The organism is Stenotrophomonas sp. TWI1151, assembly GCF_039673135.1.
In the GTDB taxonomy this organism is placed as follows: Bacteria; Pseudomonadota; Gammaproteobacteria; order Xanthomonadales; family Xanthomonadaceae; genus Stenotrophomonas.
The window spans coordinates 1-115,343 of sequence record NZ_JBDJLA010000005.1; the positions used below are offsets into that span (position 1 = coordinate 1).

The window sequence follows — 115,343 nt, forward strand, 5'->3', positions numbered from 1 at the left end:
TTGTTGGTTGTGTTGTGTTTGCTCGTCCGCGTCCTCACCGGCGCCTGCCCCCCCCACGCCGGCCCGGCTCTACCGGATCCAGGCGTCTACCGCCGCCACATCGAACGGCCAGTCCAGCTCGCGGCCCCGCGCATCGCGCAACACCGGCACCCTCAGCCCGTAGCGGGCCTCCAGCGCGGGGGCGTCATCGATGAACACACTGTCCAGATCGGCCACCCGGGCCTGCGCCAGCACCGCCAGGGCCTGGTCGCACAAATGGCAGTCATCACGCTGGAACAAGGTAAACACCGGGCCACCCACCTTGGGAAATGTTGCGCCGCACTCAAGGCTGGCGCCTGCGACAGCATAGAATAGCGCTCCATCCGATACCCGCAGTTTGGCAATCATGGCTGTCAGCACGTTCGACGTTTTCAAGATCGGCATTGGCCCGAGTTCTTCGCACACCGTAGGACCGATGAAGGCTGCCGAACGTTTCGTGCACCGCTGGCTGCTCGATCCGGGCCATCTGCAGGACGTGGTGCGCATCCGCGCCGACGTCTATGGCTCGCTGGCCCTGACCGGCCGTGGCCATGGCACCGACAAGGCCGTGCTGCTCGGGCTGGAAGGCCAGCGCCCGAACCTGATCGATCCGGACATCATCCCCGAAACGCTGGAGCGGATCCGCAGCAGCAAGCGCATCCGCCTGATGGGCCAGCACGAGATCGCCTTCGACGAGAAGCGCGACCTGGGCCTGAACAAGCGCCAGAAGCTGCCGTACCACACCAACGGCATGCGCTTCACGGCTTACGGTGCGGACGAGCAGGTGATCGCCACGCGCGATTACTACTCCGTCGGCGGCGGTTTCGTGGTCAACCAAGATGACGCGGCCGATGACCGCATCGTGCCCGATGAAACCCCGCTGCCCTACCCGTTCAAGAGCGGCGATGAGCTGCTCGCGCAGACCGCCCGCAGTGGCCTGAGCATCGCCCAGATGATGTTCGAGAACGAAAAGTGCTGGCGTACCGAGGACGAGATCCGCGACAGCCTGCGCGAGATCTGGAGCGCCATGCAGGCCTGCGTGGAGCGCGGCATCCGTCAGGAAGGTACCCTGCCCGGCGGCCTGCATGTATCACGCCGCGCCCCGGCGCTGTACCGCGAACTGTCCTCCAAGCCGGAAGCGGCGATGCGCGACCCGCTGACCACGCTGGACTGGGTCAACCTGTACGCGCTGGCCGTGAACGAAGAAAACGCCGCCGGTGGCCGCGTGGTGACCGCACCGACCAACGGCGCAGCCGGCGTACTGCCAGCGGTGCTGCACTATTTCGACCGCTTCTGCCCCGGTGCCAACGAACAGCGTGTGTTCGATTTCCTGCTGACCTCGGCGGCGATCGGCATCCTGTACAAGGAAAACGCCTCGATCTCCGGTGCCGAAGTGGGCTGCCAGGGTGAAGTGGGCGTGGCCTGCTCGATGGCCGCCGGCGGCCTGGTCGCCGCGCTCGGCGGCAACCCGAGCCAGATCGAGAATGCCGCCGAGATCGGCATGGAACACAACCTCGGCCTGACCTGCGACCCGATCGGCGGGCTGGTGCAGATTCCCTGCATCGAGCGCAATGCGATGGGCGCGGTCAAGGCGATCAATGCCTCACGCATGGCCATGCGCGGCGACGGCAAGCACAAGGTCTCGCTGGACAAGGTCATCAAGACCATGCGCGACACCGGCCGCGACATGCAGGACAAGTACAAGGAAACCAGCCGCGGCGGGCTGGCGGTCAACGTCATCGAGTGCTGATCCACCGCCCCCGGCGGTAGAGCCGACCGTTGGTCGGCTGCTCCCGTTCGCATCATCGGCACGCCTGCACATCCGCTCGGATGTAGAGCCGACCGTTGGTCGGCTGCTCCCGGTGGCATCGTCGGTACGCCTGCACGGCCGCTCCGGTACAGTCAGGACTTCCCCCCATGGAGACTGCCATGCGCATCCTGGCCGCCGCCCTGCTTGCCTGCCTGCCGCTGACCACCCTCGCCGCTGAGACTTACGGCCCGCGGCTGGAAGGCTTCGACTATCCGTACCCCGTGAAGATCTTCCGGTTCGAGTCCCAGCGCCAGCCGCTGGAGATGGCCTACATCGACGTGGCCGCCGGTGGCAAAGGCTTCGCCGGGACGGTCGTGCTGCTGCACGGCAAGAATTTCTGCGCGGCCACCTGGAAGGACACCATCGCGGCCCTGAGCGCGGCCAGCTACCGGGTGATCGCGCCAGATCAGATCGGCTTCTGCAAATCGAGCAAGCCCGAGCGCTATCAATACTCGTTCGGCCAGCTGGCTGCCAATACCGAAGCGCTGCTGGAGCATCTGGGCTATGGCGAGGGCAAGCTGCACATCGTCGGCCATTCAATGGGGGGCATGCTCGCCGCGCGCTTCGCGCTGATGTACCCGCAGCGCACCCTCAGTCTCTCGCTGGTCAACCCGATCGGACTGGAAGACTGGAAGGCCAAGGGCGTGCCATGGCGCAGCATCGACGCCTGGTATGCGGGCGAGCTGAAGACCAGCTTCGACAGCATCAAGAAGTACCAGCTCGACGTCTATTACAACGGCCAGTGGAAGCCCGAGTACGAGCAATGGGTGCGCATGCAGTCACGCATGTACGACGGCCCCGGCAAACAGGCGGTGGCATGGAGCCAGGCGCTGACCTCGGACATGGTGTTCAACCAGCCGGTGGTTCATGAGCTGCCCAGGCTGACCGTGCCAACCACGCTGTTCATCGGCCAGACCGACCGTACTGCAATCGGCCGCGATCTGGCACCGCCCGCCCTGAAAGCGACGCTCGGCAACTACCCTGCGCTGGGCAAAGCGGCGGCGGCAGCGATCCCAGGCGCCACCCTGGTGAGCTTCGAAGACCTCGGCCACTCGCCACAGGTGCAGGACCCGGACCGGTTCAATGCGGCACTGCTGAAGGCAATCTCACAACACGACTGACCTGCCCACCACCCCGGTAGTGCCACGCCATGCGTGGCAGCCGCCGTCCTCACCATTATCCGCCGACGCAGCAAGCCCACCCCTGGCGCTACCGTGTGCCTTGCTGGGATCGCGCGGCAATCAGCGCCGCACGATCGCCAGCACGTCGTCCAGCAAGGCGGCGGCGGTAACCTCCGCCCCGGCGCCCGGCCCCTGGATCAACAGCGGCTGGGCGTGATACCGGTCGCTATGAATCGCCACCCGGTTGTCGGTCTGCGCGCCGCCGGCCAGCGGATGGTCGCGCGGGAGCACACGCAGCCCCACCGAGGCACCGTCGTGATCGAAGCCACCGACGAAGCGCAGGCACCCACCTTGGTCGTTGGCCTGCTGCCAATACTGCTGCAGCGGTGCATCCAGCAGCGTCAGCTGCGCCAACGCATCCGCAGGGGACAGCCCAGCAAGTGCATCCGGCACCAGTGAGGCAACCTTCACCTGCTCGGCACGCAACGCGATACCGCTGGCCCGCGCCAGGATCAGCAGTTTGCGCCGGACATCTTCGCCGGACAGATCCACCCGCGGGTCCGGCTCGGTGTAGCCGGCCTCGGCCGCCTCCCGCACCCACGCAGAGAACGGACGCTGGCCATCGTAGTGATGGAACAACCACGCCAGCGAACCGGACAGCACGCCCTCCACGCGATGGATGCGGTCGCCGCCGGCGACCAGCGCGCGCAGGCTGCTCAGCAGCGGCAGGCCTGCGCCCACGGTGGCACTGTCGCCATAGCGCGCGTCACCCTGCTGGCCGCTGTCGGCGATGGCCTGCGCACGGGCCAACTGTGCGCCTTGGCCGAGCTTGTTGGCAGTCACCACGTGCACGCCCCGCGCCAGCCACTGTTCGTGCCAATTGGCTACGTCGTCACTGGCGGTCGCATCGACCACCACATCGCCGCGCTGCAGGCCCTCGGCTTCCGCCCACGGCTGCAATGCGACCGCACCGCGCGCGGCCAGGTTGGCCTGTGCAAGCTCATCCGCGGGGGTCTGTTCGCAGGCGCGCGCCGTGCGTGAGTTGGCCAGCCATGAGAACGAGGGCAGCGTGACACCGCGATCCTGCAGCGCGGCGTACCGCTGCACGAACGCGGTGCCGACCGTGCCGGTACCGAGCAGGGCCAGCCTGCGATGGGCCGCCAGCGGCAGGTTCAGCACCGCGCTCATGCATCCACCTGTTTACGGCGCTGCACATCGCGGTGCTGATCGATCACAACCTGGGCGCGTTCCAGCCCAGCCTGCAGATCGGCCACCAGGTCTTCCGGTGACTCGATACCGACCGACAGGCGCAGCAGCCCTTCGCTGATCCCGGCGTGCGCACGCGCTTCCGGGGTCATCGCCGCGTGGGTCATGGTCGCCGGATGCGCGACCAGGCTTTCCACGCCGCCCAGCGATTCGGCCAGGGTGAAGCAGCGCAGGCCATCCACGAAGGCGCGCACCGCCGCATGCGGATCCTCGCCCGGGCACGAGGCCAGTTCGAAGGACAGCATCGCGCCAAAGCCGCTCTGCTGACGGGCTGCGATGGCGTGGCCGGGGTGATCGGCTAGGCCCGGGTAGTACACGCTGGCGACTGCATCGCTGGCGGCCAGCAGCTCGACCACGGCCGACGTGTTTTCCTGGTGTGCGCGCAGGCGTGCACCCAGCGTACGCAGGCCACGCAGGGTCAGGAAGGCATCGAACGGCGAACCGGTCAGGCCCAGCGCGTTGGCCCACCACACCAGCTGCTCGTGCACCGCCGGATCACGCGCGATCACCGCCCCGCCGACCACATCGCTGTGACCGTTGATGTACTTGGTGGTGGAGTGCAGCACCAGATCGGCACCGAAGCTGATCGGCTGCTGCAGCGCCGGGGACAGGAAGGTGTTGTCGACGACTACCTTGGCACCGGCCTTGTGCGCGGCATCGATCACGAAGCGCAGGTCGGTGATGCGCAGCAGCGGGTTGGACGGGGTTTCGATCAGCACCAGCGTCGGCGACTGTGCCAGCGCGTCGGCCAACGAGCGCGGGTCGGTCAGGTCGGCGGTGATCAGGCCGAAGTGGCCCTTCTTCGCCAATGCGTTGAACAGGCGCCAGCTGCCGCCGTACGCATCGTGCGGCACCACCAGCGTATCGCCGGGCTGCAGCAGCGCATTGAGCACCAGATTGATCGCGCCCATGCCGGTGGAGGTGATCACCCCGCCCGCGCCGCCTTCCAGTTCGGCCAGCGCTTCACCGAGCAGATCGCGGGTCGGGTTGCCGCTGCGCGTGTAGTCGTACTGGCGCTTGTTGCCGAAGCCATCGAAGCTGAAGTTCGAGGACAGCACGATCGGCGGGGTCACCGCGCCGTGGGCGGTGTCACGGTCGATGCCGGCACGCACGGCGGCGGTGACGCGGCTACAGGACGGCTCGGTACCAGCGGAACGGCTCATGCGGTTTCTCCGGGGGATCGAAAAGCGGTGGCGAGGATCGCGTCGATGCGATCGGTTTCTTTCAGGAAGGCGTCGTGGCCATACGCCGAGCGCAGCACGCGCAGGCTGCCGCGCGGGCCCAGCCCCTCGACCAGGCCGACGCAGTCGGCCAGCGGGACCAGGCGATCGCCTTCCACAGCGACCACGACGGTCGGCACCTGGATGGCGGCCGGGTCGATGCGGTGCAGGTCGATGGATTCGGACAGGCGCAGGTAAGCATCGACCGGGGTGCGGGCGACGTACTGCGCACCGGCGGCATCCAGATAGTCTTCGGCGGCAACGCGCACGCGGCCGTTGACCACTTCCGGCGCGGCATCGAAGCGTTCGCCGAATTCTTCCGGCGTGCGGTAGCTGAGCATGGCGAACTGGCGCGCCAGCGACAGCCCGTGGCTCTCGGCGCACTGAAGCTGGCCCAGCGCAACCGCACGGCGCTGCAGCGCACGCCAGGCCGCGGCATACGGATGCGGGCGATGCGCACCGCTCACCGCGATCAACTTCTGTACGCGCTGGCGGTGACGGATCGCGAACTGCTGGCCGACCAGCGCGCCGTAGGAGTAGCCCACGAAGCACTGCAGGCGGGCGATGCCAAGATGGTCGAGCAGCAAGGCCAGCGCATCGGCCTGGTCGGCGGTATCGATCGGCAGGTCGAGCGCGCCGTCGGCGCCGATGAAATCGAACGCCAGGATGCGCAGCGAGGCCGGATCCAGCGCGCGACCTGCGGCCACCAGGCCCTCGGCCCAGCCCTTTTCGGGGAATTCGGCATTGGCCGCCACATGGCGGTGCGCGGAGATGCCGCCGGCCAGCACCACCACCGGCGCATCGGCACGGCCGACGCATTCGTAGCGCAGGCGTACCGGCCGCGGTCCGCCGTGACGCATCGACAGTACCGCCGCGATATCGCCGCGCACGGCGTTCAGCCCGGCGTCGACGGGGACGCTGAGCGGGGCGAAGGAGTCGGTGGCGACAGGGGCGGCGGTGGCGAAGCGCATGGCGGTATCCAAAGTAGGAGTCGGCCATCGAGCTTTCGCGGAGCTCGCGTTCGAAGCGCACGCACGGTGCACGGTTCGAACCATCTTTCGGAAGACACCAACGGTCTCCGCAGGATTTGGCACCTACGCAGGTCGCTTTCGCGTCTGCGGGCTGCCCCGGCTTCAAAGGGCCTGTCCCTCTGCCGGTCTCGATGGTGGAGCCACGATGCCAGCGCTTCCGGCCCATGTCAATCCCTTCATCGGCATGAAGCGATATATATTCCAGATGATCATCAGTCGCGCATACTCCGGGATCCTCCCTGACCGGCCGACGCCTTGCGCTGCTTACGTTTCACCGCGGTGATTCTGATGATGATGCCGGTGCTGAACGCCTGGGCCGGCCCGGGGGCGAACTGGCGGAACGGCTGGCGGGTCGACCGGCCTGCAACCGCTGCCCCGGCGCAGCGCACCGCTGGCGCGCCGGTGCCGGCCCTGGCCCTACTGACCCTGGAAGGGGCTGGAGACCGCTGGCAGGCCCGGGTCGACAACCGCGTGGCCGGGCCGGTCCAGGTCGAACTGCGCGCCGCCGCCGGGGCCCCCGCGCTGCCGGGGCTACCCGTTCAGACGGTAGTGGCCGCCGGCGCCAGCGTCGTGGTGACCCGCCTGCAGCCGCCGGCCGGTAGTACCACGATCCGCCTGGATCTGACGGCCGTTCCGGGCGACCCCGGTGCGCGCCCGCAGAATGTGACCTACCTCCTGCCGTTCGATGCCGCGCGCATCCAGGTCAGCCAGGCACCGCAGGGGCAGTTCAGCCACAACGATGCAGAGAACCGCGAGGCCATCGACTTCGCCCTGCCCGAGGGCACGCCCGTGCTCGCGGCGCGGGCAGGAACCGTCATGCAGGTCCAGGCCGGGTATCAGGGCAATGGGCAGGACCGGGACCACGATCTGGGCCGGGCCAACCTGGTGCGGGTGCTGCATGAGGACGGCAGCATGGCGGTGTATGCCCACCTGCAGCACCACGGCGTGCTGGTCCGCCCCGGCGAGCAGGTCCAGGCAGGGCAGCGCATCGGCCTATCGGGCAACACCGGCTACAGCGCCGCGCCGCACCTGCACTTCGCGGTCCAGGTCAATGCCGGGATGCGGCTTCGCTCGATCCCGGCACGGATCGTCAGCCCACACGGCGAGCTGCACTTCGCCCGGACAACGGACGAGGCCGGCGCATCCGCCCTGCCCTGACCCCGGCTACGCCCGCCCCCGTTATACTGGGCGGCTCATCTCCATGAAAAGCGCCCCGGGCGGGCGCGTCACGCCATGTCCGAAGTCGCTACCGAAGCTGCGCGCCGCCGCACCTTCGCCATCATTTCCCATCCTGACGCCGGCAAGACCACGCTGACCGAAAAGCTGCTGCTGTTCGGCGGTGCGATCCAGATGGCCGGTTCGGTCAAGGGCCGCAAGGCCGCGCGCCATGCGACCTCCGACTGGATGGCGCTGGAAAAGGAGCGCGGGATCTCGGTCACCTCCTCGGTGATGCAGTTCCCGTACGAAGGCAAGATCGTCAACCTGCTCGACACCCCCGGCCACGCCGACTTCGGCGAGGACACCTACCGCGTGCTCACCGCGGTGGACTCGGCACTGATGGTGATCGACGTGGCCAAGGGCGTGGAAGAGCGCACCATCAAGCTGATGGAAGTCTGCCGCCTGCGCGACACGCCGATCATGACCTTCATCAACAAGCTCGATCGCGAGGGCAAGGAGCCCATCGATCTGCTGGATGAAGTGGAAAGCGTGCTCGGCATCCAGTGCGCGCCGGTCACCTGGCCGATCGGCATGGGCCAGCGCCTGAAGGGCGTGGTGCATCTGATCAGCGGTGAGGTGCACCTGTACGAGCAGGGCCGCAACTTCACCCGCCAGGATTCGACCATCTTCCCCTCGATCGACTCGCCCGGACTGGCCGAGAAGATCGGTGAGCGCATGCTGGCCGACCTGCGTGACGAGCTGGAGCTGGTGCAGGGCGCCAGCCATCCGTTCGACGTGGAGGCCTACCTGGCCGGCAAGCAGACGCCGGTGTTCTTCGGCTCGGGTGTGAACAACTTCGGCGTGCAGCCGCTGCTGGATTTCTTCGTCGAGCATGCACCGTCACCGCAGCCGCGCGCGACCACTGGCCGCATCATCGCGCCGCAGGAAAACAAGCTGACCGGCTTCGTGTTCAAGATCCAGGCCAACATGGACCCGCAGCACCGCGACCGCGTGGCCTTCATGCGGGTGTGCTCGGGCCGTTTCGTGGCCGGCATGAAGACCTTCCATGTGCGCACCGGCAAGGAAATGAAGCTGGCCAATGCGCTGACCTTCATGGCCAGCGACCGCGAGATCGCCGCCGAGGCATGGCCGGGCGATGTGATCGGCATCCACAACCACGGCACGATCTCCATCGGTGACACCTTCACCGAGGGCGAAGCGGTCAGCTTCACCGGCATCCCGAACTTCGCGCCGGAACTGTTCCGCCGCGCACGCCTGCGCGATCCGCTCAAGCTCAAGCAGTTGCAGAAGGGATTGGCGCAGCTCTCCGAAGAGGGCGCGACGCAGTTCTTCCGCCCGCTGATGAGCAACGACCTGATCCTGGGCGCGGTGGGTGTGCTGCAGTTCGATGTGGCGGCGTATCGCCTGAAGGACGAGTACGGCGTGGAAGCCACCTTCGAGCCGGTCAGCGTGACCACGGCGCGCTGGGTCACCTGCAGCAACGAGAAGAAGCTGGAGGAGTTCCGCGAGAAGAACGCCGGCAACCTGAGCATCGATGCCGCCGGCCAGCTGGTCTATCTGGCACCGACGCGGGTCAACCTGCAGCTGGCGCAGGAGCGCGCACCGGATGTTCGCTTCGCGGCCACCCGCGAAGCAGCGCACAGCATCTCGGTCAGCTGATCGCTCCACCGGTCTACCGGCTGAACAGGCGCGCGTGCATGCGCGCGCCATCGCGGCGATGATAGGGGGGAGCGGGCTCCCCCTCCCCGCACTCCGATCATCGCCATGACCTCTGTCGTTTCCGTTCGAGAAGAAATCGCCAGCGCCCTGACCCACGGGCTTGGCGCCGTCGCTGCACTGGCCGGCAGTGCGGTACTGATCACCCTGGCCGCCATCTATGGCGACGGCTGGCAGCTGGCCAGTGCGATCGTCTTCGGGGTGGCGCTGTTGCTGTTGTATACGGCGTCCACGCTCTATCACGCGATCCAGCATCCGGTCGCCAAGGGCCGGCTGAAGGTGTTCGATCACTGTGCGATCTACCTGTTGATCGCCGGTACGTACACGCCGTTCACGCTGATCGGTCTGCGCGGGGGTCCGTGGGGCTGGGGGATGTTCACGGCAATCTGGGCGCTGGCGCTGTTCGGGGTGGTGTTCAAGTTGTTCTACACGGGCCGGTTCAAGCTGCTGTCGACGATCATCTATATCGCGATGGGCTGGATGGTGATGGTGGCGATCAAGCCGATGTGGCATTCGCTGGATGCGTGGACGCTGGGGTGGCTGTTGGCCGGCGGGGTGTTCTATACGTTGGGGACGGTGTTCTATCACCGGGAGTCGGTGCCGTATTCGCATGCGATCTGGCATCTGTTCGTGATCGGTGGGAGTGTGTGCCACTTCGTTGCGGTGACGGCGCAGATTCTCTGAGTGCTGTTTTCTGCCAGGCAAGTGCGACGGCACCCGGACCAGCGAGAGCACTAGCACTAGCACTAGGACTAGCACTAGCACTAGCACTAGCACTAGGACTAGCACTAGCACTAGCACTAGGACTAGCACTAGCACTAGCACCAGGACTAGCAACAGCAACGGCAACGGCAACGGCAAGAGCAAGACCAAGAGCGACTCGGGCGTCAGGAATGCGCCAGGCGGGGTCGGCACGGGTGGGTCGGCGGGACACGCCGTGAATCCGTCCCTGGAGGCTCATGTCGCGCCATCCATGGCGCTCATGGTCCCGCCAACCCACCCGCACCGCCCCGCTCACCCTTGGCCGGTGGCCTGAGAAGGTCAGAATCCTGGTTGGACCGGATGCCAAGCATGGCCGACGCACCGCGCCTGGAGCAGTCATCGACAACGGCGGCGCCGACGGTCGACACGCCTCACCCTGACAGTACCCTTACCAATGCTTCGCGCTGCCTGCACGATGCAAGGGCAACCATGGGGATGTGAATACTGTGCCCTCCCCTGTTCCGTCCGATGCCCCTTCCCGTTCCCGCTGGCGCTGGCGTCGTCCTGGCAAGCGGGGGCAGCGGTGGTTGGCGATCCTGGTGTTTCTGTTCGCTGCGCTGTTGATCCTGATCGCATTGTGGGATTGGAACTGGTTCAAGGGACCGGTGGAGCGGGCGGTGCAGGCCAAGACCGCGCGTGAGTTCCATATCACGGGCGATCTGGATGTCGATCTGGGTCGGGTGACGACGGTGCGCGGTGATGGGCTGACCTTTGCCAATGCGACGTGGGCCAAGCAGCCGCAGATGGCGACGGCGGATCGGGTGGAGATCGATCTGCGGGTGTGGCCGCTGCTGCGTGGGCAGGTGCGGATTCCGGAGATCCGCTTGACGCGGCCGGATCTGTTGCTGGAAACCGCGCCGGAGAAGAATCAGCCGGGCAATTGGGATTTCCTGGGGCCGAGCGACGGTGATCCGCCGGTGCTGCAGCGGTTGTTGGTCGATGATGGGCGGCTGCAGTTCCGGGATGCGGCGGGCCGGACCGATGTGCTGGTGTCGCTCGACAGTGGCAAGCCACGCGACAAGGACAGTGGTCCGCCGCTGCTGGTGAAGGGCAAAGGGCGCTGGCAGGGCAATCCGTTCTCGCTGGAGGGCAATACCGAGTCGCCGCTCGAGCTGACCAATACCGGCCATCCGTTCCGCATCCATCTGGATGGGCGCGCCGGGGATACGCATGCGATCGCCAGTGGGACGTTGACCAATCCTTTCCAGTTGCGGGTGTTCAATCTGGAGTTGATGCTGAGTGGCCAGGATATGGAGGATCTGTACCCGCTGATCGGGGTCGCCATGCCCTCCACGCCGCCGTACAAGCTCAAGGGACAGCTCAAGCGCGACAACGCGATCTGGCGCTATGAGAATTTCACGGGCACGGCCGGTGACAGCGATCTGGGCGGGACCGCGCAGATCGATGTGAGCGGTGACCGGCCATTCCTGAAGGCGGATCTGGTGTCCAAGCGATTGGACTTCGACGACCTGGCCGGCTTCATCGGGGCGCCGCCGAAGACCGGCGCGGGGGAATCGGCCAATGCCGAGCAGAAGGCGAAGGCCGCCGCGCTGGCGGCCCGTGCCAAGGTACTGCCGGATACACCCTACAACCTGTCCAAGCTGCGCGCGATGGATGCCGATGTGCGCTGGAAAGCGCAACGGATCAACTCGCCGGCCCTGCCGCTGGATGACATGGATGCGCACCTCAAGCTCAACGACGGGCTGCTGCGCCTGGAACCGCTCAACTTTGGTGTGGCCGGCGGCGATATCCGCAGCACGATCCGGATGGATGCCCGCAAGCAGGCCATTTCCACGCAGTTGCAGGCCACCATCCGCAAGGTGCAGCTGGGCAAGCTGTTCCCCGATGCGAAGCTGGCCGAGCAGGCCTCCGGCGGTATCAGTGGCGACGTCAACCTGACCGGCCAGGGCAACTCCGTCGCGGCCATGCTTGGCAGTTCCGATGGCACCGTGGCGGTCGGCATCGGCCGCGGCCATGTCGGCAATCTGATCATGGAACTGGCCGGGCTGGATGTCGCCGAATCGGTGAAGTTCCTGTTCACCGGTGACAAGCAGATTCCACTGCGTTGCGCGTGGGGCGACTTCGGGGTGACCAACGGCGTGATGCAGTCGCGTTCGCTCGCCTTCGATACCACTGACACCCTGATCCTTGGCGAGGGCAAGGTGGATCTGAAACAGGAACAGCTGGATCTGCTGCTGCGACCGCGCCCGAAGGACATGAGCATCCTGGCGCTGCGCTCGCCGCTGCGCATCGGCGGAACCTTCAAGGATCCCTCGTTCCGGCCGGACTTCAAGGCGCTGGGCATCCGCGGGGCGATCGCCCTGGCGCTGGGCAGCATTGCCCCGCCCGCCGCGCTGCTGGCGACGATCGAAACCGGGCCGGGCGAGGACAGCAACTGCGGTGGCCGCTACGCCAAGTGATTCCGGCCCATTCTGGCCGGATGCCGACTCATGGCCGGCATGCCGGCCAGCAAGGATCCACGCTCAACCGGCGACGATGTACTGTTGGAGCTGATCGAGTTTCTGTGCTTGTTCGTCGATCACCGACTTGACCAGGTCGCCGATCGAGATCACGCCGAGGACCCCGTTGCCATCGACCACCGGAAGGTGGCGGATGCGGTAATCGGTCACCAGTTGCAGGCAGTGCTCGACCTGCTCGCCTGGCGCGACGGTCACCACCTTGGGGGTCATGATCTCGCGGACTTCGGTTGTGCGTGAGGAGCGTTCGTGCAGCACGATCTTCCGCGCGTAATCGCGCTCGGACAGAATGCCGACCAGGTGCCGGCCTTCCATCACCAGAACCGCGCCGATGCCCTTTTCAGCCATCAACCGGATGGCGTCGATCACCGCCGACGTCGGGGCGACTGCGAATACCTCAGGGGACTTGCCTTCCAACAGCTGTCGTACCGTGGTCATCTCGCTGCTCTCCACCGATGGGATGCAGGGCCGAGTCTGCCACGAACGGGGCCTGCCAGGTGTCAATCAGGTACAGCGGGCGCTGTTTGGATTCTTCGTACAGCCGGCCCAGGTATTCACCGATCAGGCCCAGCGCGATCAGCTGTATCCCGCCAAGGAACAGGATCACCGCCATCATCGTTGGCCACCCAGCGACACGGTCGCCGTACAGCGCGGCCTTCAGCACCACGACCAGCGCAAACAGGAACGCGAAACTCGCCGCTGCCAGGCCCAGATAGGTGGTCACCCGCAGCGGCGCGGTCGAAAAGCCGGTGATCCCTTCCAACGCGAAGTTCCACAGCCGCCAGAACCCGAACTTGCTCTCCCCGACCAGCCGCGCATGGCGGTGGTAAGGCAGGGCCTTGCGCCGGAAGCCCACCCAGCCGAACAGCCCCTTCATGAAGCGGTGGCGCTCACGCAGCTGACCCAGCGCCTGCAGCGCGCGCGGCGACAACAGGCGGAAGTCGCCGGTATCGGCCGGAATCGGTGTCTTGGACAGCCGCCCGATCACCCGGTAGAACGCCTTGGCTGTAGACCGTTTGAGCCAGCTTTCGCCATCGCGCACCAGGCGCGTGCCGTACACGTTGTCATAGCCCTGTTGCCACAGCGCGACGAACTCGGGAATCAGTTCCGGCGGATCCTGGCCATCGGCATCGAGGATCATCACCGCACCGTCGTCGACGAAATCCAGCCCGGCGGTGAGCGCCGCTTCCTTGCCGAAATTCCGCGAGAGCCGCAGCACGCCGACGCAGCCGTCGGCAGCGGCCAATCCCTGCATGACGTCCCATGTCGTATCGGTACTGCCGTCGTCCACATACAGCACGCGGCCGTCGATACCTTCCAGTCCATCGAGCACCGCACGCAGCCGTGGGTGCAGCATCGGCAAGGCAAGCGCTTCATTGTGGGCGGCGACGACGACGGTCAGGCGTGGGCTGTTCATGCGGCGATTGTAGCGTCAGCCAATCACGTTCATGAACGCTCAATCCTCGCTGAGGTAACCACTCCCGCCCAACTGCCGCGCCTGCCGCTGGATCCATGTCGCGCGGCGCTGGACGTAGGGTCCGGGCTGGGCCGCGTTGTAACGTCGCGGTGATGGCAGCACCGCTGCCAGCCGCGCGCTTTCGGCCGGGCTCAGCCGCGACGCGTCCTTGTTCCAGTACTGCCGGGACGCGGCCTGCGCGCCATAGATGCCGTCGCCGAACTCGGCGATGTTGGCGTACATCTCCAGGATCCGCGACTTCGGCCACAGCGCTTCGATCAACACGGTGTACCAGACCTCCAGGCCCTTGCGGATCCAGCTGCGGCCCTGCCACAGGAACAGGTTCTTGGCGACCTGCTGGCTGATCGTGCTGGCCCCGCGCAGGCGGCCGCCGCGTGCGTTGTGGTCGCGCGCCTTCTCGATGGCCTGCAGGTCGAAGCCGTTGTGCTCCGGGAAGCGCTGGTCCTCGGCGGCCACCAGCGAAATCGGCAGGCTCGGCGCCATCTGGTCCAGGTCGCGCCACTGGTAGTGCAGCCGGTAGCTCCAGTCGCCCTCCCCCAACGCTTCGCCGTAGCGCCACAGCATCACGCTGGACACCGGCGGGTCGATGAAACGCAGGGCCAGCACCTGCAGCACACTGAAGCCGACAAACAGTACCGGCAGCCACAGCAGGCGCTTCCAGTGCCAGCGGCGCGGACGTGACGGTTCCAGGTCCGGCTCGACCTTGAGGTTGCTGCGCTCTGCCCCCATTACTGGTGCATCCTTTACTTGCACGGTTGTCGGCGCATTATCCGGCAACCGGCACTCCTTTCGCGCAGCCACCGAACCGATGACCGCCCAATCCGACTCCCTTGTCCGTTTCCTGCTCCCCGATGCCGGCGTCCGCGGCGTGCACGTGCACCTCGATGACACCTGGCGGGAGATCCTGTCCCACGCGGTCTATCCGCCGGGCGCCGCTGAACTGCTCGGCGAGGCCAGCGTGGCCTCGGCGCTGTTCACCGGCCACACCAAGGTCGATGGCCGGCTGTCGATCCAGCTGCGCAGCAACACCGCGATGCGTACCCTGTTCGCCGAGTGCACCGCGGTCGGCACGCTGCGCGGCATCGTCCAGCTGGCCGACGGCGGCGGCGACGCCCCGCGGGACCTGACCGCGCTGGGCGAGGACGCGCTGCTGGCGATCACCATCGAAAACCCCGGCCTGGACCCGCGCGAACCGCAGCGCTACCAGAGCCTGGTCGGCCTGACCGCAGCCGGTCTGGACGAAGCCTTCGAGGATTATTTCCGCCAGTCCGAACAGCTGCCCACCCGGCTGCTGCTGGCCGCCGACGGCACCCGCGCCGCAGGCCTGCTGCTGCAGAAGCTGCCGGGCGATGAAGGCGACCAGGACGGCTGGTCGCGTGCCAGCGCGCTGTTCGAGACCCTGGGCAAGCAGGAACTGCTGGAGGTACCGGGCCACGATCTGCTGCACCGTCTGTTCCATGAAGAGACGCCGGAACTGCTCGGCGACAAGGCCCTGCGCTTCGCCTGTTCGTGCTCGCGCGAGCGGGTGGCAGGCATGTTGCAGTCGATTGGCGAGGAAGAGGCCCGGGCTGCCGCCGAGCCAACCGGCGCGGTGGAAGTGCGGTGCGAATTCTGCGGGCAGGAGTATCACTTTCCGTTGACGGAATTCGACATACTGTTCCGCGAGATGGATGTATCCTCGCCGGCACCTGAACGGCTTCAGTAAACTTGGCAAGCGTTTTGTTCTGGGGAGAACCAAGACTTGTTAAGAAATCATAAACGCCCTAGGATCAATGTCCCGCTTCGGCGGGAACTTGTGTTCACCGCGCTTGTCTGAGAGTTCCCATGCATTCCCTTCTGCGTCTACCGCTGGCCCTGATGATCGCCCTAGGCGCGATCTCGGGCGCGCATGCGCAGGCCAAGGGCAAGCAGGACGGCACCGTGTTGCCGGTCTGGAACAAGGGCAGCGGCAAGGTGGAGGCGTTGCTGTATCTGGAACCCACCGGCGAGCAGGCGGTCGGTGCGCGCTGGCATTTCGGCCGCAGCTCCCTGGACGCGGCCTTCGGCCTGTCCTCGGGTGACTCGCTGGGTCTGCTGTGCAACAGCAGTCGCGGGACGAGCATCAGCGGATTGGCCAGCCATTGCATGCTGGCGACACTGGGCGATGAGGAAGACAACACGCTCAGCCGCCGCGTCAGTGGCACCGCCGCGTTCAACCGGCCTGGCGGCCGCGTGGGCATCACCGCCGGCAGCGGCCGCGACACCCTGCCCGCGTGGCTGGCTGGCCCGAACAAATCGCCTTCGCTGCGCGCCGAACAGAACGACCTGACCGTCTTCGGGCAGAAGAACATCGGCCGCGAGGGCTTCGTCTCGATCGGCGGCACCTATGCCAAGGCGCGTCTGGTCCCCATCGCGGACGCCTCGCCGGCGATCGTGGACCGCTGGGACAGCAAGAGCCTCACCATCGGTGCCGGCTATGGCAACTTCAGCGGCAACATCATCGGCCGCGTGGTCGATGTTCCGGGCCAGCCCGGCAAGTGGGAAGGCCTGGGGGTCGGCCTGACCTGGCGCACGCCGTGGAGCGGGCAGCTCACCGTGGGCGCCGAGAACGTGGTCACCCGCGGCAAGAACCCGTTCGCCCCCCGCAACGAGAGCACGGACGAGGGCACCGTCCCCTACGTGCGGTACGAGCAAGATCTCTGACCTGTCTTTGCGACGACCCGTCAATACACGTCATCCAAAGGGCGCCTCCACGAGGCGCCCTTTTTCGTTTGGGCTGCCTGTCAAGGGCGCACACGGCCCATTCAGGGTGAAATTTTTTTAACAAAAATCTTAACAAATGAGACGTTTTGGGCGGCAGATATCGCTTAGAGCCTTATGCTGCAAAGGCTTTGCCGAATTTCACCTAAATCACATGGAACATTAACGGCTCTTTAATTTTTAGTTGCACGTGGTTACTATCGAGTCAGCTTCACGGATTGGGAACGCCTTTCGTCCCCGCGCTGAAGCCCATCCCAACACGTTGCACCCAAGTCAACTTGGAGAGAGAGCCCAATGAATCGCAACAGCAACAAACTGCGTGACGCCGTCGTCCTCGCGCTGATCGCCAGCGCTGCCGGCACCGGCAGCGCCGTCGCCCAGGAAGCCACTGGCACCACCAATCTGGACCGCATCTCGGTCACCGGTTCGCGCATCCGCCAGGTTGACGTCGAGACCGCGCAGCCGGTGCTGACCATCTCGCGTGCAGATATCCAGAACCAGGGCTTCAGCTCGGTCGGCGACATCCTGCAGAACATTTCGGCCGCCGGTAGCCCGAACTTCAGCCGCGCCTCGCCGCTGACCTCCAACCAGGAAGCCGGTGGTCAGTACATCGACCTGCGCAACCTGGGCGCACAGCGCACGCTGGTGCTGGTCAATGGCAAGCGCTTGGGCATCAGCCCGGACGGCTACCAGGACATCTCCATCATCCCGACCTCGATGGTCGAGCGCATCGACGTGCTGAAGGACGGCGCCTCGTCGATCTACGGTTCGGACGCGATGGCCGGTGTGATCAACATCATCACCCGCAAGAACTTCGACGGCCTGGAAGCGAACGTCTACAAGGGCCAGTACAGCCAGGGCGATGGCGAAAAGGAAACCTACGACTTCGTCATGGGCTTCTCCGGTGACCGAGGCTCGCTGACCGTCGGCGCCGAGTACCACAAGGAAGAAGGCGTGTGGGCCAAGGATCGTCCGTTCACGGCCGACACCTACCCGGAATGGGATCCGGCCTCCTCGCTGACCCCGGTCGGCCAGTACGGTAACTACAACCGCTTTGCCAACCAGTTCAACCGCAATGCTGCGGGCGCGCTGGTGCTCAACGCCCAGGGCAACCCGGTCCGCCGCAGCGCCGGCTGGTCGGTCGCCAATCAGGGCAGCGATGCCATCGGTGCCAACGACTTCCACCCGCAGACCGCTGCGGATCAGAGCCGTTCGTCCGATCAGATGCACCTGCTGACCCCGCTGGAGCGTCGTTCGCTGTTCGTCAGCGGCAACTACGACATCACCGACAACGTCCGCTTCACCACGGACCTGTCCTACACCAAGCGCCAGTCGCAGCGTCAGATCGCCGGTTACCCGCTGCAGTCGTCCGCCTTCGGCGTGCCGATGGCCGGCGCGGTCTATCAGACCAATCCGGATGGCAGCCGCACCCTGGTCAGCAATGGCAGCTACTTCAACCCGAACGGCAATCGTGACCTGTACCAGGCCGACGTCGCCAGCTTCGTCGATGCTGATGGCAACCCGCTGTACTCGCAGACCAACGACGTCGACTTCCGTCGCCGTGGCTGGGAAGTCCCGCGTACCACCGATTCGACCCTGACCACCTGGCGTTTCGCCGCGGCACTGGAAGGTTCGTTCGAAATCGGTGACCGCTTCTTCAACTGGGATGTCGGCGCGCTGTACAACGAAAACGACAGCCTGCTGATCAACAACGGCAACTTCTACATCCCGGCCGTCGCCGCGGCTGTGGGTCCGTCGTTCCTCAACTCCTCCGGCCAGGTCGTCTGCGGCACCCCGGGCAACGAGATCGCCGGCTGCGTGCCGTGGAACCCGTATGCCGGCTACGGCGCAGGCAGCGACCAGTACTCGCTGGGCGATCCGAACGTGCAGAACTACCTGTTCCGCGAAGAACACGCCACCGGCAAGACCACCACCCACAACTACTTCGCCAACCTGTCCGGCACCATCGTGCCGCTGCCGGCGGGCGACCTGGGCTTCGCGGTCGGCTATGAATACCGCAAGGAAAGCGGTGCGTTCAACCCGGATGCGATCGCCCAGTCGGGTGACTCGACCAACCTGGCGTCCGGTCCGACCAAGGGTTCCTACGCCCTGGATGAGTTCTACCTGGAATTGAACATCCCGATCCTGGCGGATCTGGCGTTCGCCAAGGAACTGACCCTGGACGTGGCCACCCGTTACTCGGATTTCACCAGCTTCGGTGACACCACCAACAACAAGTTCGGCCTGAAGTGGCGTCCGATCGACGACCTGCTGGTCCGTGCCACCTATGCCGAGGGCTTCCGCGCCCCGACCATCGGTGATCTGTACGGCGGCACCTCGCAGACCTTCCCGACCAACTTCGTCGATCCGTGCGACAGCGTCTACGGCGACGTCCGCGGCAGCGCGCGCTGCGTCCAGGATGTGGGCCAGGGCTACCGCCAGCTGTCGCAGGGCTTCGTCCCGACGACCGGCCGTGCCGCACAGAGCCCGGTGCCGTTCAACTCCGGCTCGAACCCGAACCTGACCCCGGAAACCTCCGAGTCCAAGACGGTCGGCTTCGTGTACAGCCCGAGCTATGTCACCGGCCTGAGCGTGGGTGTGGATTGGTGGAGCATCCGCATCGACAACACGATCGTCAGCGACAGCCCGAACCTGATCATGGAAGACTGCTATGTCCGCCTGATCGAATCGCGCTGCTCGATGTTCAGCCGTGACCCGAACAACGGCAACATCGTGGGCACCCTGAACTACGGCAACCGCAACGCCGGTTACACCGAAACCGAAGGCTTCGACTTCGACATCAGCTACAGCCGTGACACCGATTTCGGCCGCTTCTCGGCCAAGTCGTCGACCACGTACGTGGGCAAGTACGAAGAGAAGTCCACGGACGATGTGGACGCCGTGCCGTCGCAGAACAATGGCTTCGGTGCATTCTTCCGCGTGCGCTCGAACCTGGGCCTGGGCTGGAGCATGAACGACCTGTCGGTCAACTGGAACGTGCGTTACTTCTCCGGCACCAAGGAAAGCTGCCGCTTCGCCACGCGTTGCACCCTGCCCACCTACAGCGCACCGGACACCCTGGGCGTGATCTCGCCGCAGACCGAGCTGGGCGCAGTGACCTTCCACGACGTGCAGGTGTCCTATGCCACCCCGTGGAATGCCACCGTCGCCGTGGGCGCCAACAACGTGTTCAACAAGGTCGGCCCGATGATGACCTCGCAGCCGAGCTCGAACTTCTCGTACTACGGCGGCTACGACATCGGTCGCTTCCTGTACATGAAGTACTCGCAGAAGTTCTGATCGATCCACTGATCAACAACGTCTGATGCAACGGCCCCGAAAGGGGCCGTTGTTTTTTGTGGCGACACGCGGCCCCGTCCAACGGCCGCATACAAAAAAGGCCGCGTTTCCGCGGCCTTCTGCTTGCCTGCAGCGATCAGATCACCCCAGCGGGATCAGCGTCTCGATCACGTGCTCCACATAGGCCTCGAAATCTTCGCGGGCCTGCTTGGGCTGCTGCAGCTGCAGCGACAGCTGCAGGAAGCCGACATAGGCCGCATAGGCCAGTCGCGCGCGGTGTTGCGCATCCGTCCGGCTCAGCCCCGCCTGGCGGAACGAGGCGACCAGGTACTCCAGGCGGCGATGCGAGACACGGTCGATGACCGGGCGCACCATCGGGTGATCCAGCGCCTTGAGCAGTTCGCTGTAGATGATGTGCGGCTGCACTTCATGCGCCACCACCTGGAACAGCTGGCGCAGGCGTACGCGCGGGTCGGTCACATCGGCCAGGCTGCCGAACACCTGCTCCTGCTCGAACAGCTCCCAGCGCTCCAACGCGGCCTGCAGCAACGCATCGCGCGAGGGGAAGTGCCAATAGAAGCTGCCTTTGGTGACACCCAGGCGCCGCGCCAGCGGTTCGACCGCAACCGCGCCCACGCCTTGTTCGGCAATCAGATCCAGTGCGGCCTGGGCCCAGTCTTCGGCACTGAGGCGGCTGTTGCGGCCGGCACGTGGCTCGCCGGCGGAAGCTTCGGGTTCATTCATAGGTGGATTTAACCATACGCCGGGGTTGGTTGCAGTACGTGAATGCACACAGGGGCGCCTGGAGCCTCGCCGCACAAGGGATGTCCCCACCATACTCCCAAGTATTGACATCGCACAGGGCAGGTCCATACTAGCGAGTATGGTCACTCCTTCTTCTACTCTGCCCCGTTTTGACGATGAGCGACTGACCGGCGCGCACGACGCCGTGCTGGCCGCCACCCGGTCGGGCCCGGGGCGTCGCGGCACCGTGCTGTTCGCCCACGGCTTCGGCCAGACCCGGCATGCCTGGAATGCCACCGCGGCCGCGCTGGTCGACGCCGGTTACCAGACCCTGTCCTACGACGCACGCGGCCATGGCGATTCAGACTGGAATCCGGCCGAACGCCCTTACCACGGCGAACAGTTCGCCGATGATCTGATCGTGCTGGCCGGCGAGCAGGCGCAGCCGCCGATCCTGATCGCCGCCTCGATGGGCGGCCTGTTCGGTTTGCTGGCCGAGTCGCGCTGGCCGGGCCTGTTCTCGGCGATGGTGCTGGTGGACATCACCCCGCGCTGGGACACCGCCGGGGTCGAAAAGATCCTGATGTTCATGACCGCACACCCCGACGGCTTTGCCTCGCTGGCGCAGGCGGCCGATGTGATCTCCGCCTACCTGCCGCACCGCCCGCGCAAGTCGGACGATTCCCTGCGCGCGTTGCTGCGCGAGGACGGTCACGGCCGCTGGCGCTGGCATTGGGACCCGCGCCTGGTCGCCGAACTGGCGCGTGACAGTGAACACCACCAAGACGCGCTCGCCGACGCAGCGCGCCAGGTGAAATGCCCATTGCTGCTGGTCAGCGGTGGCCGCAGCACCCTGGTCACCCCGCAGACGGTGGCCGAGTTCCTCGCGTTGGTGCCACATGCACGCCACGTGCAGCTGCCGGAGGCCACGCATATGGTCGCCGGTGATGACAACAACGCCTTTACCGCTACTGTGTTGGACTATCTGGACGTGTTGCCCTCGGCCTCCGCCGTCGCATCGTCCGCCATTACCGAGCACGTCACCGGAGCACGCTCATGAGCATTGTCGTTCCCTTCCTCGTCGTCCTGTTGGCAGGTGCGTTCGTCGCCTACCACCGGATGCGCCTGATCACCTGGACGATCATCAGCCTGGTGCTGCTGGCCGCCTGCTGGTTCATCCCGTACGTCAACCAGACCGCCACGATCGTGGCCGCGGCCATCGTCGCCGTGATCGCCGTGCCGCTGCTGCTGCCCTTCATCCGCAAGCCGCTGCTGACCGCGCCGATGATGAAGGTGTTCCGCAAGGTGCTGCCGCCGCTGTCGCAGACCGAGCGCATCGCGCTGGAAACCGGCTCGGTCGGTTTCGAAGGCGAGCTGTTCACCGGTGACCCGGACTGGAACATCCTGCTCAACTACCCCAAGCCGCAGCTCACCGCTGAGGAACAGGCGTTCCTGGACGGCCCGGTCGAAGAGCTGTGCAAGATGGTCAACGACTGGGAAATCACCCACGTCTACGCCGACCTGCCGCCGGAGCTGTGGAGCTTCATCAAGAAGAACAAGTTCTTCGGCATGATCATTCCGAAGGAATACGGCGGCCTGGGCTTCAGCGCGCTGGCCCACCACAAGGTGATCCAGAAGCTGGCCTCGGTGTCGAGCGTGGTCAGCTCCACCGTCGGCGTGCCCAACTCGCTGGGCCCGGGTGAACTGCTCAACCATTACGGCACCCAGGAACAGAAGGACCAGTACCTGCCGCGCCTGGCCGATGGCCGTGAAGTGCCCTGCTTCGGCCTGACCGGTCCGTTCGCCGGCTCGGACGCCACCTCGATTCCCGATTACGGCATCGTCTGCAAGGGCGAGTGGAACGGCGAGCAGGTGCTCGGCGTCAAGCTCACCTTCGACAAGCGCTACATCACCCTGGCCCCGGTGGCCACGCTGATCGGCCTGGCCTTCCGCATGTACGACCCGGATGGCCTGATCGGCAGCACCCGCGACATCGGCATCACCCTGGCGCTGCTGCCGCGTGATACCGCCGGCGTGGAAATCGGCCGTCGCCACTTCCCGCTCAACTCGACCTTCCAGAACGGCCCGATCCGCGGCAAGGATGTCTTCATCCCGCTGACCCAGCTGATCGGCGGCGCCGAGAAGGCCGGCAAGGGCTGGAACATGCTCAACGAGTGCCTGGCCGTCGGCCGCTCCATCACCCTGCCCTCCACCGCCAGTGGCGGTGCCAAGGCCGGTGCGGTGGTGACCGGTGCCTATGCCCGCATCCGCAAGCAGTTCGGCCTGTCGGTCGGCCGCTTCGAGGGCGTGGAAGAAGCGCTCGCCCGCATCGGTGGCAAGGCTTACGCGATCAGCGCGCTGTGCCAGGCCACGGCGGCGGCGGTGGACCGCGGCGACGTGCCGTCGGTGCCGTCGGCCATCGCCAAGTACCACTGCACCACCATGAGCCGTGAAGTGATCTCGGACGTGATGGATGTGATCGGCGGCAAGGGCATCATCCTGGGGCCGCGCAACTTCGCCGGCCGCAGCTGGCAGGCCGCGCCGATCGCGATCACGGTGGAAGGCGCCAACATCATGACCCGCAGCCTGCTGATCTTCGGCCAGGGTGCGATCCTGTGCCACCCGTGGGTGCTCAAGGAAATGAAGGCCGCGCAGGATCCGGACACCCGCGCCGGCCTGCAGGAATTCGATCGCAGCCTGTTCGGCCACATCCGCTACGGCATCTCCAACGCCGTGCGTTCGTTCTGGTTCGGCCTGACCGGTGCCCGTTTCGGTGCCGCCCCGGGCGATGCCTACACCCGCCGCTACTTCCGCAAGCTGGACCGTTACTCGGCCAACCTGGCGCTGATGGCCGACATCTCGATGATGACGCTGGGCGGCAAGCTGAAGTTCAAGGAATCGCTGTCCGGCCGCCTGGGCGATGTGCTGAGCCACATCTACATGACCAGCGCCATGCTCAAGCGTTACCACGACGAAGGCGCCCCGGCCGCCGACCAGCCGCTGCTGGCCTGGGCCTTCCATGACAGCGTGCACAAGATCGAAGAATCGCTGTCGGCCGCCCTGCGCAACTTCCCGGTGCGCCCGATCGGCTGGCTGATGTGGGCGCTGATCTTCCCGTTCGGCCGCCGTGCCGAAGCCCCGGGCGACCGCCTCGGCCACCGCGTGGCCGCGCTGCTGATGGCGCCCAACGAGGCCCGCGACCGTCTGGCCAGTGGCGTGTTCCTGACCCCGTGCGAGAACAACCCGGGTGGCCGCATCAACAGCTACCTGTCCAAGGCGATCATGGCCGAGCCGGTGGAGCGCAAGTTCATCAAGGCGCTCAAAACCAAGGGCATCGAGGCGCTGGACTTCGTTACCCAGCTGGACGAAGCCGTGGCCGAAGGTGTGATCACCCAGGACGAACGCACCCTGCTCGAAGAGCTGCGCACGCTCACCCTGGAAACGATCACCGTGGACGACTTCGATCCGGAAGAACTGCGCTCGGCGGGCTACTACAAGCGCCAGCAGAAGGACGCGCAGTCGCAGGCCGCGTGATCCCGGCCACCAGGTAAACCACAACGGCGGACTTCGGTCCGCCGTTTCTTTAGGGAGACCCCCGATGTCCGCTCCACTGCTCACGCTTTACCGCCGCATGCAGCGTTGGCCTGCCGGCAACTGGCTGTTCTCGCGCGCGGTGTGCGTCAAGGCGCCCTACTTCGCCAGCATCGCCCCGCGCATCACGCTGCTCGAACCGGGCCGCTGCGAAGGCCGCATCGCGCACCGGCGCAAGGTCACCAACCACATCGGCACGGTGCACGCGATCGCGCTGTGCAACCTGGCTGAGCTCACCGCCGGGCTGATGGTGGATGCCTCGCTGCCCAAGGGCATGCGCTGGATCCCGAAGGGCATGGAGGTGCAGTACCTGGCCAAGGCAACGGGCACCCAGTATGCCGTGGCCACGCCGGAGCAGCCGATCGTGGCGGCCGAGGCGGGTTACGCGCTGCCGGTGAAGGTGCAGGTGCGCGATGACGCCGGCACGGCCGTGTTCGAGGCACGGATCGCCATGTGGGTGTCGCCGGTCAAGCGTTGATCGGTGCCGCGCAGCCACCCATGGGGTGGCTCTACCCCCCGGTCAGGCCGGCACCATCCACCATGCCGCTACGGCCAGGATCGCCGGCACCGCCTGGATGAAGAAGATCCGCTTGTTGACGCTGTACGCGCCATAGCAGCCGGCCACGATCACGCAGCCCAGCATGAAGTTCACCAGCATCGGCAGGTGATCGAACAGGCCCCACAACAGGCCCGCGGCAAGGAAGCCGTTGTACAGCCCTTGATTGGCCGCCAGCACCCGCGTGGCCTGCGCCTTTTCCGGCGTATTGCGGAAGGTCTTCAATCCCAGCGGCTTGGTCCACAGGAACATTTCCAGGACCAGGAAATACACGTGCAGCAGGGCGACCAACAGGGTCAACGACAGCGCGATCCAATACATGGGCTCAGGTTCCTGGAAGACTGCAGAGAGCTTACTCCGGACGCTCGCCCGGCAGCTTCTTTTCCTCGCGCAGTAGGCCCAATGCTGCGACGGTCATCGCCCCGGCCACGACCAGCCCACCGACGAACACAATGTGCGAACCGAACAGGGACAGTCCCTTGTGCACCCAGGCGAAGGTCAGATCGCCACCGCGGTAGACCACGGTGTCGATCGCCGCGCCGGCCTTGTAGCGCCACTGGCGGTCCACACGGGTGTAGATCGTCTCGCGCGCCGGTTTGGCCAGCGAGAATTCGCTGGCGCGGGTCATGACCTGCACCATCGCCACCATCAAGGGCAACGGGGAGGCCGCCAGGATCGAGAACCCGATGATGATCGCCACGCCGGGAATCAACAGCGCCGGGGCGATCCCATACCGCGACAGCAACCAGCGCGTGAAGCCAAGCTGGATGATCAGGGTCAGCGTGTTCACCGCCAGGTCCACGCGTGAAAAGAACGCCGTGCTTGCCGCTGCATCTGGGTACAGGCGGCGCACGATCGAGGCCTGCTCGTTGTAGAGCATCGTGCCTACGCCCACGCCGAACAGCACCATCAGCGCCAGCCAGCGCAGCATCGGCTCACGCACGATCAGCTTCAGGCCATCGAACACGCTGCCGCCCATCGGCGTCTCACCGGAAACCAGCTGCCGCTCCTGTTCGCGTGCCACCGCCCACAGCCGCAGCCGCCAGATGCAGCCCAGGCAGATCAACAGGAAGCCGGCCGAGACCAGCATCAGATTGGCGATGCCGACCCGCTGCACCAGCGCCGAGGTGATGATCGGCCCAAGGAATGCGCCGATCGTCCCGGCCGCGCCGAGATAGCCGTAATACGCGCGCGCCTCCACGTTGGAGAACACGTCGGCCATGAAGCTCCAGAACACGGCCACCGCAAACAGGTTGAAGACGGTGATCCAGAAAAAGAACGCCATCCCCCGCCCGGGCACGCCGGTCTCGAACATCACGTAGAAGCCGAGCAGGGTGACAATGAAGAACCCATACACCGCCGGCAGGAACACCCGGCGCGGATAGCGGCTCACCAGCGCGCCGTACAGCGGCTGCAGCACCAGCATGATGAAGAACACGCAGGTGAACAGGAACTGCAGCACGAAGTCCTGCAGGGCGATCCCGTGCCCGGCGAACCACTGGATCAGCGGCAGCGGAAACACGGTCTGCAGATCCGACGAGGCCGCCATCGCTTCGCGCACCGGGCGCAGGACGTAGTAGCCGCTGAGCAGGCAGAAGAAGTACAGCGAAGCCCAGATCAGCGGCGGCGAACGCCGCCACGCACTCAGCATCCCACCGGCTGCCGTGCCGGTCCCGGTCGCCGCGGTCATTGCCCGCTCTGCGCGGACAAGGGGCGTTGCAACGGCAGCATGTGGGGAACTCCGGGCGTCGAAGCGCGCAAGGTAAACGATGCACCGCAACATCGCCAGCCTCCGGCACGCCCATCGGCGCAACGCTGCGTGGCGCACCCCGCAGCCCCTGCCTGCCCCAACCTGTCTTATGCTCGGTGCGCACCCCGGCAAGGAGCGGCATGTACGACTACATCGTGATTGGAGCCGGTTCTGCCGGCTGCGTGCTGGCCCACCGGCTCAGCGAAGACCCGGCCTGCCGGGTACTGCTGCTGGAAGCGGGCCCGCGCGATACCAACCCCTTCATCCATATGCCGGCCGGGTTGGCGCGGCTGGTCAACAACCGCCGCATCAACTGGAACCTGGAGACCGAGCCGGAGCCTGCACTGGAGGGCCGTCGCCTGTGGTGGCCGCGCGGCAAGGTGCTGGGGGGCTCGAGTTCGATCAATGCGATGTGCTACGTGCGCGGCGTACCGGCCGACTACGACGGCTGGGAAGCGGGTGGCGCCATCGGCTGGGGCTGGGACCAGGTGCTGCCCTGGTTCCTGCACAGCGAGCGCAACAGCCGCGGTGCCAGCGCGCTGCACGGCGCCGCAGGACCGCTGTCGGTGTCCGACCTGCGCCACCACAATCCCCTGTCGGCCGCTTTCATCGCCGCCGCACAGCAGGCCGGCCATCCCCACAATGCGGACTTCAACGGTGACCAGCAGCTCGGCGTCGGGCTGTACCAGGTCACCCAGCGCGACGGTGCACGGTGTTCGAGCGCGGACGCCTATCTGCGCCCGGCACGCCACCGGCGCAACCTGACGGTGCTCACCGGGGCGCAGGCGACCGCGCTGAGTTTCCAGGGCACGACGGCGACCGGCGCGCACTATCGGCGTGGCGCGCACCACCTCCACGCACGCGCGGGCGCGGAGGTGATCCTCAGCGCCGGCGCCATCCACTCCCCGCACCTGCTGATGCTCTCCGGCATCGGCGAGGCGGACACGCTGCGCTGCCACGGCATCACCCCGCGCGTGGATCTGCCCGGTGTCGGCCGCAACCTGCAGGACCACCTGGACATCTGCACCGTCGTGCACACCGGCCCGGGTGTCAGCTACGACCGCAGCAGCGAACTGCGCATCGCCGTGGACTACTTCCTGCGCGGCCACCGCGGCGCCGGCACCAGCAACCTGGCCGAGGCCGGCGGCTTCGCCCGCTCGTCGCTGGCTACGGAGGCCCGCGCCGACATCCAGTTCCATTTCGTCCCGGCGATGCTGGACAACCACGGCCGCCACCGGTTGCCGGGCGATGGCTATACGCTGCATGCCTGCCCGCTGCACCCGCACAGCCGCGGGCAGCTGCGCCTGCGTGATGCCGATGCGCGCTCACCGCCGCGCATCCACGCCAACTACCTGGGTGACGCCGCCGGCCACGATCTGAAGATGATGCTTGAATGCGCCCGGCTGTCGCGCAGGATCCTGCAGCAGCCTGCGTTTGACCGCTGGCGCGGCGCGCCGGTGTTCCCCGCGCACAACGCGCTGGACGACGCAGCATTGGAAGCCTTCATCCGGGCCAAGGCCGAGACCATCTACCACCCGGTCGGGACCTGCGCGATGGGGCAGCATGCCGAGGCGGTGGTCGATCCGGGCACCCTGCGCGTGCACGGCACCGAACGGCTGCGGGTGGTGGACGCCTCGGTGATGCCGCGCCTGATCAGCGGCAATACCAATGCACCGACCATGATGATCGCCGAGCGGGCCGCACACTGGATCCGGACCGCCGCCACTGCCTGAACAGGGGTGCGCTGGACCGCCCTCCCCCCGGCGCGCCGGATCCGCTCGGGATTGGCAAAACCCACGCGTTTTCAACGCGATACGCATTCATCTTCGATTCGTTTGTGCAATCACGAAAAGCGGCGCTAGAATCGGTCACAGCAGTCGCGCACGGGCACCCATACGATGAACCAGAACAACAGGCGCCGACCGATCCGTTCGGCGGCAACCGGGTTGTTGGGCATGTTGATGCCCATCGCCATGTCTTCCACTGCACAGACACCCGCCGCTGCGCCCGCCGGGTTCCCGGTCAACATCGAGGAATCGGCGCCGACCGCCGCCCCGCATACCCAGCCTGCCGCGTATCGCACCACGCCGGCCGGCCTGAAAGTGCAGCCGCCCGCGCAGGGTTTCAACGTGGCCTCGATCGAATCGATGGCGCAGCAGCTCACCTACGGCGAGCGCGTGCCGGGCATGGCGGTTGCCATCGTGCAGGGCGGCCGCGTGCTCAGCGCGCGCGGCTACGGTGTCACCGACGTCAACAATCCGCAGCAGGTCGATGCCCACACCGTGTTCCGCCTGGCCTCGTTGTCCAAGGCTTTCGCCGGCACCATGGCCGGCCTGCTGGTCAACGATGGCACCCTGCGCTGGGACAGCAAGGTCACCGACTACGTGCCCGGCTTCCAGTTGAGCACGCCCGAAGCAACCGAGCGCCTGACCGTGGCCGATCTGCTCAGCCACCGCGTCGGCCTGCCCTACAACGCCTATGACCGCGACGTCGAAGCCAACGCCGAGTACTACACACTCACCCACAAGCTGGCGGCCACCTCGCTCAAGTGCCTGCCCGGCGATTGCTACGCCTACCAGAACGTGGCCTTCAGCCTGATCGGTGATGTGGTCTACGCCGCCTCCGGCAGCTTCTACGAACAGTCCGTCGAGCGTCGCCTGTTCAAGCCGCTGGGCATGGACGATGCCAGCCTTGGCCTGGCCGGCATCCAGGCCAGCTCGCGCTGGGCACGCCCGCATGTGCGCAGCCGCAATGGCTGGGTCGCGCTCACGCCCAAGCCGACCTACTACCGCCTCGCCCCGGCCGCCGGCGTCAACGCCAGTGCCAGCGACATGGCGCAGTGGCTGCTGGCACACACCGGCCATCGCCCCGACGTACTGCCCGCTCCGTTGCTGGCCACGCTGCATGCCAGCCTGATCAGCACTCCCGGTGAGATGCGCTCGGGCTGGCGCCGCGAGCGCCTCAACTCGGCCGGCTACGCGCTTGGCTGGCGCACCTTCGATTACGCCGGCCATGAAGTGATCTTCCACGCCGGTGCCGTCCAGGGCTATCGCGGCCTGGTCGCCCTGGTGCCCGAGCGCGACCTCGGCATTGCCATCATGTGGAACGGCGAAAGCAGCCTGCCCAGCGGCCTGCTGCCCACCGTACTGGACCAGGCCATGGGCCTGCCGACCCAGCGCTGGCTGGACGTGGACACCGACTTCGGCAGCGACAACCTGATGGCCGAAGACGCCGCCCCGCAAGGCAAGCGCAAGGGTGTCTCGTCGAACCGCGCGGTCGCTTCACCGCGCTGATCCCGCCCGCAGGTGGCATCGAAAAAGGCGGCCGGATGGCCGCCTTTTTTTTGGTTTTTTGGTATCGCCCATAAAAAAACTCCTTCCCCGCTGGGCTGCCAGGGAAGGAGTCTCAGGTACGGCTATCGGGAAAAACTCAGATCAGCGGTGCCGGGGTTGCCGGCAGCGCGACCGGCGCGGCCTTCTTCTTGCGAACGGCCGGCTTGCGCTTTGCGACCTTCTTCACTGCCTTCTTCGCGGATGCCTTTTTGGCCGGAGCCTTGCGGGCAGTCGCCTTCTTGGCGGTGGCCTTCTTGGCTACCTTGCGGGTGGCCTTCTTGGCGGTCTTCTTGGCAGCCTTCTTCGGAGCGGCCTTCTTGGCTACCTTGCGGGTCGCCTTCTTGGCCGTCTTCTTTACCGCCTTTTTCGCGGTCTTCTTGGCAGCTGCCTTCTTTGCAGTCTTCTTGACGGCTTTCTTCGCCGTCTTCTTGACGGCCTTCTTCGCCGTCTTCTTCACTGCCTTCTTTGCGGTCTTCTTGGTCGCAGCCTTCTTTGCCGTCTTCTTCACGGCCTTCTTGGCCGTCTTCTTTACGGCTGCCTTGCGAGCGGTCGCCTTCTTGGCCGCCTTCTTCACCGTCTTCTTGGCAGCGGCTTTCTTGGCTACCTTCTTCACGGCCTTCTTGGCAGTCGCCTTTTTAGCGACCTTCTTGGCTGCCTTTTTGGCGGCCGGCTTTTTCTTCGCAGCTTTCTTGGTTGCCATGGGATGGCTCCTCGTCAGTGATCTATGGAGTGGAAACGCCCAGGTAAAGCAAACCCGCCGTTGCTGCGTCGCGGGGACCGCCGTCGCGTCATGCGCGTCGTGACGGATACGGAGACACCTGCCACATGCGGCCAGGCAGATATCGGATCAGGAAGGGTCTTGCGGTTCGCTGAAGGAAGCGAAGCCATCTCCACCGTCATCGGACGCGAGGTGGATGTCCAGGTTGTGCTTCGCGACTTGATGTCGATTCTGCTCACTCTGTTCGCAGGCAAGGTCTGCTGAGGCGAAACCTAATCACGCTTTTTTTCACTGTCAACAACCCCGGCGAAAAATTTTCACACCGGCACCCTGCCGCGGCCCCCTCTGCGTACCCGTCATCGAGCCGACGAGAGCGCCATGCCAACGCCACCGCGAACACCCCACGCAACCGAACACAGGCAACACAGAAAAGAAAAGCACTTAAAAGAAGCACTTTCGTGTAGCGACATCGCAACAACGCCGTGCGCCGTCCTGCAACGCCACGCGCGCATCGCATGCCACCACCCCTGCCACAGGACTCCCCGTGCGCACCTTAAACAGACCGCAAAACTTTTCACATCTGCCCGCGCTTTTTTCCACCCGATTTGCGTAACTGCGCAAACTTTTGACCGTTCGGGACCAACACGTTCGCGCCTGGCGTTCGCCGTTGAACATCGCCGCACGTCCGCCGGGATACCTGTTCGGCATGCCATTGGCGCGTCGGCGCAGACCAGATCGCCGGCGCGCATCGGCACCGAACCGATCGTCATGAGCCAGCCGTCGCGATCATCGCCCATCGCGCGCGCACTGCAATCCTCACGCACTACTAACGCGATCGGCGCGCGCCCGACGCGCGGGCAAAAAAAAACGGCCGCACCGGGCGGCCGTTCTTCAGCGGAAACGACGATCAGTGATCTTCGTTTTCCAGCAGCTCGGCGTAGTCGTCCGGACCCAGCAGGTCGTTGACTTCGTCCAGGCCGGCCACTTCGACGACATAGATCCAGCCGTCGCCGTAGGCGTCTTCGTTGATGGTTTCCGGCTTGTCGCTCAGGGCCGAATTGACCTCGACCACCGTGCCGGTGATCGGGCTGTACACGTCCGAAGCGGCCTTCACCGACTCGACCACAGCAGCCTGTTCGCCGGCCTTGACCTCCTGGCCAACCTCCGGCAGTTCAACATAGACCAGGTCGCCAAGCAGGCCCTGGGCGTGGTCGGAAATACCGACGGTGACGCGGCCGCTGCCTTCAACGCGTGCCCACTCGTGGGACTTGAGGAATTTGAGGTCGCCGGGGATCTCGCTCATGGGACTGCTCCGAGGAATATCAGGGGGGGTCAAGAAACGGGGGTAGTGTAACCAACCGGCGCGGACACGAACGCGTCCGCACCGGATACATCACGGCATCAGCCGTCGATCAACACGCCGGGCTGGGCCTGGCCTTCGCGCACGAACGGGAACTTCACCACGCGGACCGGAATCTGCTTGCCACGGATATCCACGCGGACCTCGCCCAGTTCGCCGCCCGGCACGCGGGCGAACGCGATGCCCTTGCCCAGGGTCGGCGAGAAGGTGCCCGACAGGATCTCGCCCTCACCGCTGGCGGTGAGCACCGCCTGGCCGTGACGCAGCACGCCCTTCTCATCCATGACCAGGCCGATCAGCTGGCGGGCGTTGCCCGCCGCCTTCTGCGCCTCGAGCACGTCGCGCCCGATGAAGTCGCGGCCTTCGTCCAGTGCCACGGTCCAGGCCAGGCCGGCCTCATAAGGTGTGATCTCCTCGTCCATGTCCTGGCCATAGAGATTCATGCCGGCTTCCAGGCGCAGCGTATCGCGCGCACCCAGGCCGGCCGGACGCACGCCGGCGGCGCTCAGCGCATTCCAGAAGGCGACCACGGCGGTCTGCGGCAGCAGGATCTCGAAACCGTCTTCACCGGTGTAGCCGGTACGCGCCACGAACAGCGCGGTGCCGTCGGCGGTGGCGGTCTCCAGGGCAGCGAAGCGGCCCAGCTTTTCCAGCGCGGCGCGGTCGCCCTCGCCCAGCAGGCCGATCACGCGCTCGCGTGCGGTCGGGCCCTGCACGGCGATGATGGCCAGCTCTTCGCGCTCGATGACCTCCACGTTGAAGGCTGCCGCCTGCTCGCGGATCCAGGCCAGGTCCTTTTCGCGGGTGGAGGCGTTGACCACCATGCGGAAGAAATCGTCAGCCATGTAATAGACGATCAGGTCGTCGATCACGCCGCCGCGGGCATTGAGCATGCACGAGTAGAGGGCCTTGCCGGTGGCCTTGAGCTTGTCCACCGAGTTGGCCAGCAGCGTGCGCAGGAACGGCTTGACCTGCTCACCGCGCAGATCCACCACGGTCATGTGGCTGACGTCGAACATGCCGGCATCGCTGCGCACCAGGTGGTGCTCGTCCAGCTGCGAACCGTAATGAATGGGCATGTCCCAGCCACCGAAGTCGACCATCTTGGCGCCGAGTGCGCGGTGGGTATCGTTGAGAAGCGTCTTCTGGGTCATGACCGGTTCCGGGGGAATGAAGGCAAGCCATCATTATCCCAGAACCGTCTTCACAACGCCTGCGGCGGTGCGGGAAAACCGAGGATCAGGCCTGCTGTACCTTCAGCGTCATCCCTTCCACCGCCACCACGCGCACCGGGCTGCCGGCCGGCAGATCCGGCCCGGCGACCACCCAGAATGCATCGTCGATCTTGGCCCGGCCCTTGCCGGCCACGATGCCTTGGTCGAGCACGACCACCCGCCCGATCAACTGCTCGGCGCGCCGGTTCAACAGCGGCTGGTCGCTCTGGCGATCGTGTGATCGCCCCCAGCGCCGGTAGCACTGGATCGAGACCACGCTGAGCACCACGAAGGCGACCACCTGCCACAGCAGCGGGATCTCGGCGAACACCGCGACCAGCACGAACACGGCCGCCGCACCGATCCCGATCCACAACATGAAGGCGCCGGGCGCGAGCGCCTCGGCGGCGAACAGCACCAGTGCCAGCGCGCCCCAGGCCACCACTTCCCAGCGCATGTCAGCCTCCGATCCGCGGCGGGACGCCGCGCGTGGCTTTCTTCTCTTCCTGCTTGGCGAACGCCTCGCGCGCCAGTTCGGCCACGCCGGCGATCGAGCCGATCACGCCGCTGGCCTCCATCGGCATCAGCACCAGCTTCTGGTTCGGCGAGGTCGCCAGTTCCTTGAATGCTTCCACATACTTCTGCGCGATGAAGTAGTTGATCGCCTGCACGTCTCCCTGGGCGATCGCCTCGGAGACCATCGTGGTCGCCTTGGCCTCCGCCTCGGCCAGGCGCTCGCGCGCTTCGGCATCGCGGAAGGCCGCCTCCTTGCGGCCCTCGGCCTCCAGCACGGTGGCCTGCTTCTCGCCTTCGGCGCGCAGGATCTCGGACTGACGCGAGCCTTCGGCTTCCAGGATCTGCGCGCGCTTTTCGCGCTCGGCTTTCATCTGCCGCGCCATCGCATCGAGCAGATCGCGCGGCGGCTGGATATCGCGGATCTCGATGCGGTTCACCTTCACGCCCCACGGGTTGGTGGCATGGTCGACCACGCTCAGCAGCTGGGCGTTGATCACCTCCCGCTGGCTGAGCGATTCATCCAGATCCATCGAGCCGATCACGGTGCGGATGTTGGTCTGCACCAGCGCGATCATCGCCACCTCCAGGTTGGCGACCTCGTAGGCCGCCTTGGCCGCATCGAGCACCTGGAAGAACACCACGCCATCCACGCGCACGGCGGCGTTGTCCTTGGTGATCACTTCCTGGCTCGGCACGTCCAGCACCTGCTCCATCATGTTCACCTTGCGGCCGACCCCGTAGACGATCGGGATCAGGAAGTGCAGGCCGGGCGACATGGTGTGGGTGTAACGGCCGAAGCGCTCCACGGTCCATTCGTAGCCCTGCGGCACCATCCGCACGGCCTTGAAGAGGATGACGACGGCCACGAAGGCCAGCACCAGCGAGAACAGCATGGTCGGAAACATCAGGTCACTCCCTTTCCCCGGATTCGTAACGCCGAGTATAGCCACGGCACCTTCACACCGGCATCGGGAAGTGCCCTGGCGGGCCGTCAACCAGGTTCAGGCGGTGCGCGGGGCGAACATGATGACCATCATGCCGGCCAGGCACAGGCCGACGCCGAGCAGGTCCCAGCGGCTGGGGCGGATGCCATCCACCAGCCACAGCCACATCAGCGCGGTGCCGATATAGACCCCGCCGTAGGCGGCGTAGACGCGCCCGCTGGCGGTCGGGTGCAGGGTCAGCAGCCAGGCGAACAGCGCCAGGCTGACGGCCGCCGGCAGCAGCAGCCACGCACTGCCGTCCTTGCGCAGCCACAGCCACGGCAGGTAACAGCCGACAATTTCGGCCACGGCGGTCAGCACGAACAGCAGCAGCGTCTTCACGCGGCGGGCTCGTCCGCCTTGGCCTGCTGCCAGAGCGCCTCCTGCGCCTCCAGATCCAGCGCGGCCATGGACTGCCCCGCTGCATCGGCCTGGGCCTCCATCGCGCGGAAGCGTCGTTCGAATTTGTGGTTGGCCAGACGCAGCGCAGCGCCCACATCGACCTTGGCGTGGCGGGCCAGGTTGGCGCAGACGAACAGCAGATCGCCCAGCTCCTCCTGCAGGCGCGCGTGATTTTCCTCGACCGGGCCACGCGCGAATTCCGCGGCGACTTCGTCCAGTTCTTCGCGCACCTTGTCCATCACCGGCGCCGGGCCCGGCCAGTCGAACCCGACCCGTGCCGCGCGTGCCTGCAGCTTCACCGCCCGCTGCCACTCCGGCAGGCCACGCGAGATGCCGGCCAGCGCCGAGGTATCGGTGTGGCCCTTGGCAACGCGCTCGGCGCGTTTGATCGCCTCCCAGTTGCTGTTGACGTCCTCGGCCCCGTCCACCTGGACCTGGGCGAACACGTGCGGATGGCGACGCTCCATCTTGTCGCTGATCGCGCGGGCGACGTCGGCAAACCCGAACGCCCCCTGCTCCTGCGCCATCTGCGCGTGGAAGACCACCTGCAGCAGCAGATCGCCGAGCTCATCCTTGAGGTCATCCAGATCGCCACGGTCGATCGCATCGGCGACCTCGTAGGCTTCTTCGATGGTGTACGGCGCGATGCTGGCGAAGTCCTGCTGCAGGTCCCAGGGGCAGCCCTGCAGCGGGTCGCGCAGGCGCGCCATGATGCCCAGCAGGCGGTCCAGTTCGGGGGTGGCAGGCATCGTTGCTCCAGTCAGGTCAGGCGGGCAGCCACGCGCGCCACGGCAGGCGGGTATCGCCCAGCGCGATGAAGTCGCCGTTCAAGAGGCTCTCGCGGCGGTTGTAGCGGAACGGCTTGCCGGTCTCGGCCGAGAGCACCGCGCCCCCGGCGGCGTGCAGCACGCACTGCCCGGCGGCGGTATCCCACTCGGAGGTCGGGCCCAGCCGCGGGTACACGTCCAGCGTGCCTTCGGCCAGGCGGCAGAACTTGAGCGAGGACCCCTGGGCGAGCACCTCGATATCGCCCATGCGATCCAGCAGCGCCTGCGTCTGCTCGCTGCGGTGCGAGCGGCTGGCGGCTACCCGCAGCGGGGCCGAAGCGGGCGTACGGGTGCGCAGCACCGAATCGCGCATGCCGTCGCGGCGGTAGGCGAGTTCGCCGCGCATCGCATGCCAGATCTGGCCGGTGGCCGGGGCGAGCACCACGCCGAACGCCGGCGCGCCCTGGTAGATCAGTGCGATGTTGACGCTGAACTCGTCGTTGCGTTTGACGAATTCGCGGGTGCCATCCAGCGGATCGACCAGCCAGTAGGCGCCCCAGTGCTGGCGGATCTCCCACGGCACCTGCGCCGATTCTTCGGAGAGGATCGGCAGCTCCGGGGTGAGCTGGGCCAGCCCACGCTCGATCACCTGGTTGGCGCCGAGATCGGCTGCCGTGACCGGGCTGTGGTCGGATTTGATTTCCACATCGAACGGCGTGGCATACACCGCCATGATCGCGGCGGCCGCGTCCTGGGCGATGGCGATGACGGTTTCGCGCAGATCCGTCGTGAGTTTGATCATTCCTTCCGCCCCAGCCACTCGCGTGCGATGAACAGCGCCGCCAGCGATCGGCCTTCGGAGAAATCCTCGCGCAGCATCAACTGGTCCAGATCGGCCAGCTTCCACGGCACGACCTCCAGCTCCTCCGGTTCATCACCGACCAGGCGCTCGGGGTACAGATCCCGCGCCACCACCAGCCAGGACTGGTGGCTCATATAGGTGGGGGCCAAAGTCATCGCGCGCAGCACGTCGACCCGGCGGGCGCCGTAACCGGCCTCTTCCTTCAACTCACGGTCGGCGGCCTGCTCGGGGGTTTCGCCGGCATCGATGCGGCCTTTCACCAGCCCCAGCTCATACCGGTGCATGCCGGCGGCGTATTCACGCACCAGCAGCACGGTCTCGTCATCGAGCATCGGCACCACCACCACCGCGCCGTGACCGCGGGTCACCAGCCGCTCGAAGCGGCGGCGTTCGCCATTGGAAAACTCCAGATCCAGATGCTGGCGCTGGAACGGCCCGCTTTCCTCGTCCGTGATCTGGTGGATGATGGGCAGGCGACGGCTCATGCGAGCATCTCTAGAATGGGTACTGGTGAAAACGTGTTCATGAGCCCGAAATGCTAGCAGACCCAGCCCCCCTCACGCTGGCCGATCAGTGGCGGCAACGCGATCTGGCCGTGCTGTGGCACCCGTGCACCCAGATGCGTGAGCATCCCGACACCCTGCCCCTGCTGCCGATCGCCCGCGGCGAAGGCCCGTGGCTGATCGACCATGACGGCCATCGCTATCTGGATGCGGTGAGCAGTTGGTGGACCAATCTGTTCGGCCATGCGCAACCGCGCATCGGTGCGGCCATTGCCCAGCAGGCCACCCAGCTGGAACAGGTGATGCTGGCCGGCTTCAGTCATGAGCCGGCGGTACGGCTGGCCGAGCGCCTGCTGGCGATCGCCCCCCGCCAGGCCGGGCGCGACCCGCTGGCCAAGGTGTTCTATGCCGACAACGGCTCGGCCGGGGTGGAAGTGGCGCTGAAGATGGCGTTCCACTATTTCCGCAACCGTGGCGAGAACCACCGCACCCGGTTCGTCGCGCTGGAGAACGGCTATCACGGCGAAACCCTGGGGGCGCTGTCCGTCGGCGATATCCCGCTGTATCGGCGCGTGTATGCGCCGCTGCTGACCGAGGCGCTGTTCGCCCCGTCGCCCGACGCCTACCTGGCCGAACCGGGCCAGAGTGCCGCCCAGCGCGCGCACCAGGCGGCCGATTCACTGGCCACGCTGTTCGACCAGCACCCGGGCGAAATCTGCGCGGTGATCCTGGAACCGCGCCTGCAGTGCGCCGGGGGCATGCGCATGTACGACCCGGTCTATCTGCAGCGTGCGCGCGCGCTGTGCGATGCCAATGGTGCCTTCCTGATCGCCGATGAGATCGCCACCGGCTTCGGCCGCACCGGCACGATGTTCGCCTGTGAGCAGGCCGGGGTGATGCCGGACCTGCTGTGCCTGTCCAAGGGCCTGACCGGCGGTTTCCTGCCGCTGTCGGCGGTGCTGGCGACCCAGGCGCTGTACGACGCCTTCCTGGATGATTCACGCGAGCGCGCCTTCCTGCATTCGCACAGCTACACCGGCAATCCGCTGGCCTGCGCCGCCGCGCTGGCGACCCTGGATATTTTCGCCGACGAAGACGTGATTGCACGCAACCGCAGCACTGCCGAGGTGATGCGCACCCTGGCCGCACCGTTCGCCGACCACGCGCATGTCGCCGATGTACGCCAGGCCGGGATGGTGGTGGCCTTCGAGCTGACCCGCAACGGCGACAAACGCACGCCATTCCCGGCCGAGGCCCGGATCGGGCTGCATGCTTATAAAGCGGCGCTCGAACGCGGCGTGGTGCTGCGCCCACTGGGCAATGTGCTGTATTGGATGCCGCCGTACTGCGTTGAGGATGAACACTTGGACCTGCTTGCCCTGACCACCCTCGCCGCCATCGACGAGGCCATCGCATGCGCGTGACCCGCAGCCATATCGACCATCCGCTGGCGGTCGGACAAACACTGGCACTGCCCGAAGACGCCGCCAACCATCTGGTGCGCGTGATGCGCCTGCGCGAAGGCGATGGCTGCGTGTTGTTCAACGGCGATGGCCAGGACTACAGCGCCACCCTGGTGACTGTCGGCAAGCGCGATGCGCAGGTACGGATCGAGGCGGCCACCGCGCTGGACAACGAATCGCCCTTGCACATCACCCTGCTGCAGGGCATTGCCCGCGGGGAAAAGATGGACCTGATCCTGCAGAAGGCGACCGAACTCGGGGTGCAGGCCTTCGTGCCGGTCAACGCCGAACGCACCGAAGTGAAGCTGGATGCAGCGCGTGCCGAGAAGCGACTGGCGCACTGGCGCAGTGTGGTGGTCTCGGCCTGTGGCCAATCCGGCCGCGCCCGCGTGCCGACCGTGGCCGCGCCGCGCTCGCTGCAGGACGCCGCCAACGCGGTCCCGGCCGAGGCATTGAAATTGACCCTGGATCCACAGGGCGAGCATCGCTTGTCGACGCTCTCGGCCGCACCGGGCGGGGTGGTGATCGCGATCGGCCCGGAAGGCGGCTGGTCGCCGCGCGACCGCCAGGCGCTGGCCGCGGCGGGCTTCCAGGGCTTGCAGCTGGGCCCGCGCGTGCTGCGCACCGAGACCGCAGGCTTGGCGGCGATCGCTGCCGTGCAGGCACGGTTGGGCGATCTGGGCTGAAAAACAACGTTGTTCCTTCTGCCCCCTTGATTCATCTGGAGCCATGGCCCCCTTGAGTCAAGGGGGCGCGCCGGCAGGCGCGTGGATCTGGGAGATTGTGACGCGGGGGGCCCGCGGTTTGCGAAGCAAATCGCGGGGAGGTTTCGCGAATGCGCAACCTCACCCCGCCACGGGGAAGGATTCGTCCAGCGCCGCTTCCAGCGCGTCCAGGTCCGGCAGCAGCGCGCTCTGTTCGCCCAGCAGCACGCGCATGTGCACGCCCTGCGGCAGGGTTTCCTCGGAGGCGTCGGCCAACAGCCCGTCGCGCGGCACTGCGATCAGCTGCGGGAAGGTCTGGGTCAGCAGCGCGAAGTAGGGCCGGCGCGGATTGCCGCCCAGCGCCTTGAGCACGACAACCTTGTTGTTGGCCACCACCGGCTCGTCACCCTGCCCGGACAACCGGGCGAAGGACAGCAACGGCACGTCCCAGCCGTGCCAGGCGATCTGTCCGACCAGCCAGGCCGGCGCATCGGGAACGGTTTCGACCGGCACCTTGGACATCATTTCGGCCACGGTGGCGTTGGGCAGCAGCACGCGTTCGTGCCCGGCCTGGATCAGGACACCGCGGATTTCGTCGTTGCTGGCGTAGCTCATGGGTCTTCCTTCAAAGGTGCGTCGGCGCCACTCAGGCGTCCACGCCCCAGCGTGCGGCGATGGTGGCGGCCAACTGCGGCGGTTCCCCGGCGTCCTGCCCGGCAGCAACCACCGCACTGGCCGCGGTCGGGTCATAGCAGCCTTCGCCGATCTGACCGGCCACCCAGGCACCGGCGGCGGCCAGAGCGAGCACGGCGTCCACCTGGGCGGCGTCCGCCCCGCTGAGCAGGACCACGCCGCTGTGCGCGGCCGGCAATGCCTCGATCTGGATGCCGGCGGTGTCGGCGATGAACTGCAGGCTGCCCTGCCGCAGGGCGATGCCGATGTCGTCGGGCAGGATGTAGGCCTGGCCGGCTTCAACGGGCTGGGCGTCCTCGGCCAGCAGCACCGGCAGTGCGGACACCCGTGCCATCTGCTTGACCAGATTGCCGTAGCGGCCGCCGTCCAGGCGCATATGTACCAGGACGGCAGTGTTCAGCGATTCGGGCAGCGCGGCCAGCAGGCGGCGCAGCGCATCCGGCCCGCCGATGCCGGCCAGGACCAGCACCGCGCCCGCGCAGCCACCGGCGGAACCGGCCTCGGGTTCGAGCTCGACCAGTGACAGACGTTCGATGTCGAAGCGCTCCGGTGCCGGCGCCGTGTCGCTGATCGACGGGGGCGCCGCGACAGCACCGTCATCGTCCACCAGCGACCACCGGCGGTGATCGCCGATCGATACGGCAGCGGCCGCGGCGGGTGGTGCCGAGGCCGGAATCGTTGGAATCGCTGGTGCGATCGGCTCGGGCGCCACCGGCTGCAGCGCCGCCAGCGCCTCTTCCAGCGACACCGGCTCGTGCAACTCCGCCGGCGCCTGGTACAGGCCATCGGCCGGCACCTCGGCGGCCGCATCCTCGGCTTCGCGCAGATGGAACGCCAGCGGTGCGTCGGCATGCAGCTGCGCCGGGGTGACCGGCAGACCCGGTTCGGGCTGCAGCTGCTGGTCCTGTTCCGAACCCGGCGGCAGCACGTCCTGATGGCCGTGCAGCTTGGCCACCAGATGCCGTGCCCAGCGCTGCGCTTCCCAGCCGTCGCGGCGTGCAGCCAGCTCGGCTTCGTCGAAGATCAGGGTCAATGACGGCGAACCCAGCACCGGATCCAACCGCTCCAGGGCGTCTTCGATTGCCGGTTCCAGCGCGATCAGGACCGCACCGGGATCGGCATCACGCAGGACCTGCAGGTCGAGCGTGTTGGGGTCGTCCTCCAGCACCACGCGGGCGCCGGCATGGTCGAGCGCTTCGCGCAGGCGGTCGCGTGCCGGGCCGGAACGGGCCAGCAGGGCCACCGTCAACAGGGGATGGGCATCACTCGCGTGCACGGGCGATCCCCAGCAGGTCATACACGTTGCGCATCAGATCCAGTTCCTGGTACGGCTTGCCCAGGTAGCGCTGGACACCGAGTTCAAAGGCGCGTTGACGGTGCTTGTCGCCGCTGCGCGAGGTGATCATCACGATCGGCACACCCTGGTAGCGCGGGTCGGCGCGCATGACGCTGGCCAGCTCGTAACCGTCCATGCGCGGCATTTCGATATCCAGCAGCATCAGGTCGGGCACGCGCTCATCCAGGCGCTCCAGAGCTTCGATACCGTCACGGGCGACCGTGACCTCGAAGTTGTGGCGCTCCAGGATGCGGCCGGTGACCTTGCGCATGGTCAGCGAATCGTCGACCACCATCACCAGGGGTACATCGCGATCACTGACCTTGGCTGCGGCGGTGATCGGCTTGTGCGGGTTGGCCAGGTAGCGGCGCACCAGCGGAGCCACGTCCAGGATCACCACCACGCGGCCATCGCCGGTGATCGTCGCACCGTAGATGCCCGGCACCGAAGCGATCTGCAGGCCGACCGGCTTGACCACGATTTCGCGGTTGCCCAGCACCTGGTCGATCGCCACGGCCACGCGCAGGTCGCCAGCGCGGACCAGCAGCAGCGGCACCTGGGCCTGGCCTTCGGCGCGGGCCTGGGCCTGGCCGATCAGCGTCCCCAGATCATGCAACGCGAATTCTTCGCCACCGTAGTGGTAGCCGCCGTTGGCGGTTTCAAAGCGCTCGCGCGAGATCCGGCCGATACCACTGACCGAGGCCACCGGCACGGCAAAGGTGGTCTCGCCGATCTGCACGAACACCGCCTGGGTGACCGCCAACGTCTGCGGCAGGCGCAGGGTGAAGGTAACGCCCTGGCCGCTGACCGAGTGGATGTCCACCGAACCACCCAGCTGGCGCACTTCGTTGTGGACCACGTCCATGCCCACGCCACGGCCGGCCAGCTGGCTGACCTGGTCGGCGGTGCTGAAGCCGGGCGAGAAGATCATCGCATCCAGTTCGGCATCGCCGAGCACGGCATCGGCGGCGATCAGGCCACGCTGTTCGGCGCGGCGACGGATCGCCTCGCGGTCCAGCCCGGCGCCATCGTCGGCCACTTCCAGCACGATTTCCGAGCCTTCGCGTCGCAGGCGGATGGCGATTTCGCCCTCCTCCGGCTTGCCCGCGGCCCGGCGCTGTTCCGGGGTTTCCAGGCCATGCGCCACCGAGTTGCGCAGCATGTGTTCCAACGGCGCGACCATGCGGTCGAGCACGTTGCGATCCAGTTCGCCGTGGGTCCCTTCGAGGGTGACGTGAACCTGCTTGCCGGTGTCCTGGCCGGCCTGGCGCACGACCCGGCGCAGGCGTGGCACGAGACCATCGAACGGCACCATGCGCGCGCGCATCAGGCCGTCCTGCAGCTCCGAACTGACGCGCGACTGCTGTTGCAGCAGCACGTCGTACTGGCGCGACAGATCGTCCAGCACGCCCTGCAGACCGCCCAAGTCAGCCGCGGACTCGTTCAGCGCGCGGCTGAGCTGCTGCAGCGTGGAGAAGCGGTCCAGTTCCAGCGGGTCGAATTTGTGATCGGCCTGGTCCTGCTCACGCTGATAGCGCGCCACGATCTGCGCTTCGGTTTCCAGATCAAGGCGGCGCAGCTGATCGCGCAGACGGGCATTGGTACGGTCCAGTTCGCCCATGGCGCCCCGGAAGGCACCGAGCTGCTGCTCCAGACGCGAACGGTAGATCGCTACTTCACCGGCGTGGTTGACCAGGCGGTCGAGCAGATCGGCGCGCACGCGCACCTGTTCCTGCTGCGGCCGCGGCAGACCATCTTCCTCGCTGACGGTTTCCAGCGGGACCGGTGCCGACAGCGGCGCCGCCACGAGCGCGGCGATGGCGGCCTCGACCTTGGCATCGCCGGACGCAAGCGGCGGCTCGGTGGTCTCGATCTGTTCCGGCTCGACACGGCCCTGGGTACGCTGCTCGAACGCGGCGATCAGGTCGTCGGGCATCGCCACGGTGCGGTGCTGCCCGGTCCGGGTCAGCAGCTGGTGCAGGCGATCAAACCCGCGCTCCAGCAGATGCACGTCGCTGCGGTCGATATCGGTGCGGTTGGCCGCGACGGCTTCCAGCAGCGATTCAATGCCGTGGCCAAGATCGCCGATCGGATTGATCCCGGCCATGCGCGCGCCCCCCTTGAGGGTATGCAGGTCGCGCTGCAGGCCGGCGATCACGTCGCGGTCCTGGGGCGCGGCACGCAGTTCGCTGATCAGGCCATCGCAGTGGTCGAGCAGGTCCTTGCCCTCTTCCACGAAGATATCGACCAGCTCCTGGTCGAGCAGGGTGAAATCGAGCGCATCGCCCGGCGCGAGGTCGTCGCTGTCGGTGGCGTCCACGGGGCGGACATCATCGGCTTCCGGGGCGGTCGTGAAGGTTGCAGCGGGTGCGTCCTCCAGTTCGAAGAAGCGCGCCGGGGTGGCCGCGTCGGCGGAGACATCGGGCGCCGTGGCCTCGATCGCCTCGGCGAACGCATCGGCTTCGCCGGTGTTCTCATCCGTGGCGTCCAGACCGAGCACGCCGGTATCGGAGGCATCCGGCGCATCGACGACGGTCAAACCGTCATCCACCGCCTGCTGGGCGTCCACCACCTCGCCAAAGGCCGGCGGCGGCGCCAGGACCTCATCCAGCGCGTGCGCATCTTCCTCGCTGTCCGGATCGGTGTCGCTCCCGCTGTCGTTGGCCGCGTCATCGACGGCGACCGCATAGTCGCTGTCCTGCTCAACGGCATGGGCATGGGCATCGACATCAGCGGCCGGACCGTCGGCGACGTCCACGGTCGCCGCTTCCACGCCGGACCGGGTGTCGGTCGCGGTGTCTGCGACGCCTTCGGCTTCGGCCCTGGCGTCCGTGTCCGTGTCCGTATCCGTGTTGGAGGCGGAGGCGGTTTCAGCGCCGACGTCGACCGGACGTTCCGGCGTGACCGGCTCGGCGAAATGATCGAAGTAACGTGAGAGATCCTCGGCCGAGGTCAGCTCGACGGCTTCCAGGCCTGCATGCACAGACGCCAGATCCGCGTCGGCCGCGACGTCCGGCGACGCCAACGCATCTGCTTGGCGCGCGGTGTCCGGCAGCTCGGCATCAAAATAGGCGGACAGGTCGTCCGTGCCCGTCAGTTCCATGGCCATGAGGGCATCGTCGTCGGCCACAGCGACCGCGCGACCGGGCTCGATCACGCTCAGGCCATCGGCATCGATCCCGGCCTGCTGCTCGTCGGTAACCGTAGCGTCGTGCGCATCTGCTGCTTCGACGACGTCGTATGCCTCAACGGCCTCGACTGCTTCAACTGCTTCAACTGCTTCAACTGCTTCAACTGCTTCAACCGCTTCAACCGCTTCAACCGCTTCAACCGTATCCGCGTCTGCTGCCCTGCCCTCGACTGTATCCACGTCGATGGCAGCCGCTTCCACGGCATCTGCAGCCGTCGCTTCGTTGAATGCTCCCGCATCTGCCGCTTCAGTCGCCTCGGCGTACGGTTCGTCGTCCACAAGGTCCAGATCGTCCTCGACCAGTGCCGGCCAGCGCGCTTCCGGCAACGTATCGGCCAGGGCAACCAGGCGGGCCGCCAACGCGTTCTGCACGGGCACCCGCGGCGCCTCGTCCTGCAGTGCCGCCATGGTGGTGGTGATCGCGATGCAGGTCTCGGCCAGCGCGTCCATACCTGCCGCGCTGGGCAGTACATCGGCGGCCAGGGAACGCTTGATGTAGCTTTCCGCCGCACCGGTGACCGCCGTGATCTCCGGCACGTCGGTCATGGCGAAGGCGCCGTTCATGGTGTGCACGGCGCGCAGCAGCCCGTCGGTCACTGGCTGCGGTGCATCGGTGGCAGCATCCAGCCACGCCTGCAGCGTGGCCTGATGGACCTCGACCTCGGCTTCCAGGATCTCGCGCAGCACACTGTCGATATTGGCCGGTGTGCTCTCGATCATCGGCGCAGCGTCAGTCGTCCCACTGTCCACGGCCATCGCCACGGGCGCTGCAGCCGCACGCTGCAGCGGCACATGGAAGGTCTCCTCACCCGCGGCCACACGATCGGCGATGGCCTGCATGGCCTGCAGATCGGCGGTGACACGGCTGCCATCGCGCAGCGCGGCGTTGAGCTGCGGCAGCACCTCGTAGGCCTGGCCGACCAGGGCGACCACGGCCGGCGAGGCCGGACGGCTGCCGTCGAGCACGCGGTTGAGCATGCCCTCGATCTTCCAGCTGAACTCGCCCAAGGTACGCGCACCGACCAGCCGGCCACTGCCCTTGAGGGTATGGAACACGCGGCGGATCGGGCGCAGGCGGTCCAGGTTGTCCGGCGCGATGCGCCAGGCCGGGAGCAGGTTGCCCAGGTTCACCAGTTCTTCGTCGAACTCTTCGATGAAGACCTCGCGGATGTCCTGGTCGATGTTCTCGCCATCGTCCTCGAAGCCGGCCTCGATGCTGGTGTCGTCGGCGGCCACGGCCACTGCCGGGCTTGCCGGTGCAGACGCGGCCGGCACGGTACCGGTGTCGGCGCCTTCCGGGCGGAACTGCGCGGCGGCGGCGTCCAGTTCGGCCAGGAAGCGGGTGGATGCGTCGTCCAGTTCGATACGGCGGATGACCGCATCCTGCACGGCGGGCGGCGGCAGCGCGGCATCTGCCGCGGCCTGCGGCACCGTGTCGGCGCCATCGATGAACGCCTCGATCGGCTCGGCGACACCGTCGTCCGCCGAGGCCACCGGAATCTCCTGCAGGAACGTCGGCAGGGCCTCCACATCCACCGCGCGCTGCGCGAACGGGCTGGACGCGGCCGTCTGCGCGGCAACGCTATCGGTGTCGCTGTCGCTGTCATCGATCTGAAGCGACACCACGTCGTCGGCGTTGCGCAGGTCCTCATCGAAGGTGAATTCGATCGGCTCGTCGCTCAGCTCCAGCATCTCGTGCTCGGCGGCCACCGGATCGAACCCGGCGCCCGTGGCCACGAAGGCCGGCATCTCCAGCGACACGTCGGAAACCTCGGGCGCACGCTCCGGCGTCGCCACATCCACCTCATCGTGCGCAGCATCGGCGTGCACGGAGGGCAGCGGCGCGACGTCCCACCCGGCGCCGGCCGGCACGTCGGCAATGACCGGATCGAAATGGGCAAACGTAGGCAGTTCGTCCACATCGTCATGGCTGGCCAGCGTCCACTGCGGCGCATCGGCGGCGACCGGGGCGGTGGAGGCGTCGAACACCAGCGCCACGGGTGCCATGGGCAGGGGGGCGGTGATCGCCGGCGGCGGATCGAAGGTGAAGTCCGGCAGCGGCGGCGGCAGGTTGGCCGGGCGCGGGATGTCAGCGGTGACGCCGAGCTGGATCGGCTCGGGTGCAGGCGTGTCCCACGGGGTGAGCTCGATGGGTTCGGCCGCGACCGGCAACGACTCCGGTCCGGTATCGGGGGTCGGCTGGTTGGCAGCCGGCAGCGGCCAGTAACGCAGGGTTTCCAGGCTGCTGCGGGTGATGTCCAGAATGTCATCGCGGCCCGGGCGACGTTCGCGCAGGGCCTCGAGGTAATACTCCAGGCTGGCCATGGCGTCGGCCAGGGTGTCCAGCTGGCGCCCGCTGGGCACGCGCTGCTTGCCGAGCAGTTCAACGGCGATGTACTGGCGCACGCCCTGCAGGTAATCGGCCGGAACCGACAGATCCAGCATGCGCAGGGCACCGGCGACCTCGCCGAGCAGGCGCGGTACTTCCTGCAGCTGCTGGTGGTTCCAGTTGGTTTCGATGAAGGCGACGAAATGCTCGCGCGCCGCAGCGAAGTTGGCGATGGCTTCATGCGCCAGCACCTCCACTGTGCGCCGGTTCTCCACCGCGCTCGGATCGTCCTCGCCGCTGCCGCCGGCGCCCAGATGGGCGACCTGGTCATCCAGCGAGGCATCCACGTAAAGCAGCGCGCCGGCGATATCCAGCAGCAGCGTTTCATCGATCTGCTGCACGCCCTCGACCACTTCGCGCAGCGCATCGCGCTGCTGTACGACCACGCCGCGGGCGACGCCCAGGCCCATCATGCCCAGCGTATCGGCCACCGCGCCCAGCTCGTTGACCTGGGTCTGCAGCTGCACCGGCTCGCCACCGGTACGCAGGTGCAGGTCCAGCGCATCCTTGATGCGCAGCAGTTCTTCCTTGACCGCGTTGCCGACCGTATCGAGCAGTTCGCGGTTGCGCCCGCTCAGGCTGCCGCGCGCGTGATCCAGCTCGGCTTCGGTGGCGCTCGCGCTGTCCGGCGCGAAGGCGAACAGCACGCTCTCGTTGATGCCCGGGGCGGCGCGGGCCGACCGGATGTCATTGAGCAGCGGCAGCAGCACGATCGGAATATCGCGGTGACCGTTCTGCAGGCGCTCCAGGTAATCGGGCAGCAGTACGCTGCCACGCATCAACGTGGCGCAGGCCTCATCACGGTCGGGCACCTCACCGGCACCGATCGCATTGGCCAACTGCTCCAGCTCCTCGGCCACCATCGCCGGGGCATACAGCTCGACCATCCGCAGGGTGCCCTGCACCTGGTGCAGGTAGCCGGCGCAGAAGCGCATCCGACTGCCATCGGCAGGGTCTTCCACGTAGTACTCGACCTCGTTGCGCACCTGGCGCAGGGTCTCGTCCAGCTCCGGCTTGACCCAGCCCAGCGCAGCGTGGCTCATGGCATCGCGCAGCGTGCTCATGCCAGGTCTCCCGGCAGCTCGGCGCACATGGCGTGCGGTGATTTCTCGCGATGCATCATCTGCTTGTTCCTTCCCTCTCCGCCCTGCCCGCGGCTCACGCCGGCAGCTTGAAGTCGGCGACCGAGCGGCGCAGGTCGGCCGCCAGCTGTGCCAGGTGGCCGATCGACTCGGCGGTCTGTCCCGCGCCCTGCGAGGTCTGGCCGGTAATCTGACGGATCACGCCCATGGTGCGGGTGATGTCCGATGCCGCGGCCGACTGCTGCTGGGCAGCGATCGAGATGTTCTTGATGAGGTTGTTCAACGCGTTGGAGACGCGCTCGATTTCGGTCAGCGCGGTACCGGCGTCTTCGGCCAGGCGTGCACCGGAGACCACTTCGGCGGTGGTCTGCTCCATCGAGCTGACCGCCTCGTTGGTATCGGCCTGAATGGCCTGCACCAGGTTTTCGATCCGTCGGGTCGCACCGGAGGTGCGCTCTGCCAGCCGCTGCACTTCGTCGGCCACCACCGCGAAACCGCGACCGGCCTCACCGGCCGAAGCCGCCTGCACCGCGGCGTTCAACGCCAGAATGTTGGTCTGCTCGGAAATGTCGTTGATCAGTTCCACGATCGAGCCGATTTCCTGCGAGGACTCGCCCAGGCGCTTGATGCGCTTGGAGGTTTCCTGGATCTGGTCGCGGATCTGGTCCATGCCCTGGATCGTTTCACGCACCACGCCGGCACCTTCGGCGGCGATGATCACCGAGCGCTGCGCCACGTCGGCCGACTCGGCCGAGTTGCGCGACACCTGCTCGATGCTCGAGGCGATTTCGCCGATGCGGTCGGAGGCCGAGGTGATCTGGTTGGCCTGGTGGCCGGCCGCTTCGGCCAGCTGCATCGCGGTAGCCTGGGTTTCCTGGGTCGACACGGCGACCTTGGCCGAGGTGTCGTTGATCGTGGTCACCAGGTGGCGCAGCTCATCCACGGCGTAGTTGATGGCGTCGGCGATGGCGCCGGTCATGTCCTCGGTCACCGAGGCCTTCACCGTCAGGTCGCCTTCACCCAGCGAGCTGATTTCGTCCAGCAGCCGCATGATGGCCTGCTGGTTGCGGCTGTTGTATTCCACCTGGGTCTGGTACCGCAGTTCCTGTTCACGCGAGCGGCTGCGCACCGTGCTGCCGACGAAGCCGATGATGGCGATCAGCGACAACGCACCCGACGCCACGCCCAGCCAGAAGTTGGGGAACAGGCGGGTATCGCGCAGCGAGCCGAACGAAGAGAAGGCTTCGAACAGCTTCTTGCTGTCGCGCAGCATGTCTGCCGAACCGCCGGTGAGGGCCGCGGCCGAGGACTGCGCGGCGAACAGCTGGCGCGAGCTGGCCAGGATGGCGTCGGCATCCTGCTTCATGGTGTCCCACTGCTTCTGCGACTGCTCCAGCGCGGCCAGCGCCGGACCGTTGCGGACCGCGGCAATGCCCAGTTCCTCGTTGCCGTTGCGCAGCGCATCGAGCACCTGGGTGAAGACCACCGAGTCGCGGGCGAGCGCGTCGCCCGCGGCAGCCGCATTGGCACCACCGGCGCGCATTTCTGTCACACGGCGGGCCATCGAGCCGACCACCACGACCTGCTGCAGGGCGTTGTAGACCTGCGAGGACGGCGCGCCACTGGCCGACATCGCGCGGACCACTTCGTTCAGCTGTGCCTGCAGGGCGGGCACGCCGTTGACGAAGTTGTTCGCGTTGCCGGCCAGGGCCAGCACGGCCGGTTCGCTGGCGACCAGCTGGCCGGCGCTCTTGCCGAGCGGCTCCCAGGTCTGGATCAGCGTGTTCAGCGGCCCGGCGACATTGGTCTCGGTGCCGTAGCGGCCCTGCAGCCCACTGACGGTACTTTCGATGTCGCTCTTGGTCAGCTTGAACGCGGTGAACGCCTGCGCGTTGCCCGAGACCGCCTCACGGCCCTGGTTGGCCAGCTGCTGCGAGAGCACCTGCAGGTTCGCCGCATCGGTGCTCGCACTGGCCAGGCGACTGCCCTGCCAGGTCGCCACGCCGGTGTTGACGCCGAACACGATCATCGACACGGCCAGCAGGCCGAGCCAGAAATTGGTGCCCACCGAGCCGAGCTTGCCGGCCTTGGCGGATTCCGAAGCAGTACTCATCGTTCAACCTCGATCTTCAATGCGGAGAGACAGGCGCCTGCGGTCAGGCCGCGGCCTGCCTGAATTCGGGGGTACGCGACAGCAGCGACAGCGAGAACACGCCCCAGTCATGGCCATCGCCGTGGAACGCACGGTCGATGAAGTGCGCATAGCGGCCGGTGGCCAGATCGCCGGCGACGATGTCCTGGTCCAGCTCGAAGCTGCGCTGGCCGAACAGTTCATCGATGGTCAATGCCACGTCGCCGCCGGCCTGGCGCATGATCAGCACGCGCTGACCCTCCTGCTGCACGGTGCGCTCGCCTTCCAGGAAGAACTTCAGGTCCACCACCGGGAACAGGTTGCCGCGCAGGTTTCCCACGCCCAGCAGCCACGGCTGTGCGCCGGGCACCGGGGTGATCGGCGGCATCGGGACGATTTCCACCACTTCGCGGAAATCCGAGACCAGCCGGCGCTTGCCCACGCGATAGCCGACGCCTCGCCACAGGTCCTGCGAGAACTGCCGCTCGGGCAGCTGCACCGCATGGGCCAGGCTGCGTCGCTCGTAGGCCTGGAGGATGTCGAAAGGAGAACGCATCAGACCACCAACTGGTTGATCCGCGCGATCAGTTCCTCCTCGCGCGGCGGCTTGACGATGTAGTCGGCCGCCCCCTGGCGCAGCCCCCATGCCTTGTCGGTTTCCATCGCCTTGGTGCTCACGATGACCACCGGAATGTGCTTGATGGCCGCGTCGCGCGCCATCGCACGGGTCGCCTGGAAGCCACTCATGCCCGGCAGGACCACGTCCATCAGCACCAGCTGCGGCGACTGCTCGCGCACGAGCTTGAGCCCGTCCTCGGCGTTGTCCGCTTCCAGGACTTCATGACCGGCCTTGGTCAACCACTGCGTGAACACCGCACGGTCGGTCGGTGAATCCTCGATCAGTACGATTCGAGCCATTGTGCCTTTCCCCCCTGGTCAGGCGTTGACGTATGTGCGGATGGCACCCAGCAGTTCTTCACGCGTGAATGGCTTGGTCAGGTACTGCTCCGAGCCGACGATGCGGCCGCGCGCCTTGTCGAACAGGCCGTCCTTGGAGGACAGCATGATCACCGGCGTGGACTTGAACAGCTGGTTGCCCTTGATCAGCGCACAGGTCTGATACCCGTCCAGCCGCGGCATCATGATGTCCACGAAGATGATCTGCGGCTGTTGATCGGCGATCTTGGCCAATGCCTCGAACCCATCGGTCGCGGTCACCACTTCGCAGCCTTCCCGCTTCAGCAGGGTTTCCGCGGTTCTGCGGATGGTCTTCGAATCATCGATGACCATCACGCGCAGCCCTGCGAGTTCCCCACCCGCAGCCATGTATTCAGTCATTACCTTTCCCCAAGCGCGCGACGCTTGCCTGATCCCCGGCGTCGCTGCGAAAGCGTATCTATATCCCAATACCGGCGCGCGCTTCAAGCACACCCACCGCGGCCCCGGTGCCAGCGGCCCGGCGAGCGCCCGGCCCGGGCCGTTTGCGCAAACCCGGGGCGGCGCCCACCCGGCCGGACACTGCGTTCCGCGCCCCCGGGCAGGCATTGCGGACCCATTGTCGCTACCATCATCGGCCTGCCCGCCAGGTTGCGACCATGCCGTTGAATGTCATCGTGGTGATGGACCCCATCGCCCATATCAAGATTGCCAAGGACACCACCTTCGCGATGCTGCTGGAAGCCCAGCGCCGCGGCCATGCCCTGCACTACGTCAGCCCCGGCGGGCTGGCCCTGCGCGACGGCCAGGCCATCGCCCGCACCGCCCCGCTGCAGGTGCGCGAGGACAAGAACGACTGGTTCACCCTGGGCGAGTTCAGCCAGACCGTGTTCGGCCCCGGCCAGGTGGTGCTGATGCGCAAGGACCCGCCGGTGGATGCCGAATTCATCTACGACACCCACGTACTCAGCGTCGCCCAGCAGGCCGGTGCGATGGTGGTCAACGACCCCCAGGGCCTGCGCGACTACAACGAGAAGCTGGCCGCCCTGCTGTTCCCGCAGTGCTGCCCGCCGACCCTGGTCAGTCGCCGCAATGCGGACCTGAAGGCCTTCGTGCTCGAACATGGCCAGGCGGTGCTCAAGCCGCTGGACGGCATGGGCGGGCGCTCGATCTTCCGCAGCGGCACCGGTGATCCCAACCTCAACGTGATCCTGGAAACCCTGACCGATGGCGAGCGCACGCTGGCCCTGGCGCAGAAGTTCATCCCGGACATCACCGCTGGCGACAAGCGCATCCTGCTGGTCGATGGCGAGCCGGTGGACTACTGCCTGGCGCGGATTCCGCAGGGCGATGAGTTCCGCGGCAACCTGGCCGCCGGTGGCCGTGGCGAAGGCCGCCCGCTGAGCGAACGCGACCGCTGGATCGCCGCCCAGGTCGGACCGGAGATGAAGCGGCGCGGCATGCGCTTCGTCGGCCTGGATGTGATCGGCGATTACCTCACCGAAGTGAACGTCACCAGCCCGACCTGCGTGCGCGAGCTCGACGCCCAGTTCGGACTGAACATCGCCGGCACTCTGTTCGATGCGATCGAGGCCAGCCTGCCGCGATGAGCGCCAGCGTCGTCCCGGCCCCGACGTGGCAGGCGCGCGAATCCCAGCGGCTGGGCGCGACCCTGACGCTGTCCGTGCTCGTGCACGCGTTGCTGCTGCTGGGGGTCGGCTTCGCGGTCAGTGACAGCGCGCCGCTGGTGCCCACGCTGGATGTGATCTTCAGCCAGACCCAGACCCCACTGACACCCAAGCAGGCCGATTTCCTGGCCCAGGCCAATCAGCAGGGCGGTGGCGACCACGACAAGGCCCAGCGCCCGCGCGACAACCAGGCCGGAATCGTGCCCCAGGCGCAGGCCGGGCTGTCACCGGTCCCGCAGCAGCGCCAGGAGGCGGCCAGCGTGCCGCCCCCGCAGACCCGCGTGGTCAACAGCCGCAATGGCGCCGACACCATCGCCGAGGCGCAGCCACAGCCGCTGCCCGAGCACCCCCGCCCGGATGCACCGATGACGGCCCGCGAGCAGCGCGATGTGGAGATGGCGCGGTTGGCCGCCGAAGTGCATCTGCGCTCGGCCCAGTACGCCAAACGCCCGAACCGCAAGTTCGTCTCGGCCAGTACCCGCGAATACGCCTATGCCAATTATCTGCGCGCGTGGGTCGATCGCGCCGAGCGCGTCGGCAACCTGAACTACCCCGATGAGGCGCGCGCCCGCCGGCTCGGTGGCCAGGTGGTGATCACCGTCGGTGTGCGCCGCGATGGCACCGTCGAAAGTGCCCGCATACTGCAGTCCAGCGGCACGCCGTTGCTGGATGAAACCGCGCTGCGCGTGATCACGCTTGCCCAGCCGTTCCCGCCGCTGCCCAAGACCGAGGATGCGATCGACATCCTGCAGGTGACCCGCACCTGGGTGTTCCTGCCCGGCGGCGAGCTGCGCGACGACCGCTGAGGGGGCGATAGCCGACCAACGGTCGGCTCTACCGGGCGGCCTTGGCCGCCCGCGCCGCCTGCTGTTCCACCAGGGTCAGCGCCACGTTGTTGCGCAGATAGGCCGGCTCCACCAGCTCCGGTGCCATGCCCTCGCCGCGCTCGAACGCCGGTACCGCCAGCGCCAGCACATCCGCCGCGCGCGGCAATGCCAGCGCATCCACGCCGGTCAGTTGATCGGCCAACCGCGTCGCCAGCACGCCGTCGGCCGCGCCGAAGCCAGTCCCCACGCCGAACCAGCGCGTGCCCTCAGGCAACACCACCTGCCCCGGCGCGCACACGCTCTCCTCGCCCTGCAGCTGCCACTGCCCGTCCACGCGGATGTGGCGTGCGGCATAGACCTCGCCCATGCGTGCGTCGATGCTGGCCAGTACATGATCGGCTTCGGCCGGCGCGCGCAGCGCCAGCGCCTGCAGGGTGGAGACCGCGATCAACGGGCGGTCCAGCGCCAGGGCGATCCCCTGGGCGATGGCGATCGCAAGCCGCACGCCGGTGAACGCGCCCGGCCCCCGCCCCAATGCGATCGCATCCAGCTGCGAACGGGCCACCCCCGCCTCGGCCAGCAGCGCCTCGGCCCAGGGCAGGCTGAGTTCAGCGTGGCGGCGTGGGGCGATCTCGAAGCGCTCAGTGACCTGCCCATCCACGTACAGGGCAACGGAACAGGCTTCGGTGGCGGTTTCAAAGGCGAGCAGCTTCATGGCGGTCAGAACAGGGAAGTGGGGAAGTCATCGGTGGACGGCAGACGTTGCACGGGCTGCGGTGAAGCAGGCGCGGCGACGGGTGCGGGGTCAGCGAGGGACCATTGTGGCGCAAAGAAGGCCTGTACATCGGTCAGCGAACGGGTACGTCGGAACGGCGGCAGTGAATCCAGGAAAATCCGGCCATAGCTGCGGCTGAGCAGGCGCGGATCGCACAGCACCAGTACACCGCGATCGGTCTCGCTGCGGATCAGGCGGCCCACGCCCTGTTTGAGCGCGATCACGGCCTGCGGCAGCTGCTCATCGCGGAACGGGTTGCCACCGTCGCGGCGGATCGCATCCAGCCGCGCTTCGAACACCGGGTCATCCGGGGCGGCGAACGGCAGCTTGTCGATCACCACCACGCTCAGTGCATCGCCGACCACGTCCACGCCCTCGCGGAAACTGGCCGAGCCCAGCAGGACGCCGTTGCCCGATTCACGGAAGCGCTGCAGCAGGGTCGCGCGCGGCGCCTCGCCCTGCACGAACAGCGGCCACGGTGCATCGCGCAGGGCCTCGGCCGCTTCGCGCAGTGCGCGGTGCGAAGCGAACAACAGGAACGCACGGCCGTGCGAGGCCTCCAGCACCGGCGTCAGCGCGCGGATCAACGCGGTGCCGAAGCCGCGCGCGGCCGGATCGGGCAGATCGGTCGGCAGATAGCACAGCGCCTGCTGGGCCCAGTCGAAGGGGCTGGGCTGCAGCAGGCTGACCGGATCATCCAGGCCCAGCCGCTGGGAAATATGCTCGAAACCCCCGTCCACGGTCAGCGTCGCCGACGTAAACACCCAGGCCGCCATCGAGCGCTGCCGATGCTCGCGCAGCGGACCGGACACATCCATCGGCGTGCGCTGGCAGCGGAAACCGCGCGGCGTCAGTTCATACCAGAGCACCTCCGCTGGCGGCGGCGCCTCATCCGGGTCGGTATCGAAATCCAGCATCGGCGCATCGTCGCCCAGCCAGCGCGACAACCGCGAGACCGCTTCCATGGCGCGCGCATGACAGGCGTCCAGGCCGGGCGACGCCTCGCGCACCCCGGCCAGCGCATCACGCAGCTGCACCAGCGTACTCATCGCCGCATCGAAGCCATCGCGCACCTGCGGCACGGTCAGCGCGCGCCACTGGGTGCCGCGCGGCGGCAGGCCATCCATCGCCACGCGCAGATCGCGCAGGGTCTGCTCCAGCGCGGCCGCGGGCTCCTGCAGGGCCGCCTGCGCACCGGCCACGCTGCGGCTCTCGGCCAGGCAGTCGCGTACGAGCTCCTGCCACGGGCGCATGCCGAAGCCTTCGCCGAAGAAGTTGGCCGCCAGTTCCGGCAACTGGTGCGCCTCGTCGATCACGAACGCCTGCGCGCCCGGCAGGATCTCGCCGAAGCCCTCCTGCTTGAGCGCCAGATCGGCCAGCAGCAGGTGGTGGTTGACCACCACCACGTCGGCCGCCTGCGCCCGCTGCCGTGCCTGCACGACGAAGCAGTCATCCCAGAAGGGGCATTCGGTGCCCAGGCAGTTATCGACGGTGGAGGTCACCATCGGGTACAGCGGCGAATCCTCCGGCAAGGCCTCCAGCTCGGCCATGTCGCCGTACTTCGTGCGTCCGGCCCAGGCCAGGATGCGCTGGAACTGCGCGACCTGCTCAGGGGAACTGAAACGGGGTTCGCCCCGGGCCTGCTGCAGCCGATAGCGGCACAGATAATTGGCGCGCCCCTTCAGCAGCGCACTGCTGTGGCCCACACCGAGCGCGGCCCGCACGCGCGGCAGATCGCGGTGATACAGCTGATCCTGCAGCGCGCGGGTACCGGTGGAGATGATGGTCTTCAGCCCGGACAGCAGCGCGGGCACCAGGTACGCATAGGTCTTGCCGGTGCCGGTGCCGGCCTCGGCCAGCAGCACGTCGCGCTGGTCGAACGCTTCGGCGATCGCCGCGGTCAGGCGCAGCTGGGCCGGGCGCGGAACGAAGGCATCGAGCTGGCTGGCGAGCGCACCGCCCTCACTGAGGGCATCGCGGCTGGCGTGGGCAAGTTGGGACATGACGCCATGATAAAGGGTGCCGACCGATGCCCGGCGCTACGCCGTCACGCATCCGACTGCATCGCCCACATCAGTAACGCATGATCCCCGGCACCGTGCAGCCGTCCAGCTGTGCATGCGCCGAGGCCGCGTTTTCTTTTTCACCGCGGGCCAGACGCGCCTGCTCGATCGTCGCCCAATGGCGACGGCATAGCGGGCCGGTCTTGGAACCGAGTTCAACCGACTTGCGGGCGAAGGTTTCCGCTGCTGCCCAGTCGCCCTGCAACAGGGCGATCTCGGCCCGGTCCTGCAGCACCGACGGGTCCGAGGCCATGATCGCCAGCGCCTGATCCAGCGCCGCCGCAGCGCCGGTCAGGTCGTTGGCCTGGCGACGGGCATGCGCGGCCTGGCGCAGGTCTTCCACCTCGCTGTCGCGCAGCGGCTGCACGGCCAGCTCTTTGTCGTCATTGCCCGCAGCGGCATCCACGGCGGCCAGGCGCTGGGCCGGCGTGGTGGTGTCGACCGGCGCCTTCACCACCGGCGGCGGAGTGACGCAGGCCGCCAGCGCGAGGCACAGCGTGGCAAGCGACGCGGAACGGATCAGGAAACGGGTGGTCATGCAGGCAGGCCTCGATCAGGGTTGACGCGCGGGGGTGGCGGCCGGTGCATTCTGCGCCGGTTCGGGGGCGGGCTCCGGCTTTTTCTCCAGGCCGAACCAGCTGCGCCAGCCACCGCCTTCACTCTGTTCGCCGCCCTCGCCTTCCGGCAAGGCGCTCGGCGCGGTGCACGGTACATAGGCCGGGGTGTAGCCGACCACGAACGGGAAGCGACGCGCGCCCGGGCAGGCTTCATCGGTGGTGGCCGTGCCGCTGGCCTCCACGTACTGCCAGTCCAGGCCCTTGTTGCTGACCTTCAGCGGCGAACTGGGCAGGCGCTGGAAAATGCCCGACCAGACCCGCATCGACCCGGTCGCGCCATATAGCCCGGCCTGTTCGTTCTGGTCATTGCCCATCCAGATCACGGCCAGATGGTCACCGGTGTAGCCGGCGTACCAGCTGTCGCGGCCGTCGTTGGTGGTGCCGGTCTTGCCCGCCGGCTGCAGGCGGCCCAGGCCATCGGCGTTGAGGCGCTGCGCGGTACCGCTGGCCACGACCTGCTGCAGACCGATGCTGATCAGGTTGGCGGCAATCGAGTCACCTTCCTGCGCCGGCGCCGGGGTCTTGTCGTAGCGCTTCATCAACTTGCCCTGCGGATCGAGCACGCCACGCACCGCGTGCAGCGGCTGGATCTCGCCCCCGGAGGCCAGGAACTGATACAGCTGGGCCATCGCATACGGGCTTTGATCCGTGGAGCCCAGGATCACCGCGGGATTGGGCTCGGCCTTGATGCCGGCCAGGACGTGGATCAACTGCGTGACCCGCTCGGGGCCGACCTGCATGCCTACCCGGACCGTGGCCTGGTTGTAGGAATGGGCCAGCGCATCGATCAGGCGGACCGTGCCGTGGCTGCGGTTGTCCGCGTTGCCGGGCGACCACTGCTTGCCTCGGCTGAGCTGCACCGTCACCGGCGAATCATCGACCCAGCTGGACAGCGAGTAGCGGTCCGGCTGCGCCAGCGCCAACAGATACACGAACGGCTTGAGCAGCGAGCCGACCGGGCGCTGCGCCTCGATGGCCCGGTTGAAGCCCGGTTCGGACACGTCACGGCTGCCGACCACGGCCAGCACATCACCGTTGTGCACGTCGGTCAGCACCAGGCCAGCCTGCAACGCGGGACGGCGCTTGCTTTCCAGTGATTTGATCGTCTTGGTGACCGCACCCTCGGCATAGGCCTGCGCCGAGGGCGCCATGCCGGTCATCACGCTCAGGCCGGCGCCCTGCAGCACCGACTCGGGGTAATCGTGGCCGAGCTGGCGACGGACCAGATCGACATAGGCCGGGAAACGGTTGGCCGCGATCAGGCCCGGGGTCTTGGGTACGCCCAGCGGCGCATCGACCGCACGCTTGTACTCGGCATCGTCGATCAGGTTGGCGTCGCGCAGCTTGCCCAGCACGAAGTTGCGGCGATCCAGCGCGCGCTCGGGATTGCGGCGCGGATCGTAATAGGACGGGCCCTTGACCAGGCCGATCAGCAACGCGACGTGCTCGGTGTTGAGCGAGGCCAGATCACGCCCGAACCAGAACTCCGCACCCGAGGACATGCCGTGGATGGCCTGGCTGCCACGCTGGCCCAGGTAGACCTGGTTGAGGTAGGCCTCCAGGATGGTGCGCTTGTCGTAGCGCGCTTCCATGATCAGCGCGTACAGCACCTCATTGAACTTGCGGGTGACGGTCTGCTCTTTGCCGATCCCGAGCAGGCCGCTTCGGGCCAGCTGCTGGGTCAGGGTCGAGGCGCCCTGGCGGCTCTGGCCACCAGAACGCACGGTCACCCAGATCGCACGGGCGATGCCGCTCAGGTCGATGCCGTGGTGCCGGTTGAAGTCCTTGTCCTCCACCGCCTGCAGGCCGGTGACCAGCAGCTCGGGGGTCTCTTCGATCCGTACCAGCCGGCGCTCTTCCTGCTTCTGGCCATACAGCGTGGCGATACGGGCCGGATCCAGGCGCGCGGCCTTCAGCGCCTTGCGGGTGTCGGGGTCACGCAGCGAAGCGATCGACCCGCCGGACAGGCTCAGCTCGACGCGGCGCGGGGCGACCCGGCCATCGACGTCGTTGTAGCCACGGCTGGAGATGACAAAACGCCCCCCCTCCTGCGTATACGTGGCCGGTGATTTGCCGATCCCGTCATCGCGGTAGGCCGAGGCCGCCAGCTCGGTCTTGAGCGTGGCCGCATCCATCGCCACGCCGGGCGCCAGCGGCAACGGCCGCGCATAGACGCGCGTGGGAATCTGCCAGCGCAGCTCACCGAAGCGCTGGGTGACCTGTTGGTTCAGGTACACCGTATAGGGGATCAGGAAGCCCAGCCCCAGCGCGACAGCCGCCATGCTCCAGGTGATCAACCGGCGCCGCCACAGCGGGGCGCGGCTTTCGGTGTCGTCGAACTCGTCGATGTCGTCGGAATCGTAGCGTCGGGGCACGGGGATGCGAGAATATGGATTCCGGCGAGTCTAACGCAGCCACTGCGAGCGGCGCGTTCTCCCGGGTTCCCCCGCTTAAGCTGGAGTTGCAACGGGATGTCGATGTCCTTGGCCGATGCTCGCTATTTCCTGAACCGCATGCTCGGCCTGTTCCGTCGCAGTCTGGCCAGTCTGCGCACCCGGGGCTGGCGCGCCACCTGGCAGCGCATCCGGGTCCACACCCAAGCCGTGCCAGCGCCCCGCGGGGCGCCCCTGTACCTGCCGGAGGCCACAGCGTTCGCGCCGTTCACCGTCCCCGCCAGCGAGCGCCCGGTGGTCAGCATCATCATTCCGGTCTACAACCACGCTGCGCACACCTTGGCCTGCCTGCGGGCACTGGCCGCGCATCCGCCGCAGGTCGCCTGCGAGATCCTGGTGGTGGACGACGGCAGCAGCGACGAGACGATCACCTGGATGCCGCAGATCCGCGGCCTGCGCCATGAAGTGCGCGCGAGCAACGGCGGCTTCATCGAGGCCTGCAACGATGGCGTCGCGCGTTCGCGTGGCCAGTACGTGGTGCTGCTCAACAATGACACGGTGCCGCAGCCGGGCTGGCTGGATGCCCTGCTCGCCACCTTCGCCCGGGTGCCACGCGCCGGCCTGGTCGGTTCACAGCTGCTCTACCCCGACGGCCGCCTGCAGGAGTCGGGCGGGGTGATCTTCCAGGATGGCAGCGGCTGGAGCTACGGCCGTTTCGAATCGCCCGAAGATCCGCGCTACAGCGCGCTGCGCGATGCCGACTACTGCTCCGGCGCCGCGCTGATGATCCCGCGCGCCCTGTGGGAGGAGATCGGGGGTTTCGACCTGCGCTACAAGCCGGCGTATTACGAAGACACCGACCTGGCCTTCGCCGTGCGCGCCAGCGGCCACCGCGTACTGGTGCAACCGGCCAGCCGCGTGGTGCATGACGAGGGCACCAGCAACGGCACCGATACCGGCAGCGGAATCAAGGCCTACCAGGTCCGCAACCGCGGCGTGTTCGCGGCGAAGTGGGCTGGCGCACTGCAGGCGCAGCCCGCCGTCGGCAGCGTTCCCTCGCCAGCCCTGCTGCACCGTGCCCAGCGCCAGGTCCTGATCCTGGATGAAGAAGTGCCGCAGCCGGACCGCGACTCGGCCTCGCTACGCCAGTACAACCTGATCCGCATGCTGCTCGAAGCCGGGGTCCACGTGGTGTTCGTGCCGACCCGGCGCGAGCACGGCGGCACCGCCACCGAGGCGCTGCAGGCGCTTGGCGTGGAGGTCTGGTACGCCCCCTACCTGGACGGTGTGGCGCCGTGGCTGCGCGCCAACGGCGCCCGCTTCGATGTGGTGATGATGGTCCGCTACCACGTCGCCCACGAGTGCCTGCCGCTGCTGCGCAGCTGTGCGCCCCAAGCGCGCACCGTCTTCGATACCGTCGACCTGCACTACCTGCGCGAACGCCGGGGTGCGGAGATCGCCGGGGATGCCGGGCTGCTGCGCAATGCCGAGCGCACCCGCGCACGCGAGCTGGCGGTGATGGAAGAGGTTGATGTGACCGTGCTGGTCAGCGCTGCCGAGCGCGAGCAGCTGCGCGTCGATGCCCCGGGCGCGACCGTGGAACTGATCTCCAATCTGCACGAGGTTGCTGGCGCCGGCCCTGACTGGGCCGAGCGGCGCGATCTGGTGTTCGTCGGCGGCTTCCGTCATCCGCCGAACCTGGATGCCATGCAGTGGTTCATCGGTGACGTCTTCGCGCGCATCCGTGCACAGCTGCCCGACATCCGTTTCCACTGCATCGGCGCGGCCGTGCCCGACACCCTGCGCGCGCTGGCCGCGGCCCAGCCGGGCGTGGAGATCCACGGGTTCGTGCCGGACGTGGTGCCCTACATGGATGGCATCCGCATCGCCGTCGCGCCGCTGCGCTTCGGTGCCGGCGTGAAGGGCAAGGTGAATCTCAGCATGGCGCATGGGCAGCCGGTGGTCGCCACGACCTGTGGCGTGGAAGGCATGCACCTGCGCGATGGCGAAGATGTGCTGGTGGCCGATGATGCCGAGGCATTCGCGCAGGCCGTGGTGCGGCTGTACCAGGACGAGGCCCTGTGGCGCCGGCTCTCGACTGCCGGGCTGCAGAACATCGTGGATCATTTCTCGCTGGATGCGGCCCGCGCCACCGTGCAGCGGGTGTTCCTGGATTAAGTGCCCGAGCCACCGCCGGCGCTGCGCAGGCGCTCGGCGAAGGCCGGTAATTCCGGCAGGTCCGGTTGCCAGCGCCGCGCCTGCTCGAGCGCCTGCTGCGCGTAAGCGATGTCGCCCGAGCCCAGGCGCTCGCTGCCGATGGCCAGCCAGCGCTGTGCCAGCCGCCGTCGCGCGGCGGCCTGGGCGGCATCATTGGTCGACAACGTCTGCCAGGCGTCCAGACACGCCCCCGCCGCCAACACGCGGTTCTCGCGCAGGCGATCTTCGAAGCACTGCCGGCTTGCGGGCAGCAGGCGCTGCGCGGCGGCTCGCACCCGCGGGTCCTGCGGCGCGACGCCCTGGGCCTCGCGCAGGGCGTCGTAAGCACTGCGTCCGGGCGGGTCCAGGAAGTTGCCACGGCCCTCTGCCTCCTCCAGGCGCGTGAGCAGACGGCGCAGTGTGCGTTCGCGCTGCGCCCTCGGCACCGCCGGGGTCTTCAATGCCGCCTGGGAGCGTTGCGCCTGCTCGATCACATGGCGGGCCGCCTCCAGCGAACGCGTGGACGCGCCCAGCGATTGGGCCACCTGACGCGCCCGGGCTGCGTCGTCGAAGCGGAAGTTGCCGGCCAGCCGCGTCGCACGCGTGAGCTGCGCATCGGCGACCTGCAGCTGGCCCCGGCGCGCGGCAGGATCGTCGGGCAGCGCCGAAAGCACCGCTGCGAATGCATCGGCCGCAACCTCCAGCTTCTGCCGGCGCAGCGCGATCTCGCCCTCGCGCTGGCGTCGCTCCAGCGCGTTGTTCAGCGCCTCCTGGGTGGCCGGCAGATCGACATGCCCGGCATCGAAACCACGCGCGCTGCGCACCAGCGCCGCCGCCCTGGCCACGTCGCCGCGTCCGGCCGCCGTGCGCGCCTGCTGGAGGAGATCGGACAGCGCATCCTCGCGCCCCTCCAGTGCGCGCACCTGATTGGGGGACAGCGCCAGCACCTGCTGGAACAGCGGCAGCGCGCTATCGGGGCTGCCCTCGAGCCGCTGCGCCTGCAGGGCCGCTTCGGCGCGCCCAAGCAACGCCCCGATGCCCGCGCGTGCCTGGTCGTGTGCGTGCAGCTGCTGCCCCACCGCATCGGCATCGCGCTGCGGCACCTGCAGTTCGCGGGCCAGCGCAAGCGCGGCGGTCGCCGCCGGTGCATCGCCCCGGTCCAGCGCATCCCGCGCCTGCTGCAGGGCAGCCTGGCCGGTGCGTGCCAGACCGCTGCGCGCCTGCAAGCGGTCGGTGTCCAGCGCCAGCGCGGCCTGGAAGGATTCACGTGCGCCACTGCCATCTGCCGCACTCAACCGGCCCGCAGCCAGCGCGCGATCGCCCTGGTCGAGCAGCTGCTCGATCTGCGGCTCGTTCCAGAACCAGTTGGCCAGCGGCCGGCGCAACAGGGCCAGGCTGACGAACAGCAGCACGGCCACCAGCAGCGCCCAGCGCCAGATGCGCCGGGCATGGCGCGCCTGCAACCACCACCAGCGGCCTTCGCGGCGCACCCGTCGCAGTGCTTCGTGGGCGGCGTCATGCCTGTCATCGTCCCGGCTCATGGCGCGAGCCTAGCGTGGGGCACGTGAGCTCAGCCTAGACGCCGGGCTTCGCTGACGCCGGGCAGTGCATCCAGCTTGCCCAGCAGGGTCGAAAGCTGGCCGTAGTCACTGACCTTCAGGCGCAGGCGCAGATGCGCACGGCCACTGTTGCGGACGTTGTCGCTGTGGATGTCCAGCACATAGGCATCCTCCTGCGCGATCAGGTTGGTGATGTCCTTGAGCAGCCAGCGCCGGTCGACCGCGTCGACCACCACGTCCACTTCATAGCCACCGCCGGCCTGGCCCCACTCCACCGGAAGAATCCGCTGCGGGCTGGCCGCGGCCAGCCGTGCCAGCGCGGCACAGTCGGTGCGGTGCACGGTGACGCCGCGCGCACGCGTCAGATACCCGACGATCGGCTCGCCGGCCACCGGCTGGCAGCAACGCGCCAGCTGCACCAGCAGGTTGCCCACGCCCTGTACGGTGAAATCGGCACTGCGCACACTCTCGCGCCGCGCGGTCGGGCGCGGCAGTACCGGCGCCGCCGGCTGGCTGGCGGCACGTTCGGCTTCCAGCAGCGTGCGGCTGACCTGGTTCGGCCCGGTATCGCCCAACGCCACCTGGATATAGAGATCGTCGACGCTGTCGGCGTGGAACTTCTTCACCGCGATGGCCAGATCGGCGTGCTGCAGGCCGAGGCGCTTGAGTTCGCGCTCGAGCAGCTCGCGGCCGGCCTGCACGTTGCGCGCGCGGTCCAGCTTGTGGAACCACCCGCGCACCTTTTCACGCGAACGGTTGCTGGCCAGGAACCCGCTGGAGGCCAGCAGCCAGTCGCGCCGGGGATCGGCCTCCTTGCCGGTCAGGATCTCGACGCGGTCGCCGCTGCGCAGGCGGTAGGTCAGCGGCACGATGCGGCCGTTGACCTTCGCCCCCCGGCAGCGGTGCCCGACCATGGTGTGCACGTGGTAAGCAAAATCCAACGGCGTGGCACCCTGGGGCAGGTCCATCACCTCGTCCTTGGGACTGAGCGCGTAGACCCGGTCTTCGGTCAGCTCGGCATCCAGCGCACCGGCCAGTTCGCCTGCATGCCCGTCCTGGGATTGCTCCAGCAGCTGCCGCATCCAGGTGATCTTGCGGTCGAACGCCTTTTCCGCGCCCTTGCTGCCTTCCTTGTAGCGCCAATGCGCGGCCACGCCGAGCTCGGCCTGGGCGTGCATGTCGTGGGTGCGGATCTGCACTTCGATGGTGCGCCCTTCCGGGCCGACCACGGCGGTATGCAGCGAACGGTAATCGTTGGCTTTCGGGCGCGCGATGTAATCGTCGAATTCGCTCGGCACCGGCGCCCACAGTGCATGCACCACGCCCAGCGCGGCGTAGCAGGCGGCCACGTCGTCCACCATCACGCGCACGGCGCGGATGTCGTACAGCTGCTCGAAGGCCAGCCGCTTCTTCTGCATCTTCCGCCAGATGCTGTAGATGTGCTTCGGGCGGCCGCTGACCTCGGCGCGGATGCCCTGCGCCAGCAGCTCGCGCGACAGCGCCTTCTTGACGCCCTCGACATAGCGCTCGCGCGCCAAGCGCGTTTCATCCACCTCGCGCGCGATGCGGCGGTAGGTCTCCGGTTCCAGATGGCGGAACGCCAGATCCTCCAGCTCCCACTTCAACTGCCAGATGCCGAGCCGGTTGGCCAGCGGCGCATGGATGTCGCGAGTGAGCTGGGCCAGCGCGCGACGCTCTTCTTCGGGCAAGCGATCGGCACCGCGCATGCGGGCCAGCTGGCGGGCGAGCAGGATCGGCACCACGCGCAGATCGCGGATGATCGAAAGCAGCAGGCGACGCAGGCCTTCGCTGTTGCGCCCGGCCTCGCGCCCGGCGTGCAGCGCCCAGACCTGGTCGGCGGCGTCCAGGCCGTCCAGCAGGCCGACGACCACCGGCTTGAGCGCACCGATCGGCAGCGTGTCCAGACCGGCACGCAACCACGGCAGATCGAACAGCAACGTGGCCAGCAAGGCAGATTCGTCGGCCGAGAGCAATGACAGCGCATCCAGCGTGTCAGCCAGCACCGGCCAGCCCGCGCGCCGTTCCAGATCGGCCTCGGGTTGCTGCCAGCGCTGCAGCAATGCCTCGCGCAGCTCAGCCGGCAGCGAAGCCACCGAGGGTCGGTTCAACAAGCCATCCAGGCCAGGGGAGGAAGCGCGGTTCACAGCATCGTACAGACAAGACAGAGGCCACCTACACTAGCGCCGCAGCGCCCCCCCGACAATCGCCATCACCAGCATGTGCACATGCCGGGGCGCTGGCACTACACTGCGGCCATTCCTAGGAGAGACCCTGCCATGCGCTTTTCCCGTCTGCGGTTGTTGGCCTGCGCGGCCGTCATGATGAGCCTCTCGCTCCCGGCGCTGGCCCAGCGCGTGGTCGAAGGCGATCTGCAGCAGCAGATGTCGCCGGCCGAGTTCAAGGCGGCCGGGCTGGAGAAGCTCACGCCGCAGGAACTGGCCGAGCTCAACAACTGGCTGCAGGGCAAGGTGGCCGCGCTGGCGGCCGATGCCCGCGAGCAGGCCCGCGAAGAGGGTCGTCAGGAAGTCATCGTGAAAAACCACGGCTTCTTCGACTTCGGCACCAAGGAGCCGATCAAAAGCGTCTTGACCGGAGAATTCCGCGGCTTTGGCAAGGGCCAGCGTTACGCGCTCGCCAACGCCCAGGAATGGGAGCAGGTCGACGATGTCCAAGTCGGTGGTGTCCGCCGCCAGTCGCCTGAGGTCAGCATCGCTCCTGGCGTCGGCGGGGTGTGGTACATGCAGATCCAGGGCGTCAACACCCGCGCCAAGGTCCGCCGCGTCAAATAATCCGCTTCAGGCAACCCCAGTGACCCGTGCCGACCTGGCACGGGTCACTGCCGGATCAAGGCTTCTGCAGCGCGGCCACGCGCTGGGCCAGCTTCTTGGCTGAAATCCCGGTCTTCGCGCCCAGCTCCTGGGCAAACAGCGAGACCCGCAACTCTTCCAGATCCCAGCGCAGGTCCTGCCACTGCGGCCGCTCCCGCAACCCGCGGGCCTCGGCCTGTGCCAACGCATCCACGAATGGCCGCAGCTCCAGCATCCGCGCCTGGTCGCGCGGCGGATCGCGCTTGGCACGCTCAGTGCGAAGGATCATTGCGCGCAGGTAGCGCGGCAGTTGCGCCAGGGCATCGGCCGGGGTCTCGCGCAGGAAGCCGGGATGGACCAACGCGGCCAGCTGCTGCTCCATGTCATCCAGATTGCCGCGTGCCCAGCCCATCAGCGGCGCTTCCAGCTGTGGTTTGAGCTCGGCCACATGGGCCAGGATGTTCTCGGCCAGCTTCAGGCGGGCCATCGCCTCGGCGAACAACGCCTTGCCCGCCTCCGCGCTGCGCTTGGCGAACGCGGCCGGGTCGCGGATATCACCCAGGCCATCGGCAAGCACCGCGTTCATCGCGGCATCGACCAGGTCGCCACGCAGGCGTTCCTGCGATTCGATCGCGGCATACAACAACCCGGTCTTGGGCGGCACCGGCAGCTGCTTGCGCGCCTGCTTGGCCTTGTCGGCCAGCGCAATCTCCAGCAATCGACGCACGCCGAGCGGATGCTGCTCCAGCGCCTCGTTGCGATCGGCGAAAATCTTCAACGCGGCGGTCTCGCCCTGGTCGACCAGCGCCGGATAGGCCGGCACGCCGGCTTCGCCAGGCACCTGCAGCGGGATCGGGCTGGCCGGGAAATCGCGCAACCCGTCGGCTGCCAGCGCACGCCCGGCGCGTGCGGCAAAGGCATCCCCGGCTTTGTCACCGAAGCGGGCGCGCAGTGCATCCAGATCGCGCGAGGTCGCCAGCACCTTGCCATCGGCATCGCGCAGCCGCAGGTTCATGCGCAGATGGGCGTCCAGCGCTGCGTCATCGAAATCGGTCGCGGCCAGCTTGGCACCGGTCGCACGCGACAGGAACCGCGCCAGCTCGCCACGGATGTCATCGGCGGTCGGCTCGGCAAACGCTTCGGCGAACGCGCGCCCGAAGTCCGGTGCCGGCACATAGTTGCGGCGCATCGCCTTGGGCAGGCTGCGGATCAGGGCCGCAGCCTTGTCGGCCACGAAGCCGGGCGCCAGCCACGACAACCGCGCCGGATCGAGCGCGTTGAGCAGGTGCAGCGGCACCTCCAACGTGACGCCATCTTCGTCGGCACCCGGCTCGAAGGTGTAATGCAGCGGCAGCCGTGCATCACCCAGCGGCAGATACGCGGGATACCGTTCGGCGTCGCTGCCCTCGCCCGGCAGCAGATCGGCCAGTGCCCACGACAGCGCGCGGCGTTTCTCCGGCGCCAGCGCCTTCCACCAGGTATCCAGGCCCATCGCCGAATGGATCTCGGCCGGAATCCGGTCCAGGTACCAGCGCGCCTGCCAGCCTTCATCGGCGACGATGCCGGCACGGCGCAGCTTGGCCTCCTCTTCGCGCGCCTGCTCCAGCACCTTGAGGTTGTCGGCGACGAAGCCGGCACGGGTGTTGATTTCGCCGGTCACCAGGGCCTGCCGCACGAAGATGTCGTGCGCCTCGCCCGGCGCGATGCGGCCGTAGTGCACCGGCTTCTTCGGGGCCAGCACCAGTCCGAACAGACTGATCTGCTCGGAGGCCAGCACCTGGCCCTGCGCGCGCGACCAATGCGGATCGAAGTGCTTGCGCAGCAGCAGGTGCGGCAGCTCGTTGATGACCCAGTCCGGCTCGATCGCCGCGTTGGTCAGGCCCCAGATTTTCTGGGTATCCAGCAAGGTCGCGGTGAGCAGCCACGGCGGCGGCCGCTTGGCCAGGGTCGAGCCCGGGAACGGCAGGAAGCGGCGCTGGCGCGGCGCCAGGAAATCGCCCTTGTCGCTGCGGTGGCCGATCTGCGTGGGCAGGCCGGCGATCAAGGCACGGTGCAGGGTCTGGTAGGCGGCTGCGCGCACTTTGTCGCTGAAGGCGTTGCGCGCCTCGGCATCGGCGCCCTTGACCGATGCCGGCGTGTTCTGGGCAGGCGCCGGCTCGGATTTCCCTTCGCGGGCCAGGCGTGCGGCACGGTGCTGCTGGCCGCGCGTCGCCTTGATCTTCGCCTCGTCATCGCGCGCCGGTGCAGGCGCGGACGAACCGGCCAGCAACGGTGCCAGGGAGGTCTCGGCCGCTTCTTCCGTCCAGCCCAGCTCCTCGCACAGCACGCGCAGCTGGCGATGCAGTTCGCGCCACTCGCGCATGCGCAGGAAGCCGAGGAAATGCCGCCCGCACCAGTCGCGCAGCTTGGACTGGGTCAGGTCTTCGTGAGCCTGGCGGTAGCCGTCCCACAGGCGCAGCACGCCGACGAACTCCGAGCGGCCATCGGCGAACAGCGCATGCGCGTTGTCGGCCGCGGCGCGCGCTTCCGGCGGGCGCTCGCGCGGGTCCTGGATGCCCAGGAACGAGGCGATCACCAGCATCGGCCGCAGGCAGCCCTGGGCCTGCGCGGCGACCAGCATGCGGGCCAGTTTCACGTCCACCGGCAGGCGCGCCATCTGGCGCCCGATCGGGGTCAGGCGGCGCTCGGCATCGACCGCACCCAGCTCACCCAGCTGCTGCCAGCCATCGGCGATGGCGCGCTCATCCGGTGCCTCCAGGAACGGGAAATCCTCGATCTTGCCCAGGCCCAGCTGCAGCATCCGCAGGATCACCCCGGACAGGCTGGAGCGGCGGATTTCCGGATCGGTGAATTCGGGGCGCGACTGGAAATCCGCTTCGGAATACAGCCGGTAGCAGATGCCTTCGGACACGCGGCCACAGCGGCCCTTGCGCTGGTTGGCGCTGGCCTGGGAGACCGCTTCGATGTGCAGCCGGTCCAGCTTCTGGCGCGGGCTGTAACGCTTGATGCGGGCGAAACCCGGGTCGATCACATAGCGGATGCGCGGCACCGTCAGCGATGTTTCGGCGACGTTGGTGGCCAGCACGATGCGCCGGTTGGCGCCGGGGTTGAACACCAGGTCCTGATCCTTGACCGACAGCCGCGCATAGAGCGGCAGCACGTCGGTGCCACGGTACTTGCGTCGTTCCAGGGACTGGTGCGCATCGCGGATTTCGCGCTCGCCCGGGAAGAACAGCAGGATGTCGCCACGCGGGTCGATCCGGGTGATTTCATCCACCGCCGCGACCACCGCATCATTGACGGTGCGCTCGCCATCGCGCCCACCGTCAGCCTCGCCGCCGCCCTCACCTTCCAGCGGCCGGTAACGCACCTCCACCGGGAACGTGCGGCCTTCCACGCTGATCACCGGGGCATCGTCGAAATGCTGGGCGAAGCGCGAGGTATCGATGGTCGCCGAGGTGACGATCAGTTTCAGATCGGGCCGCTTCTTCAGCAGCTGCTTCAGATAGCCCAGCAGGAAATCGATGTTGAGGCTGCGTTCGTGCGCCTCGTCGACGATGATCGTGTCGTAGTTGGACAGCCAGCGGTCACTGCTGATCTCGGCCAGCAGGATGCCGTCGGTCATGAATTTGATGCGGGTATCGTCACCGACGCGATCGGTGAAGCGCACCTGGTAGCCCACCGTGGTGCCCAGCTCGGACTGCAGTTCCTGCGCAACGCGGGTCGCCACTGCACGCGCGGCGATCCGTCGCGGCTGCGTGCAGCCGATCATGCCGGCGGTGCCACGGCCGGCGGCCAGGCACAGCTTGGGCAGCTGGGTGGTCTTGCCCGAGCCGGTTTCACCGGCGATCACCACGACCTGGTGGTCGCGGATCAGCGCGGTGATGGCCTCGGCTTCACGCGCAATCGGCAGTTGCTCGTCCAGAGTGATGGTCGGCTGATTCAGCGCACGCGCTTCACGGCGCTGCACGGACGCCTGCAAGGCCTGCTCGAACGCCGCCGCCAGCCCCGTATCCGCCGGTTTGGCCCGCCAACGCGAGAGCATCCCCAGCAAACGACCGCGGTCGCGGCTCATGGCCCCGTTGATGGCGGCCTGCTGCTGGGCCAGGCGTGCTGCATGTGGTTTTTCGATAGCGCTCATCAATCGATTCGTTTAGAACTTTTGTTTACTACTGAAAGGGTAGTCTGATCTATTGTGAAGGCCATCCGATTCATCCCATCCATAAGGAGTTCTCCCATGGCGAAGACGACCAAGACCCCGGCAAAGCCCAAGACTGCCAAGCAGAAGCTCGGCGCGGCGGCCCCGTCGGCCCCGAACATCGATATCGGGATCAAGGAGGGCGATCGCAAGAAGATCGCCGATGGACTGTCGGCCTTCCAGGCCGATGCGTTCACGCTCTACCTGAAGACCCACAACTTCCATTGGAACGTGACCGGGTCGATGTTCAACTCGCTGCACACCATGTTCGAGACCCAGTACACCGAACAGTGGGCGGCCCTGGATGACGTGGCCGAACGCATCCGTGCACTGGGCTTCAATGCCCCGGGCTCGTACCGCGAGTTCGCGGCCCTGACCTCGATCGCCGAGGAGCCGGGCCTGACCGACAGCGCGGACTGGCGTGAAATGGTACGCCAGTTGGTCACCGCCAACGAGGCGGTGTGCCGTACGGCGCGCAAAGTGCTGGACGTGGCAGACGATGCGGACGACGCACCGACCGAGGATCTGATGACCCAGCGTCTGCAGACCCACGAAAAGTACGCCTGGATGCTGCGTTCGCTGCTGCAGTAAGGATTTGTTTTTTGGCGGGCTTGGCTGACTGACGGCAAAGGCAGAGGCAACGGCTTTGGCTGACAGGCACCTCCGTGTTGGCGAGCGGGGGCCAGGCCCTGCCGGGACGCGCCGTAAACCCATCCTTGGGGGCTCGACGTGCGCCATCCATGGCGCACTACGGTCCCGTCAGGGCCTGGCCCCCACTCGCCAGACAGATCTGGATGGACGGTTGGGCAAGCCAGAGCGGCCTCTTCGGCAAGCGGTAACAGGCCTCAGGCCACAGGTGTAAGGCAAGTAACAGCAGACAGGCGCCGATTGGCGCCTGTCTGCGTTTGACTGGCTCTCGACTGGCTCTCCTTTGAAGACCAGCCAAGTGTCGACGGCGCGGTGTGGGTGGGTCTGCAGGACCGTTGTGCGCCATGGATGGCGCACATCGAGCCCCCATGGACGGGTTCACGGCGGGTCCAGCAGACCCACCCACACCGCGCCAACCCCGTAGGAGGCCACGCCCGGCGCTTTGCGCCTTCAGCTCTGGCTCTGGCTCCCGCTCCGGCTTTGGCTCCGGCCTCGGCTTTCCTACACACCGATCCGGCATCCGAGGACACGGCCCGTAGCCTTGGCAAGGTAAACTAGCGCGATGTCTTCCCGCCCCGCGCACGACCTGCTCAGCCGCATCTTTGGTTACGACGAATTCCGCGGTCCGCAGCAGGCGATCGTCGAGCATGTCGCCGCCGGCAATGACGCGCTCGTCCTCATGCCCACCGGCGGCGGCAAATCGCTCTGCTACCAGGTCCCCTCCCTGCTCCGCGACGGCACCGGCATCGTCATCTCGCCGCTGATCGCCCTCATGCAGGACCAGGTCGAAGCCCTGCGCCAGCTCGGCGTGCGCGCCGAATACCTCAACTCCACCCTCGATGGCGAAACCGCCGCCCGCGTCGAGCGCGAACTGCTCGCTGGCGAACTGGACATGCTCTACGTCGCCCCCGAGCGACTGCTGACCGGCCGCTTCCTCTCGCTGCTCTCGCGCAGCCGGATCGCCCTGTTCGCCATCGACGAAGCCCATTGCGTCTCGCAGTGGGGCCACGACTTCCGTCCTGAATACCGCCAGCTCACCGTCCTGCACGAGCGCTGGCCCGACGTCCCGCGCATCGCGCTGACCGCCACCGCCGATCCGCCGACCCAGCGCGAAATCGCCGAACGCCTGGACCTGACCAACGCCCAGCACTTCGTCAGCTCCTTCGACCGTCCCAACATCCGCTACACCGTCGTCCAGAAAGACAACGCCAAGCGCCAGCTGCTGGACTTTCTCAAGGTCCACCGCCAGGAAGCCGGCATTGTCTACTGCATGTCACGGCGCAAGGTGGAAGAAACCGCCGAGTTCCTGTGCAAGGAGGGCATGAACGCCCTGCCCTACCACGCAGGCCTGCCCGCCGAGGTACGCGCCGCCAACCAGCGCCGCTTCCTGCGCGAGGATGGCATCGTCATGTGCGCCACCATCGCCTTCGGCATGGGCATCGATAAGCCGGACGTGCGCTTCGTCGCGCATACCGATCTGCCCAAATCGATGGAAGGGTATTACCAGGAAACCGGCCGCGCGGGGCGCGACGGCGAGCCTGCCGAAGCCTGGCTCTGCTATGGGCTCGGCGATGTCGTGCTGCTCAAGCAGATGATCGAACAGTCCGAAGCCGGCGAAGACCGCAAAACGCTCGAACGGTCCAAACTCGATCACCTGCTCGGCTACTGCGAATCCATGCAGTGCCGCCGTCAGGTCCTGCTGGCCGGGTTCGGGGAAACCTATCCCCAGCCCTGCGGCAACTGCGACAACTGCCTGCTGCCACCGGATGCCTGGGATGCCAGCGTTGCCGCCCAGAAGGCGCTGAGCTGCGTCTACCGCAGCGGGCAGCGCTTCGGTGTCGGCCATCTGATCGACATCCTGCGCGGCGGCGACAACGAGAAGGTGCGCCAGTTCGGACACACCGAATTGAGCACCTACGGCATCGGCAAGGATCTCGACGCCCGCAGCTGGCGCAGCGTGTTCCGCCAGCTGGTCGCCTCCAGCCTGCTCGAGGTGGACAGCAGCGCCTACGGTGGGCTGCGCCTGACCGATGGCAGCCGCGAGGTGCTCAAGGGCCAGCGCAAGGTCATGATGCGCCGCGAGACACCCAAGGCCGCCCGCGAGCGCGACCGCAGCGGCCAGCGCACCGGCCTGTCGGTGCTGCCGCAGGACCTGGCCCTGTTCAATGCCCTGCGCGGCCTGCGTGCCGAACTCGCGCGCGAGCAGAACGTGCCGGCCTTCGTGATCTTCCACGACAGCACCCTGCGCAATATCGCCGAACAGCGCCCCACCAGCGTCGACGCGCTGGGCCGGGTCGGTGGCATCGGCGGCACCAAGCTGGCCCGCTACGGCGACCGCCTGGTCGAGATCGTGCGCGAGGAAGGCTGATGCCCCGGCCTGTTCAGGCAGACCCGGCTCCAGAGTTGAACCCTGCGTTCAGCCACAGGTGCGGCCGCCAGGGTTTGGCAGTAAGGTGAGCCCCATGTCCGCCAGTGGCCTGCTCCTGCGAGTCGTCCTGATGCTCAGCCTGTTGCTCAATGGGCTGAACGTGGCCATGGCCGGCCCGATGGCATTGGCCCTGGCCGAGCCGGCCGTGCCCAGCAGTGCCGCACCGCCCTGCCATGGCGACGCGCCCGCCGCCGCCGCGCATGATCACCCTGCCATGGCCGCCGCCACGACCGGCGTGCAGGCACCGCATGATGGCGACCACTGCAAGATCAAGGACTGCCTGCGCAGCTGCGCCCAGCAACCCAGCCTGACCGTCCAGGTCGCCTGGTTGGCGACCCCGCCGCCGGTGTCGATGTCGCCGCTGAACACCGTGCATCCCAGCCTGCCGACACCGCCGCTGGACCGCATCACCCGCCCTCCGATCGCCTGATCCGCCGCGCTCTGCGAGCGCCTGCCTGATGCTCTGCGCGCATGCCCCGGTGTGCGTGCGTTGACGGCACTGCGTGTGCCATTCGAATCAGATCCGGAGTTGCAATGTCTTTCCCCAAACCACCCGGCACGGGCACCCCGCCCATGCCGTCGCGCCGCTTGTTCGTCCAGGGCGTGGCTGCCGGCGGCGTGGTCGCCGGCCTGGCCGCCACGAGTCTGAGCCCGCGTGCGTTCGCCGCCGCCGGCCCCGGCCTTGCCGGTGCCCCACAGGTGCTCAGCAGCCATGATGTACAGCTGAGCATCGGCGAATCGCTGGCCAATTTCACCGGCCGCACCCGCCCGGCGATCACTGTCAACGGCAGCCTGCCCGCACCGATCCTGCGATGGCGCGAAGGCCAGACGGTCAACATCCGGGTCGCCAATACGCTGCAGGGCCACCCCACCTCCATCCACTGGCACGGTCTGCTGCTGCCGGCCAACATGGATGGCGTGCCCGGCCTGAGCTTCAACGGCATCGCCCCGGGCGAGGCCTACCAGTACCGCTTCACCCTCAAGCAGTCGGGCACGTACTGGTATCACAGCCATTCCCTGTTCCAGGAACAGGCCGGCCTTTACGGCGCGCTGATCATCGACCCGCTCGAACCGGCGCCGTATCACGCCGACCGCGAGCACGTGATCCTGCTCTCGGACTGGACCGACCTGGACCCCGGCGCGCTGTTCCGGCGCATGAAGAAGCTCGCCGAGCACGACAACTACTACAAGCGCACCCTGCCCGACTTCCTGCGCGATGTACGCAAGGACGGCTGGGCCGCGGCCACCGCCGACCGCGGCATGTGGGGCCGGATGCGGATGACGCCAACCGACATCTCCGACATCAACGCCCACACCTATACCTACCTGCTCAACGGCACCGCGCCGGCCGGCAACTGGACCGGGCTGTTCCGCAGCGGCGAGAAGGTGCTGCTGCGCTTCATCAACGGCGGCTCGATGACCTATTTCGACGTGCGCATCCCGGGCCTGAAGATGACCGTGGTCGCCGCCGATGGCCAGTACATCCACCCGGTCAGCATCGATGAATTCCGCATCGCCCCGGCCGAGACTTTCGATGTGATCGTCGAACCCAGCGGCCAGGACGCGTACACCATCTTCTGCCAGGACATGGGCCGCACCGGCTATGCCGCCGGCACGCTGGCGGTGCGCCACGGCCTGCAGGCGCCGATCCCCGCGCGCGACCCGCGCCCGCTGCTGACCATGAGTGACATGGGCCACGACATGGGCCATGCCTCCAACGGGATGGCGGGCCACGACATGAAGGGCATGGAAGGCGGCTGCGGTGCCAGTATGGGCCACGGTGCACACGGCACCGATCCCAAAGCGCCGCGTCACCCGGCCAGCGAGCAAGGCAACCCGCTGGTGGACATGCAGAGCATGGCGACCGAGCCGAAACTGGATGACCCCGGCATCGGCCTGCGCGACAACGGTCGCAACGTGCTCACCTACGGCGCGATGCGCAGCCTGTTCGACGATCCCGATGGGCGTGATCCCGGCCGCGAGGTCGAGCTGCACCTGACCGGCCACATGGAGAAATTCAGCTGGTCCTTCGACGGCATTCCCTTCGCCAGCGCCGAACCGCTGCGCCTGAACTACGGAGAGCGCATGCGCATCGTGCTGGTCAACGACACGATGATGCAGCACCCGATCCATCTGCACGGCGTGTGGAGCGATCTGGAAAACGCGGACGGCGAGTTCCACCTGCGCAAGCACACCGTCGACATGCCGCCCGGCACCCGCCGCACCTACCGCGTCCGTGCCGACGCCCTTGGCCGATGGGCGTACCACTGCCACCTGCTGTACCACATGGAAGCGGGCATGATGCGCGAAGTGAGGATCGAAGAATGAGCCGCTCTCCTTTCATCGCCACATCGGCCTTGAGCACCGCCCTGCTGCTGGCATTGTCGGCACCGGCGTGGGCGCAGTCGCATGCCGGCCATGCCAGCCATGCCACGACACCGACCCCGACCGACGCGCCACCGGCAGATGGCGGCAACGTCGATCACAGCCAGATGGATCATTCGAAGATGGACCACGGTAGCGTCGACCACGCCCAGATGGATCATTCGACGATGGACCACGGCAGCACTGATCACAGCCAGATGGACCATTCGACGATGGACCACGGCACGATCGATCACGGCGAGATGGACCATTCGAAGATGGACCACGCCGCGATGGGGCATGGCACGCCGAAGCCGCCTGCCCCTACCGAACCGCTCGAACCGATTCCTGTCGTGACCGCCGCCGACCGCCTCGCCGCGTTCCCGCCGATCGACCACGGCGCGATGGAGCATGCGCCGGAGATCCACAGCATGCTGCTGGTCAACCGCCTCGAACACTGGGACGGTCAGCACGGTACCGGCCAGGCGTGGGAGGCCAGCGGCTGGGTCGGCGGCAACATCCACCGGCTGTGGCTGCGCAGCGAAGGCGAGCGCAGTGACGGCCGCACCGGATCGGCCGATCTGGAAGTGATGTACGGCCGCAGCGTGTCGCCGTGGTGGGACGTACTGGTCGGCGTGAAACAGGATTTCCGCCCGGCCGATTCACGCACCTGGGCGGCGTTCGGCATCCAGGGCTTGGCGCCGTACAAATTCGAGACCTCGGCCACGGCCTATGTCGGCGAAGGCGGCCAGGTCGCGGCCACGGTGGAAGTGGAGTACGAGCTGCTGCTGACCAACCGCCTGATCCTGCAGCCGCTGGTGGAAGCCCGTTTCTCGGCCAAGGACGAACCGGAGTATGGCAACGGTTCGGGACTCAACAAGGTCGAGGCCGGGCTGCGCCTGCGCTACGAGTTCAGCCGCCGCTTCGCGCCTTACATCGGCATCAGCCACGAGCGGCTGTTCGGCGATACCGCTGATTACCACGAGGCGGCCGGCGAGCGCGCGCGCGATACCCGCTGGGTGGCGGGCGTGCGGGTCTGGTTCTGATCCAGCCGCGATGACAGGTTCCGGGTACCGACGTACCCGGAACCACGGCCGACCCCAGGCGATGGCGTAAGCTGCCGGCCCCACCTGCCTGCCTTGCGCCATGATGTTGACCCTCCGCCGTGCCACCGTTGCCGATGCCGATGCGCTCTCGGCGATCGCCATCGCCACCTACACCGAAACCTTCGGCGATTCCTACCCGCCGCAGGACCTGCACGCGTTCCTGCACAGGCACTATTCGGTCCAGCCGCAGCGTCACGAACTCGCCGATCCACGCAACGCGGCGTGGCTGCTGGAAGACGGGGAACATGTGGTGGGTTATCTCGCCGCAGGGCCCAACAGCCTGCCGCATGCCGAGGCCAGCGAGGGCGATATCGAGCTCAAACGCCTGTACCTGCTCGCCAGTCACCAGCGTGGCGGCCACGGCGCGCGCCTGATGGACGCCTTCCTGGCGTGGCTCGATCAGCCACAGCGGCGCACGCTGTGGATCGGCGTGTGGTCCGAGAACCTGGGTGCGCAGCGCTTCTATGCGCGCTATGGCTGCAGCAAGGTGGGCGAATACGATTTCCCGGTCGGCGACAGCGTCGACCGGGAATTCATCCTGCGCCGCGCCTGAGCGCAGCGCAGGCGTGCATCAGAAGTCGAACAGGTCCGACAGGAAGCTCTCTTTCTTTTTCTTGCGGTAGCCCTGCTGGTCACCGTACTGCTGCTGGCCCAGGTGGCGGGTATCACGGTGCTGCACGGCAGCCGGCGGCGGCGGTGCGGCCGCGCGCACCGGCGCGGGGGCGGCGGCACCGGCCGAGCGCTCGATGATCTTGTCCAGCTCGCCTCGGTCCAGCCACACGCCACGGCACTGCGGGCAGTAGTCGATCTCGATGCCTTGGCGCTCGGACATCTGCAGCGCTTGGGTTTTGCATACGGGGCATTGCATGGGCGGTAATCCAAGGGGCAAAGCCGCACTCTAGCCGGTCATACCTGACCGTGGTGCAACGCGGCCATGACCGATGGCCCCCCGACCTATGCCCCATGCTGCTGGCGAGGGAATCACGAACAATCCACGCCGTCCCTGGATATGGAGCGTCCCATGCCGTCCCTCCGCCTGCCCACCTGGCTGTCCGCCTTCGTGGTGGTGCTGACCCTGGCCGTGTCGATCAATCTGCGCGACCTCGCCGCGTGGCTGGGCACGCCGATTCCGAAGCTGCCGATCCCCTATGGCGGCGCCATCCTCGACAACGGCCTGGGCGTGCTGCTGGTGCTGGCCGTGGCTGCGCTGCTGCTGCGCCCCGGGCAACGCCTGCACGCACTGCTTGGGTTGCGCTGGAATGGCTGGCAGGGCCCGGCACTGGCCCTGCTGGCGACCCTGCCGTGCTGGCTCGGCCTGTGGTGGCTGGGCGGGGTGAATCCCACCCAGGATGTCCTCGCACTGCTGATGCTCGGCGTGCTGTTCCCGTTCGCCGAGGAAATCATCTTCCGTGGCTTCGGCTTCATCTTCGCCCATCGCCAGCAGCGCTGGCCGTGGCTGGCCGCCGCGCTGGTGCAGGCGGTGATCTTCGGTGCGATCCACTGGTGGTCGTTCGGCGGCGGCGGGGGCATGGCGCTGCAGGTGCTCGCCATCACCGGCATCGGCGGGCTGGTATTCGCCTGGCTGAACACCCTGGACGACTACACCCTGTGGAGCGGGCTGGCCCTGCACGTCTCGCTCAACCTGGCCTGGAACGTCTTCGTGATCAGCGAGGCCACCGCGGTCGGCTGGCCGGCGACAGTGCTGCGCCTGTCGGCGGCGGGGTTGGCGGTCGGGCTGGTGTGGGCCTGGCACCGTGGACGCCGGCGGTCGGCGGCCGTTGCCTGAGCGCCGTGGGCGCTACGGGCGGTACGATCCCGCCCTCGATTCACCCGGCATTTGGTCGCCGTCGACGGTCTCCTCACCGGCGGCCCGCGATACTTGCGCGCCCCTCTCCGGGGGTAAGCAGGAACCACGCTCCATGTTGTTGTCCAAGCACCATCCCGAACCACGCGTGCTGTTGATCGAAGACACCGAAGACACCCGCGAACTGAGCCGCATGGCGCTGGAAAGCCAGGCCTGCGAAGTCGTGGCGGTCAGTTCCGCCGAAGCCGCGCTGGGCCTGCTGCAGGCCGGCGAACGCTTCGACCTGGTGTTCACCGATGTCTGCCTGGGCGCGGTGAGTGGCATCGAGGCGGCGCATCGGGTCAAGCAGGAACAGCCCGGGCTGCCGGTGCTGGTCACCTCGGGCCTGGAGCCCTCCGTGGTGCTGCCTCAGCTCGGCCCGGGCATGCATTTCCTGCCCAAGCCTTACAGCATGAGCGAGCTGCTCGACGCGATCCGTGCCTGCTTCCAGCACCCGCTGGCGGCCTGCGCCTGAGGCGAGTCATCTGCGGCGCCCGGCGACCGTCCGGGCGCGCAGCTCGTTGATCTTCATCCGGATTTCATGTGCGCGTGGCCATCGTCGGTGCCAGGGAACGGGGGTTTCCCGCTTCCCATACGATGCGACGCGCTCCTTTTCCCTTCCGGAATCGACGACATGCTCTTCCGTATGCTGCTGGCCACGCCCCTGCTGTTGATGCTGCCGTTGGGAGACGCGCGCGCGGATGACTTCGTCACCTGCGAGAGCCGCGACAACCGCTATCAATCCTGCGCCCTGCCCCGCGCGGGCTACGTCACCCTGGACCGCAAACTGTCCGGTGCAGACTGCCGCCAGGGCCGCAACTGGGACTACGACCGCCGCGAGGTGTGGGTCGACGATGGCTGCCGCGCCTCGTTCCGGGTGCACGGCGGCAGCGACCGCGATGACCGCCATGACGATGACAACCACGACGCCAAGGTCGCCGCCGGCGTATTGATCGGCGCGGCGATTCTCGGCGCGTTGGCCCACAACGCCAACAAGGATGACGCGCGCTACGACGACGAGAACTACCAGGGCGCCCGCCACACGTCCTATGTGCCCGACTGGATGGTCGGCGAGTTCGAGGGCTACAACCCGAGCTTCAACGCCGACATCCGCATGCGCATCGACAGCGACGGCCGCATGAGCGCACAGACGCGTGGGCAGTCGTTGAACGGCTGGGTCAATGGCGGCCAGCTCAACGTCGGCAGCAACGTGTTCGACATCAGCCAGAGCCGCGACGGCTTCGTCACCACCGAAGTGGGCGACCGGCAGAACGAGGTGCGCTACCGCCGCGTGCGCTGAGCAACGCGGCGGTGGCCGCCATCACTTGGCGATCTGACACTGCAGCGTGGTGCCGTAGAACTCCAGCGTGGTCTGGTCGTTGTGGGTCCGCAGGTCCACGCCTTCGCGCCCCCAGCGACCGCCGTTGTTTTCCTCGCGGGTGACCGGCACCGGGAACACGATCGCCTGGTCATTGCCCCAGCTGATCACGGCCGCAGTGGGATCGATGTCGTTGTAGAACACCGCGGTCACCGGCTTGCTGTTGTCATCGCAGCGGTACTCGACCTTGGCCGGCACCTGGATGCCGCCGGCGTTGAGGGTCAGCTCGACCAGACGCGTCTGGTAGGACTCCACCAGGCAACGGTGCGGGTCCACCGCGCGCGAACAGGCATCGCGACCCTTGATCCAGCCACGCTGCTCGGCCGCGATGTCCAGCTCGTCCGGGCTGGTCTGCACGCGCTTGTAGAGCGCGGCCAGCTGGCGGTCCAGCGCGGCCAGGCGGGCGTCGCCACACACCTGCTGCTCGGCCTCGGAGTGCGCCTTGGCGCAATCGAACGACGGCGGCTGCAGGGTCGGGCTGGCGGGGGTGGCGGGCGCGCTGGCAGCGGGGGCCGACGTGGCCGACGTGGCCGGCGCGGCAGGCTCTGCCGGAGTCGCGGTATCGGACGGCGCCGGCTTGGAACAGGCCGCGAGCGCAAGCGCCCCCACACCCAGCAGGACGAAACGGTTCATGGCACCTCCAACAACGATCAGCGAATGACTGGCTATTGTGCCCCCGTAAGCGATTCTGCGGTGTGCACAGGCGGACCGCTCATGGCCCACGCCTGCATCTCCCAACCGTCATTCGAGGACAACCGATTGCCGGGCACCCGCAGGATGCCCCGGCGACGCATGCTGCGCACCGGGTTGCCGCCCTGCCCCGGGTCACCTACGCTCCATGCCCGAATCGATCCAAGGACCATGCTCCGGATGAGTTGCAGCCTGTTTTCTTCTCTCATGCGACGACTGGCATGGCCGGCGCGTGCGTCTGCACCGACACCGCTGGGCGCGGCCCTCCTCGTGATCTTGCTGGTCCCCTCACCCGCACGTGCCGATGACATACCGCCGCAGTTCATGGCGCAGTACGAAGCCACGCGCGACTACCTGCAACTGCTGCAGCAAGCCGACGCCGACAACGCACCGGAGCAGCTCGACAGCCCACGCGCCATGCAGCTGCTGGCGGCGGTGACCAACACGACCGACGTCCTGGCGCCGGACTACGCGACGGCGGACCTGAGTCTGCTGACCAACGCGTGTCAGTACGGCGTAACGCTGTCCACCCGGTTGATGCAGTTCGGCATGGGTGCGATGCCAGCCGCCGTGCTCCTCCATTCCGGCGAGCAGGCCCGCCAAGGCAACCGCAACGCCGAGCGCTTCCAGGCACAGCTGGGCCTGCTGCTACCGTACCTGCTGCAGTGCGGCGCACGGATGCAGCCACTGGTGGATACGTGGCTGACCGTTGCAACGCCCGCAGAGCTCGCCGGTTTGGGACCGGGCGGCACCGACACCCTTCGCCGCAATGCGCAACGCCAGTACCTGGAGATGCTGGAGGTGATGCGTGCCCAGCCGGCCGGCAGCACGCTGAAGCGGACCCTGGTCGGTGCGCTGGCAGAGACGGCGGCGCCTTACGCGCAGATGCTGCAGTTCGAGCAACGGCAGCCAGTGCGTGACGCGTTGAAGGACGCGCTGGAACAGGTGGACCCAAGCGACGTTCCGCTCCTGCAGCAGGCCATTGCCGGGTTCAGCAGCGACCATTGCGGGACACTCTGCCAATCCTGATACATCGACGGCCGCAGCCTCCAACTCGGCGCCTGGGATGAAGGCACGTTGTGGACCAGCAGCGCCGTGGGTGGTCCCGCCCACGCGGTGTAGCACTTGGTCATGAGACTACCGTGACCGGATGCTCATCCCAGTGCGACCCTCGCGTAACAGCGGCAGGTCCACGCTGGGGTTGCGACATCACGTCGCCTTGGAGTCACACCATGTCCAACATGCAGAACAACGAAAACAACGTCAAGAATGCTGCTGCACAGAAAGGCCCGCAGTCCGAACAGGACCGCAAGGACGCGCAGGCCAAGCAGCAGAAGCAGGAACAGGACACCAAGAACGCCCCTGACGCAGGCAACAGGCCGCAGCAGAAGTAATTCGTCTGCCGCATGGTGGGGCTGCGCATCCGCGCAGCCCTCACATGCAGATGGCGACTAGGCGCACTCGGCGCCGTCCCGCACCCTTCAACGTCTCGCGTCCTTCAATCTCCTTCATCCTTCAATCTCCTTCATCCTTCACTACGAAGCTCATTCGCGACGCTGTTGATTCGCGACGCTACGAATGCGCGTGCTTCCTTGAAGGTGTGGGTGACGGTGTGGATGACTATGCATCCCGGCCCCGCAGGTCATCTACCTCCTGGCGCATGTCGTCCCAACCGAGCCGCGTCTCCAGCAGCATGCCGTTGAGCGTTCGTCGCGCATGTGCCGTCAGTGCGCCATCGCGCGCGGCAACTTCGAGTGCCCTCACCAGACGCGCTTCAGCTGCCTGGCTCTCACTGGCGTACTGGATGCCCGCATCCCCGAGTACGGTGCCCAACCTGCCGAAGCCGCCACGGAGGCTGCCGGCCAGGGTACGGTGGCGGGCGGGCTGACCGCCGGCGTCGCGCACCAGCCGCGTGACCCCATCGATGACCTGCATTTTCGCTGCGGCCATCCGCATCATCAGCGCGTTCAACTGCGGATCCTGCGTCCCGTCGTCGGCGACGGCTCTGGCGTAGATGTCGTGGCCGTCGCGCGCGATGCCGATGATCTGGTTGAGTTCGCGTATCGCGTGGCCGGATTGGACGGTACTCATCACACCGCTCCGTGGGATCGTGGCCCACTGTGGCCGGGTATGGCCTGATCGTGCGCGCGTCGTAGGGACGGTGGCGTGATGCGACTCCGGGACTTCCGGGGAACACGCGCATTGGCTACGATCGACCGGAGTCGATCGCACACACGATCCCGTCACCCTTGCCCCGTGCGGCACTGCGCCGGGTCGCAAGGAGGCTGTATGGCAGGGACGAGAGGGATCGTGATCACGCTGGCGATGCTGGCCATGGCATCGCCGGAAGCATGCCGTGCCACACCGGCATTCGATCGAAGCGGCTGGCAGGCCGACCACGCGGCACTCAAGCAGATCCTGGCGCACGATTACGCGCACCTGGCCTGGGTCGCCTCGCCTCAGGGCGGCGTGGATCTACCCGCGCTGGATGCCTCCGCGCAGCGCGCACTGGCCGAAGCGCATACCGATGCGCAGGCGGCCCAGGCCCTTCGCACCTTCCTGGCCGGCTTCCATGACGGCCACCTCAGCCTGCTCGATCCGCTTGAACAGGCCCCCAGCTCCCCGGCGCCCGCTGCTGTGGACCCACGGGCCCTGGGCGCCGGCGCAGGCTGTGCATTGCTTGGCGTATCCGACGAGGGTCGCCACGATTTCAGCCTGCCGCTGGACACGCTGCCGGGTTACCACCCCTTGAACGATGTGGCCGACCCCATGCTGCGCGCCGGCACGCTGTCCTTGCCGGACGGGCACACGATCGGCCTGCTGCGGTTGCACGAGTTCGATGCGCTGCGCTATCCAGGCGTGTGCCACGCGCTGTGGCCACAGCTGCGGCAGGCCGACGCCACCGCGGAGATGCGCGGCACAGTGGGCCGCAGTTGGGTCGCTGCGATTGCCGCCAGCCTGCGGCGCTTCCAGCAGGACGGCGTGGACGCGGTACTGGTGGATGTGGGTGACAACCCGGGCGGCGACGACAGCGGCGACACCCTCGCGCGCCTGTTTACTTCGCAGCCGGTGGCCTCCGCCGTCCTGGAGGTCAGCCAGTCGGCGGCGGGCAAACCGTATCTGGACGAGCAGTACGAACGGCTCGACGACGCGCTGCGTCATCACCACCCCAACGCGGCCGCCCGCCGGCTGTTGAGCACGCAGCGCGCCGCCTTCCAGGCATCGCGGCAGGCGGTGGCCATGCCGCCCTGCGATCTGTCCTGGGCCTGGCACACGCAGCAGGCATGGGACGCCGCACCGTGCCGGCGCCTGGTCGCGGCGGGTACGTCCGGCGGTCCGCTGCCGAGCCCTGCCGTGGACACCCTCGATGATTTCCTGATCGCGCACCGCCTGGACTGGGCACAGGATCTGCGCGGGCACTGGGGCGCATGGAATGGCCCGGTGTATGTGTTGACCAACGGAAAGACCGCGTCCTCGGCCGAAATGTTTGCCGCGCGCATGCAGGACAACCACATCGCCCGCATCGTCGGTACGCACAGCGGCGGCTATGGCTGTGGCTTCATGAGTGCAGACGCGCCGCCTGAACTCCCCCATTCGCACCTGCGCGTGCGCGTACCGAACTGCGTACGCCTGCGTGCCGACGGCAGCGACGAAGTTGCCGGCATCACCCCGGACCTGCCCGTCATTCCGCGCAGCGGAGAAAGCGACCGGGCACGGGCGCAGCGCGTGGTGGATACGCTCGCCAGCGACATCGGGATGCATTGAGCCCGGCCCCGGCGGCGCAGGGGTCACCCCTGGTGGGCCGCTACACTACGCACGCTGCAGGATCCGCAGCGTCTGGCACCGCCCGCCTCATGGAACGACGTTACTTCGCCACGCTGCTCGCCTTGATTCTCCATCAGATCGATGCCGCCTTCTGGCGTGAGTGGGAGATGTTCCTGCTGCCGGGTGGCGTGCAGGGCTTCCTGGTGTTCAATCTGATCGCCGTGGGCGTGGTGGTGCTCGGCTACCGCCATGTGGTGCTGCAGACCGGCAAGGCACGCGGTTTCGCGAGGCTCTGCGCGGCACTGGGCCTGGCCACCTTCATCATCCACCTCGGCTTCGCGCTGCATGGCCATCGCGCATTTCATCTGCCGGTGTCGATGGCGATCATTCTTGCCTGCCTGGTGTCGGCCTTGTACCTGCTGCGCTCGCTGCGCAGTGCAGCTGCTGCCTCGGCCGGCGGTCGCGGAGACGCCCATCCCCGCGCATGAAAAAGGCGACCTCGCGGTCGCCTTGATCATGGATGCAGTGGTGGGCCGTGATGGATTCGAACCATCGACCAAAAGATTAAAAGTCTTCTGCTCTACCAACTGAGCTAACGGCCCATTGCATCCCCGACGTGACGCCGGGGGTGCGCATTCTAACGCATCTTCGCGCTCATGCGTACCCGTCCCGCATCACACGTAGTGGGTCGGGTCCGGCACGCCGGCATCGGTGAAGCCCTGCGCGCGCAGGCGGCAGGCATCGCAGTGCCCGCAGGCGCGGCCCTGGTCGTCGGCGTTGTAGCAGGACACGGTCAGGCCGAAGTCCACGCCCAGGCGAACGCCTTCACGCACGATATCGGCCTTGCTCAGGAACTGCAGCGGCGCGTGGACCTGGATGCCCGCACCTTCCACGCCCGCCTTGGTGGCCAGGTTGGCCAGCGCCTGGAAGGCCTGGATGAACTCGGGGCGGCAATCCGGGTAACCGGAGTAGTCCACCGCGTTGACGCCGCAGAAGATGTCGTTGGCGCCCAGCACTTCGGCCCAGCCCAGCGCGACGGACAGCATGATCGTATTGCGCGCCGGCACGTAGGTGACCGGGATGCCCTCGCCGCCCGCTTCCGGGACGTCGATGTCATCGGTCAGGGCCGAGCCACCGATGCTGCGCAGATCGACATTGACGGTCTTGTGGGCGACCGCGCCGAGCGCGCTGGCGACCGCCGCGGCGGCATCGAGTTCGGAGGTGTGGCGCTGGCCATAGCGCACGCTCAGGGCGTGGACGGCGAAGCCCTGCTCGCGGGCGATGGCGACGACGGCGGCGGAGTCCATGCCGCCGGACAGGAGGACGACTGCTTTCTTCATGGGGGGTGTTTCCGGTGGTTTGCAGGGAACCAGCACGCTGTCCCGCGCCGGGTACGTCAGGAATGCCGGGTTGGCCCTATCGGCCCGGCTCGTCATTCCACAAAAGCTTGTGCAGCTGCATCTGGAAGCGCACCGGCAGGCGGTCGGCCACGATCCAGTCGGCCAGCTCGCGCGGGCTGACCTCGCTCTTGCTCGGCGAGAACAGCACCATGCTGCGCTCGTTGAGGCGATGCTCGCGGACCATGCCGCGGGCCCATTCGTAATCCTCACGGCTGCACAGGACGAACTTGATCTGGTCGCGCTTGGTCAGCAGCGGCAGGTTCTCCAGGCGGTTGCGGGCCATTTCGCCGGAGCCGGGGGTTTTCAGGTCGACCACGCGCGACACGCGCGGATCGACGGCGCTGACATCCAGCGCGCCGGAGGTTTCCAGCGAGACGTCCAGGCCGGCATCGCAGAGCTTCTCCAGCAGCACCAGGCAGCGCTTCTGCGCCAGCGGCTCGCCACCGGTCACGCAGACGTGGTGAACGCCTTGGGCCAGCACCTCGTCCACGATCGCGTCGATGTCCCACCAGATGCCGCCATGGAAGGCGTAGGCGGTATCGCAATAGGTGCAGCGCAACGGGCAGCCGGTCAGGCGCACGAACACGGTCGGCCAGCCGGCGGTATCGGCTTCGCCCTGCAGGGACAGGAAGATCTCGGTGATCTTCAGTCGCGGCAGCGGGGACTGCACGATCTCACTGGGGAGTGCGGCAGCAGCGGACAGAGTGGTGGTCATGGCGGTGATTCTTGGCGGACGGCTTCGGAAACGACAACAGCCGGGCATGGCCCGGCACGGAGGACCGGGCAGCGCCCGGTTGGCAATCCATCATTATACCGGGCCCGGCCGCAACAGCGGCCCGGGGCGGGTTCAGCGGATCTGCTGACCCAGCCGGATCGACTGCAGACGGTCCTGCGCGGTGCGCGCGGCGTCGGAGCCGGGATACGTGGACACGACCTGTTCGAGGGTCGCCTGGGCCTGGTCGACCTTGCCTTCGCCATACTGGGAAAGGCCGATCTTGAGCAGGCCACCGGACGCCTTGTCATGGGTCGGGTAGCGCGAGATGAGGTCGCGGAACTGCGCCTCAGCCAGCGGGAAATTACGGGTGGCGTAATAGCTTTCGCCCAACCAGTACAGCGCGTTGGGGGTATAGACGCCGTTGGGGTACAGCTCGAGGAAGCTCATGAACAGCTGCGCCGAGTCGTCGTACTTGCCGGCCTTGAGCGCATCGAAGGCGACATTGTAGGCGGTGCGTTCATCGCCACTGGCGGCCAGGCTGCCGGCATCGCCGTGCACGCTTGGCGGCCGCTCGGAAGCGGCCGTTGCCGGTTTCGGGGATGCAGCGGGGGCAGGCGCGGCTGCGGCCGGGGCGGCAGGAAGCACGGGGGCTCCACCTTCCAGGCGGTTCAGGCGGCTGTCCAGGTCCAGATACTGGTCCTTGGCGGACTGCTTGAGCTGGTCATTGTCGTGCTGCAGCTGCTCGACCTGCGACTGCAGGGCCTGCAACTGGGTACGCAGCTGATTCAGCTGATTGAGCATGTCCATGTTGGACTGGTTGTTGTTCGCCTGCTGCTCAAGCGCGCCGACGCGGTCGGCCAGACTCTGGCGCTGCGCATTGGCCGGTGCGGCAGCCACGAGGGCTGCCGCAACGATCATCGATAGAAATCGAAAGCGCATCTATTACTGAGCCGTGTACACGATCTCGACGCGACGGTTCTGCGACCAGCAGGACTCGCCCGACTCGGTGCAGACCGGACGCTCTTCGCCGTAGGACACGACGGTCAGCTGCGAAGCCGAGCCACCGTTGGCCTGCAGTGCCGAGGACACGCCGTTGCCACGACGCTCGCCCAGGGCCTGGTTGTAAGCGCGCGAACCGCGCTCATCGGTGTGGCCCTGCAGGGTCATGCGCGAGGACGGACGGTCACGCAGGTACTTGGCGTGGCACGCCATGATGGCCTGGAACTCCGGCTTGACGCTGTCCTGATCCAGATCGAAGTACACCACGCGCTGGCGCAGGCAGGAATCGGTATCCAGATCACCCGGACCGTACAGACCCGAGGTGGACGGGCCGGTCGGAGCCGTGGTGCTGCCGGTATCAACCGGGGCAGCCGGCACTTCCTTGACCTTCTTGGAACAACCGGCCAGGGCGGCCACGGACAACAGGGAGACAAGCAGAACGCGGGTGGTCTTGTTCATGGCGATACCTTTGAGGCTCCTAAAGCCGGATGAGGGATGAATACGGCGAAATCTTAACACTCTGTTAGCGCTTTGTACGGTATGGCGACCAAGAAGGCTCGCGAACATCACCGTCCGCCAGAACCAGCCGCTGGCGCACGCGCGCATCGGCCGAAACGGCGTACAACACTCCACGACCCCCCTCACGGGCGGCGTACAACACCATGCTCGCGTTGGGCGCGAAGCTCGGCGATTCATCCAGCGACCCTGGCGACAGCGTGTTCCAGCGGGCCGAGCCCGTGCTGCTGTCCATCATCGCGATCTTGTAGGTGTTGCCGCTGCCCTGGGCGACCACCAGCTTCTTGCCGTCGTAGGACAGGCTCGGGGTGGCGTTGTAGTTGCCCTGGAAGGTCACGCGCGACGCGCTGCCACCGCTGGAAGCCACCTGGTAGATCTGCGGGCGGCCGCCACGGTCGGAGGTGAAGTAGACGCTGCTGCCATCCGGGCTCCAGGTCGGCTCGGTATCGATGGCGAAGTGGTTGGTCAGCTGGGTCAGCTGCTTGCTGCCCAGGTCCATCACGTAGATTTCCGGGTTGCCGCTGCGCGACAGCGACAGGGCCAGGCGGCGGCCATCCGGCGAGAACGACGGGGCACTGTTGATGCCGCGGAAGCTGGTGACCAGCTCACGGGCACCGCTGGAGATGTTCTGGATGTAGATCGCCGAGTTGCCGCGCTCGAAGCTCACATAGGCCAGCTTGTTGCCGTCCGGGCTCCAGCTCGGCGAGAGCAGCGGCTCGGCCGAGCGCACGATGGTCTGCGGGTTGAAGCCGTCCGAATCGGCCACCATCAGTGCATAACGCATGGCATCGCCCTTGCCGCTGGCGGTGACATAGGCAATGCGGGTCCAGAAGGCGCCGCGCACACCGGTGATCTTTTCATAGATGGCGTCGGCCATCTGGTGGGCGACATCGCGCATGGCGTTGCCACGGGCGGTCATCGCCAGGCCCAGCAGGCGCTCGCCCTTGGGCACGTCGTACAACTCGTACTCGACGCGGTAGGCGCCAGCGCCGGCGTCCATCACCCGGCCGACCACGATGTAGTTCTGCTTCAGCGCGCGCCAGGTGGCGAACTGGATCTCGCTGCCACGGGTCGGCTTTTCGACGATCTGGGCTTCCGGCAGATTGCGGAACTGGCCGGAACGGTCCAGGTCGGCACGCACCACGGCGGCCACATCGGTCTGCGGTGCACCGGCCGACCCCTGATACGGCATGGGGACGACGGTGATCGGCGTGGCGGAGGCATTGCCGCCAATGATGTCGATATCCAGCCCCTTCTGCTGCGCCATGGCAGCGAAGGGCAACAACAGGGCCGCAACAACGGCAAGCCAACGAGGCATTTTTTTCATGGAGCGCTCAATAGGGGGGAAACCAGAACGAGGGATAACAGGACCGCGGTGAACAGTTTCGCAATCATGAACCAAGGCCGTGTGAATTCCGAGTCACCGGGTGCACAAAACTCACACACCGTTAACCCCTCCAGGCGCCGTCGGCCTGCGCGGCGGCCGGTGGCGCGCGGCTGCCACGACCGCTGATCCGGCGGGATCAGCGGCCTGCCGGGTCAATCCTGGGCGGTGAACGTGAAGTTGATGGTGCGCGCGAACACCGATTCGAAGCCGCGGTACGGCAACGGCTGGGCATTCAACACGGCGGCCTCGATCGAACGGCGGCCTGCCTCGTCGAACGGGCAGCTGCCGCTGACCTTGGCCTGGATCACCTGCCCACCGGGAATCTGGGTGATCGAGACCTGGCAACGCTGGCCCAGCGGGACCGAATCCGGACGGGTCCACTGTGCCGAGACCTTCTGCTGGATGGCCGCCGCGTACTTGGCACTGAGATCGTCACTGGTGCCACCAGCACCGGCGGCCGGCTTGGCGGCACCGGTCGCCCCGGCGGTCGAGGCCGAGGCATTGGCCGCACGTGCGGCCGTGACCTGGCGCAGCTTCTGTTCGGCCAGCTTGGCTTCGTTCTCGGCCTGGGCCCGCTTGCGGCGGATTTCAGCGAGTTTCTTGTCGCGCTCGGCGTCGGCCTTGGCGTCGTTGGCCTTCTGTTCCTGCTCGGCCAGCTTCTTCTTCTCGGCTTCTTCCTGCTGCTTGGCCAGGCGCAGCTTCTGCTCGGCCTGTTCCTGGCGCTTGCGCTCGGTCAGGTCGATCTGTTCCTGGCGGCGCTTGGCTTCCTGCTCCTGCTTGGCCTTTTCCGCCGAGATCGCCAGCGCGTTGACCGCTTCCTGGTCGACCGTGTCGGGCTGGGCGATGCGCTCCTGCGCCTGCGACTGCTGCGGCGTCGGTGCGTCCTGCGGGCGCGGCTCGGGCAAGGGCTGCGGTGGCGGCACGGTGTCTTCCGGAATGGGCTCGGGCTCGGCGACCGGCTCGGGCAGGTCCGGCAGCGTTTCGGAGGCCCGCAGGGCCTGGCGGGCGGCCGAGGCTTCCGAGGCGGACAGCTGCAGGCTGGCCTCGATCGCCGGATCGCCGGCGGCCGCTTCGGTGGTGCGCTGCGGCGACCACAACCAGGCGGCGATGAAGATCAGGGCCAGCAGCAGGTGCACACCGAGCGCCAGCGCGATCGGCAGACCCCACTTCTCTTCAGGCTGACGCTGCGGTGGCAGGGCTTCAGCGTGCATCGGTCGCCAGGCCCACCTTTTCCACGTTGGCGCGCTTGATCACGTCCATGGCCGCGACCACCTTCTCATACGCCACGGCCTTGTCGGCGGCGACGATCACGCGCAGGTTCTTGTCCTGCGAAGAAAGCGCGGACAGCTGGGCCTGCAGCCGGGCCGCATCCATCGGTTCCGGATCCTTGGCCTCGGGCAGCTTCAGGCTGAGCTGGCCATCAAGGCGGACGGACACGATCACCGGATCCTGCTTGCTCTCCAGCGCCTTGGCCTGGGAGGTCGGCAGATCCACTTCAAAGCTCAGCGTGAGCAGCGGCGCGGTCACCATGAAGATGATGAGCAGCACCAGCATGACGTCGATGTACGGCACGACGTTGATTTCGGATTTGAGCTTTCGGCGCTTGCGGCGGCCAATGGCTGCGGTCATGGCAGGACTCCTGTGCTGGGCGCTTACTCGTCGCCCGCGGTCTGACGCTGCAGGATCGAGCTGAACTCTTCTGCGAAGGTTTCAAAGCGCACCGACATGCGCTCCACGCGGGTGGTGAAGCGGTTGTAGGCCCATACCGCCGGGATCGCCACGAACAGGCCGATCGCGGTGGCGAACAGGGCTTCGGAGATACCCGGGGCGACCGAGGCGATGCCGGCCTGCTCGCCGCTGTTGATCATGTCGTGCATGGTCACCATGATGCCGAACACGGTGCCGACCAGGCCCACGTACGGGGCGGTCGAGCCGATGTTGGCCAGCAGCTCCAGGCTGCGCTCCATCTGGTCCACTTCACGGGTGTAGGTGGTGCGCATGGCGCGCTGGGCGCCCTCAAGCTGGGCACGGCCATCCAGGCGACGCTTGTCGCGCAGGCGGGTGAACTCGCGGAAGCCCGATTCGAAGATCGCTTCCAGGCCGCCGACCTGGCGGTTGCGGTCGGTCGCCGAGCTGTACAGCTTGCCCAGGTCCGCACCGGACCAGAAGCGGCTTTCGAACTCGTCGGCGGCGCGGTTGGCGGCGTTGAACACGCGTGCCTTGCGGAAGATGATCACCCAGCTGATGAACGAGCCGGCCAACAGCAGCAGCACGATGATCTTCACCGGGATGCTGGCCTTGATCATCAGGTCCAGGTAATTGATGCCACCGCCATGCGCGGCTTGGGCGACAGTCTGCGCCGCGGCGCTGGTGACTTCCTGCGGCAGCGCTTCGGTCACCGTGGCCTGCAGGGCCAGGAGCATTGCGATCATCCGTTGTTCCTCAGTATGCGGATTCTGGAAATTCGAGGTGTTTCAGCGCGGCATGCAGTGCATCGTCCATGCCACGCGGTTTGAAGGTGGTTGCATCCAGCGCGGCGATCTTCACCTGCGCGGTCAGCAGTGTTTCCCCGCCCCGGCACACGGCCTGCGCGAATACCATGCTGGCGCGCTTGCACTGCACCAGCGTGGCGGTGACATCCAGCGCATCATCCAGGCGCGCCGGTCTGAGGAAATCCATGGTCATGCTGCGCACCGCGAACACCAGGCCGTGGTCGCAGCGCATCCGCTCCTGACCATACCCCAATGCGCGCATCCATTCCGTGCGCGCCCGTTCCATGAAGGCCACGTAGCGGGCGTGGTACACCACCCCGCCAGCGTCGGTATCTTCCCAGTAAATGCGTGTCGGCCAACTGAATCGGGGCTCAACCCGGGGCTCAACCGACATCCGGGACCTCCGCGAACAGGTCCGCCGGGGGGTTCTTCGGCTTCAGCCCCATGTGCCGGTAGGCCTTGTGCGTGCACATGCGCCCCCGCGCGGTGCGGATCAGGAAGCCCTGCTGGATCAGGTACGGCTCGACCACGTCTTCCAGCGTGCCACGTTCTTCGGACAGCGCCGCCGCCAGCGACTCGATGCCGACCGGGCCACCATCGAAGTAATCGACCATGGTCCGCAGCAGGCGCCGATCCAGCTCGTCGAAGCCCTCCGGATCGACCTTGAGCATCTGCATCGCGGCCTGGGCCACGTCCTGATCGATGTGGCCGGCCGCCTTCACCTGGGCGAAGTCGCGCACGCGGCGCAGCAGCCGGTTGGCGATACGCGGGGTGCCGCGCGAGCGCCGTGCGATCTCGGCCGCGCCTTCGGCGGTGCAGTCGATGTTGAGGATGCTGGCCGAACGCCGGACGATCTTCGTCAGCTCTTCCGGGGTGTAGAACTCCAGCCGGTGCACGATGCCGAAGCGGTCGCGCAGCGGCGCGGTCAGCAGGCCTGCCCGGGTGGTCGCACCAATCAGGGTGAACGGCGGCAGATCGATCTTGATCGAGCGGGCCGCAGGGCCCTCACCGATCATGATGTCGATCTGGAAATCTTCCATCGCCGGATACAGCACTTCCTCCACGACCGGCGAAAGGCGGTGGATTTCATCGATGAACAGCACATCGTGCGGCTGCAGATTGGTCAGCAGCGCGGCCAGGTCACCGGCCTTTTCGATCACCGGGCCGGAGGTGACGCGCAGCGCGACCCCCAGCTCGTTGGCGATCACATGGCTAAGGGTGGTCTTGCCCAGGCCCGGCGGCCCGAAGATCAGCACGTGGTCGAGTGCGTCGCCACGGGCCTTGGTCGCCTCGATGTAGATCGACAGCTGCTCGCGCACTGGCGCCTGGCCGAGGTAATCGGCCATGCGCTTGGGGCGGATGCTGGCGTCGGTGCCCTCGTCTTCGCGGGTGGCACCGGCGGCGATAATGCGGTCGTCGGTCATCCCGCGATTATGCGGCAAAAAGGGGCGTGATCCGCGCCCCGGTAGTGCCGGCCGCTGGCCGGCTCCGCACGATGCAGGGGTCATGGGGAGCCGGCCAGCGGCCGGCACTACCGGGAACGCATCGGAGGAAGCGCCCCTTGTTGTTCACGGGGGCGCGCCGAAGGCGCGGGGATAAGGGGAAATGCCGCCGGGGCCCACGGTTTGCATCGCAAACTGTGGGCAGCGCAGGTGGAGATTAAATCTCCACCTGAGCCCCAAGCTCCACGAGCCGATTACCCGGAATCCGGAAGAACCCGGTCGCCGGCGCGGCGTTCCGGTGCATCAGCGCGAACAGCTTGTCGCGCCAGATCGGCATGCCGCGGTTGGCGGTGGCCACGATGGTCTCGCGGCTGGCGAAGAACGTGGTGTCCATCGGGTCGAAGTAGATCCCGCCGTGGTCGCACGAGCGCATCAGCGCCAGCGGCACGTCCGGGGTCTCCATGAAGCCGAAGCGCACGTAGATCCGATAGAACTCATCGCCCACCGATTCGATCTTCAGGCGCTGGCCGGAGGGCGCGTACGGGACCGGCAGGGTCACCACGTGCAGGAACACGTTTCGCTCATGCAGCACCTTGTTGTGCTTGAGGTTGTGCATCAGCGCGTGCGGGGCCACCGAGGGATCGGCGGTCAGGAACACGGCGGTGCCCGGTACCCGCACCGGCGGAGCCAGCATCAGGCCCGGCAGGAAGGTATCGATCCGGATGCCATCCTTGCGGATCTCATCGCGCAGCAGCTCGCGGCCACGCCGCCAGGTGCGCATCATGGTGAACAGCACGATGCCCAGCACCACCGGGAACCACGCGCCCTGCAGCAGCTTGGCGCCGTTGGCGATCACGAAGCCCAGGTCGATCACGAAGAAGATCACGCACAGCGGCAGGATCCAGTTGCGTGCCTTCGGCCACAGCGCGCGCGCGACCAGCGCCAGCAGCAGGGTATCGATCAGCATGGTGGCCGACACCGAGATACCGTAGGCCACCGCCAGATTGGAGGAGCTGCGGAAGGCCAGCACCAGCCCGATCACCATCACCGCAATGCCCCAGTTGATGCCCGGGATGTAGATCTGGCCGATGGTGTCGTGCGAGGTATGGGTGATGCGCATGCGCGGGATGTAGCCCAGCTGCATGGCCTGGCGCGAGACCGAGAATGCGCCGGTGATCACCGACTGCGAGGCGATCACCGCCGCCATCGTGGCCAGCACGATCATCGGGTACAGGCCCCACTCCGGGACCGCCTCGAAGAACGGGTTCTTGACCGCTTCGGGGTTCTTCAGCACCAGGGCGCCCTGCCCCAGGTAGTTCAGCACCAGGCACGGCAGCACGAAGTAGTACCAGGCATGGCGGATGGGCTTGGCGCCGAAGTGGCCCATGTCCGCGTACAGCGCTTCGCCGCCGGTCACCGCCAGCACCACCGCGCCGAGGATGAAGATGCCGTGCCAGCCGTGCTCCATGAAGAAGCGCAGCGCCCACATCGGGTTGAAGGCCTTGAGTACTTCGGGGGCATCGACGATGTTCCAGATGCCGATGGCCGCCAGCGAAATGAACCAGATCGAGGTGATCGGGCCGAACAGCTTGCCGATCTTGGCCGTGCCGAAGCGCTGCACGGCGAACACCGCCAGCAGCACCACCACGGTGATCGGCACGATGAAGTTGTGCAGGCCCGGGGCCGCGACCTCCAGGCCCTCGACCGCACCCAGCACGGAGATCGCCGGGGTGATCACGCCATCGCCGAAGAACAGCGAGGCGCCGAAAATGCCGAGGATGCCGACCACATAGGCCGAGCGCGACCCGTTGCGCAGCGTGCGCTGGGTCAACGCCATCAGCGCCATGATGCCGCCCTCGCCGTCGTTGTCGGCGCGCATGATGATGGTGACGTACTTGAGCGTCACCACGATGTTCAGCGCCCAGAACGCCAGCGACAGCACGCCCAGCACGGTGTCATGGTCGCTGTTGAGACCGTAGTGCGGGGAGAACGCTTCTTTCAGCGTGTACAGCGGGCTGGTGCCGATGTCGCCGAACACCACGCCGATGGCGCCGATCATCAGCGCCATGCCGCCGGCCGCGGGCGCGTGGCCGTGCGGGGCCTGGCCGTCGCTGTGCTGGGGGGAAGTGGTGGACATGAGGCTCCGGGCGGACGCGGTCGGTGGTGTCGGTGTCAGGAAATGGCAGGCGCGCGGCTCAGCGCAGCGCCGCCTGCAGGGCCTTGCGGATCACCGTGGCGACATCGTCACCCTCGGCATTGGCATCGCGCGCCATGCGCGCGGCCTCGGTCGGCTTGTAGCCCAGCTGCTGCAGGGCCACGGTCGCCTCGGAGACCGGATCGGTGGCCGGTGCCGCACCGGCGATCGGCGCGCCGCCGCCACCGAAATGGGCCGCGCGGTCGCGCAGCTCCAGCACCATGCGCTCGGCGGTCTTCTTGCCGATGCCCGGGATGCGGGTCAGCGCGGTGATGTCACCGGCCTGCAGCATGCGCGCGAACTCGTCCACGCTGACCCCGGAGAGCACGGCCAACGCGATCTTGGCGCCGATCCCGCTGACCTTCTGCACATCGCGGAACAGGCGGCGCTCACCCTCGCGCAGGAAACCGTACAGCGAGACGCTGTCTTCCTTCTGCGCGTAATGGGTGAACAGGGTGACCTCGCGGCCCAGCTCGGGCAGATCGTAGAAGGTGCTCATGGGCGCCTCCAGCTCATAGCCGACGCCATTGACGTCCACCATCAGCCACGGCGGCGCCTTGTAGGCCACGATCCCGCGCAGACGACCAATCATGCAGTGTTCCTCATTTCCGGCTCCAGGCCTGGCGGGCATTGACGCCCAGGCGCAACGCCGTCGCCCGGACGTGGGCGTGGGTGATCGCCACGGCCAACGCATCGGCAGCGTCGGCCTGCAGCTTGGTTTTCAGGTTGAGCATGAGCCCGACCATGTGTTGGACCTGTTGTTTTTCCGCGCCACCGCGGCCGACCACGGCCAGCTTGATCTCGGTGGCGGCGTACTCGCTGACCGGCAGGTCGCGCATCACCACGGCCGAGATGGCGGCGCCGCGCGCCTGGCCCAGCTTCAAGGCCGAATCCGGGTTGCGCGCCATGAACACCTTTTCGATGGCCACTTCGTCGGGGCGGTATTCCTCGACCAGGGCGGTCAGGCCGACCACCAGCAGCTTCATCCGCTGCGGGAAGTCATCCGCGCCCAGCAGCACCAGCGGCAGGTGATGCACATGCACCACCTTGCCGGCGGCGTCCACATCAATGATGCCCACCCCGGTGCGCTGCGAACCGGGGTCGATGCCGAGAATGCGGGTCATGCGGCACGCACACGGCCGCCCGTGGCCCGGAAGGGACACATGCGGCGGGGATAACAGGGAACGGCGGGAGTCATCATGGTCCGCATTGTCCGCTCACCGGTCGCGCAAAGCGACCGGTGAAGCGCCTGCTCAGGCGTAGGCGTCCGCGCCGAGCTCGGCGTTGGAGAACACGTCCTGCACATCGTCCAGGTCTTCGAGCATGTCCAGCAGCTTCTTGACCTGCAAAGCGGTGTCGCCTTCGACCTTGATGTCGTTGTCGGCGCGGTAGGTGATTTCAGCATGGTCCGGGGTGAACCCGGCGGCCTCCATCGCATCCTTGACAGCGTGGTAGCTGTCGGCCGCGGTGACCACGTCGATCGCCCCGTCTTCCGGGTAGACCACGATGTCGTCCGCGCCGGCCTCGATCGCCGCCTCGGTCACGGCTTCTTCGTCCGCACCGGCGCCGAAGTGCAGCACGCCCAGGCGCTTGAACATGAACGACACCGAGCCTTCCGTGCCCATGTTGCCGCCGCACTTGCTGAACGCATGGCGGACATCGGCCACGGTGCGCACGCGGTTGTCGGTCAGGCAGTCCACGATCACGGCCACGCCACCGGGGGCATAGCCCTCGTAGCGGATCTCTTCGTACTCGACGCCTTCCAGCTCACCGGTCGCCTTCTTGATGGCGCGCTCGATCACGTCCTTGGACATGTTCGACGACAGGCCCTTGTCCATGGCCACCCGCAGGCGCGGGTTGTTGTTGGGGTCGCCTCCACCGCCGCGCGCGGCAACGCCGATCTCGCGGATGATCTTGGTGAAAATCTTGCCGCGCTTCGCGTCAGACGCGTTTTTGCGGTTCTCGATGGAGGGGCCTCTACCCATGGGGTGACTCTCGTGTTTCTGTCAGGAACAGGGCGCGAATTCTACCTGATCCGCCGACCTGCCCGTGTCAGTGCCGGGCCCGATCAGGCGGCGTGGGCCGCGTCGTCCCGGCGGAACCGGCCATCGCGCAGGAAGGCGGCGGTCTGGCGCGCGGCATCCGGCGAGAACACCAGCCCGCTGTGGCTGGCCGGGATCACGCAGTGGTCGGCCAGGCCCGGCAACTGCGTCTCATCCAGCGCCACGGTGCCATCGGAGGCATCGCCACAGGCGCCCAGCAGGCTGCCCAGCCCGTGCGGGACGGAGCCGGCGATCAGGCCGACCTGCGCCCTGCCCTCCCAGGCCGGCAGGCCATCCAGCAGCAGTTCCGAGCTGCGCCCCAGCGCCAGCGACCAGCCGTGATCGCTCAGCGAGCGCGCGGTCACACTGCCACGCAACGGGGAGCCGAGGCAGACCACCCGCGACACCGGCAGGTCCGGCGCGCGCCGCAGCGCCTCCAGTGCGACCAGTCCGCCCAGGCTGTGCCCGACCAGCGAGACCGGGCCGCTGTCCTTGAGCCGCTCCAGCAGTTGCGGCACCGCCACCTCCGGGCCCCCGAACACGCTGGAGTACCCGAAGGTATCCACGGCGAAGCCACGGGCACGCAGACGCCAGGCCAGCGGGCCGACCCACGCGCGCGCATTCCAGATGCCATGCAGCAGTAAAACAGGGGGATTCATGGTGTCAGCCTAGCCCGTTGGGCGGGGCGCCTGCAGAAGGAAACAGCGTCATTAGACGAATGGACCGGACAACGGCAGGTGAAGCCGTCGCGGCCCTTCAGTATCCGGATCCGGCGGCCGTTGGCGGGCGGCGCAGGATGAACTCCAGGTCGAGCACCTTGCCGACCGGGAACGCGTAGGTGCCGACCTTGCTGAAGCCGTAACGGGCGTAGAAGCGCTGTGCACCGAAGTTTTCCGACCACACCCCCAGCCACACCGTGCGCGGGCCCTCGCGTTCCAGCCAGGCCAGCGCGGTTTCGAACAGACGACTGCCCCAGCCACAGCTCTGCTGGTCCTTGATCAGGTACAGGCGCTTGAGCTCGCCATCGCCGGGCTGCACCTCGGCATGCGGCAGTCCACAGGGGCCGGCTGCGGCGTGGCCCACGGCAACACCGTCCAGCTCCAGCAGCCAGACCGCGTAATCGGGGTGTTCGAGGATGATGCGCTGGCGCTGCGCCGGGTAGGCCTCGTCGAGGAAGGCCTGCAGGTCCTCCGGCGGGTACAGATGGCCGAAGGTTTCCACGAAGGTACGCGCGGCCAGCACCGACAGGGTCTGGGCATCGTCCGGGGTGGCGCGGCGGATGGTGTAACGGCCTGGGGTCACGGCGGGAGCATCGGCATCGGCGGGAGCCGTCAATTTACCTGAACGCTGCGGCGATGGCGCCGCGTGACGATCAACGTTTTCGATCATCACGGGCGCCACCCACGGCCCGGCACCGACCTCCGGCCGGTACCTGCCGCACCCCACGCCGGCCCATGGCCGGCGCTTGCCGGCTTATTCCTTGACCGCGCGCGGACGGACCTGGACGTGCACTTCAGCCAGCTGCTCGTCCGGGATCGGCGACGGGGCACCGGTCATCAGGCACTGCGCGCCGGTGGTCTTCGGGAACGGGATGACGTCGCGGATCGACTCGGTACCGGCCATCAGCGCGGCGATACGGTCGATACCGAAGGCGATGCCACCGTGCGGCGGCGCGCCGAAACGCAGCGCGTCGAGCAGGAAGCCGAACTTGCCCTCGGCCTCTTCGGCCCCGATGCCCAGCAGGTCGAATACCGCGCTCTGCATGTCCGAGCGGTGGATACGGATCGAACCACCGCCGATCTCGTTGCCGTTGAGCACCATGTCATAGCCGCGCGATACGGCGGTCTTGGCGTTGGCGCGCAGATCGGCGATGTCATCCACTGCCGGCGCGGTGAAGGGGTGATGCAGGGCGACGTAGCGCTGGGCTTCGTCGTCGTACTCGAACATCGGGAAATCGGTGACCCACAGCGGTGCCCAGCCGGCGGCGACCAGGTTGAAGTCCTTGCCGGCCTTCAGGCGCAGGGCGCCCATGAAGTCGGAGACCTTGTTGTAGCCACCGGCGCCGAAGAACACGATGTCGCCTTTGCCGGCGCCCACCTGGGCGACCAGCGCGGCGAAAGCCTCGTCGCTGAAGAACTTGGCGATCGGCGAGCTGACGTCGCCGCTCTCGCTGATCTTGATGTAGGCCAGGCCCTTGGCGCCGTACTTGGCGGCATGCGCGGCGTACTCGTCGATCTGCTTGCGGCTCAGCGTGGCACCGCCGGGGATGCGCAGCGCGGCCACGCGGCCGTCGGCATCATTGGCGGCGGCGGTGAACACCGGGAACTCACTGGTCTTGACCAGCTCGGCCACGTCCACCAGCTCCAGCGCGATGCGCAGGTCCGGCTTGTCCGAGCCATAGCGACGCATCGCTTCGGCCCAGGTCATGCGCGGGAAGCTGGCGGCCAGCTCCACATCGACCACTTCCTTGAAGATGGCGCGGATCATGGTTTCCACGAAGTCCTGCACATCGCGCTCGCGCACGAAGGCGAACTCCATGTCCAGCTGGGTGAATTCCAGCTGGCGGTCGGCACGCAGGGCCTCGTCGCGGAAGCAGCGCGCGATCTGGTAGTAACGGTCGAAGCCGGCCACCATCAGGATCTGCTTGAACAGCTGCGGGCTCTGCGGCAGGGCGTAGAACTCGCCCGGGTGCATGCGCGCCGGCACCAGGAAGTCGCGGGCGCCTTCCGGGGTGGCCTTGGTCAGGATCGGGGTTTCGATGTCCTGGAAGCCGGTGGCGTCCAGGTGGCGGCGCAGGGCCTGCACCAGCTTGATGCGGGTGCGCTGCATGCGCTGCATTTCCGGGCGGCGCAGATCCAGGTAACGGTACTTCAGGCGGGTTTCTTCGCCCGGGTTCTCGTGCGCGTGGAACGGCAGCGGCTCGGCCTTGTTGAGGATGGTGATGGCCGTGGCGATCACTTCCACGTTGCCGGTGCGGAGCTTGTCGTTGGCCGCGTGGCGCGCGCGCACCACGCCTTCCACCTGCAGCACGTCTTCGTAGCCCAGGCTGGCGGCCACGGCGAATACAGCGGCGTTGTCGACTTCCACCGTCACCTGCACGATGCCTTCATGATCACGCAGATCGATGAAGACCACGCCGCCCTGGTTGCGGGCAACGTCGGTCCAGCCGGCGAGGGTTACGGTTTGGCCAATCAGGGTCTCGTCGACCAGGCCACAGAAGTGGGTACGCATGGGGGTAAAGCTCCGCAGGAGAGTGCCGGCGCCAAGCTGCGCCGGAAAGCCCGTTATTCTGCGGCCGCCAGCCCGGCGGGGCAAATCCGGGCGCTGCAGCCCGGCATCACACGCTCTGAACCGGGGCCATTCCTATAGTCCGCGCACCAACGACCGCACGGGGATGTCGCCATGCAACGCCGTCTGAGCACCGTCTGCCTCACCCTTGCCCTGGCCTGTATGGCCCCGGCCCTGCACGCCCAGATGAGTACCCGGGCCTATGCCCCGGAAAATCTGTCGCAGCTGTCCTCCTCCGACCGCAGCCGGGTCATCACCCAGGAATACGCCGACCAGTCCAATGGCCGCCGGATCCCGGATGACCAGCTGCGCTTCTACCTGGCCCAGGTCAATTCGGGCTGGAACTTCTCCCGCATCAAGCAGGACATCGCCACGTCGCTGCGCGGCAACGGCAACGGCAACGGGGGTGGCTGGAATGGCGGCGGCAACGGCCCCGGCAACACCGGCACGGTCCGCTGCGAAAGCCAGGACAACCGCGAGCGGGTCTGCAATACCGGCTGGCGCAGTGCCCGGCTGTCCCGCCAGATCTCCGGGACGACCTGTACCGAGGGCCGCAACTGGGGCTCGCGCAACGGGACGGTCTGGGTCAGCGGCGGCTGCCGGGCCGAATTCGTCGAGGGCCGTGGCAATGGCGGCAACTGGGGCGGCGGTGGCGGCACCGGCGCGACGATCCGCTGCGAGAGCCAGGACAACCGCGAGCGCACCTGCAACACCGGCTGGCGCAACGCCACCCTGGTTCGCCAGATCTCCGGTACGGCGTGTGTCGAGGGCCAGACCTGGGGCGTGCGCAATGGGGCAATCTGGGTCAATCGCGGCTGCCGCGGCGAGTTCGCCGAAGCGCGTGGCAACAGCGGCGGCAACTGGGGGGGCGGCGGCGGCAACAGCAATTACAGCGTGACCTGCAGCAGCAACGACAAGCGCCAGCAGACCTGTGCCTGGGATGCCCGTCAGGGTCGCCCGGCGCTGGTGCAGCAGTTGTCGGGCACGGCCTGCGTGGAAGGCCGCAGCTGGGGCTACAGCAATGGCAGCCTGTGGGTCAGCGGCGGGTGCCGCGCCCGGTTCGGGGCGCGCTGAGCGTTCCCCCTGGTAGGTGCCGACCGTTGGTCGGCACGCTCGCGGTGACGCCGGCCCGCGGCCGGCATTACCGCGCTGCGTTACGGCGCAGGCGTCTCACTGCCCCACGGCGCCGGCGGCAGTGCCACCGGCTTGCTCAGGTCGAACACCACCTGGAAGTGGCGCCCGCCCGGGCGGGTCAATTCGTAGACGAAGCGCTGGTCCGGCTCCACTTCCATTGCCCAGGTGTTCTGCACCGAGGCGAGCATGTCCGCCTTGCGGAACATCGCCACCGAGTCCGAATCGACCGGGAATGACTGGCGTTGCGCGGTGCCTGGCGGCTTGCTGTCGCCACCGTACATCGTGACCACATCCGGACTGCCGTCTTCGTGGCGATGATCGTGCTTGAGCCGCAGCCCATGCTCGGTGCGGGTGAGCACCCAGGTCCGTGAATGGTCATCACCGACATGGAAGGGAATCCGCAGCTCATGCGCCGGGTCCTCGCAGCCACGCACGTGCATCACCAGCCGTTTGCCCTCGAAAGGATCGGGCGCATCGGTCTTGGGCTCGTTGACCGCGATGCGGCCTTCGAACGCTTTGCCGCAGTGCGCGGCCACGGCAGACATGAACGCATCGGACGGCGCCATCGAGACATCATGGCCGACGGTGTCGTTCGAACCGCTGCACGCGGTGATCGCCAGCGCAGCGGCGAAAGGAAGGAGTTTGACTACATTCATGCCCCCACCCTAACGGGCGCGAACGACCAGCGCAAACCGGACGACCCGCTGCATCGTCACGCACGCGCACCCATCGCCTGCGCTGCAACAGGGGCTTCATACCCGCTGTGGTATGGTCAATCACGTGACTTGTTCGCCTTCTTCCCCACGAAGGGCGCACGCATGTTGCGGCTGACCGCCCTGCTCGCCGGTGTGGCGCTGCTGCTGACCGGCAGCGGCCTGCTCGGCACATTGCTGGCGGTGCGCGGTGGTGAAGCCGGCTTCGGTGCCGGCACGTTGGGGTTGGTGATGTCCGGCTATTTCGCCGGTTTTTTCATCGGCACCTTCTTCGCCCCCTCGCTGATCGGCCGCATCGGCCATATCCGTGCGTTTGCCTTCTTTGCCGCCCTCGCCGCCATCGCGGTGCTGCTGCACCCTCTGTGGATCAATCCCGTGGGTTGGGGCGTGCTGCGCATCCTTACCGGCATCGCGCTGGTGGGCCTTTACACCGTGATCGAGAGCTGGCTCAACGCCGAGCCCGACCCGCGCCTGCGCAGCCGTGCTTTCTCGCTCTACATGGTGGTCAACCTCTCGGCACTGGCCCTGGGCCAGGTGCTGCTGATGCTTGGCGACGCCGGCGCGACCTCGATGTTCATGCTTACCGCGATCCTGGTCTGCGCGGCAGTGTTGCCGGTCACCGCTACGCGCCTGCGCCCGCCGGAGATTCCCTCGGTGCCGCGCCTGAAACTGGCGCGGCTGTATGCGATGGCACCGGTGGCGACGGTTGCCGCCGGCCTCTCCGGCCTGGCGATGGGCGCATTCTGGGGCCTGCTGCCGGTCTACGCCGGCGAGGTCGGCCTGGACGGCAATGGCGTCGCGATGTTCATGCTGACCGCCATCGCCGGTGGCGCGTTGCTGCAATGGCCATTGGGTCACATCAGCGACGGGCATGACCGCCGCACCGGACTGGTCGCGCTGAGCCTGGCCGCGGCGGGTATCGCCGTGGTGGCCTCGCTGCCGATGATCCAGGCGCAGACCCATCTGCTGTTCGGCCTGTTTTTCTTCTATGGCGGGCTGGCCTTCGCGCTGTATCCCTTCGCGGTCGCGCACATGCTCGATTACCTGCCGCGCGAAGATCTGCTCTCGGGCTGCTCCAGCCTGCTGCTGGTCCATGGCGTGGGCGCCGCGCTCGGCCCCGCGTTGGCGGGCGCGGCGATGCAGCAGTTCGGCGCGCCTGCACTGCCGCTGTACTTCGCGGTGGTGCTGATGCTGCTGGCGCTGTTCACCACCGCGCGCCTGCTCAGCTTCCAGCGGCTGCGCACGCATCCGGTCGGCTTCCGGCTGATGCTGCGCACCACCCCCTCGGCGCTGGAACTGATGCCCGAGACCGACACCGCGCCGCCGGATCCCGATATCCCCCTCCCCTCTGACTCCGATAAGGAAGTGCATTGACTGTTTCGACACCGACCTCCCTCACTCCAACCCGTACACCGCCGGCGCCGCCGGCCCCGCAATTGATCCTCGCCACCGATCTGGATGGCACCTTCCTCGCCGGCGATCCCGCCGCGCGTCATCGGCTCTACCGGCTGGTCGACCAGCACCCGGGTATCCGCCTGATCTTCATCACCGGCCGCGGCCTGGAAGCGGTGATGCCCCTGCTCTCCGATCCGGCCATTCCGCGCCCGGATTACGTGGTCTGCGATGTCGGTGCCACCGTCGTCGACGGCCACACCCTGCAGCCGATGCAGCCCCTGCAATCGATGATCGACGCGCACTGGCCGGGCGAGCAGGTGGTCGCCGCCGCGATGCGTCCGTTCACCGCGCTGCAGCGCCAGGACGTGCCGCAGGAACGCCGCTGCTCGTACTTCTGCGATCCCGACACGCTGGCGCCGCTGCGCTCGCAGATCCAGGCCGCCGCGCAGGCGCTGGGCTGCGATGTGCTGTATTCGGCCGACCGCTATCTGGACATCCTGCCGCCTGATACCGACAAGGGCCGCACCCTGGCCGCGCTTGCGCGCCTGCTGGAACTGCCGCGCGATCGCATCCTGGTGGCCGGCGACACCCTCAATGACCTGTCGATGTACACCTCCGGTTTCCGCGGGGTGTGCGTGGGCGATTCGGAGCCGGCGCTGACCGCCGCGACGGCCGACCTGAAGCACACCTTCCATGCACAGGCGCCGGGGTGCGGCGGCATCCTCGAAGCGATCGAACATTTCGGCCTGCTCGCCGATGACGATCCCTTCCTGCGCCCACCGCCGCAGGCGCGCGCCGATGGCGCCGACCTGGTGATGGTCTATCACCGCCTGCCCTTCGATGAAGTGATGGAAGATGGCGTGCTGGTGCAGCGCCCGCCGCGCTCGCCCAACGGCATCATCCCCTCGCTGCTGAGCTTCTTCGAAGGCGGCCAGAAGGGGTCCTGGGTCGCCTGGGGAATCGATGAGCCCAAGCGCGGTCCGTTCCAGACCCACCTGGCAGTGGATGCCGAGCGTTACCCCACCCTGACCGCCGCGCGCGTGCCGCTGAGCAAACAGGAAGTGGACATCTTCTACAAGCGCTTCTCCAAGGAAGCGTTCTGGCCGATGCTGCACGTGTTCTGGGAACGCGCGAAATTCCGCGAAGAAGACTGGCAAGTCTTCCTGAAGGTCAACCGCAAGTTCGCCGAGGCCACCGCCGCCGAAGCCGCGCATGGCGCGACCGTGTGGATCCACGACTACAACCTGTGGATGGTGCCGGCCACGCTGCGCGAGCTGCGCCCGGACCTGAAGATCGCCTTTTTCCACCACACCTACTTCCCGTCGGCGGATGTATTCAATGTGGTGCCCTGGCGCCGCGAGATCATCGGCAGCCTGCTCAGCTGCGACTACATCGGCTTCCACATTCCGCGACAGGTGGAGAACTTCGTGGACGTCGTGCGCGGCGCGATGCCGGCCGAGCGTCTGGCCTGGGAAAGCTGCGCCCCGCGTTTTCTCACCTACGGGTGCGCAGTGGGCCTGGACACGATGACCACGCGCCTGCGCGTGGGCGACCGCGAAGTCGCCCTCGGTGCGCACCCGGTCGGCACCGATCTGCGCCGCATCCACAACGTGCTCGCACGCAGCGACGTGCGCAATGACATCTTCAAGCTGCGCCGCGAGATCGGCGCGCGCAAGCTGGTGCTGTCAGTGGAGCGCCTGGATTACACCAAGGGCACGCTGGCCAAGCTGGAGGCGTTCGAGCGGTTGCTGGAGCAGCATCCGGATCGCCAGGGCAAGGTCACCCTGCTGATGATCTGCGTACCGGCCGCACGCGAGATGACCATCTACCGCACGCTGCAGAACCAGATCGAGCAGGCGGTGGGGCGGATCAACGGGCGCTTCTCGCGGCTGGACTGGACCCCGGTGCGGTTCTTCGCCCAGGCATTGCCGTTCGAAGAGGTGGTGGCGCACTACGCCGCCGCACAGGTGATGTGGATCACCCCGCTGCGCGATGGCTTGAACCTGGTGTCCAAGGAGTTCGTGGCCACGCAGGGCATCGAGGGCAGCAACGGCGTGCTGGTGCTCAGCGAATTCGCCGGTGCGGCGGCCGAGCTGAAGGGCGCGGTGCTGACCAATCCGCATGACCCGGCCGATCTCACCGCCGGCCTGTTGCAGGCCTTGTCGATGCCCGACGATGAAGCCACCGGGCGCATGCGCCAGCTGTTTGGCAGCGTGGAGTATTACGACGTGGATCGCTGGGGCCGGGATTTCCTGGATGCGGTGCGCAACAGCCACGCCGAAGGCTGACGCTGTACGGGTAGTGCCGGCCGCTGGCCGGCTCCAGGCGGTGCCGGCTGCGGGCGGTGCCGGTTTCATGGGTTGCCGGCCAGCGGCCGGCACTACCGTGTGCGCACCGAACAACGGTGGGTGCCTACCGTGTGCGCACCGACCAACGGTCGGTGCCTACCGTGTGCGCACCGACCAACGGTCGGTGCCTCCCGGGCGGCATCGCCTACCCGGCGCGCTGGATGATGCCTTCGGCGATCACCGCCACCTGGCGCAGCACGTCGTTACGACCGGCATCATCCACCGTCGCGCCCTGCAGGTAGCTGGTCAGCACCCACGGTGCACCGCCGGCGAGCGGCCACAGAATGGCGATGTCATTGGTGGTGTCCTCGCCATTGCTGCCGGTCTTGTCACCCACCCGCCACGCCTTGGACAACCCGGCGCGCAATCGCGCATCGCCGGTTTCGTTGTCGATCAACCAATCCGCCAGCTGCTGTTTCGAGGCGGACGTGAGTACGTCACCGAGCACGAAGCGCTGCAGGCTGGCCGCCATCGCCGCCGGGCTGGTGGTGTCGCGCGGGTCGCCGGGGGCGAAGCGGTTCATCTCCGGCTCGAGCCGGTCATTACGGGTCACCGCATCACCGTTGGCACGCAGGAAGGCGGTCACGCCGGCCGGCCCGCCCACCCTGCCCAGCAGCAGGTTCGCAGCGGGGTTGTCGCTGGTGATCATGGTCGCCCGGCACAGGTCGCGCACGGTGACATCCTTGCCTAGGTGCCGCGTGGTCACCGGCGCATGCGAGAGCATGTCCGGCTGGCGCACGGGCACGCGCTGGTCCAGCGAGAGCCTGCCCTGGTCGGCCAGGTGCAACACCGCAGCGGACAACACGAACTTGAAGGTGCTGCACATCGGGAAACGTTCGTCCTGGCGGTTGCCGGTACGCCAGCCGGTGCCGGTATTGAGCAGGGTCACGCCGAGGCGCCCGCCGCTTGCTGCTTCCAACGCTGCGAAGTCTTTCGCCGCGACGGCCGGTTGCGGCGAGGGCAGCGGCGTCTTGGCGAAGGCGGTGGCGGCCAATGCAGACGCGGCGGCCGCGCCGGTCCATTGCAGGAACTGTCGTCGAGCGATCATGGGGTTCTCCTTGGCGAAGGCCTGAGTATTGGCAGGTTGCCGCGCCTCCACCAGCGAGGATTTTCAGCGGAAGTCATTACTTGACCTCATACCTTCTGATCCCCCTGCCGGGAATGAACGCGGAAAACAGCGTCATCTCTGCACGTCGCTCGCCGCAGCAGCCCCTCAGTGCGAAGATGCATCATCCCTGCTCACGGCTCGCCCATGCTCCGCCCCCAGCTGCCGCTCAATGCCCTGCGCGCCTTCGAGGCCGCTGCACGGCACCAGAATTTCACCCGCGCCGCCCTGGAGCTGTGCGTCAGCCAGGCCGCGCTGAGCCATCAGATCCGCGCACTGGAGGACCGGCTGGGCGTGTCGCTTTTCACCCGGTTGCCGCGCGGAGTCGCCCTGACCGATGAAGGCGCCCGCCTGTATCCGGTGCTCAACGAGGCCTTCGACCGCATCGCGGTCAGCCTGGACCGGTTCGTCGGCGGGCATTTCCGCGAGGTGTTGAGCGCGGGCGTGGTCGGCACGTTCGCCACCGGTTGGCTGCTGCCGCGCCTGGGGGATTTCAACGCGCGCCATCCGGATATCGAGCTGCGCCTGCAGACCCATAACAACCGCATCGATCTGGCCGGTGAAGGGCTGGACCTGGCGATCCGGTTCGGTGATGGCGACTGGCAGGGGCAGGTCAGCGATGCCGTACTGGATGCCCCGTTTGCGCCGCTGTGTGCACCTGCGTTGGCACGTACGCTGCGGCAGCCGCGCGATCTGGCGAACGTGGCGTTATTGCGCTCCTACCGCAGCGACGAGTGGCCACGCTGGCTGCAGGCCGCTGGCGCGCCGGAACTGGACGCGCGTGGGCCGGTGTTTGATTCGTCCCTGACGCTGGCCAGTGCCGCCGCCGCAGGTGCGGGCGTGGCGCTGTTGCCGTTGAAGATGTTCGAGCAGGATCTTGCCCAAGGGCGCTTGATCCAACCCTTCGCGCAGACCCTGGATCTGGGCAGGTATTGGTTGACGCGGCTGCGCTCGCGCGCCGAGAGCGACGCGGCGCGGCGGTTCCGGGAATGGCTGGAGGCGCAGGACGATGTGCCGACCAACGGTCGGCACCTACCGGTTGCCTGAGGGTGCCAGGGAGATGCCGACCGGTGGTCGGCATGCCGTTTACGCGTCCAGCAATTCCATCCACGTCTGCTCGGCCTTGCTGAGCAGGGTCGCGGTGGCTTCACGATCGCGACCGAGGACTGCCATGCGGGTCGCATCGGCGTAGTTGGCCGGGTTGGCCAGCTCGCGGTCCAGGTCGGCCAGCAGCGCCTCCAGTTCGCCCACCTTGGCTTCGGCAGCAGCCAGTTTGTGGGGATTGACCGGCTTCTTCGGCGGCAGCGGCGGCGTCGGCGGCACCGGCTCCGGGGCCGCCGCGGCCATCTTCTGCTTGGTGCCCTGCGCGGCCGGACGCGAACGCAGCCACGCCGCGTAGGCATCCAGATCGCCGTCGAACGGTTCGACCACGCCGTCGGCCACACGCCAGAACGTGTCGCAGACCAGACCGATCAGATGGCGGTCATGCGAGACCATCACGATCGCGCCCTCGAAGTCGGCCAGTGCTTCGGCCAGCGCTTCGCGCATTTCCAGATCCAAGTGGTTGGTCGGTTCGTCGAGCAGCAGTACGTTCGGCTGCTGGTAGGCGATCAGTGCCAGGGCCAGGCGCGCACGTTCGCCACCGGAGAAGCCGTCCACCGGTTCAAACGCGCGGTCGCCGGCGAAGTTCCACTTGCCGAGGAAATCGCGGAAGGACTGGTTCGGTGCATCCGGGGCCAGGTCGCGGAAGTGCTCCATCGGCGACTGCCCTTCATGCAGCGACTCCACCGTGTGCTGGGCGAAGTACCCGATGCGCAGGTCCGGATGCGCGGCGCGCTCGCCGCTGATCGGGTCCAGTTCGCCCACCAGGGTCTTCACCAGGGTGGTCTTACCGGCACCGTTCGGGCCGAGCAGACCGATGCGCTGGCCAGCCTCCAGGCCAAAGCCCACGTTGTGCAGGATCACCGAATCGGCGCCGTAACCGGCCTCGACATGGTTCAGGCGGATCAGCGAGAACGGCAGTTTGGCCGGCGGCGCGAACTCGATGCGGAACTCGCGCTCGGCACGCACCGCTTCGGTACCGGCCAGCTTGGCCAGGCGCTTCATGCGGCTCTGTGCCTGCGCGGCCTTGCTGGCCTGCGCCTTGAAGCGATCGATGAAGCTCTGCAGATGCGTGCGCTCGGCCTGTTCCTTGTCGTGGGCGAGCTGCTGCTGGCGCAGCTGTTCGGCGCGCTGGCGCTCGAAATCGGTATAGCCGCCGACGTACAGCTTGGCGCCGCCACCGTGCAGATGCAGGGTGTGGGTGGCCACGTTGTCCAGGAACTCGCGGTCATGCGAGATCAGCAGCAGGGTGCCCGGGTACTTGAGCAGCCACTGTTCCAGCCAGAACACGGCGTCCAGATCCAAGTGGTTGGTCGGTTCATCGAGCAGCAGCAGGTCGCTGGGCATCATCAGCGCGCGCGCCAGGTTCAGGCGCACGCGCCAGCCGCCGGAGAACGAGGAGACCGCGCGCGAGTGGGTTTCGGCCGGGAAGCCCAGGCCGTGCAGCAGCTTGCCGGCGCGCGCCTCGGCGTCATAGGCACCGATCTCGGCCATGCGCTGGTGGGCGGTGGCCACCGCTTCCCAGTCTTCACGCGCCGCGGCTTCCGCCTCTTCACGCATGACGGCGGCCACCTCGGTGTCGCCCTCCAGCACGAACTGCAGCGCCGGATCCGGCAGCGACGGGGTTTCCTGGGCCACGCTGGCGATGCGGATCTTGCCGGGCAGATCGACGTCGCCCTTGTCCGCCTCCAGCTCGCCCTTCACGGCGGCGAACAGGCTGGACTTGCCGGCGCCATTGCGGCCGACCACGCCGACGCGGTACCCCGCATGCAGGGTCAGGTCGACGTTGGACAACAGCAGCCGCTCGCCACGGCGCAAGGCGAAGTTACGAAGGGAAATCATCTTGGGGGTCCATATAACGGAATGGAATGTGCTCGTGAGCACCTTTCCTGCGACGTAATTCTAGCGTTAACGAATACTTGACGGGCCCCGGGATGCGCGGCAGGCCTCGTTTCTCTCTCCCACGACCCTGCCCGCGCTACCCCGGGACCCCCCTGTCAAATCCCCGGCCTCACGTAAATGGTTGCTTCTGCAACGTTTTTTACGAACGTGACCTACATTTGACAAGCGATGAATATCCCGTTAATCCGTCTATTGCGCACCGCAACACCGCCTTCGCAGACCCGATCCTCGATGCCGTGATGTCGCTTTGGTGCAGCACCGCCACTACCGGAGCCACATCCTGATGAACCGCAAGACCAGTACGCTCGCCGCCGCCGTAGCTGTCGCGCTCGGTATGTCCAGCTTCGCCGCCACCGCCCAGGACGTGCCTGCCCGGACGGCCGCCAACACCCTGGACACCATCATCGTCACCGGCACCCGCGTGGCCGACCGCACCGTGGCCGAGTCGCAATCGCCGATCGACATCATCACCCCCGAGGCGCTGCAGTCCACCGGCACCACCGAGCTGGCCACCGCGCTGGCCCGCGCCCTGCCCTCGCTGAATTTCCCGCGCCCGGCGCTGACCGATGGCACCAGCGGCATCCGCCCGGCGCAGCTGCGTGGCCTTTCCCCGGACCAGGTGCTGGTGCTGGTCAACGGCAAGCGCCGCCACACCTCCGCGCAGATCAACGTCAACGGCAGCATCGGCCGTGGCTCCTCGGCAGTGGACATCAACGCGATTCCGATCGCCTCGATCGAGCGCGTGGAAGTGCTGCGCGACGGCGCCTCCGCGCAGTACGGCTCGGATGCCATCGCCGGCGTGATCAACATCGTGCTCAAGGGCTCGTCCTCCGGCGGCAGCCTGGCGTTGGATGCCGGCCAGTACTCGGCCGGTGACGGCAACAAGTACCAGCTCTCCGGCGATACCGGGATCGGCTTCGCCGACGGCCGCGGCAGCGTGCATGTGGCCGGCCAGATCGTCCAGCAGGACGAGAGCAACCGTGCCGGCCCGTACCAGGGCACCGTGCCGAACACGAGCAACTTCCCCAACATCGGCCAGACCACCTTCGTGGTCGGTGACCCGCGCGTGGATGCGACCGCCGCGTCGGCCAACGCCAGCTTCCAGTTCAGCGACCACGTCTCGGCCTATGCCACGGCGATGGCCAGCAACCGCGACATCACCTCGTTCGCGTTCTACCGCTCGCGCAACAACCTCAACCAGGGCGCGCTGCTGGCGCAGACCTACCCGGACGGGTTCGTGCCTGAGATCAATCAGTATTCCAAGGACCGTTCGCTGGTCGCCGGTGTGAAGGGCGGCTCGGACAGCGGCTGGAACTGGGACGTCAGCTACAACTACGGCGCCAACAAGATCGATTTCCACACCCGCAACAGCATCAACTACGCGCTCGGCGTGAACAGCCCGCGCTCGTTCTACGACGGCGCGCTGGAGTACACCCAGAACATCGTCAATGCCGATGTGACCAAGACCCTGGACTGGGGCCTGGCCTACCCGGTCACGCTGTCCTTCGGCGGTGAGTACCGCAAGGAAAAGTGGGAGCAGTCAGCCGGTGAACTGAACGCCTACACCGGCAGCGGTGCGCAGGGCTTCGGCGGCTTCACCCCGCTCAACGCGGTGGATGCCGACCGTGACAACTACGCCGTCTACGCTGGCCTGGAAGCCGACCTCACCGACAAGTTCTCCGCCGGCGTGACCGGCCGCTACGAGGATTACTCGGACTTCGGCGACAAGTTCTCCGGCAAGCTCTCCGCCCGCTACGCCTTCACCGACAAGGTCGCCCTGCGCGCCACCGCCTCCAGCGGCTTCCGCGCGCCCTCGCTGGCCCAGCAGAGCTACCAGGCGGTGACCAGCACGATCATCAACGGCGTGTTCGTCGAACGCGGCACCTTCCCGACCACCAGCCCGGCCGCACAGGCCCTGGGCGCCAGCCCGCTGAAGGCCGAAAGCTCGACCTCCTACAGCCTGGGCCTGGTGCTGCAGCCGGTGGATCGCCTGTACCTGACCGTGGATGCGTACCAGATCGACATCGACGACCGCATCGTCCTGTCGACCAACATCACCACCAATGACGCCGCCAACGCGCTGCTGGCCAACCTGGGCCTGCCGGGCGTCACCGCGTTCTCCTACTTCACCAACGGCGTGGACACCCGCACCCGCGGCGTGGATGCGGTCTCCAGTTACACGATCCCGTTCGCCGCCAGCTCGCTGGAGCTGACCGCGGCCTACAGCTACAACGAGACCGAGGTGAAGAAGTTCATCGCCTCGCCGCCGGTGTTCGGCACGCTGGGCATCACCCAGTCGCTGATCGGCCGCGATGAGATCGGCCGCATCGAAGACAGCTACCCGCGCGACAAGACCATCCTCAGCGGCACCTGGCGCTCGGACCGGTGGGACCTGAACCTGGCCGCCACCCGCTACGGCTCGTTCACCGTGCGCAACTCGGCCACCGCCCTGCGCGACCAGACCTACGACGCCTCGTGGGTGCTCGATGCCTCGGCCAGCTACAAGCCGAGCGAGAACTGGACCCTGACCCTGGGCGCGGACAACATCCTGGACGAATATCCGGACCGCACCGTGGACCTGCAGAACTCCACCTGGGGCATGCTGCCGTACAGCAACTACTCGCCGTACGGGTTCAACGGTGCGTACGTCTATGGCCGCGTGACCTACAAGTGGTAACCCAAGGTAGTGCCGGCCGCTGGCCGGCAACCGCCTGATAAACCCCATGCCCCGGTTCGCCGGGGCATGTGCGTTTTGGCCGCAGGAAACCGCGATTCCGCGCATTCACCGTTCAACGCACGGGCTGTCCCGGACAGCACATGACCTGACCACGGGGACATAGCAGCATTGCGGCCATCGATGTTTGCCCGGACCGGCCGCATCGGTGAAAATCGGGGTACCCCCCCTCTTTGCGAGCCCCGATGCACCATGACACCGACCTGATCAACATCGTTGCCGTTGGCCTTGGGCTCGCCTTCATTTTCGGCGCGCTGGCCAACAAGCTGCGTTTGTCTCCCCTGGTCGGTTATCTGATTGCAGGCATCTGCGTAGGTCCGTTCACCCCCGGCTTCGTCGCCGACCAGGCACTGGCCAACCAGCTGGCCGAGATCGGGGTGATGCTGCTGATGTTCGGCGTCGGCCTGCATTTCTCGCTCAAAGACCTGATGGAGGTCAAAGCGATCGCCATCCCGGGTGCGATCGGCCAGATCCTGGTCGCCACCGTGCTCGGCTGGGGCCTGGCGGCGCTGATGGGCTGGCCGGTGATCTATGGCGTGGTGTTCGGTTTCTCGCTGGCCACCGCCAGTACCGTGGTGCTGCTGCGCGCGATGGAAGAACGGCGCCTGCTGGAAACCACGCGCGGCAAGATCGCCATCGGCTGGCTGATCGTGGAAGACCTGGCCTGCGTCCTGGCGCTGGTGATGATGCCGGTCCTGGCCGGCGTGTTCGGGCCCGATGCGGCCAATGAAACCCATACCGTCGGCAGCGTGCTGGCCAGCATCGGCTGGACCTTCGTGCAGCTGGGCCTGTTCGTGGCGGTGATGCTGGTGGTCGGGCGCCGGGTGATTCCGTGGATCCTGGAGCGCATCGCCGGCACCGGTTCGCGCGAGCTGTTCACCCTGGCCGTGCTGGCCATCGCACTGGGCGTGGCGTTCGGCTCGGCGATGCTGTTCGGCGTGTCGTTCGCACTCGGCGCGTTCTTCGCCGGCATGCTGCTCAACGAATCCGAACTGAGCCACAAGGCGGCCAATGATTCGCTGCCGCTGCGCGATGCGTTCGCTGTGCTGTTCTTCGTCTCGGTCGGCATGCTGTTCAACCCGGCCATCCTGATCGAGCATCCGTGGCAGGTCCTGGCCACGGCGGCGATCATCATGTTCGGCAAATCGGCTGCTGCGTTCGTGATCGTGCGCGCGTTCGGCCATCCGACCGGTACCGCGCTGACGATTTCCGCCAGCCTGGCGCAGATCGGCGAATTCGCCTTCATCATCGCCGGGCTCGGCGTGACCCTGGGGATCCTGCCGCCCACCGGTCAGGCGCTGGTGCTGGCCGGTGCGCTGATCTCGATCATGCTCAACCCGCTGGTGTTCGGCCTGCTCGACCGCTGGCTGCTGAAGCATCAGGAAACCGCCCCCACCACGGTGGAGACGGAATTGCCGCCGGGCCCATCGCTGGACCTGCATGACCATGCCATCGTGATCGGCTACGGCCGCGTCGGCAGCGCGCTGGCGCAGGTGCTGCGCGACCGGGGGGTGCCGGTGATGATCATCGACGACAACAAGGAACACGTCGCCGAAGCGCACGCGGCCGGCTTGCCCGGTATCCGCGGCAGTGCCGCCTCCGACCGCGTACTGGCCGAAGCCCATCCCGAGCGCGCCAAGATCGCCGTGCTGGCGATCCCGCAGCCGCTGGAAGCCGGTGAAACGCTGGCCAAGCTGCGCGCGCTCAACCCCGGCCTGACCCTGCTGGCGCG

At 67.2% G+C, this 115,343-nt stretch carries 93 protein-coding genes, 1 tRNA gene, 2 pseudogenes and 1 riboswitch (1 of these 97 running past the window's edge); of the genes and pseudogenes, 40 read left to right on the forward strand and 56 right to left on the reverse strand.

Annotated elements, in window-relative coordinates; translation table 11 throughout:
- Positions 1 to 69: 69 nt before the first annotated feature.
- On the reverse strand, positions 70 to 288 hold the full coding sequence (locus ABE422_RS08110) for a glutaredoxin family protein (protein ID WP_070471416.1): 219 nt from the start codon (positions 286 to 288) through the stop codon (positions 70 to 72).
- A gap of 97 nt (positions 289 to 385) precedes the next feature.
- Between ABE422_RS08110 and ABE422_RS08115 the strand changes: the two genes are divergently transcribed.
- A complete protein-coding gene (locus ABE422_RS08115) occupies positions 386 to 1,768 on the forward strand; it encodes an L-serine ammonia-lyase (RefSeq protein WP_123730460.1) in 1,383 nt (460 codons plus the stop codon).
- A 179-nt stretch (positions 1,769 to 1,947) separates the two neighbouring features.
- The gene (locus ABE422_RS08120) at positions 1,948 to 2,949 is read left to right on the forward strand and encodes an alpha/beta hydrolase (RefSeq protein WP_346482849.1); all 1,002 of its coding nucleotides are present in this window, start codon (positions 1,948 to 1,950) and stop codon (positions 2,947 to 2,949) included.
- A gap of 120 nt (positions 2,950 to 3,069) precedes the next feature.
- On the opposite strand, the gene ABE422_RS08125 is transcribed toward ABE422_RS08120, so the two are convergent.
- Genes ABE422_RS08125 through ABE422_RS08135 form a run of 3 tightly spaced genes read right to left on the reverse strand, consistent with a single transcriptional unit; the run spans position 3,070 to position 6,406 of the window.
- Complete coding sequence (locus ABE422_RS08125; RefSeq protein ID WP_346482781.1) at positions 3,070 to 4,137, reverse strand: homoserine dehydrogenase; 1,068 nt, start codon at positions 4,135 to 4,137, stop codon at positions 3,070 to 3,072.
- Entirely contained in the window at positions 4,134 to 5,378 is a 1,245-nt protein-coding gene (locus tag ABE422_RS08130; RefSeq protein WP_346463281.1) for an O-succinylhomoserine (thiol)-lyase, read from the reverse strand. Before ABE422_RS08130 ends, ABE422_RS08125 begins: the two co-directional genes overlap by 4 nt.
- Complete coding sequence (locus tag ABE422_RS08135; protein WP_313210982.1) at positions 5,375 to 6,406, reverse strand: homoserine O-succinyltransferase; 1,032 nt, start codon at positions 6,404 to 6,406, stop codon at positions 5,375 to 5,377. Before ABE422_RS08135 ends, ABE422_RS08130 begins: the two co-directional genes overlap by 4 nt.
- Positions 6,407 to 6,483: 77 nt before the next feature.
- A riboswitch (SAM riboswitch) is annotated at positions 6,484 to 6,604 on the reverse strand.
- A gap of 150 nt (positions 6,605 to 6,754) precedes the next feature.
- Here ABE422_RS08135 and ABE422_RS08140 point away from each other — a divergent pair.
- The 4 genes from ABE422_RS08140 to ABE422_RS08155 all read left to right on the forward strand — a co-directional run bounded on the left by ABE422_RS08140 (position 6,755) and on the right by ABE422_RS08155 (position 12,543).
- Complete coding sequence (locus ABE422_RS08140) at positions 6,755 to 7,624, forward strand: M23 family metallopeptidase (RefSeq protein ID WP_346482850.1); 870 nt, start codon at positions 6,755 to 6,757, stop codon at positions 7,622 to 7,624.
- Between the two features lie 75 nt (positions 7,625 to 7,699).
- Positions 7,700 to 9,304 (forward strand): peptide chain release factor 3, encoded by a 1,605-nt coding sequence (locus ABE422_RS08145; protein WP_313210984.1) that lies wholly within the window; start codon positions 7,700 to 7,702, stop codon positions 9,302 to 9,304.
- A gap of 99 nt (positions 9,305 to 9,403) precedes the next feature.
- Complete coding sequence (locus ABE422_RS08150) at positions 9,404 to 10,045, forward strand: hemolysin III family protein (protein WP_172407499.1); 642 nt, start codon at positions 9,404 to 9,406, stop codon at positions 10,043 to 10,045.
- A 515-nt stretch (positions 10,046 to 10,560) separates the two neighbouring features.
- Positions 10,561 to 12,543 carry an AsmA family protein gene (locus ABE422_RS08155; RefSeq protein ID WP_346482782.1) on the forward strand — a complete coding sequence of 661 codons (1,983 nt, stop codon included), beginning with the start codon at positions 10,561 to 10,563 and terminating at the stop codon, positions 12,541 to 12,543.
- Positions 12,544 to 12,606: 63 nt separating this feature from the next.
- Here ABE422_RS08155 and ABE422_RS08160 read toward each other — a convergent pair whose 3' ends face one another.
- The 3 genes from ABE422_RS08160 to mtgA are packed head-to-tail and all read right to left on the reverse strand — an operon-like array spanning position 12,607 to position 14,806.
- Positions 12,607 to 13,038: a CBS domain-containing protein gene (locus ABE422_RS08160; RefSeq protein ID WP_313212927.1), complete on the reverse strand. Its 432-nt coding sequence runs from the start codon at positions 13,036 to 13,038 to the stop codon at positions 12,607 to 12,609.
- Positions 12,998 to 14,017, reverse strand: coding sequence for a glycosyltransferase family 2 protein (locus ABE422_RS08165; RefSeq protein WP_313219749.1), 1,020 nt, complete (start codon positions 14,015 to 14,017; stop codon positions 12,998 to 13,000). Before ABE422_RS08165 ends, ABE422_RS08160 begins: the two co-directional genes overlap by 41 nt.
- A gap of 39 nt (positions 14,018 to 14,056) precedes the next feature.
- Positions 14,057 to 14,806 (reverse strand): monofunctional biosynthetic peptidoglycan transglycosylase, encoded by a 750-nt coding sequence (mtgA, locus tag ABE422_RS08170; protein ID WP_313212924.1) that lies wholly within the window; start codon positions 14,804 to 14,806, stop codon positions 14,057 to 14,059.
- A 79-nt stretch (positions 14,807 to 14,885) separates the two neighbouring features.
- Between mtgA and ABE422_RS08175 the strand changes: the two genes are divergently transcribed.
- The 3 genes from ABE422_RS08175 to ABE422_RS08185 all read left to right on the forward strand — a co-directional run bounded on the left by ABE422_RS08175 (position 14,886) and on the right by ABE422_RS08185 (position 20,116).
- Complete coding sequence (locus ABE422_RS08175) at positions 14,886 to 15,782, forward strand: Hsp33 family molecular chaperone HslO (RefSeq protein ID WP_313212922.1); 897 nt, start codon at positions 14,886 to 14,888, stop codon at positions 15,780 to 15,782.
- 152 nt (positions 15,783 to 15,934) lie between these two features.
- Positions 15,935 to 16,759 (forward strand): hypothetical protein, encoded by an 825-nt coding sequence (locus ABE422_RS08180; protein ID WP_183073752.1) that lies wholly within the window; start codon positions 15,935 to 15,937, stop codon positions 16,757 to 16,759.
- Between the two features lie 351 nt (positions 16,760 to 17,110).
- Positions 17,111 to 20,116, forward strand: a complete 3,006-nt coding sequence (locus ABE422_RS08185) for a TonB-dependent receptor (protein ID WP_346482783.1) — start codon at positions 17,111 to 17,113, stop codon at positions 20,114 to 20,116.
- A 141-nt stretch (positions 20,117 to 20,257) separates the two neighbouring features.
- Here the strand turns inward: ABE422_RS08185 and ABE422_RS08190 are convergent, their stop codons facing one another.
- On the reverse strand, positions 20,258 to 20,860 hold the full coding sequence (locus ABE422_RS08190; protein WP_019185113.1) for a TetR/AcrR family transcriptional regulator: 603 nt from the start codon (positions 20,858 to 20,860) through the stop codon (positions 20,258 to 20,260).
- A gap of 139 nt (positions 20,861 to 20,999) precedes the next feature.
- Between ABE422_RS08190 and ABE422_RS08195 the strand changes: the two genes are divergently transcribed.
- The 3 genes from ABE422_RS08195 to ABE422_RS08205 all read left to right on the forward strand — a co-directional run bounded on the left by ABE422_RS08195 (position 21,000) and on the right by ABE422_RS08205 (position 24,929).
- Positions 21,000 to 21,920, forward strand: coding sequence for an alpha/beta hydrolase (locus ABE422_RS08195; protein WP_313212918.1), 921 nt, complete (start codon positions 21,000 to 21,002; stop codon positions 21,918 to 21,920).
- A complete protein-coding gene (locus ABE422_RS08200) occupies positions 21,917 to 24,394 on the forward strand; it encodes an acyl-CoA dehydrogenase (protein WP_346463275.1) in 2,478 nt (825 codons plus the stop codon). The genes ABE422_RS08195 and ABE422_RS08200 overlap by 4 nt, the downstream gene beginning before the upstream one ends.
- 64 nt (positions 24,395 to 24,458) lie before the next feature.
- Positions 24,459 to 24,929 (forward strand): hotdog fold domain-containing protein, encoded by a 471-nt coding sequence (locus ABE422_RS08205; protein ID WP_313219746.1) that lies wholly within the window; start codon positions 24,459 to 24,461, stop codon positions 24,927 to 24,929.
- A gap of 42 nt (positions 24,930 to 24,971) precedes the next feature.
- Here ABE422_RS08205 and ABE422_RS08210 read toward each other — a convergent pair whose 3' ends face one another.
- Entirely contained in the window at positions 24,972 to 25,328 is a 357-nt protein-coding gene (locus ABE422_RS08210; RefSeq protein ID WP_346482784.1) for a DUF1304 domain-containing protein, read from the reverse strand.
- A gap of 31 nt (positions 25,329 to 25,359) precedes the next feature.
- On the reverse strand, positions 25,360 to 26,697 hold the full coding sequence (locus ABE422_RS08215) for an MFS transporter (RefSeq protein ID WP_313210512.1): 1,338 nt from the start codon (positions 26,695 to 26,697) through the stop codon (positions 25,360 to 25,362).
- A 169-nt stretch (positions 26,698 to 26,866) separates the two neighbouring features.
- On the opposite strand from ABE422_RS08215, the pseudogene ABE422_RS08220 reads away from it, so the two are divergent.
- The 3 genes and pseudogenes from ABE422_RS08220 to ABE422_RS08230 form a co-directional block, all read left to right on the forward strand.
- Positions 26,867 to 28,490 (forward strand): annotated as a pseudogene (locus ABE422_RS08220) (choline dehydrogenase).
- Between the two features lie 165 nt (positions 28,491 to 28,655).
- A complete protein-coding gene (locus ABE422_RS08225; RefSeq protein ID WP_313210510.1) occupies positions 28,656 to 30,050 on the forward strand; it encodes a serine hydrolase domain-containing protein in 1,395 nt (464 codons plus the stop codon).
- Positions 30,051 to 30,310: 260 nt separating this feature from the next.
- Positions 30,311 to 30,790, forward strand: a pseudogene (locus ABE422_RS08230) (hypothetical protein); the annotation flags it as partial.
- A gap of 924 nt (positions 30,791 to 31,714) precedes the next feature.
- Here ABE422_RS08230 and gcvH read toward each other — a convergent pair.
- The 8 genes from gcvH to nudE all read right to left on the reverse strand — a co-directional run bounded on the left by gcvH (position 31,715) and on the right by nudE (position 37,396).
- Positions 31,715 to 32,110, reverse strand: coding sequence for a glycine cleavage system protein GcvH (gene gcvH, locus ABE422_RS08235; RefSeq protein ID WP_123730439.1), 396 nt, complete (start codon positions 32,108 to 32,110; stop codon positions 31,715 to 31,717).
- A 98-nt stretch (positions 32,111 to 32,208) separates the two neighbouring features.
- The gene (gene gcvT / locus ABE422_RS08240) at positions 32,209 to 33,321 is read right to left on the reverse strand and encodes a glycine cleavage system aminomethyltransferase GcvT (protein WP_313219742.1); all 1,113 of its coding nucleotides are present in this window, start codon (positions 33,319 to 33,321) and stop codon (positions 32,209 to 32,211) included.
- An 85-nt stretch (positions 33,322 to 33,406) separates the two neighbouring features.
- Positions 33,407 to 33,838: an NfeD family protein gene (locus ABE422_RS08245; protein WP_313210505.1), complete on the reverse strand. Its 432-nt coding sequence runs from the start codon at positions 33,836 to 33,838 to the stop codon at positions 33,407 to 33,409.
- 1 nt (position 33,839) lies between these two features.
- Positions 33,840 to 34,802 carry an SPFH domain-containing protein gene (locus ABE422_RS08250; protein WP_046272684.1) on the reverse strand — a complete coding sequence of 321 codons (963 nt, stop codon included), beginning with the start codon at positions 34,800 to 34,802 and terminating at the stop codon, positions 33,840 to 33,842.
- A gap of 96 nt (positions 34,803 to 34,898) precedes the next feature.
- Positions 34,899 to 35,222 carry a YnfA family protein gene (locus tag ABE422_RS08255; protein WP_313210501.1) on the reverse strand — a complete coding sequence of 108 codons (324 nt, stop codon included), beginning with the start codon at positions 35,220 to 35,222 and terminating at the stop codon, positions 34,899 to 34,901.
- Positions 35,219 to 36,031: a nucleoside triphosphate pyrophosphohydrolase gene (mazG, locus tag ABE422_RS08260; RefSeq protein ID WP_313210499.1), complete on the reverse strand. Its 813-nt coding sequence runs from the start codon at positions 36,029 to 36,031 to the stop codon at positions 35,219 to 35,221. The genes ABE422_RS08255 and mazG overlap by 4 nt, the downstream gene beginning before the upstream one ends.
- Before the next feature lie 16 nt (positions 36,032 to 36,047).
- The gene (cysQ, locus tag ABE422_RS08265) at positions 36,048 to 36,851 is read right to left on the reverse strand and encodes a 3'(2'),5'-bisphosphate nucleotidase CysQ (RefSeq protein WP_121039024.1); all 804 of its coding nucleotides are present in this window, start codon (positions 36,849 to 36,851) and stop codon (positions 36,048 to 36,050) included.
- The gene (nudE, locus tag ABE422_RS08270; protein ID WP_121039027.1) at positions 36,848 to 37,396 is read right to left on the reverse strand and encodes an ADP compounds hydrolase NudE; all 549 of its coding nucleotides are present in this window, start codon (positions 37,394 to 37,396) and stop codon (positions 36,848 to 36,850) included. The genes cysQ and nudE overlap by 4 nt, the downstream gene beginning before the upstream one ends.
- 50 nt (positions 37,397 to 37,446) lie before the next feature.
- Between nudE and bioA the strand changes: the two genes are divergently transcribed.
- Together bioA and ABE422_RS08280 are read left to right on the forward strand one after the other, a co-directional pair.
- A complete protein-coding gene (gene bioA, locus ABE422_RS08275) occupies positions 37,447 to 38,838 on the forward strand; it encodes an adenosylmethionine--8-amino-7-oxononanoate transaminase (RefSeq protein WP_346482785.1) in 1,392 nt (463 codons plus the stop codon).
- Positions 38,829 to 39,563: a 16S rRNA (uracil(1498)-N(3))-methyltransferase gene (locus ABE422_RS08280; protein ID WP_346463268.1), complete on the forward strand. Its 735-nt coding sequence runs from the start codon at positions 38,829 to 38,831 to the stop codon at positions 39,561 to 39,563. Before bioA ends, ABE422_RS08280 begins: the two co-directional genes overlap by 10 nt.
- A gap of 159 nt (positions 39,564 to 39,722) precedes the next feature.
- On the opposite strand, the gene ABE422_RS08285 is transcribed toward ABE422_RS08280, so the two are convergent.
- The 7 genes from ABE422_RS08285 to pilG all read right to left on the reverse strand — a co-directional run bounded on the left by ABE422_RS08285 (position 39,723) and on the right by pilG (position 51,740).
- Positions 39,723 to 40,196, reverse strand: coding sequence for a chemotaxis protein CheW (locus ABE422_RS08285; RefSeq protein ID WP_121039036.1), 474 nt, complete (start codon positions 40,194 to 40,196; stop codon positions 39,723 to 39,725).
- 31 nt (positions 40,197 to 40,227) lie between these two features.
- Positions 40,228 to 41,571 carry a chemotaxis protein CheB gene (locus ABE422_RS08290; RefSeq protein ID WP_346482786.1) on the reverse strand — a complete coding sequence of 448 codons (1,344 nt, stop codon included), beginning with the start codon at positions 41,569 to 41,571 and terminating at the stop codon, positions 40,228 to 40,230.
- Positions 41,537 to 48,253 (reverse strand): Hpt domain-containing protein, encoded by a 6,717-nt coding sequence (locus tag ABE422_RS08295; protein WP_346482787.1) that lies wholly within the window; start codon positions 48,251 to 48,253, stop codon positions 41,537 to 41,539. The genes ABE422_RS08290 and ABE422_RS08295 overlap by 35 nt, the downstream gene beginning before the upstream one ends.
- A gap of 94 nt (positions 48,254 to 48,347) precedes the next feature.
- Positions 48,348 to 50,384 carry a methyl-accepting chemotaxis protein gene (locus ABE422_RS08300; RefSeq protein ID WP_313210486.1) on the reverse strand — a complete coding sequence of 679 codons (2,037 nt, stop codon included), beginning with the start codon at positions 50,382 to 50,384 and terminating at the stop codon, positions 48,348 to 48,350.
- A 43-nt stretch (positions 50,385 to 50,427) separates the two neighbouring features.
- Entirely contained in the window at positions 50,428 to 50,958 is a 531-nt protein-coding gene (locus ABE422_RS08305; protein WP_088432919.1) for a chemotaxis protein CheW, read from the reverse strand.
- Complete coding sequence (locus ABE422_RS08310) at positions 50,958 to 51,320, reverse strand: response regulator (RefSeq protein WP_123730426.1); 363 nt, start codon at positions 51,318 to 51,320, stop codon at positions 50,958 to 50,960. Before ABE422_RS08310 ends, ABE422_RS08305 begins: the two co-directional genes overlap by 1 nt.
- An 18-nt stretch (positions 51,321 to 51,338) precedes the next feature.
- On the reverse strand, positions 51,339 to 51,740 hold the full coding sequence (gene pilG / locus ABE422_RS08315; RefSeq protein ID WP_121039045.1) for a twitching motility response regulator PilG: 402 nt from the start codon (positions 51,738 to 51,740) through the stop codon (positions 51,339 to 51,341).
- A 257-nt stretch (positions 51,741 to 51,997) separates the two neighbouring features.
- Here pilG and gshB point away from each other — a divergent pair, with 257 nt between their 5' ends.
- Positions 51,998 to 52,948: a glutathione synthase gene (gene gshB / locus ABE422_RS08320; RefSeq protein ID WP_121039048.1), complete on the forward strand. Its 951-nt coding sequence runs from the start codon at positions 51,998 to 52,000 to the stop codon at positions 52,946 to 52,948.
- The gene (locus tag ABE422_RS08325; protein WP_313219737.1) at positions 52,945 to 53,832 is read left to right on the forward strand and encodes an energy transducer TonB; all 888 of its coding nucleotides are present in this window, start codon (positions 52,945 to 52,947) and stop codon (positions 53,830 to 53,832) included. Before gshB ends, ABE422_RS08325 begins: the two co-directional genes overlap by 4 nt.
- 28 nt (positions 53,833 to 53,860) lie before the next feature.
- On the opposite strand, the gene tsaB is transcribed toward ABE422_RS08325, so the two are convergent.
- From tsaB to mrcB, 4 genes are all read right to left on the reverse strand, one after another.
- Complete coding sequence (gene tsaB / locus ABE422_RS08330; protein ID WP_346463263.1) at positions 53,861 to 54,568, reverse strand: tRNA (adenosine(37)-N6)-threonylcarbamoyltransferase complex dimerization subunit type 1 TsaB; 708 nt, start codon at positions 54,566 to 54,568, stop codon at positions 53,861 to 53,863.
- Between the two features lie 5 nt (positions 54,569 to 54,573).
- Positions 54,574 to 56,631, reverse strand: coding sequence for an ATP-dependent DNA helicase (locus ABE422_RS08335; protein ID WP_346482788.1), 2,058 nt, complete (start codon positions 56,629 to 56,631; stop codon positions 54,574 to 54,576).
- Between the two features lie 70 nt (positions 56,632 to 56,701).
- Positions 56,702 to 57,229, reverse strand: a complete 528-nt coding sequence (locus tag ABE422_RS08340) for a hypothetical protein (RefSeq protein ID WP_123730421.1) — start codon at positions 57,227 to 57,229, stop codon at positions 56,702 to 56,704.
- A gap of 15 nt (positions 57,230 to 57,244) precedes the next feature.
- The gene (gene mrcB, locus ABE422_RS08345) at positions 57,245 to 59,683 is read right to left on the reverse strand and encodes a penicillin-binding protein 1B (protein ID WP_313219735.1); all 2,439 of its coding nucleotides are present in this window, start codon (positions 59,681 to 59,683) and stop codon (positions 57,245 to 57,247) included.
- 96 nt (positions 59,684 to 59,779) lie between these two features.
- Here mrcB and ABE422_RS08350 point away from each other — a divergent pair, with 96 nt between their 5' ends.
- The gene (locus ABE422_RS08350) at positions 59,780 to 61,879 is read left to right on the forward strand and encodes a glycosyltransferase (RefSeq protein ID WP_346482789.1); all 2,100 of its coding nucleotides are present in this window, start codon (positions 59,780 to 59,782) and stop codon (positions 61,877 to 61,879) included.
- On the opposite strand, the gene ABE422_RS08355 is transcribed toward ABE422_RS08350, so the two are convergent.
- Positions 61,876 to 63,438, reverse strand: coding sequence for a hypothetical protein (locus ABE422_RS08355; protein WP_346482790.1), 1,563 nt, complete (start codon positions 63,436 to 63,438; stop codon positions 61,876 to 61,878). The genes ABE422_RS08350 and ABE422_RS08355 overlap by 4 nt on opposite strands.
- A 29-nt stretch (positions 63,439 to 63,467) precedes the next feature.
- Complete coding sequence (locus ABE422_RS08360; RefSeq protein ID WP_346463258.1) at positions 63,468 to 65,621, reverse strand: bifunctional (p)ppGpp synthetase/guanosine-3',5'-bis(diphosphate) 3'-pyrophosphohydrolase; 2,154 nt, start codon at positions 65,619 to 65,621, stop codon at positions 63,468 to 63,470.
- 132 nt (positions 65,622 to 65,753) lie between these two features.
- Here ABE422_RS08360 and ABE422_RS08365 point away from each other — a divergent pair, with 132 nt between their 5' ends.
- Positions 65,754 to 66,266, forward strand: coding sequence for a hypothetical protein (locus ABE422_RS08365; protein ID WP_313210466.1), 513 nt, complete (start codon positions 65,754 to 65,756; stop codon positions 66,264 to 66,266).
- 55 nt (positions 66,267 to 66,321) lie between these two features.
- Here the strand turns inward: ABE422_RS08365 and hrpA are convergent, their stop codons facing one another.
- The gene (hrpA, locus tag ABE422_RS08370; RefSeq protein WP_346482791.1) at positions 66,322 to 70,425 is read right to left on the reverse strand and encodes an ATP-dependent RNA helicase HrpA; all 4,104 of its coding nucleotides are present in this window, start codon (positions 70,423 to 70,425) and stop codon (positions 66,322 to 66,324) included.
- A gap of 96 nt (positions 70,426 to 70,521) precedes the next feature.
- On the opposite strand from hrpA, the gene ABE422_RS08375 reads away from it, so the two are divergent.
- The 6 genes from ABE422_RS08375 to ABE422_RS08400 all read left to right on the forward strand — a co-directional run bounded on the left by ABE422_RS08375 (position 70,522) and on the right by ABE422_RS08400 (position 77,581).
- Entirely contained in the window at positions 70,522 to 71,073 is a 552-nt protein-coding gene (locus tag ABE422_RS08375; protein ID WP_019185151.1) for a Dps family protein, read from the forward strand.
- A 619-nt stretch (positions 71,074 to 71,692) separates the two neighbouring features.
- Positions 71,693 to 73,498, forward strand: a complete 1,806-nt coding sequence (gene recQ / locus ABE422_RS08380; protein ID WP_152151915.1) for a DNA helicase RecQ — start codon at positions 71,693 to 71,695, stop codon at positions 73,496 to 73,498.
- Between the two features lie 94 nt (positions 73,499 to 73,592).
- Complete coding sequence (locus tag ABE422_RS08385) at positions 73,593 to 73,988, forward strand: CopL family metal-binding regulatory protein (protein WP_346482792.1); 396 nt, start codon at positions 73,593 to 73,595, stop codon at positions 73,986 to 73,988.
- 104 nt (positions 73,989 to 74,092) lie between these two features.
- Entirely contained in the window at positions 74,093 to 75,886 is a 1,794-nt protein-coding gene (locus tag ABE422_RS08390) for a copper resistance system multicopper oxidase (protein ID WP_346482793.1), read from the forward strand.
- A complete protein-coding gene (locus tag ABE422_RS08395) occupies positions 75,883 to 76,968 on the forward strand; it encodes a copper resistance protein B (protein ID WP_346482794.1) in 1,086 nt (361 codons plus the stop codon). Before ABE422_RS08390 ends, ABE422_RS08395 begins: the two co-directional genes overlap by 4 nt.
- 100 nt (positions 76,969 to 77,068) lie before the next feature.
- Positions 77,069 to 77,581: a GNAT family N-acetyltransferase gene (locus tag ABE422_RS08400; protein WP_346482795.1), complete on the forward strand. Its 513-nt coding sequence runs from the start codon at positions 77,069 to 77,071 to the stop codon at positions 77,579 to 77,581.
- An 18-nt stretch (positions 77,582 to 77,599) separates the two neighbouring features.
- Here ABE422_RS08400 and ABE422_RS08405 read toward each other — a convergent pair whose 3' ends face one another.
- Positions 77,600 to 77,896 (reverse strand): zf-TFIIB domain-containing protein, encoded by a 297-nt coding sequence (locus tag ABE422_RS08405; RefSeq protein ID WP_088432901.1) that lies wholly within the window; start codon positions 77,894 to 77,896, stop codon positions 77,600 to 77,602.
- A gap of 153 nt (positions 77,897 to 78,049) precedes the next feature.
- On the opposite strand from ABE422_RS08405, the gene ABE422_RS08410 reads away from it, so the two are divergent.
- The 3 genes from ABE422_RS08410 to ABE422_RS08420 all read left to right on the forward strand — a co-directional run bounded on the left by ABE422_RS08410 (position 78,050) and on the right by ABE422_RS08420 (position 80,171).
- The gene (locus ABE422_RS08410) at positions 78,050 to 78,814 is read left to right on the forward strand and encodes a CPBP family intramembrane glutamic endopeptidase (protein WP_346482796.1); all 765 of its coding nucleotides are present in this window, start codon (positions 78,050 to 78,052) and stop codon (positions 78,812 to 78,814) included.
- Between the two features lie 133 nt (positions 78,815 to 78,947).
- Entirely contained in the window at positions 78,948 to 79,346 is a 399-nt protein-coding gene (locus ABE422_RS08415) for a response regulator (RefSeq protein WP_313210441.1), read from the forward strand.
- Between the two features lie 159 nt (positions 79,347 to 79,505).
- Positions 79,506 to 80,171, forward strand: a complete 666-nt coding sequence (locus ABE422_RS08420) for a DUF3011 domain-containing protein (RefSeq protein ID WP_346482092.1) — start codon at positions 79,506 to 79,508, stop codon at positions 80,169 to 80,171.
- 21 nt (positions 80,172 to 80,192) lie between these two features.
- Here ABE422_RS08420 and ABE422_RS08425 read toward each other — a convergent pair whose 3' ends face one another.
- Positions 80,193 to 80,882, reverse strand: a complete 690-nt coding sequence (locus ABE422_RS08425; protein WP_346463243.1) for a lysozyme inhibitor LprI family protein — start codon at positions 80,880 to 80,882, stop codon at positions 80,193 to 80,195.
- Positions 80,883 to 81,209: 327 nt separating this feature from the next.
- On the opposite strand from ABE422_RS08425, the gene ABE422_RS08430 reads away from it, so the two are divergent.
- A complete protein-coding gene (locus ABE422_RS08430; RefSeq protein WP_313210435.1) occupies positions 81,210 to 81,968 on the forward strand; it encodes a hypothetical protein in 759 nt (252 codons plus the stop codon).
- 203 nt (positions 81,969 to 82,171) lie between these two features.
- Positions 82,172 to 82,333: a hypothetical protein gene (locus tag ABE422_RS08435; protein WP_346482797.1), complete on the forward strand. Its 162-nt coding sequence runs from the start codon at positions 82,172 to 82,174 to the stop codon at positions 82,331 to 82,333.
- A gap of 226 nt (positions 82,334 to 82,559) precedes the next feature.
- Here ABE422_RS08435 and ABE422_RS08440 read toward each other — a convergent pair whose 3' ends face one another.
- Complete coding sequence (locus tag ABE422_RS08440) at positions 82,560 to 83,030, reverse strand: DUF2383 domain-containing protein (RefSeq protein ID WP_346463239.1); 471 nt, start codon at positions 83,028 to 83,030, stop codon at positions 82,560 to 82,562.
- A 198-nt stretch (positions 83,031 to 83,228) separates the two neighbouring features.
- On the opposite strand from ABE422_RS08440, the gene ABE422_RS08445 reads away from it, so the two are divergent.
- Positions 83,229 to 84,704, forward strand: coding sequence for a S41 family peptidase (locus ABE422_RS08445; RefSeq protein WP_346482798.1), 1,476 nt, complete (start codon positions 83,229 to 83,231; stop codon positions 84,702 to 84,704).
- A gap of 89 nt (positions 84,705 to 84,793) precedes the next feature.
- Positions 84,794 to 85,192, forward strand: coding sequence for a DUF6713 family protein (locus ABE422_RS08450; protein ID WP_346482799.1), 399 nt, complete (start codon positions 84,794 to 84,796; stop codon positions 85,190 to 85,192).
- A gap of 38 nt (positions 85,193 to 85,230) precedes the next feature.
- Here ABE422_RS08450 and ABE422_RS08455 read toward each other — a convergent pair.
- From ABE422_RS08455 to aspS, 18 genes are all read right to left on the reverse strand, one after another.
- A tRNA-Lys gene (locus tag ABE422_RS08455) sits at positions 85,231 to 85,306 on the reverse strand.
- Positions 85,307 to 85,378: 72 nt separating this feature from the next.
- A complete protein-coding gene (gene queC / locus ABE422_RS08460) occupies positions 85,379 to 86,044 on the reverse strand; it encodes a 7-cyano-7-deazaguanine synthase QueC (RefSeq protein ID WP_019185214.1) in 666 nt (221 codons plus the stop codon).
- Positions 86,045 to 86,120: 76 nt separating this feature from the next.
- On the reverse strand, positions 86,121 to 86,819 hold the full coding sequence (gene queE / locus ABE422_RS08465) for a 7-carboxy-7-deazaguanine synthase QueE (RefSeq protein ID WP_346482800.1): 699 nt from the start codon (positions 86,817 to 86,819) through the stop codon (positions 86,121 to 86,123).
- Between the two features lie 132 nt (positions 86,820 to 86,951).
- Positions 86,952 to 87,758 carry a tol-pal system protein YbgF gene (gene ybgF / locus ABE422_RS08470; protein WP_313210423.1) on the reverse strand — a complete coding sequence of 269 codons (807 nt, stop codon included), beginning with the start codon at positions 87,756 to 87,758 and terminating at the stop codon, positions 86,952 to 86,954.
- A gap of 3 nt (positions 87,759 to 87,761) precedes the next feature.
- A complete protein-coding gene (gene pal / locus ABE422_RS08475) occupies positions 87,762 to 88,277 on the reverse strand; it encodes a peptidoglycan-associated lipoprotein Pal (protein ID WP_121039134.1) in 516 nt (171 codons plus the stop codon).
- 64 nt (positions 88,278 to 88,341) lie between these two features.
- Entirely contained in the window at positions 88,342 to 89,661 is a 1,320-nt protein-coding gene (gene tolB / locus ABE422_RS08480) for a Tol-Pal system beta propeller repeat protein TolB (protein WP_046272625.1), read from the reverse strand.
- Between the two features lie 212 nt (positions 89,662 to 89,873).
- Positions 89,874 to 90,932, reverse strand: coding sequence for a cell envelope integrity protein TolA (gene tolA / locus ABE422_RS08485; protein ID WP_313210418.1), 1,059 nt, complete (start codon positions 90,930 to 90,932; stop codon positions 89,874 to 89,876).
- Entirely contained in the window at positions 90,922 to 91,350 is a 429-nt protein-coding gene (tolR, locus tag ABE422_RS08490) for a protein TolR (protein ID WP_019185220.1), read from the reverse strand. Before tolR ends, tolA begins: the two co-directional genes overlap by 11 nt.
- Before the next feature lie 23 nt (positions 91,351 to 91,373).
- The gene (tolQ, locus tag ABE422_RS08495) at positions 91,374 to 92,153 is read right to left on the reverse strand and encodes a protein TolQ (RefSeq protein ID WP_346463210.1); all 780 of its coding nucleotides are present in this window, start codon (positions 92,151 to 92,153) and stop codon (positions 91,374 to 91,376) included.
- Positions 92,154 to 92,163: 10 nt separating this feature from the next.
- Entirely contained in the window at positions 92,164 to 92,607 is a 444-nt protein-coding gene (gene ybgC, locus ABE422_RS08500; RefSeq protein WP_313210413.1) for a tol-pal system-associated acyl-CoA thioesterase, read from the reverse strand.
- Positions 92,597 to 93,637, reverse strand: coding sequence for a Holliday junction branch migration DNA helicase RuvB (gene ruvB, locus ABE422_RS08505; protein ID WP_121039149.1), 1,041 nt, complete (start codon positions 93,635 to 93,637; stop codon positions 92,597 to 92,599). Before ruvB ends, ybgC begins: the two co-directional genes overlap by 11 nt.
- A 235-nt stretch (positions 93,638 to 93,872) precedes the next feature.
- Complete coding sequence (locus tag ABE422_RS08510; protein ID WP_313210516.1) at positions 93,873 to 95,723, reverse strand: potassium transporter Kup; 1,851 nt, start codon at positions 95,721 to 95,723, stop codon at positions 93,873 to 93,875.
- A 127-nt stretch (positions 95,724 to 95,850) separates the two neighbouring features.
- Positions 95,851 to 96,441, reverse strand: coding sequence for a Holliday junction branch migration protein RuvA (gene ruvA, locus ABE422_RS08515; RefSeq protein WP_313210410.1), 591 nt, complete (start codon positions 96,439 to 96,441; stop codon positions 95,851 to 95,853).
- Positions 96,442 to 96,451: 10 nt separating this feature from the next.
- A complete protein-coding gene (gene ruvC, locus ABE422_RS08520) occupies positions 96,452 to 96,973 on the reverse strand; it encodes a crossover junction endodeoxyribonuclease RuvC (protein WP_121039160.1) in 522 nt (173 codons plus the stop codon).
- Positions 96,974 to 97,102: 129 nt separating this feature from the next.
- Entirely contained in the window at positions 97,103 to 97,834 is a 732-nt protein-coding gene (locus ABE422_RS08525) for a YebC/PmpR family DNA-binding transcriptional regulator (protein WP_313210407.1), read from the reverse strand.
- Between the two features lie 83 nt (positions 97,835 to 97,917).
- Positions 97,918 to 98,550 (reverse strand): alpha/beta fold hydrolase, encoded by a 633-nt coding sequence (locus ABE422_RS08530; RefSeq protein WP_313219722.1) that lies wholly within the window; start codon positions 98,548 to 98,550, stop codon positions 97,918 to 97,920.
- Positions 98,551 to 98,647: 97 nt separating this feature from the next.
- Complete coding sequence (locus ABE422_RS08535; protein ID WP_346482801.1) at positions 98,648 to 99,193, reverse strand: GNAT family N-acetyltransferase; 546 nt, start codon at positions 99,191 to 99,193, stop codon at positions 98,648 to 98,650.
- 171 nt (positions 99,194 to 99,364) lie between these two features.
- Entirely contained in the window at positions 99,365 to 101,122 is a 1,758-nt protein-coding gene (gene aspS, locus ABE422_RS08540) for an aspartate--tRNA ligase (RefSeq protein WP_346482802.1), read from the reverse strand.
- A 171-nt stretch (positions 101,123 to 101,293) separates the two neighbouring features.
- Here aspS and ABE422_RS08545 point away from each other — a divergent pair, with 171 nt between their 5' ends.
- The gene (locus tag ABE422_RS08545; RefSeq protein WP_313219720.1) at positions 101,294 to 102,253 is read left to right on the forward strand and encodes a DUF3011 domain-containing protein; all 960 of its coding nucleotides are present in this window, start codon (positions 101,294 to 101,296) and stop codon (positions 102,251 to 102,253) included.
- Positions 102,254 to 102,333: 80 nt separating this feature from the next.
- Here the strand turns inward: ABE422_RS08545 and ABE422_RS08550 are convergent, their stop codons facing one another.
- Positions 102,334 to 102,969 carry a hypothetical protein gene (locus tag ABE422_RS08550; protein ID WP_346482803.1) on the reverse strand — a complete coding sequence of 212 codons (636 nt, stop codon included), beginning with the start codon at positions 102,967 to 102,969 and terminating at the stop codon, positions 102,334 to 102,336.
- A gap of 162 nt (positions 102,970 to 103,131) precedes the next feature.
- On the opposite strand from ABE422_RS08550, the gene ABE422_RS08555 reads away from it, so the two are divergent.
- Both ABE422_RS08555 and ggpS read left to right on the forward strand, forming a co-directional pair.
- Positions 103,132 to 104,400: an MFS transporter gene (locus ABE422_RS08555; RefSeq protein WP_313212515.1), complete on the forward strand. Its 1,269-nt coding sequence runs from the start codon at positions 103,132 to 103,134 to the stop codon at positions 104,398 to 104,400.
- Positions 104,401 to 104,462: 62 nt separating this feature from the next.
- The gene (gene ggpS / locus ABE422_RS08560) at positions 104,463 to 106,709 is read left to right on the forward strand and encodes a glucosylglycerol-phosphate synthase (protein ID WP_346466729.1); all 2,247 of its coding nucleotides are present in this window, start codon (positions 104,463 to 104,465) and stop codon (positions 106,707 to 106,709) included.
- A 205-nt stretch (positions 106,710 to 106,914) separates the two neighbouring features.
- Here ggpS and blaL2 read toward each other — a convergent pair whose 3' ends face one another.
- Positions 106,915 to 107,817 (reverse strand): L2 family extended-spectrum class A beta-lactamase, encoded by a 903-nt coding sequence (blaL2, locus tag ABE422_RS08565; RefSeq protein WP_346482804.1) that lies wholly within the window; start codon positions 107,815 to 107,817, stop codon positions 106,915 to 106,917.
- 204 nt (positions 107,818 to 108,021) lie between these two features.
- Here blaL2 and ABE422_RS08570 point away from each other — a divergent pair, with 204 nt between their 5' ends.
- Positions 108,022 to 108,921 carry a LysR family transcriptional regulator gene (locus tag ABE422_RS08570; protein WP_346482805.1) on the forward strand — a complete coding sequence of 300 codons (900 nt, stop codon included), beginning with the start codon at positions 108,022 to 108,024 and terminating at the stop codon, positions 108,919 to 108,921.
- Between the two features lie 39 nt (positions 108,922 to 108,960).
- Here ABE422_RS08570 and ABE422_RS08575 read toward each other — a convergent pair whose 3' ends face one another.
- Complete coding sequence (locus ABE422_RS08575; protein ID WP_346482806.1) at positions 108,961 to 110,817, reverse strand: ABC-F family ATP-binding cassette domain-containing protein; 1,857 nt, start codon at positions 110,815 to 110,817, stop codon at positions 108,961 to 108,963.
- A gap of 343 nt (positions 110,818 to 111,160) precedes the next feature.
- Between ABE422_RS08575 and ABE422_RS08580 the strand changes: the two genes are divergently transcribed.
- Positions 111,161 to 113,554 carry a TonB-dependent receptor gene (locus tag ABE422_RS08580; RefSeq protein WP_313212519.1) on the forward strand — a complete coding sequence of 798 codons (2,394 nt, stop codon included), beginning with the start codon at positions 111,161 to 111,163 and terminating at the stop codon, positions 113,552 to 113,554.
- A 242-nt stretch (positions 113,555 to 113,796) separates the two neighbouring features.
- Positions 113,797 to 115,343, forward strand: partial view of a YbaL family putative K(+) efflux transporter gene (gene ybaL / locus ABE422_RS08585; RefSeq protein WP_346482807.1) — the 5' portion only. It continues 157 nt past the right edge of the window; the window shows 1,547 of its 1,704 coding nt (coding positions 1-1,547); its start codon is at positions 113,797 to 113,799; the stop codon falls past the right edge of the window.

Bases quoted from the DNA above. Each gene is read 5' to 3' on its own strand.
- ruvB (WP_121039149.1), bottom strand. From the start codon at position 93,637: ATGACCGACGACCGCATTATCGCCGCCGGTGCCACCCGCGAAGACGAG.
- pilG (WP_121039045.1), bottom strand. From the start codon at position 51,740: ATGACTGAATACATGGCTGCGGGTGGGGAACTCGCAGGGCTGCGCGTG.
- ABE422_RS08545 (WP_313219720.1), top strand. From the start codon at position 101,294: ATGCAACGCCGTCTGAGCACCGTCTGCCTCACCCTTGCCCTGGCCTGT.
- mazG (WP_313210499.1), bottom strand. From the start codon at position 36,031: ATGCCTGCCACCCCCGAACTGGACCGCCTGCTGGGCATCATGGCGCGC.
- ABE422_RS08130 (WP_346463281.1), bottom strand. From the start codon at position 5,378: ATGAGCCGTTCCGCTGGTACCGAGCCGTCCTGTAGCCGCGTCACCGCC.
- ABE422_RS08510 (WP_313210516.1), bottom strand. From the start codon at position 95,723: ATGGCGCTGATGATCGGCGCCATCGGCGTGGTGTTCGGCGACATCGGC.
- gcvH (WP_123730439.1), bottom strand. From the start codon at position 32,110: ATGAGCGAGATCCCCGGCGACCTCAAATTCCTCAAGTCCCACGAGTGG.
- ABE422_RS08295 (WP_346482787.1), bottom strand. From the start codon at position 48,253: ATGAGCACGCTGCGCGATGCCATGAGCCACGCTGCGCTGGGCTGGGTC.
- ruvC (WP_121039160.1), bottom strand. From the start codon at position 96,973: ATGACCCGCATTCTCGGCATCGACCCCGGTTCGCAGCGCACCGGGGTG.
- bioA (WP_346482785.1), top strand. From the start codon at position 37,447: ATGCTAGCAGACCCAGCCCCCCTCACGCTGGCCGATCAGTGGCGGCAA.
- ABE422_RS08125 (WP_346482781.1), bottom strand. From the start codon at position 4,137: ATGAGCGCGGTGCTGAACCTGCCGCTGGCGGCCCATCGCAGGCTGGCC.
- pal (WP_121039134.1), bottom strand. From the start codon at position 88,277: ATGAACAAGACCACCCGCGTTCTGCTTGTCTCCCTGTTGTCCGTGGCC.
- ABE422_RS08395 (WP_346482794.1), top strand. From the start codon at position 75,883: ATGAGCCGCTCTCCTTTCATCGCCACATCGGCCTTGAGCACCGCCCTG.
- ABE422_RS08400 (WP_346482795.1), top strand. From the start codon at position 77,069: ATGATGTTGACCCTCCGCCGTGCCACCGTTGCCGATGCCGATGCGCTC.
- ABE422_RS08350 (WP_346482789.1), top strand. From the start codon at position 59,780: ATGTCGATGTCCTTGGCCGATGCTCGCTATTTCCTGAACCGCATGCTC.
- blaL2 (WP_346482804.1), bottom strand. From the start codon at position 107,817: ATGATCGCTCGACGACAGTTCCTGCAATGGACCGGCGCGGCCGCCGCG.
- ABE422_RS08285 (WP_121039036.1), bottom strand. From the start codon at position 40,196: ATGAGCTACGCCAGCAACGACGAAATCCGCGGTGTCCTGATCCAGGCC.
- ABE422_RS08340 (WP_123730421.1), bottom strand. From the start codon at position 57,229: ATGACCACCCGTTTCCTGATCCGTTCCGCGTCGCTTGCCACGCTGTGC.
- ABE422_RS08210 (WP_346482784.1), bottom strand. From the start codon at position 25,328: ATGTATTGGATCGCGCTGTCGTTGACCCTGTTGGTCGCCCTGCTGCAC.
- ABE422_RS08245 (WP_313210505.1), bottom strand. From the start codon at position 33,838: ATGCGCTGGGAAGTGGTGGCCTGGGGCGCGCTGGCACTGGTGCTGTTC.
- ABE422_RS08365 (WP_313210466.1), top strand. From the start codon at position 65,754: ATGCGCTTTTCCCGTCTGCGGTTGTTGGCCTGCGCGGCCGTCATGATG.
- queC (WP_019185214.1), bottom strand. From the start codon at position 86,044: ATGAAGAAAGCAGTCGTCCTCCTGTCCGGCGGCATGGACTCCGCCGCC.
- ABE422_RS08530 (WP_313219722.1), bottom strand. From the start codon at position 98,550: ATGAATCCCCCTGTTTTACTGCTGCATGGCATCTGGAATGCGCGCGCG.
- ABE422_RS08555 (WP_313212515.1), top strand. From the start codon at position 103,132: ATGTTGCGGCTGACCGCCCTGCTCGCCGGTGTGGCGCTGCTGCTGACC.
- tolB (WP_046272625.1), bottom strand. From the start codon at position 89,661: ATGAAAAAAATGCCTCGTTGGCTTGCCGTTGTTGCGGCCCTGTTGTTG.
- ABE422_RS08435 (WP_346482797.1), top strand. From the start codon at position 82,172: ATGTCCAACATGCAGAACAACGAAAACAACGTCAAGAATGCTGCTGCA.
- mtgA (WP_313212924.1), bottom strand. From the start codon at position 14,806: ATGGGGGCAGAGCGCAGCAACCTCAAGGTCGAGCCGGACCTGGAACCG.
- ABE422_RS08190 (WP_019185113.1), bottom strand. From the start codon at position 20,860: ATGAATGAACCCGAAGCTTCCGCCGGCGAGCCACGTGCCGGCCGCAAC.
- gshB (WP_121039048.1), top strand. From the start codon at position 51,998: ATGCCGTTGAATGTCATCGTGGTGATGGACCCCATCGCCCATATCAAG.
- ABE422_RS08570 (WP_346482805.1), top strand. From the start codon at position 108,022: ATGCTCCGCCCCCAGCTGCCGCTCAATGCCCTGCGCGCCTTCGAGGCC.
- tolQ (WP_346463210.1), bottom strand. From the start codon at position 92,153: ATGATCGCAATGCTCCTGGCCCTGCAGGCCACGGTGACCGAAGCGCTG.
- ABE422_RS08390 (WP_346482793.1), top strand. From the start codon at position 74,093: ATGTCTTTCCCCAAACCACCCGGCACGGGCACCCCGCCCATGCCGTCG.
- ABE422_RS08305 (WP_088432919.1), bottom strand. From the start codon at position 50,958: ATGCGTTCTCCTTTCGACATCCTCCAGGCCTACGAGCGACGCAGCCTG.
- ABE422_RS08550 (WP_346482803.1), bottom strand. From the start codon at position 102,969: ATGAATGTAGTCAAACTCCTTCCTTTCGCCGCTGCGCTGGCGATCACC.
- ABE422_RS08175 (WP_313212922.1), top strand. From the start codon at position 14,886: ATGACCGCCCAATCCGACTCCCTTGTCCGTTTCCTGCTCCCCGATGCC.
- gcvT (WP_313219742.1), bottom strand. From the start codon at position 33,321: ATGACCCAGAAGACGCTTCTCAACGATACCCACCGCGCACTCGGCGCC.
- ABE422_RS08445 (WP_346482798.1), top strand. From the start codon at position 83,229: ATGGCAGGGACGAGAGGGATCGTGATCACGCTGGCGATGCTGGCCATG.
- ABE422_RS08580 (WP_313212519.1), top strand. From the start codon at position 111,161: ATGAACCGCAAGACCAGTACGCTCGCCGCCGCCGTAGCTGTCGCGCTC.
- nudE (WP_121039027.1), bottom strand. From the start codon at position 37,396: ATGAGCCGTCGCCTGCCCATCATCCACCAGATCACGGACGAGGAAAGC.
- ABE422_RS08310 (WP_123730426.1), bottom strand. From the start codon at position 51,320: ATGGCTCGAATCGTACTGATCGAGGATTCACCGACCGACCGTGCGGTG.
- aspS (WP_346482802.1), bottom strand. From the start codon at position 101,122: ATGCGTACCCACTTCTGTGGCCTGGTCGACGAGACCCTGATTGGCCAA.
- ABE422_RS08410 (WP_346482796.1), top strand. From the start codon at position 78,050: ATGCCGTCCCTCCGCCTGCCCACCTGGCTGTCCGCCTTCGTGGTGGTG.
- ABE422_RS08355 (WP_346482790.1), bottom strand. From the start codon at position 63,438: ATGAGCCGGGACGATGACAGGCATGACGCCGCCCACGAAGCACTGCGA.
- ABE422_RS08225 (WP_313210510.1), top strand. From the start codon at position 28,656: ATGAACCAGAACAACAGGCGCCGACCGATCCGTTCGGCGGCAACCGGG.
- ABE422_RS08415 (WP_313210441.1), top strand. From the start codon at position 78,948: ATGTTGTTGTCCAAGCACCATCCCGAACCACGCGTGCTGTTGATCGAA.
- ybgC (WP_313210413.1), bottom strand. From the start codon at position 92,607: ATGTCGGTTGAGCCCCGGGTTGAGCCCCGATTCAGTTGGCCGACACGC.
- ABE422_RS08300 (WP_313210486.1), bottom strand. From the start codon at position 50,384: ATGAGTACTGCTTCGGAATCCGCCAAGGCCGGCAAGCTCGGCTCGGTG.
- queE (WP_346482800.1), bottom strand. From the start codon at position 86,819: ATGACCACCACTCTGTCCGCTGCTGCCGCACTCCCCAGTGAGATCGTG.
- ABE422_RS08420 (WP_346482092.1), top strand. From the start codon at position 79,506: ATGCTCTTCCGTATGCTGCTGGCCACGCCCCTGCTGTTGATGCTGCCG.
- ABE422_RS08205 (WP_313219746.1), top strand. From the start codon at position 24,459: ATGTCCGCTCCACTGCTCACGCTTTACCGCCGCATGCAGCGTTGGCCT.
- ABE422_RS08425 (WP_346463243.1), bottom strand. From the start codon at position 80,882: ATGAACCGTTTCGTCCTGCTGGGTGTGGGGGCGCTTGCGCTCGCGGCC.
- tsaB (WP_346463263.1), bottom strand. From the start codon at position 54,568: ATGAAGCTGCTCGCCTTTGAAACCGCCACCGAAGCCTGTTCCGTTGCC.
- ABE422_RS08160 (WP_313212927.1), bottom strand. From the start codon at position 13,038: ATGACCACGGTACGACAGCTGTTGGAAGGCAAGTCCCCTGAGGTATTC.
- ABE422_RS08385 (WP_346482792.1), top strand. From the start codon at position 73,593: ATGTCCGCCAGTGGCCTGCTCCTGCGAGTCGTCCTGATGCTCAGCCTG.
- ABE422_RS08525 (WP_313210407.1), bottom strand. From the start codon at position 97,834: ATGGGTAGAGGCCCCTCCATCGAGAACCGCAAAAACGCGTCTGACGCG.
- ABE422_RS08115 (WP_123730460.1), top strand. From the start codon at position 386: ATGGCTGTCAGCACGTTCGACGTTTTCAAGATCGGCATTGGCCCGAGT.
- ABE422_RS08280 (WP_346463268.1), top strand. From the start codon at position 38,829: ATGCGCGTGACCCGCAGCCATATCGACCATCCGCTGGCGGTCGGACAA.
- cysQ (WP_121039024.1), bottom strand. From the start codon at position 36,851: ATGATCAAACTCACGACGGATCTGCGCGAAACCGTCATCGCCATCGCC.
- ABE422_RS08135 (WP_313210982.1), bottom strand. From the start codon at position 6,406: ATGCGCTTCGCCACCGCCGCCCCTGTCGCCACCGACTCCTTCGCCCCG.
- ABE422_RS08200 (WP_346463275.1), top strand. From the start codon at position 21,917: ATGAGCATTGTCGTTCCCTTCCTCGTCGTCCTGTTGGCAGGTGCGTTC.
- ABE422_RS08180 (WP_183073752.1), top strand. From the start codon at position 15,935: ATGATCGCCCTAGGCGCGATCTCGGGCGCGCATGCGCAGGCCAAGGGC.
- ABE422_RS08450 (WP_346482799.1), top strand. From the start codon at position 84,794: ATGGAACGACGTTACTTCGCCACGCTGCTCGCCTTGATTCTCCATCAG.
- ABE422_RS08335 (WP_346482788.1), bottom strand. From the start codon at position 56,631: ATGTCCCAACTTGCCCACGCCAGCCGCGATGCCCTCAGTGAGGGCGGT.
- ABE422_RS08165 (WP_313219749.1), bottom strand. From the start codon at position 14,017: ATGAACAGCCCACGCCTGACCGTCGTCGTCGCCGCCCACAATGAAGCG.
- tolA (WP_313210418.1), bottom strand. From the start codon at position 90,932: ATGCACGCTGAAGCCCTGCCACCGCAGCGTCAGCCTGAAGAGAAGTGG.
- ABE422_RS08440 (WP_346463239.1), bottom strand. From the start codon at position 83,030: ATGAGTACCGTCCAATCCGGCCACGCGATACGCGAACTCAACCAGATC.
- ABE422_RS08290 (WP_346482786.1), bottom strand. From the start codon at position 41,571: ATGACCTGCTGGGGATCGCCCGTGCACGCGAGTGATGCCCATCCCCTG.
- ABE422_RS08325 (WP_313219737.1), top strand. From the start codon at position 52,945: ATGAGCGCCAGCGTCGTCCCGGCCCCGACGTGGCAGGCGCGCGAATCC.
- ybgF (WP_313210423.1), bottom strand. From the start codon at position 87,758: ATGCGCTTTCGATTTCTATCGATGATCGTTGCGGCAGCCCTCGTGGCT.
- ABE422_RS08575 (WP_346482806.1), bottom strand. From the start codon at position 110,817: ATGATTTCCCTTCGTAACTTCGCCTTGCGCCGTGGCGAGCGGCTGCTG.
- hrpA (WP_346482791.1), bottom strand. From the start codon at position 70,425: ATGAGCGCTATCGAAAAACCACATGCAGCACGCCTGGCCCAGCAGCAG.
- tolR (WP_019185220.1), bottom strand. From the start codon at position 91,350: ATGACCGCAGCCATTGGCCGCCGCAAGCGCCGAAAGCTCAAATCCGAA.
- ABE422_RS08405 (WP_088432901.1), bottom strand. From the start codon at position 77,896: ATGCAATGCCCCGTATGCAAAACCCAAGCGCTGCAGATGTCCGAGCGC.
- recQ (WP_152151915.1), top strand. From the start codon at position 71,693: ATGTCTTCCCGCCCCGCGCACGACCTGCTCAGCCGCATCTTTGGTTAC.
- ABE422_RS08250 (WP_046272684.1), bottom strand. From the start codon at position 34,802: ATGTTTCCGACCATGCTGTTCTCGCTGGTGCTGGCCTTCGTGGCCGTC.
- ABE422_RS08145 (WP_313210984.1), top strand. From the start codon at position 7,700: ATGTCCGAAGTCGCTACCGAAGCTGCGCGCCGCCGCACCTTCGCCATC.
- ABE422_RS08215 (WP_313210512.1), bottom strand. From the start codon at position 26,697: ATGACCGCGGCGACCGGGACCGGCACGGCAGCCGGTGGGATGCTGAGT.
- ruvA (WP_313210410.1), bottom strand. From the start codon at position 96,441: ATGATTGGTCGTCTGCGCGGGATCGTGGCCTACAAGGCGCCGCCGTGG.
- ABE422_RS08140 (WP_346482850.1), top strand. From the start codon at position 6,755: ATGATGATGCCGGTGCTGAACGCCTGGGCCGGCCCGGGGGCGAACTGG.
- ABE422_RS08195 (WP_313212918.1), top strand. From the start codon at position 21,000: ATGGTCACTCCTTCTTCTACTCTGCCCCGTTTTGACGATGAGCGACTG.
- ABE422_RS08120 (WP_346482849.1), top strand. From the start codon at position 1,948: ATGCGCATCCTGGCCGCCGCCCTGCTTGCCTGCCTGCCGCTGACCACC.
- ABE422_RS08185 (WP_346482783.1), top strand. From the start codon at position 17,111: ATGAATCGCAACAGCAACAAACTGCGTGACGCCGTCGTCCTCGCGCTG.
- ABE422_RS08375 (WP_019185151.1), top strand. From the start codon at position 70,522: ATGGCGAAGACGACCAAGACCCCGGCAAAGCCCAAGACTGCCAAGCAG.